Source organism: Prolixibacter sp. DSM 2831, from assembly GCF_056493735.1.
On sequence record NZ_CM151379.1, the window covers coordinates 4,679,729 to 4,795,071 of the forward strand.

Here is a 115,343-nt window from a genome sequence, read left to right on the forward strand (position 1 = left end):
GCGAACCGGCGAGCCTTACAAAGGCTTCAAACGCGGCCGTTTCTGGAATATGAACTCAACCGATGTCACCTATATCGAAGATCACGTTCAAGGCATTAAATACCTGGCTCCAAAACTCTTTGGATGGCGGGAACGCAGCGGCGATAACACCGTTCGCGACAATCGTACCGGCGCCTTCAGTATCGTGGGCGACTACCCGGTTTATACCAAAATTGACCCGGTTACCATGGTAAAAGGCCGCTGGATCAACGAAATTGATATACTTGACAAAAGAAAAGTGTGTGTGATTGGTGAAAAAGTTGAGGAAAGTATGTTCGATAAAAACGAGAACCCTATCGGGAAGTATCTCAAAGTGTCGGGCGTATATTTCCAGGTCATCGGGGTACTGAAACCCGAAACCCGCGTCAACTTTAACGGACGGAAGGAAGAGACCATCTTCCTTCCATTCACCACCATGCAACAAGCATATAATTATGGCAACGAAGTTCACCTGATTGCTGTCACTTCAAAAAAAGGTGTTTCGGTTAGTAGCCTGGAAGATCAAATTACAAGCATCATCAAGAAGCGGCACTACATCGCCCCGAATGATGACCAGGCACTCAGAAGTGTGAACATCGAGAAGCAATTCAAACAGATGAACGGCCTTTTCCTCGGCATCAGCATTCTGACCTGGATTGTGGGTATCGGCACATTAATGGCCGGCGTAATTGGTGTAAGTAACATCATGTTGGTAATCGTGAAAGAACGTACCCGTGAAATTGGAATACAGCGTGCCCTGGGTGCAACACCCAAAACCATCATTTCCCAAATTGTACTCGAAAGTGTGGTTCTGACCACCCTGGCCGGATACATCGGACTGTCATTGGGCGTCGGGCTCCTGGAGCTTATCAGCAACGTTTTGGCAAAAATGAATAGCAGTGGAGACGGCATGTTCTATAAAGATCCGACTGTCGATCTTCCGGTAGCACTTGCTGCATTAGCCGTATTGATTCTGGCAGGATTGTTTGCCGGCTCTATTCCGGCCAAGCGGGCTCTGCAAATCAAACCTATCGACGCGTTACGCGACGAGTAATCAACGCATGAAGAGATAAATAATATCAAGTAGAATAAACCACAAAATCTGCCTAAAATGAAAAAGTTTTTCAAAATCTTCGGATTCGTTTTACTGGGGGCTATATTCCTCGGAACACTGGGTTTCCTGTACCAAAAATCGCAGGCAAAACCAGAAGTATTTAAAGATGAAACTCCACTGATTACCAATATCATTCAAAAGACGGTGGCTACCGGTTCGGTAGTTCCGCGAAAAGAGGTGGAAGTAAAACCGCAGGTATCAGGAATTATCCAAAAACTCTATGTACAAGCGGGCGACAAAGTAAAAGAAGGCGATATTCTGGCGAAGGTAAAAATCATTCCTGATATGGTGAACCTGAATGCCGCAGAAGCCCGCGTTGCCAAGTCCAAAATCAGCATGGAAGATGCGCAACTGGATTACGATCGCGTTTCGAAACTATTTAAGAAACAAGTGGTTTCCCGTGAAGATTACCAGAAGTCGAAAATTGCATACGAAGGAGCCAAAGCCGAAGTGGAAGCTGCCGAAAACAACCTCGATTTGATTCGCAAAGGGGTAACCAAAAGCTCGGAGAAAACAACCAACACATTGATTCGCGCTACCATCACAGGTATGGTGCTCGACGTACCGGTGAAAGTGGGAAATTCGGTTATCCAGTCGAACACATTCAACGACGGAACCACCATTGCCACGCTGGCCGATATGAATGACATGATTTTCGACGGGAAAGTTGATGAGACCGAAGTTGGAAAAATCAGGGAGGGCATGCCCATTGAGCTGACCATCGGGGCCATCGAGAATGAGAAATTTGATGCGACGTTGGAATACATTTCACCGAAAGGGGAAGAAGAAAACGGAGCTATTCAGTTCGAAATTAAGGCGAAGGTCAACCTGAAGAAGGACCAGTTCATCCGTGCAGGATACAGTGCCAATGCCGATATTGTACTCGCTCGTCGCGACAGCGTACTGGCTGTTCCGGAAGGTTTGCTGCAGTTTGATAACGATTCGGCTTACGTAGAAGTGGAGACTCAGCCGCAACAATACGAGAAACGCTACGTGAAAACCGGTCTGTCCGATGGCATCAACATCGAAATCAAGGACGGAATTACCAAGGATGACCACCTGAAAGGTGCCAAAGTAGAGCCGGGATCGCAGAATAGTTAAAAATAATTTCCCCGAAAGGGGCAACACCCAAAACGATTGAGTAAATTAGCATAACGTCGAAATAAAAAATTATAATCCATGAGTCGACTAATCTATGCCATCGCTTTTTTAATACTGGTAAGCATTAGCAACATATTGAAAGCACAGGATACACAGGACACACCTGATGCCTGGTCGCTGAAAGAGTGTATTGACTATGCCATTCAAAACAATATCCAGGTTAAACAAAGCGAGTTGAGCACACAATACCAGGAAAATTTATTGAGTAAAGCCAAAACCGACCGTTTTCCCAGCCTGAGTGCACAGGCTTCGCAAAACCAGAACTATGGTCGTTCGTTGACCTACAATAACACGTACGAGAATATCAACTCCTCGGAAAGTGACCTGAATCTGAATACAAATGTTCCAATCTTTCAGGGTTTTCAGATCAACAACAACATCAAAAAGAGTCAGTTTGATCTGAAGGCTTCGATGGAGGATTTGCAAAAGGCGAAGGATGACATTACCATGAATATCGCCTCTGCTTATCTGGAGATCCTTTTCTCGCAAGAGTTGGTAAAAGTTTCACAGGAACAGCTGGCTGTTACGAAACAACAGATTCAGCAAACCCAGGAAAAGGTGGATGCCGGAGCTCTGGCCAAAGGCAGTTTGCTGGATATCCAGGCACAGGCGGCCAAAGAGGAATTGACCCTGGTGGATAACCAAAATCAGCTGAAGTTGAATTACCTGAAACTGGCTCAGTTGCTCGAACTTGATTCTTACAAGAATTTCGACATTCAGAAGCCGGAATTACCCGAGATTAAAGCGGAGGCTTCCCTCGTTTCAGCAACTGAGATATACAAGAGAGCCCTGGCATTGTGGCCGGACGTTAAATCGTCAGAATACAAACTGCAGAGCTCGCAATATCAACTGAAGGCTGCCAAAGGAGCTAATTATCCGACCATCACGGCGTATGGCTTTTATTATAACTCGTACAACAATAAATACACCGATTTGAACGGCGATAAGATTCCGTTCAGTGATCAGCTGAGCAACAACCAGCGAAAAGGTTTTGGTCTTCAGATGAACATACCGATTTTCAATCGTCTGCAAAACAAGACCAATATCGATAACGCCAAAATCGATGTACTCAGCAAACAACTCGATGTAGAAAATTCCAAGAAGGTTCTCCGAAAGGACATCGAAACGGCTGAAACCAATGCCATTGCAGCGCTGAACCGGTACACATCGAACCAGAAGGCGGTAGCAGCCATGCAGGAAGCTTTCCGTTATTCGGAAGAGAAATACAATGTTGGTCTGGTGAACGCATTGGAGTACAACCAGGCAAAGAACAACCTGGCCAAAGCACAATCGGATTTGCTGCAAGCCAAGTACGAATTCATTTTCCGCACCAAAATCCTCGACTTTTACCGCGGAATTCCCATTGAATTGTAATCCGAAAGATTTTGTGAAAACTTTATTCCATATAAAAAGCCGCCTGAGCAATCGGGCGGCTTTCTTTTTATCTTACCAGGAAGAAGAATTATTTCACTTCCTCTAGTTTCAGAACGACACTGGTTCGCTGTGCATTCACATCAGGATTAAATCCGATTTGCATCAGGAAATCGCCGCTAAAAACCTGATTGGGTTTCAATGTCGATTTCGTACCCGGATAAAGGTTAATTTCTTCAATCCGGTATTTCTTCGATGCATCCAGCCCTTTGAAACGAATCGGCAACTTGCTCCCTTTTCCAAACCTGTTATTCACCAGGTAGCTGAAAACTACCCCCGAAGATTTTGCCTTATCGACATACATCACCGATGCCACCTCGTTGGTAAACGGATCGGCCAGACGATACTGGTCTCCGTGCCAGACAATGTTCTTGAACGAATCGTAAGTTTTCACAGCCTCGCGGCAAAACCGAAGGTCCTTATCATTCAAATGGCTGATATCGATATCAAATCCCAGTTTGCCCATCATGGCCACATCCGTACGGAATTTCAGTGGTTGTTTGCCCCAGGCGGTCACGTGATTGCTGGTAGCAACGGCCGGATAGAAATAGGAATATTCCCACTGAATAAAGATACGTTCGAGCGGATCGGTATTATCGCTGGGCCAGAATTCGGTAAAATACTTCAGGGCCCCGTAATCGACACGACCACCGCCTCCTGAGCATAACATCATCGGGATGTGCGGATATTTCTTCCGGATACGGTCCAACACTTTATACAGTCCCCGCACATAATCGATGTACAAATGCGACTGGTTACCCAAATAGGATGAATGCGCGTTATAAATCACCGAGTTGCAATCCCACTTAAAATAGGCCAATCCCGGATTTTTCGTCAGTAAGTTGTCCACAATATGATACACGAAATCCTGCACTTTCGGATTGCTCATATCCAGCACCAACTGATTCCGGAAGTAATATTCGGGCCGGTCGGGCTGTTTGATGATCCAGTCGGGATGCTGATGGTACAATTCGCTTTTCGGATTCACCATTTCAGGCTCAATCCAAATACCAAACTTCACACTGTCTTTGGTTGCCTCTTTTACCAACGAGAAAACACCATCGGGCAGTTTCTTTTTGTTGGCCTGCCAGTCGCCCAGGCCAGCATGGTCGCTGTTCCGCGGATATTTATTTCCAAACCAGCCATCGTCAAGCAAAAACAGGTCGACACCCAACTTCCGGGTATCCTTAATTAGCGCCTTCAATTTATCTTCATTGAAATCGAAGAAGGTCGATTCCCAGTTATTGAGCAACGTCAGGCGGGAGCCTTCGCCATCCATAATCTGGTATTTGCGGGCCCAGTCCTGCAATTGCCGGCTGGCCTCTCCTTTTCCTTTACTGGAAAGCACTGTGATAAACGGCGGCGTTTTAAACTCTTCCCCGGGCTTGAGCGAATACGTCGATGCGTAGTTGTTCATTCCGGCAATGATGCGCAGGTTGTCCTGCGGATCAACTTCCAGATCGAAACGAAAATTTCCACTCCACTCCAGTGCACCATAAAGTACCTCTCCTTCATCCTCGGTGGAAGGTTTGTTAAGCGAAACCATGAAAACCGGTGGATGAAACAGATCGGCACGGGTGCCCAACTTAGTGTCCAGCGTTTTGATACCGTGCGTCAGTTTCGATACTTCGGGCTGCATCTCTTTGGCCCAATCGCCATGAAATTGCCGGAGCCAGTAACTCTTCCCTTTGAGACAAAGATTCGCCGATGCAAATTTGTGCAGCTCCACATTTCCCTTCTCGTGATGATCTATTACGCTCCATTGCTCGATGACATCTTCTTTGAAATATGACTTATAGTAAAGGGTTACCTCAAAATCGTACACCGGATCTTTGAGTTCCACACTCAGCAACGAAACATCATTGCTCACCTTTTTTACCTGATGGCTAACATATTTTAGTGCCAACGAATTGTTCCCGTCGGAATGAGTAACTGTGATGGCAGGTTCCAGCAGGTTGCGCGATCCCGAAGGCGTATAAGCAGCGTCGTACATGCCGGTGTAGTCCTGTGCTTGTCGGTACTCCCCGGGAATTTGAGCATATTCGCCAGGTGAGGAAAGTTTCTTTCCGTAGTAAATCATGTTGACATTTTTCCCTTTGGTCACCTGAAGAATCAAGGCATTGTGAGCTGTTTCAACCGGGATAGTCTGTGCTTCAGCTTGCAATACCATAAATGGCAAAGTAAGAAATGCCGCCAACAATCCGGTTTTCCGGAGAAATCGTGTTCGTCGCTTCATGTGTCAGTTATTTTTATTCTTAGGTTGAATCAAAATGTATGATATACAATATCCCCAAATTTAAACATAATCCATAAGTTCCAGCAAGAAACTAATTCCCTTGAACTATTTTTCGCCTTTAAAATAGCTCTTTAGCCGGACCTCTAACGGATTATCTCTTTATATAGAACTTAAAAAATAGTTTATGTTCATACACCGTTGCTTTTCGGTTAAAGGCAAATAATTGTAACTTTAAGGAACTTACTTTCGTTCTGTGGCAAACCAAATAGTCAATTAACACCGTAACCCGTATGAAGAAGAAAAAAAGGAATTTTCGTCTGCTTATCATCCTGGCTTTTGCACTTATCATTCTGCTTATCATAGGTAAAAAAGCCGGCTGGTTCGGAAAAGATTTTGCTACCCGGGTAGCCGTTGAAAAAGCAGAGAAGAAAGATATCACTGAGCTCATTACGGCAAACGGAAAGATTGAGCCGCAAACCGAGGTAAAAATCAGTCCGGAAGTTCCCGGTGAAATTATTGAACTTCCTGTGAAGGAGGGTGACGAAGTAAAAGAAGGTGACCTGCTGGCCGTTATCAAGCCCGATATTTACATTTCCAACCTCAACCGGTCACGTGCCAGCCTGAATACCCAAAAAGCGCGGTTAGCACAATCGGAGGCCCAACTCACCGAAAAGAAACTGGCTTTCGATCGCTCGAAACAACTTTTCAAACGGCAAACCATTTCGCAGGCCGATTACCAATCGGCGGAAGCTGCTTATAAAGTCGCTGTTTCGGAAGTTGAAGCCGCTCGTTTCCTGGTAAAGAGTGCCGAATCAAGTGTACAGGAATCGGAAGAAAACCTGACGAAAACCAAAATCTATGCTCCTATCTCGGGAACGATTTCGAAACTCAACGTCGAAAAAGGGGAACGCGTTGTGGGAACCAATCAGTTTGCCGGTACCGAGCTGATGACGGTTGCCAACCTCAACAGCATGGAGGTAAAGGTTGAAGTCAATGAGAACGACATTGTGAAAGTTCAGTTGGGCGATACCGCATCGGTAGAAATTGACGCCTATGTGAACCGGAAGTTCAAAGGAATTGTGACTGAAATAGCGAGTTCGGCTAATATATCCGGTACCTCAACCGACCAGGTAACCAATTTCGATGTGAAGATTTTACTGCTGCAAAGTTCGTACGATGATTTGCTGAAGAAACAATCGGAGCGCTATCCTTTCCTACCGGGAATGTCTGCAACCGTCGATATCCGGACCAACACCCGGAACGGCGTGATTACCGTCCCCATCCAGGCCGTTACCACACGTAGCGAAACCGGAGAAGCCAAAGCCGAAACCGCAGGTCTTCAACAGGTCAATGACGAGGAAACAAGCGACAACGGGAATGAACAACCCAAACCGGAAGCGAAGCAACATGAGGTTGTATTCGTGTACAATGATGGCGTGGTTCGTGAGAAGCAGGTCAAAACCGGTATTCAGGACAATGTCAACATCGAAATAGAGGATGGACTGAAAGGTGGTGAAGAGGTTGTTACCGCTCCCTACGGACTGATTTCGCGTACCCTAAAAGACTCCATGGCCGTCGAAGTCGTTCCAATTGACGAGTTGTATAAGACGAAGAAATAGCGATTCTATACGATAAATAAGACAAGTCCACGCTGTAGGGGCACGATACATCGTGACCGCCTGAGCCTGCGCAACGCGGTTTCATCAAATTAAAAGGCTCCTCGCAGAGAGCGCAAAGGTTGAACACGCGGAGAACGCAAAGAAAAGATGGGAATATTTAAAAATCGGATTCACCAATCTCTTTCAGCGAAAATTCCTACTTAACATGGGCCCCCTCTGCGGGCTTTGTGGTTCTTAGCGCACTTTGCGTGGGATCAAAAAGTTCCCCCCAAAAAGGAAACTGTTACCAGACTGAATCTTATGACAGAAAACGAAATCTCGCACAAAGTTATTGGAACGGCTATCTGCATTCATAAAAGTATTGGCCCGGGTCTGTTGGAATCGGCATACGAGAATGCACTTGCTTATGATTTACGATTAGCTGGTCTCAACGTCAAACAACAGGTTCCTATGCCTTTTATCTATAAAGGAGTAAAGCAAGATGTTGGCTATCGAATTGACCTTTTAGTTGAAAACAAAGTAATTATTGAAATCAAAGCTGTGGAACAACTAGCTCCGGTTCATTTTGCGCAGGTATTAACGTATCTAAAGTTGTCAGAGTTGCGTTTGGGATTGCTATTGAACTTCAACAGCAAAATTCTGAAAGAAAACATACACCGAATAGTGAATGGACTTTGAAACGGTTGATTGTTTTTTCAGTGATGCTTTATTAAGAGGTTAAAAGATTCCACGCAAAGGACCGTTAGACTTGCATTTTAATAGAGGAGTAAGTTTGGTTATACTCATAGCATAAATAAGAGACTCCCGTATGTAGCGTTACCTTTAGCAAAGGACCAGGTTTTAAACCTAATTTGCGTATTAAGAACTACATACGTTTGAGTTAAAGCCAGAGAGTATTTAGGGTATAACCCATTATCACGGTTTTTGCCACTCAATTGGAGCCTCTATAAATAAAACACTATGAGACAAATTTATGGTATCGATCTTTCAAAGGAAAAGTTTAATGTGAATTTTCTTTCTGAAGAGGGAATTATTAAAGAATTGGAAGTTAAAAACAACTACAATTCTATTTGTGAGTTTTTATCTGATTTACCTTCAAGTTCAACCTTATGCATCGAACATACAGGCATTTATGGTGACTTACTTATTTTTCTTGCTAACTGTTTTGAAGTAAGCATCAGTGCTGTTTCTGGCTATGAGATTAAGCACTCATTGGGTCTTCAAAAAGGGAAAAGTGATCCGGTAGATGCAGCCAGGATAAGAGAGTATGGGGAACGGTTTTCTGATAAACTAAGACCGGCTGAATATGCAGATGAGACCATCCATGAACTTCGTGAGTTACACAACTTACGGCAAGTGTTGGTGAAAAACAGAAAGATACTTTTAACGCAAGGGAAAGACAAAGGCAGGCTTCCGTTCAAGTCATTAAGAGCTCACTATATCGCAACTGAGGTGATCGCTGATCTAAGTGAACAAATCAGTTCAGTTGAGCAAGAAATACAGAAAATAATCAACGCCAACCAGGAATATGCTCAGAACAGTGAACTTATTTGCAGTATAAAGGGAATAGGACCTGTTACAGCCAATGAGCTAATCATAAAGACACATAACTTTACAAAGATCCGAACAGCCCGCCAGGCTGCTTCTTTTGCAGGAATTTGTCCCTTCCCTAACAGTAGTGGCAAGATGGTAAAAAAGCACAGAATAAGTTCAATGGGTGATCGATCATTAAAAACACTTCTGTATTTATGTTCAACATCTGCGATCACTTACAACAAAGAGATGAAAAACTATTATATCAGAAAGAAAGCAGAAGGGAAACCTTCTTATTTAGTACTAAATAATGTAGCCAACAAACTACTGAGAATAATTTATGCGATCCTGGAATCCGGACAAAAGTATGATATAAACTACTTGTGTCTTGATCCCAGAATAGCTGACAAAAAAGTAGCCTGAAAATTTGGATTAATCAGAGTATACGCAAAGAAAAGATGGGAATATTTAAAAATTGGATTCACCAATCTCTTTCAGCGAAAATTCATGCTTAACATGGGCCCCGTCTGCGGGCTTTGTGGTTCTTAGCGCGCTTTGCGTGGAAGCAAAAAATCCTCGCCGAGAGCGATAAGTTTTTACACGCAATGGGCGCAAAGAAAATAAAAGAGTCCACGCAGAGGATGCAGAGGTTGAACACGCGGAGAGCGCAAAGAAAAGATGGGAATATTTAAAAATTGGATTCACCAATCTCTTTCAGCGAAAATTCCTACTTAACATGGGCCCCCTCTGCGGGCTTTGTGGTTCTTAGCGCGCTTTGCGTGGAATCAAAAAATCCTCGCCGAGAGCGATAAGTTTTTACACGCAATGGGCGCAAAGAAAATAAAAGAGTCCACGCAGAGGATGCAGAGGTTGAACACGCGAACGCAAAGAAAAGATGGGAATATTTAAAAATCGGATTCACCAATCTCTTTCGGCGAAAATTCCTACTTAACATGGGCCCCCTCTGCGGGCTTTGTGGTTCTTAGCGCGCTTTGCGTGGAATCAAAAAAAGGTGCCACAAAGAGGCCAAAGAGTTGACATCCGAAGAACGCAAAGAACACTAACAAAGGTCAGTAAGGGAGAGTGAGCTATACGGAGCTCCGATGGCCCGGGGAAGGTTTCAATCACTGACCTGACATCGAAGCCGAACAATAGGAACAACAGAAACCAAAGGAACAATTTCAGCTCCAACAACCTATGGCGGAACCTGAAATCTGAAACCTGAAACGTCCTGGATTAGAAATACCGTGGTCCCATTCGGCGGCGGCGGCGACCGATGTTGAAATCGTAGCTGACCATGAATTCGTGTGTCCCGGCGTTGTAGTGCGCTTCGGACATGGTGGTCATATCGTAAGCATAACCAATTTTCAACTGCGGAGTTACATAAAACTGCAACAGTCCTCCGAATGAATTCTGATACCGATAAGTCGCTCCTACCCAAACCTTCTCACTAATCAGAAACTGCGCTGAAACATCGGCAGAAATAGGCGAATTCTCTGCATAGCGAACCAAAAACGAAGGTTTGAATTTCAGCGTACCATAACGTGATACATTGAATACCTGCGCTCCCATCAAGTAAAAGTGGAGCACTTCCGTCTGACTCAAATTGGTCGTCTCCTTTTGGATACTGTTTTTGAGAATTTTCGGAACGGATATTCCCAGGAAAAAGCGATCGCCATGCCACATCATGCCTACCCCAAAGTTGGGAAGAAATTTGTAGTTGATATCCTGTGCGAAAAGCGGGTCATTCGGATCGTTGATCTGAAGATCAGACAGACGAGCCTCATACAGGTTGAAACCAGCTTCCAAACCAAAGGAAATATACTGCCGGCGACTGTAACGACTGGCGCGCACACGGTAGGCATAGTCAAAATAAATCCCGTTCTGTTTGACCGGTCCCCAACTATCGTTGAAAATCGACACACCCAACCCAACATTGTATGAGTTAAGTGGAGCTTGTACGGTAACCGTGTTGGTCGAAGGAGCACCGTCGAAACCGACCCATTGCTGCCGCGAAAGAGCCGTCACATTCAGGGTACCCTGACTTCCTGCGTAGGCCGGCTGCACCGTCAGTACGTTGTTCAGGTACTGCGTAAAAACCGGATCCTGTTGCGCTTTTCCCACAAAGGGAAGGAACATCAGCACAACAAAAACTACCAGCAGGTTAGTCCGCTTTAATATGTTGGTTCGTTTTGTCAAATTAATTCAATTTCAATCTTTCAATTCCAAACGGTTCAAGGATTAGGGTGTAAGGATTTCCGTCCTTCTATCCTGAGCCCGTTCTATTTTGTCATTTTTCAAATATCATTTATCGGCGTTGGCGCCTTTGCTCCCGAAGCCTCGGGACAGCGTTACTAAACTTCAACCCTTTCGGGTTTATGAACGCTTTTCACTACACTTAATTCTACAATACTGCATGCCCTAAAGCCACCAGTTACCGTTTCCCGGGCCTCTGCTGTTCGCGGGCTGTCCTCCTCTGGAGGAGGTGGCCGCAGGCCGGAGGAGGATTGTAAAACTCCTACCGAGTATGGGCCCTTCCTTCTATTTCATTTCTACAATACTGTATGCCCTACGGGCAAACAGATGCTAATTTTCAAAACATCTAGGCCTCTGCAATTGCGTTCGAAACAGCGTTGGCTTTTCAAAACACTACATCGCGCGACCTTGATGAACACTTTTCTTCAATTTTTATTCTACAATATTGTATGCCCTAAAGCCACCAATTACCGTTTCCCGGGCCTCTGCTGTTCGCGGGCTGTCCTCCTCTGGAGGAGGTGGCCGCAGGCCGGAGGAGGATTGTAAAACTCCTACGGAGTATGGGCCCTTCCTTCTATTTCATTTCTACAATACTGTATGTCCTACGGACAATCGTTTCGAAACCATTCAGGCTCCTTTTTCTTCTTAACACTTAAAACTCTGTTCTAATGAACGCTTTTCTTTCTTATTTCGTATTGTGTCAGGTTAAATTCGCTCTTCTTAAAACTTAAAACCTAACACGTAAAACTTCTTCCGTCTGACATCTCTCCTCTAACGTCTCTCTTCTAGTAGGCTATGTAGACGAATCCTTTATAAGTCTTGTGCGTACCACCGAGGGTTAACACATAGTAGTAGGTTCCAACCGGCAACAGACGGTCACCCGACATCAGGCCGGTATTACACTTACCATCCCAGTCGTTTTTGTAATCCTTGCTCGTGTATACCTTGCTCTGCCAACGGTTATAAACCGTAAGTACCGTACCCGGATACTGCTCAATACCCAGAATCTCGAATGTATCGTTAAAGCCATCATGGTTCGGCGAGAAGGCTTCCGGAATAACCGTCGGGCCTCTGCTGACATCAATAACCACCACAGCCGAATCACACAGATTGGTCAAGTCACACACCTGGTAGGTAAACTGATCGTTACCCTGGTAAGGCTGCGTCGGTGTATAGTTAATGGTTCCATCCGGCAATACCTTCACATCTCCATAACTCGGCTTCAGCAATATTGTCACCGAACTGGTGTCCAGGTTATTATCAATATCGACATCATTGGTCAATACCCCAATATTGATGGGCTCCTGCGCCGATGTAGCAGCGAAGTCATCGTATGCTACCGGAGCGTGCTGAACCGCCTGAACAAACACATCTGTTGTCGCCATACATCCCGAAGTATCGGCAATGGTCAGCGTATACGTACCGGCCGAGCTAATCTCCAATGTCGGTTCGTTCGACACTCCTTCGATGGTTCCATCCGTTGTCGTCCAGTTGAATGTCAATGGTCCCGATCCGGTTGATGCTGACGCATCCAGAACAGCATTCAAGCCCGACTCGATGGTGTTCGGCGCATCCATGACAATCTCCGGCAACGGCAATACCGTAGCGACCATTGTGTCTTTTTTACTCAATCCGGCACTATTCGTAACCGTCAAAATCAATTCATGCTGTCCCGGTCCATCGGGAACGAAGTTGGTTACCTGAGCTGCCGGGTTGTCAAATGTGCCGGTAGTTGATGTCCAGTCGTATCGTAAATCCAATCCCTGAGAACCGGAAGCATCCGCTACAACGGTTCCACAACCACTGACAAGTGTATCGTTGCCGGCATTCGCAATCAGGTCAGCCATCACATATACATAGGCTGTTGCATAGGTCTGATGAGTTCCGTCGTTCAATTCATAAACAAAGTGATCGGCACCCACATACCCGGGATTCGGTGTATACGTAAACTCACCCGTAGTATTGTTCCAGGCTGTAACAGCACCGTGCATCGGCTGACCACTGGCGTCATTCACAAGAGAATAACTTACCGCATGAGAAACATCGACCGGCAAATCATTCGGGGCCACCGAACCGGAAACCGGCCGCATGAAGGCCATGAACAAATCATCACCTCCGAACGGCGGATTATTCTGTTTCGTATTGTCGTACAGATCCAGCTCCACCGTCGCCTCTGTTGTACTATGTCCGTCGGAGACTTCGTAAGTAAAACTATCCTTCACCGGATTTGACGTCGATGGTGTATACGTGTAGGTTCCGTCTGAATTCAGTACCAGCGTACCGTTCGATGGTCCGTTCTTCGGCGTCGTATTCACGGTTAACGGATCGCCGTTCAGATCAATGTCGTTGTTTAATACCGTTGATTTTATCTGCGTACCCGCTGGAACCCTTACCTCGTCATTAAAGGCGACCGGCGCATACTGCTTCGACGGATTGGTTCCCAGAAGTTCGAATTGCACCTTCGATTCCATGGTAATACCGTTCTTCTCTACCTGGTAGGAGAAAGAATCATGACCGGTATATCCCTGAGCGGGTATATACGAATAGTTTCCGTCGGTACGGCCCATAACCACCTGCCCGTGTTTCGGTTGAACGGTTACGGTGGCCGTAATGTCATTCCCGGCCAGGGTAGCAAGCGGCAAAGCTTTCGTTGCAGCAGATGCCATCGACAGCATGAAGTCGTTGGTAAACACACTGGCATTAATCGCCGTGACATTCACGCTGCTGATGTTGTGGTCATCGACCAGCTCGAAAGTATACGGCTCAACAATCTCAACGGAAATTTGTCTCGGATCGCCCACACAAGAGGCAATCGGTTGATTGTCGCTGTTCAGGTGTACCTGCGTAACGGAGAGCTCCAGTGTATACATTCCGGGCGTTCCATCCCAGGTAATGGTCACCGAGTTGCCGGTCGAAGCACTCAAACCGGTTGACGAGCCACCTGAAATACTCCAGTGGTACTCGTAGCCCGGCTCAGATGTTACGCTGTAGGTCCGTGTTTCACCCTGTGGTACTTGCTGGTCAGCTGTGGTCTGGGCATACCCTTTCCCTACCGGGAAGAAGAGTGCCAGCAGGCTAATCAGCAGGATGTTATGTTTCACGTACCTATTCACGTAACTAGTTCATTTGTATGACCGGGGTTACCGGCGTTTTAAATATCGTGTATTGGAATGTTCCGGCAGTTGTCGAAACATGAATCTCCATTCCGTACTTATCGGTGGCTTTCACCAGTACGACGTCGTAAACCTGGTCTTGCGACACATCATTTACGAGGCCGTTCAGCGGTAAGCTGAAATCAGTGGCATCCAACAATTTCTTTTGTAGATTTTGTGTTGTTCCGTCGGGTTTGGTAACGGTATAATCAACAGTTACCGGGTAATTGGCATTGGGTAACGGAACGCCATCGGCCGCAAACAATTCAACGGTAGCCGTTGTGTTGCTGGTCGGTGTATTCGGGTCGGCACAATCGCCGGCCTCTTTCGGGTTAAAGGCGATACTGGATGTGTTGGGCTGAACATTAACGACAATGGCCTTGGTATTGGTACAGCCATTGGCATCGGTTTCCGTCGCCGTCACATAGTAGGTTCCGGTTTTGGCCCATGTTACATCGATGGAAGCCTGACTGTTTCCGCTTGGGAAACTAATTTCCGAAGGTTGTGCTGCTTCGGTGGTAAATGTGTGTTCGTTGTAAATCACCCAGGAGTAACTACTCCCGGGATGATTTTCAACAAAAAGATTGCGTGTTTGCCCTTCCGACACCACAAACGCCTCCTGTGCCGTGGCAGAAGCCACGGCCAGGAACACCCATCCAATGATGAGTAGCAGGCGTTTATAGGTACGGGTTGAGAACACTAAATGTTATTTAAATTAATTTCGATTCAATTAATTCGATTGAATATCAGAAGTACTTGGACGGGCATTAATAATTTGTGTTCTTGAATCATCTGTTTGGCCCGAACCGTTAATATCTTTTACAGCATTATTGTCAGCATCGATTACATTAGAAATTGTCATGACAATATCCTGTTCCGTAGTACCATCATTATAACCAGACTGGTTCGTATTAGATCCCGTTGCAGTTTGATTATCAACAGTAACTTTTACAAAGATTTCATTCGTTCCTGATGCAACATCAACAGGAGTTCCAGGAGTTATCGTTCCAACTGAAGTGAACCCGCTTTCTTTTCCATTACTACTTGTTCCATATTCTGCGGTAACATTAGCTCCACCAACATTGGTATTCGAATAATTAAAATCGAAACTCCAAGCTGTATTAGCTATACCAGTTGCTTTCAATTTGTATACTACTACAGTTTTCCCATAAGTATACTCGATATGATCAGTTACATATTTGGCCGTAACATCTGCAGCACAATTGGTATTGTTGTCCGCAACTACAGTATAGCTACCATCAGTAGGATCAACCTTCACATCATCAAATGCAAGTTGGAATCCATTTGTTGGGGTGACCGGATATGCTTTTAGGTTCGAACACCCATTAGCATCTTCTTCCTGAACAACAATAAAAAACTGAGTGCTCGCAGCTGCTGCAGCTACAGCTTTTGATGTCCAGGTAAGTGAAATATAGTTATCATTACTTCCAGTGCCATTATAAGTACCATAAGGAGCGGTAAAATAACCATCACTTATACTAGCTGCCGTTGTATTGTCTGCCAAATTATTAGGATCAGTTGCAACCCACCACGTATATGTATCTGCAGAAGCAGTATTATTAAGAGTCTCTGTACCATCAATAATACCATTTCCATTGGAGTCAGTCCATGAACCATTCACATAGTATGTGTGAGTAGAACCGGCATAAGGAGCTGCACCTGTGCCTTGAGCAAACACCTTTGCACTACCCAGTGCAAAGAATGCGATTAAAGAAAGAATGAGTAATTTTTTCATGATCTTTTGGTATTGTATAAATTCAAAGTTTTAATCCTCCCGGAGTAATATCCGGGAGGAGATATGTTCATTAATTAGTTTCCTTGGAAGTTTTGAATGTCCGGCATTTCATTAAATCCATGATCGGCATTCTGAGGAGATAGCACCGTCACACCAGTGACATCATCAGAAGCACTAGTAATATTCAAATTAAATAATGGTGTATCACCCGGAACATTATTTACAGTAAGTGTCACCAATACATATTCATCATTTGCCGTAACGTTAATTGTTTGATTAGTCACACTAGATACATCTGTTCCACTTGCATATGTAGTATTTGATGTATTACCAATTGCAGTATAGCTGAATGTACCCGTACTTGAATTGCTAATATTGAATTTGGCGGTCCAGGCATTAGATGACTTATCCCGATGCAAACGGAATACCACTTGTGAAGTCCCAGCAAAATAAGGAGTTCCAGAGACATTTACCACTGGCTGTAAACCAGTTTGGTCAGGACAACTAGGATCTGCAACGGTAGACGCATCCCCGTTAATGTAGTCACTAAGGCCTGTTACGTCATCAACAAGAACATTGAAGTCGTTAGGTTGGGGTGTCACCTTTACTGCCATATAATTCTCACAAACAGCTGGATCTGATGTTTTATAGACTCGCACAAAAAGGTAAATACCACTTGTTCCATAGTTTGATGATGCATCGGATGCCCAAGTTACGTCAACACTGGCCGTGTCTTCCCCTGCAGAAACAACTCCATGAGTAATGGAAAGTGTACCCGGATTTGTTACCTTGTTTAAACTTCCTACATCCGCAGTTGTAGAAAAGAAAAACTCATATTCCATTCCCGGAGTAATTCCGCTAAACGTATACTTGTGTTTGGCTCCATCGTATGGTTTATCCCATGAGCTCTGAGCTGAAGCAAACTCCATGCTTCCAAGGAAAATCAGTATAAAAGCAATTAATATTTTTTTCATAGCACAGTTAATTGAATGAATCGATTCTTGGCATTATTTTAATTGTGTGGGTACTAGCGTCGTCTGTCTGGGTACCCGTTTCACTCGCACTATTTGTATCAGAAGCATTGGAGATCGTAAATGTTACATCAATTCCACTGCCGGGGGTATTATCAACAGGGATGTTGATGAATACGTAATTTGATGCTGCTGGAACAGTAACAGTATTTCCACTTATCGTTGCTGTACCACTGGGAGCCTCTACAGAAACAGTTCCTTTCGTCGTTGCTGCTCCCGTTACCGCATAGTCAAATGACCATTCTGCATTCGAATACTCCCGGTCAATACGATAACGAACATAGGTATATCCTGCATTGTAGGAATCCCAATTCGGATTAAATGCCTGTGTACTTAACAGTTCAGGACATTGATTCCCACTATTGTTGGTAGGTGAGGCTACTGTTTCATCCGGCGCCCCTGTGACATCCCAAACAACTAAATTCAGGTTATTGGAAGGAGTAATTGTTTTATATGCGAAGTTCAAACAGCCACCAGCGTTATCTTCTACTTTGACAAAAAGATAAACTGAACCTCCATTGCTGTTTGCAACGGTATAAACATCATATCCCCACTGAACTTGAAAATCTTTTGTCCCGCTTCCGGAAACAACTGTATAAGGAGTAATCGTTCCGGCATCTGAAGGATCAGTTGAAGTCGTACTGGTAGAAACCCACCAGGTGTAGGTTAAATTATTAGCCGTACCATCGGAACCGATGGCACCGATTGAATAGGTATAAGTCTCATTGGGCCAGGGAGTCCATTTGGTCCCTTGTCCGAAAACATTACTCAGCGAACTTGTGAGTAACGTCACTAACAGAATCAACAATAGCTTTTTCATACTTGCACAATTAGTTATATTATCTTTAGTATATTCCAGTTAATTCAGGTTTATGCTCAATCGTCACTGTAAATGACAGGGTACTGGTTTTTCCATTCCCATCATCCAACGTATATGTAACTGTGGACAGACCTTCATTGAACGTAACGTTTACGGTAGGACCTGTCACCACTGTTGAATTGACCGTTGTCGCTCCGGCCACACTGTACGACAGAGTAGGTGTTCCGCAATTGTCTGTATTAGCGACCGGAAGATCGAGTGTTAGCGTTGCCTGCTGCGATAATTCATCTGCGGCACACTCTGTCAGGTTTCCGAAAGTAAATGCTGTATCGAATGCTGGTGGCTCATTATCTATAACGGTAACCGTCCGCGAAGCCATTGTAGGCCCATTACATCCTGTAGCTTCTACCTTAATATTCACGGTACCCGAAAATCCCTGAGTCCAGGTCATCACCCCGGTTGACGGATCGATGGAACCAGCAGACGGATCATCAATGCTCCAGACTAATCCCGTGCTATTGGTGGCAGTTGACGAATAAGTGGTTGTCAAGGTACCAGTCTCAGGCGGGCAAGCAGGCTCTGAACCAGCCGAAACCGTAATGGGGGTCGGTACTCCCACCGATGGTGTTGTAGTAACTGTATGCGTAGCCGTTTTAGGGCCACCGCAACCTTCAGCCGTCACCGTTATAGTCGAGGTACCAGTCCAGGTATCAAGGTATGTAACATCACCTGTGCTGGCATTGATGGTATTGCCATAACTTTCACTTGTTGCATCCAGCGAATAAGTGATTGCAATAGCATCTGAGGCTGTTGCTGTATAAGTTACCGTTCCTGCTCCCTGGCAACGAGTGGATGTTGGGCCGTCAGCAAACACCGGCGTTCCAACTTCAGGATTCACGGTCACATTAATATTACCGGTTGTTGCGCATCCAACTAACGGTTCCGTGAGCGTATAAGTGTACGTGGTATTCGCAGTTGGACTCACATCATTGGTGGTTCCGGCTCCTCCTCCCGGGGTCCAGCTTACAGTGGGCCGGAAAGGTGCATCGGTCGTATGGGTAGCACCATTGGAGGTTGCATTGGTACCACCGGTTGCATCCACCACATTGGTGCCGGTATCTTGGTTGAAATTGTAATATACAACTTCATTACTATTTACCGCATGATTGAACTGCTCAGCAAACACTTCGTCACCAGTCAATGAACGATTCCAAAGCTTAAATTCATCAATCTCACCCGTAAAATTATCTCCGGCGTGAGTACTGCCATCCGGATAAACAATACCTCCGCCACCCGAATACCCAATATTAATGTCTCCTGAATGGGCGGCTAAATTGTCTTTTGCAGCATCAAGTGTTGTTCCCCCAATGTACGCTCCGTTTAAGTATCCTTTCAAGTATATGCCATCGGATGCGGTTCCATCATATACAAAAGCAATGTTATACCATTGCCCGACATTTATTCGGGCACTAATCGGTTTAGGTGTCCAGCTATTTCTGTTTTCCCATCCGTGAACATAAACGGAATCATTTTCAACGTAAATAGAAAAACCGTTCACGCCCCCGCCTTCTTCATAAAGCACTTGCCTGGTACTAACACCGTCGGCCTTAAACCATAGCGATACAGTCCGATTAGAGACTGCCTGTAAATTAATAGAGTTATCATTGGGTATTGAAATATGACTACTCCCATCAAACTGCATAGCAGAGTCCACCGGTAAAGTTACCCGAAGGTGAGCAGTTGAGCCACTGCAAATGGTCGTATCGGGGCTGGGTGTGTATTGGGGAGCATCCATGACATGAACCCGGGCTGTGTCCGTGGCAGAACATCCCGTTGGTGTAGAGGTTGTAGCAATATAGGTATAGTTGCCGGGGGCTGACGGAGGAGTAACATTGGCTGTTGCCACCTCCTGATTGGAACCTGAATAACTTACTGGCCCAATCGTGCCCGGACCACTGAAATAGGTCGTATACTTTCCATTGTATTTCACAGTAATTGACCAACCGATTAGTTGACCAACCGCATATCGGTCGTTGTCAGAGACATGTAATGACCATACTCCACTGGCATCATTTATCGGAAAATTTATGCCATTAAAATCATGCGGACTATCGTTACCATCAATCGGTAAATATGTCCCAGGGGAAACTTCTCCCTGCCCACCAGGTTGGCTAGGAAATGGAACTGTACTTGATGCTGAAAATACATATTCTCCGGTGCTAACTAAATTGTCCCAATCCCATCCTCCATCGGGTCGGCTGAAAAGCGTTGTTGTCCCGGCTCCTCCGGGCCCAGTCAATGTTACGCTCAAGTCCCCTACCCAGGTATGCTCCATCGTCAAACTCACAATTAAATCAGCGTTAGACGGGATTGAACTGCCGGAAGGCAATGTAACTGTAGAACTTATACCTGTTGGGTCATTATCTGGAATAATAATGTTCTGATTATTACTTCTCGTAATCGTTCCGACGTCCCCCCCACTACTATTAGCTGTAAAACCAATGGAAGAACCTAAGCACGTATAGTTCCCGGAGGTCGATAATAAAACCTTAGGCAGGTTACTTACCGTTAACAAAGCTATATCACTAATAACACTATTACTATTCAAATCAGAAATAAGACATGTATATTTTGCCGCATCAACCAAGCTTAAATTATTAATATTAAGCGTAGGTGAATTAACCCCGGTGATATTACTACCATTAGACAAATTATTGCCGTTTTTTTGCCATTGATAAGAAACGGCATTATTAGCAGTAACTGAAAATGTTACTGAAGAGCCGACACAAGCTTCCTGCGAAACGGGTTGCTGAACAATTGACACATTGGAGCTCTGATTTGGTGGTGAAGGACCAAAATTGCCATTGTTTACATAGTTATTGGTAACCGTTACTGGTATTTGCGCCGTTACAGTAGAGCCCGGGTCAATAGTCAAATTATAAAAAGTGATTTTTTGGCTTCCCGTACCAGTTATCAATTGTGCTGCCCCTGAGAAGATAACGGTACTGGTACCCGGATCAAAAGCACCATGCCCCGTCATATCCCACGTAGAACCATCCATAATGATGGTACCGCTTCCTGCACTAAAAACCCCACTACCCGCTATGGTTACATCTTGTGCGAAATAAATATCTCCACTACCTGCATTAAACTTGCCCTGGCCGGCGAAGGTACTATTATCGAAGAAATTAACAGCGCCCCCAGTAACATCAAAAATTCCATTCCCAATTAAAGTTGAAGCTCCATATACATTTAAAGTTCCGTCATTTAAGTTAAATACGGAATGTCCATCCATATCAAATGTAGCACCACCGGAAGGAGTCCCAATATTCACGGTTCCATCAACAACATTAAAGTTCCCGCTAAAAGACAAATCCCCTAAGAAATTGATGGTTCCCGAACCAAGATTAATGTCTCCGGAAATATTCGCTGGAGAATGAAGCGTAAAGATTCCGTTGCCCACATTCAGTAATCCATTGTTATCAGAAAAAGTTCCGGTAACATCCAGGCTAATTCCATCAGCAATGCTTAATGTCGAATTATTCTTCAGTGTAAGAGTTGCCAATGAAATATCCGAATCCAAAAGTGGCGCATTCGTAGCATTTTGGATAGTCACATCATCTCCGGCGACAGGAACACCGTTACTCCAGTTTGCCGGATCGGACCAGGAAGTGCTGGTTCCGCCTGTCCATGTAGTGGATTTTCCGAAAGCAAACCCGGCTCCCAGCACCAACAAAAGCGCGGAAATCGTTAAAATTTTTAAATAGTGATGAATTTGATTGGAGGGTGATTTTTTGCTTGAAGAACAACCGGCATTAGTCGCTAACAGAGAGGGACCTTTTAAATTCTTTTGATCGCGACCAGTCGGACTGTGTGTGCGACAGCATACGAATTTCTTTACCGATATGTTAATCAGTTGATGTAACAAGTGCTCCTAATTTTTGCCTTTTTATTCCTAATCCATTGCGTCAACCAAGACTCCTCAATCACCAATATGGCTTACGCAAATATTTAATTTGTTCAATGTCTTAAAATCAGACATTTTTTCAACAAAACTAAAAACAGCAATAAACACCTAAAAACGTGTTATATAATGCTGGTGTCCTTTTTACTCCTGAGGTAAAATTATTAAAATTTGTTAAACAAAACAGCGACCATTATATAATAATCGACCATTACCTCCGTTGCAATGCCAAGACTATGTTGTATTCTATTGATTTACTTCACATTGTGCAAAATGCGTCATTGTATATTTTTTTTACATTTTAACATTTTTCCATCCGGGTTTTGCGTCATTATATTTATCATATAAATACCTATGACTTCCATAAACGGTGACTCAGGCTGTTTTTACCGGATATGAAAGTCACGACCACCCTCTTTCCAGTCACTCGCGAAATTGGTATTTCGTTCATCGCAGAATACCATTTCCAGGAACGCGGCCGGTACCAGAAGACCCTTTCGTCTCATTTAAAGTCTTCTTAACCAGTAATAAAATAACGCCATCGCTTCATATATATTTTACATCACAGCTTATTTAGACCAGAAAAAATCACAACTCAATTTTTATCTGATCATCAAAAACTTTCAACTCAAATGCCACATGCCACTAACCATCTTAAATAAAGCCAATTGAGAAATAACCAATTCACATTTTGTTAATTTTTTTTACAATCAAAGTCATTCACTTTATACCAACTTATCAATCTATTATGTTAACACACTTGTCCTGAATCCGTTAGATTTGGATTGAAAACAGGCGGTATGATCGCAAAAAACGATAGACGATGAAGAGTTTTAAGAGGAAAGAGTGCAGACATCAGATTTTAGACCTTGGATATTTCAGGTTAAAGAAAAGCGTTCATAAGAATAAAGTTTTAGGTGTTAAGTTTTAAGGAGGCAGAGAGGTGACTGAGTGCTGTTTATCTGTTTGCCCGTAGGGCATACAGTATTGTAGAAATGAAATACAAGGAAACGACCGTACTCCGTAGGAGTTTTACTATCCTCCTCCGGCCTGCGGCCACCTCCTCCAAAGAGGAGGACAGTTCGCGAATGACCGAGATAAAAAAACAATTGATTGCCTTTATAGATGAAAGAAGAAATGTTGTATTCTTCGGCCTGAAAGGCCAGTTCAATTTAGCCCAATGGCAACGCCCCACGACGTCCGTCGGGACAGGCTTGGGTAACAGGAAACCACCCCGCGTTACAAAGCCGTCGTGCGATGCAACCATTTGGAAAACGAACGCTGTTTCTACCGAAACGTGCAACGGCACAGAAATTGCCTTTTACCGGTATTTCCTCCTCCAAAGAGGAGGACCGTTTGTGAATGACTGCACGTTGAAACCCGGTCAATTGTTAGCATTCACGGCAATTTGTTGCAAAGGGAATGACCAGATACCCGCTATAGAGTTTATAAACTTGTGCCATAGCCTTTCTCTATGGTTTCTGTAAGGTTTTTATATACTTTTCGTATTTTTAATTAGAGAAATTTATTTTCATTAATGTAAACTAACTAACTATTCTATCTATATGGCTCGAATTCATGGTACAATCGGGGGTCACTTATCAGGTAAGCTCGACGGCTTGGTCTTTGTAAAAGTAGGCGATAAAACCTACGTCCGGACAGCACCTGAGCGTCGCAAAGACAGCTGGAGCCCCAAACAGGAACAACACCGAAGAAGATTTCAGGCATTTACGCGGTTTTACCGGATGCTTCACGGAAACATTGTACAGCCAATCTGGAATTTGTCGGCAACAAAGCAACAAACCGGCTATAATCTTTTCATGAAAGCCAACCTGCCCGCCTTTAATGCGGATGGATCTGCCTTCGATCCTTCCCTTTTGCATTACTCCACCGGGCCACTGGCTCTTCCTCAAAACTTAATGCTCCACCGCGACGAATTGAACCCGATGGTGGTGCATGTCAGCTGGAATCCGGAATGTATTACCAGTAAGGAACGACCGGATGATGAACTGTTGATAGTTTACGGTGGAAGTTTTAAAGCCATTGGACCTATCGAGGCAGGCGTCCGGCGGGAGACCGGTAAGTGTACCATCGATTTCACGGGGCAATTGACAAAAGGTTCCTGGGAGTTGTACCTGTTTTTTGCTTCGGCAAACCGGGAAAAATATTCACCAGACAAGCATTTTTCGGTTTAGGCGCACGTAAAGAATTTTGAATGATGACATTCAGACGTTAGATAATAGATACAAGAGAGTTTTAAGCAAAAAGATTTAAGTTTTAAGAAGGTAGATAAATGACGGAGTGCTATTTATCTGTTTGCCCGTAGGGCATGCAGTATTGTAGAATAAAAATTGAAGAAAAGTGTTCATCAAGGTCGTGCGGTGAAGCCGTTTTGGAAAACGAACGTTGTTTCGACCGCAACGTGCAGCGGCGTAGATATTGCCATTTACCGGCATTTCCTCCTCCGGCCTGCGGCCACCTCCTCCAAAGAGGAGGACAGTTCGCGAATGACCGAGATTAAAAAATAACAATCGATTGCCTTTAGATGAAAGAAGAAATGATGAATTCTCCGGCCTGAAAGGCCAGTTCAATTTAGCCCAATGGCAACGCCCCACGACGTCCGTCGGGACAGGCTTGGGTAACAGGCCCCCACCTCGCGTTACAAAGCGGTCGCGCGATGCAGCCATTGGGAAAACGAACGCTGTTTCGACCGTAAGATGCAGAAGTTTATCGGAGTGATGACGATTGTAACAAGTCGAAGTTGAAACCACAAAAATTTCGGAGGAGCGAATTGCTCAAAGTCGGTTATGGAGTAGCCGGTTTAATAGTTCATCTTTGTATTTCGAGGAAACCTTCAACATTTCCCCACTCTTCATTTCGACCATACCGCCCCCCGATTTCAGGTAGCGTACCACATTTTTCAGGTTAATCAGATGGCTACGGTGGATGCGGCAAAAGCCGTGATGAGCCAGAAGATTTTCAAATTCCATCAGCGTCCGGCTCACCAATGTTTCGGTTCCGTCTTTAAAGAAAATGCGTGAGTAATTACGCTCGCCTTCACAACGTTCAATATCGTCAATCCGCACAATGGAAAATCCATTCAACTCCGGCAAGGCTATGGTAGCGTTGGACTCTTCTGACGAGCCAAACAAATTATCCCGCATGGCCCTTACTCTTGGCAAAGTCGATGCGGATGACACCTGGTTAATCCGGTTCAGCGATGCCTTAATGTCGTCGGGAACGATCGGCTTCACAATGTAGTCGAATGCTGAATACTTGAAAGCTTTGATGGCATACTCGCTATACGCCGTTGTAAAAATTAGTTTGAAGTCCGTGTTCTCTAGTTTTTCAATCAAATCGAACCCGGTACCGTCGGGAAGTTTAATGTCGAGGAAAACCAAATTGGGATTCACCCGGTTAATCAACTCAAGACCTGAAGCGACAGAATCAGCTTCCCCCTCGAGAATCACATTTTCAAAACATTTCTCGAATGTCTTTTTCAAAATCGTTCTCGAAAGATGATCGTCGTCTATGATAACCGTGCGCAACATGATTTCTCTATACCAATTGTATGAAATTCAGAATAAACCTCGTAAAAGTATAAAAACACAACATATCAACACGGAAACAGGGACGAAAGTTTTACGGAATTATGTTCGGCATGAAATAAGGTACTACCCTCCCGAACCACCCCATTTCAGGTTTCAGGTTGCGCTACGTTTCTGTTGTTAGAAAAAAGACATCAGACACCAGACTTTAGATTTAAGACCTAATACCCTACACCGAATACCATAAATGTCTTCTTCCTTTAACCTATAAACCTGGCAACTTTAACCTTATATTCCTGTTCGGCATGAGATGAAGTTCTCTCTTCCTTTGCATGCTTCGCGTGTTTAGGCTTTGCGGGCTCTGCGTGGTGCCTTAATTCATTCCTCGAAAAGATCGCTAAGAAGCACAAAGAACGCTGAAATTCTCTTCATTCAGCTACTCCTTAAATTCATACGTTCCTTCATCAATGATTAACAAAGCCCCATTAAACCTGTTTACCATTGCATGCTTCGCGTATTCAGGCTTTGAGCCCTCTTCGTGGAAAATTTGCTTTCCGTGTAAACCGCGGGACGATCAAACAGAAAAAATCAGGTTTCTTTGGAATCCTCGGTCACGATGTATCGTGCCCCGACACCGAGGGCCTTTTACTTAAACCATCCATCCGGTCGAAACGTTACTCACTAGCCGGATAAAATACCGACTTGAAAAATTTACCATCTTTGCACAAAATTGAAAGCATGTCTTTAATTCTGAACCTGGAGTCCTCAACCGAAGTTTGTTCTGTTTCCGTAGCGGAAAACGGTCACATTCTCACTTTTCGTGAAAACAGTGATGGTATGAATCATGCCAAATTGTTGACCGTGTTTATTGAAGAAATTTTCAACGAATTGAAATTAACAGCAGAACAGCTGGATGCTGTAGCTGTATCGGGAGGGCCGGGTTCCTACACGGGGCTCCGAATCGGGGTGTCGGCAGCAAAGGGTATTTGCTATGCTGCCGGAATACCACTGATTGCTCTGTCATCACTGGAATCAATGGCCAATCATGTGGCGGCTCATCTTTCGGATTACAACCTTCCTGCTGACGATTTGCTTCTCTGTCCCATGATTGATGCACGACGCATGGAGGTATACTCCGCCCTCTATTCCACCGATGGAAAACAGGTCCGGGATATTTCTGCCGACGTTATCGACCACCATTCCTTCCTGGAATATTTGCAAAAAGGCCCTGTTGCATTTTTCGGAAACGGAGCGGAGAAATGCAAACGGGCCATTCAGCACCCCAATGCCCTTTTCCCCGAAGAAATTACCGCTTCGTCGAAATACATGGCGGCGCTCGCCGAAAAGGCCTTCCGGGAGAAAAGCTTTGTCGATGTGGCTTATTATGAACCTCTTTACTTAAAAGACTTTATTGCCACGGTTCCCCGGAAAAACATCTTTGGAAACCAGGAATAAAAGACTATTAGAAGAGTGTTAAGTAAGGGATTGTAAGCCAGGAGACTTTTGACCTTTGTATCATTCACTGTTTTAAATGTTTCTGTCGTTACTGTGGTTCCTATCGTTCGGCTTCGAAGGTTGGTTTCGCATTGCGTCCTTTGTGCAACTCTTCGTGACCTTTGTGGTAAAAAAGGTTCCTCGCAAAGAGCGCTAAGAACCACAAAGCCCGCAGAGATTTATATATGATTTCAATTTCATGGCTTTGAAGCCCGGAAAAAGTCATCTACCTATCGTATCAAGCCCATTTTCCAAAACCACACGTGCTTTTACTCAAAACCACACGTGATCCTGGCTGAAACCACACGTGCTTTTCGACAAAACCATGTGTGATCCTGATCAAAACGACACGTGGTTCGAACTAAAACCACCGCAGTTTTTGTAGCGACCACCTTTTTAATTCCCTGCAAAGAGCGCTAAAGCATCCCAAAGTCCCTAGAGGACTTCTTTTCAATCACCGTAAAACGCACCATTCCTGCCAGATAGCTTAAAAATGATTTTTCATATTGATTTTCAATCCCTTACGGTCTCTGCGTGGAGCCTTTTATTTCTTCCTCGCAAAGAGCGCCAAGCACCACAAAGCCCGCAGAGATTCTCCAGGTCTGCAACTCTCTGACCCATCCATTTCAGCATAAATATCTATTCAAATTCACAGACCTTCTCTTTTTCTTCGCGTTCTCCGCGTATTCAAACTTTGCGGTCTCCGCGTGGAGCCTTCTATTTTTCTCTCCAAAGCACGCTAAGAACCACTAAGTCCGCAGAGAGTCAGCAACTCTCTGAACCCATACATTTCAGCATAAATATCTATTCAAATTCACAGACCTTCTCTTTTTCTTCGCGTGCTCCGCGTATTCAAACTTTGCGTGGAGCCTTGAATTAGTTACTCTCTAACGCCTTCATACAGAAGAACAATACAAAACAATTTTGTCAACGACTGCACAGTCACGATGTATCGTGCCCCTACAGTCTGCCGCGAATCTCCTCAGCCTGGAATCCTATGACTTCGCAGGAAGCGCCGGGAACCACAACATACGCAATATGAAACACTTCCCTATCTTTCTCATGCCCTTTAGGAAAGTTTCACTAAATTTGCGGCCTGACAGATCCCCGGAAATCTGGGGAAGTAAGTAATAATCATTTATTTAAACATATTATAATGGCAACTACTGCAGATTTCCGTAACGGATTGTGCATTGAGTACAACGACCAGTTGTTCCAGATTGTGCAGTTTCAGCACGTAAAACCAGGAAAGGGATCAGCTTTTGTTCGGACCAAACTGAAAAACCTGAAAACCGGACGTGTGATTGAGAACACCTTCAACTCCGGAGTGAAAGTGACCGTGGCCCGTATCGAGCGCCGCCCTTATCAGTTCCTGTATAAAGATGATATGGGATTCAACTTCATGCACACTGAAACATTCGAACAGGTGATTATTCAGCCGGATCTGGTAGAAAACGCCGACCTGTTGAAAGATGGCATGATGCTGGAGATCGTGTTCCATGCCGAAACCGAAACTGCTTTAAGCGTTGAGCTACCTCCGTTTGTTGAACTGGAAGTGGTTTACACCGAACCGGGCGAGAAAGGCAACACGGCTTCCTCCACCGCACTAAAACCTGCCGAAATGGAAACCGGCGCCACCATCATGGTCCCGATTTTCATCAACCAGGGAGACATTCTCAAAGTGGATACCCGCGACCGTTCTTACTCAGAGCGTGTGAAGAAATAAGAAAATTCTTTGAAACGATACCTGAATCCCGGTCGACACAGTTGTCCGGGATTTTTTTATGATGAACAACTGGCAGTAAAAGGATTATTCATTAAATTGCCCAATAATTAGACAATTACTTGTTTTTCCTGAATGAAATCAACTTTTCCTATGAAAACCCGGATGCTGAAATATACCCTAACTTTCTTTCTGATTTTCATTTCGTTTGCTGCTTTTTCGCAAGATTATCAATCAAATCCAGTTACTGGTATTTGGAATGATGCAGCTAGTTGGGATAATACCATTTACGCACCCAATCCAACACCAACAATCCCACCTCCCACAACGTTTTCAACTACCAGTAATGTCAATATCGTTGCAGGTAGCTACATAACATTAAACGGCGATCTCAACTTTAATGCAAAATCAAGCTCGCTCACTGTATCTGGAACCCTTGTTATAACGGGTAACTTATATTTTAAGAATGATGCACAACTTGATGGTGGGATTACGATCGAACCGGGAGGGGTTTTGATTGTATTGGGAGACTTCACTGGTCCAAATAAAATTTCAATATCTGCATCAACCTCTCCCGGCGATGGTTATTTCTATGTTGGAGGAGTCACTAGTTTTAGCGGAACCGCTTCACAAAAGATCATTTCTGGAGCTGAAAATATTTATTATGTAAATCCTCCAACATCTCATTATCCAGGCCCATATGATGGGACTTCAGGTGGTTACAATGGATGTTACAATGATGGGAGTTGTTTATTGCCTGTTCCTATTCAGGAAGCCGTTGGAGATAACAATATTACTGCTTCCCCATCCTCCGTCGAAGGTTGCGTAAGTAATGACCAAAGTTCATTTACTTTCACGCTTCCAACTGCAAGCAATAATACAGCTGATAATACTTTAGTAATTGTTTACCAAGTCATACGTGACTATGGTGACACGACTAACCAACAACCGGTAGGCGGAAGTGGCTATACAACATATTCAGGACCTCAAGATGTGATAATTAGCGAGAATCCTACCGGACATACTTATTCAGTACTATTTTACCTTGAGAACACTTCAAATGTGATACTTCCCGGTTACAAAGTAGTACCCATTAATCTTTCCGATCCACCAACAACAGGAACCATAACGAAATAAAATTTTGGGACAATTGAGAGAAACATTATTTCGGTTTAAGGCACTCTTTGTATAATGCCTGTAGTGGGAGCCGACGAAACATTAATTGGGGAAGTTTCGTCGTAAAATGCTGCGCCTAAAAAATACCAACGCCCGATTAGAGTTCCTCCCTCATATGCTTTTTTTAATTGTAAGTAGGTATTAATCTCTGTCACCCCTGAAGTTGTATCAACAAGAACCAAGGGACTAGCTAAATTAGGCGATGTAATAAACAACCGATAAGAGAACCAGAAAGAGAGTAAGTTCTTCCATTGTATATAGACAATATCTCCATCACAACCTGATATTTGATCCGAAGGCAGAATAAATGATTGAGTAGCAGAATAGGTGCCATTTAGCACATTAATGGGATCATTAGGATCGGTAGGAAGTGTTTCATAAATTGTTCCTGAAACAGATGTACCTGTAATACCACCTGTAGCAAAAACTCTTCCTCCTCCCTGAATATCAATATTATCGTGCCCCTGACTATTTGTTATTGTCAACAGTCCCGTTATCAGCAAATCACCGCTAACCAGTACCACTTGATTAGGATTATCACAAGTAAAAGTCCCATAAACAAGCAAACTACCACCTCCATTTAATGTTATTTGACTTTTGTTATTGTCCATATAGACATTCCCGTAAATAACGAGAATGTCATTCACCGTCAAAGTAATTTGAGCCGTTAAATGAAGGTCGCCGACCAATACAACTTTATGATTAATTGTGGCATTGCTGTTCAGATTCAGATTGTCCGGAGCAGTTCCGCCCCAAGTCGCTCCGTCTTGCCAGTTTCCGTCCGCAGTTGTCGCAATTTGAGCCGACGAGACCCCTGTAAAAAACAGAAACACAATTATTAGTAAAGTACGATTCATTACTATAGAATTAAACTCGGTCGAAGAAGTCGTTTGCGAAACAAGAAAAGTATGTTCAGCAAAAGCACGTAGTCTATCTGCCTTATTAACGAATAATTACGTTTTTTATTGCCAACATCTTTCGGGAAAGAACAATCCTGGTTCTAGTCTCTAATCCTATTAGATTTCTCTATATCCAGCACCACAATCAGCGCAAAACTCATCCAGAAAGGAATGGCGGCATTGTCCATATCGAGGAAATTGTTGAGAAAGCTGTGGACGAAGTAGGTAGTGAGGGATAACACCGCGGCTAACGACAGGAGTCGCGTCCGGGAATCCTCCGTTCGGGAATACAGTCGGATGCCGGTGTATAAAATAGAGACAATCAGTGCCAGGAAAGCGAGTAATCCCAACAAACCGGAAGAGACCAATGCGCCCAGGTATTCGCTGTGTGCATTTCCCCAATCGCCGGAGTTAGTGCTGATAATCGTTCTGAATTCCCGAATCTGAAACGGAGCATATTTGAACTGATACGTATTCGGTCCCCATCCAAAAACCGGCTTTTCCTTAAACATTTCCAACGCGCAGTACCAGCGATTCAACCGTTCCACGTTCGATGCATCGGAAGTAATATTGGTCATCGACTCCACATGTTTCACCATGTTACTCGAAGAATCGGTCTTGTTTGTTTCCAGCTTCAACAGAATCTGTGTCCAAAATGTAAACAGGATGACCACGACGGTTACAGTCGTAAGGAGAAGATGTGTGAACCGAATGCGCAACTTCATGATGACCCAAACAACGGCAGCAACAGCCACACTTAACCAACTGGCACGTGAGTAGGAGAACACCAGGCCGGCAACAAAGACAGGCAGGAGCAGAACAAACAACGCCCGTGTTTTCATCCTGCTTTTGCGATCAGCGGCAAAAGCCAGCAAATAGGGAATCAACATCGCTATGACGGCACCGTAAACGGTATGATCGTTAAAAAATGGCTGAGGAACTTTATAAGCAATCTGTTTATTCCATAAACCATAACCAATGTGCTTCCTAATGGTCAGGATTATCACGATGACCATTCCTGCCAGGAAAAGTAACCACAACTCCCTGACCGATGAAAATCCTCTCTTCAGATACTGTGTTGCCATGAAATAGGCAGCGCTGATAAACCAGGCAGCTGCCAAAAAAGCTTTTAACGACACCAGTGGCATCGTAGAGGTCAAACTGGTCAGCAACATCCAGCCCAGGTAGATGCCAATCATCAACGTAACAGGGTGACGCCACACCTTCCGGTCAAAATCATTCTCCTTTAAAAGGCGCAGCACAAATATGCCCAGCAGTCCAAAGAGAATGGGTTCCGATGGCAGGCTCATATTGATGGTTGAATCCGGATAAAATGTGGTTAACGGGATAGAAAGTGGTGTCAAAAATATGACCAGTCGAAACAAAACATCCAGACGGTACAGAGCCAACAGCACCACACCCAAAGCCAAAGGCAATAGGATCAGCAGCCGGCTCTCCTTCACAATCAACAGATAAATATTGGCCGCAATAAAAAGAAGCGACACAATGTAAAACAGAGCAAGTTTTATGTGGCTGACGCGTTCCACCCGATGCTACGATTTTTTACGATCGACTACTGCGATAACGACTGTTCCAATCAACAGAGCAAACAAAACACTCAACAGCACAATCAGGGTTCGTTTCGGCCAGTATTTCCTATCGGCTGGGAAAGGTTTTTGAACAACCCTGGCAAACCGGACCTGTTTGTTCGACTGAGAAAGTGCCCAATGATGATAAGTTCTCAGCGAATCGATCTCTATATTGCGACCCTGTAGCTCTTCGCTCATCTGCCAAAAATGGACACCCTTTTGGCCTAAATTCTCCAAATCTTTCTTAACCTCTCGGGATGAAGGAGATGACACTCCTCCTTTGACAACCGCTGCCATATAACCCCGGGTTACCTCCTTCACCTGCTCCGGATAGTCAAGTAAACCGGTCTTTTCGCTGTATTGTGTCAAATCTTTTACCAATGAATCACGTTGGAGCACCAGATTTTTGAGTTCCATGCCGCTGGTTTCCGCATATTCTCTATACCTCTGACGGTATACATGCAACATTTTGTTATTGCAATAAGATATCAGCGAATCCACCATATCAGAGGCCCGTTGTGGCTCTTCGTCGAGAATACTGATTTCGACAGCCTGATATTCGGTCTTCCGGATGTCCACATTTTTGTCATACCGATCGAGTACGGTGGACCAGAAATAGGGGTAGTTTTTCGAAACCCGATAAGCCTCACCTAAGTCAAAAGTCTCTACCATACGACGCTTCAAATCGGTCGAATTAAAAAACTCCAACATCTGCTCGGTTTCCGATTCATCGCTAAAAGTCCGGACATCCAGCATGGGATACACTTTGGCTACTGAACGGAATTTGGGGTGGATAAAGGTCGGGCCAGTGAAGATGGCGGCCAATACTGCGGCTACAACAGCAATAATCCCCAAATGGAGCTTCCATTTCAGGAGCAGTTGCAACAGACGGCGATTGTCAAAATAATTTTCCATGGTTAGTTAACTGAAAGTAAAACGGGCCTTGTCATTCACAAAGGAAACGAACAAGACCCGTCAAAAATTATCTAATATCATGCTGTTCAGCAGAAAATAACAATTATCCTGCGATAATCAGGAAGTAATTCTTCTTCCCCTTCTGCACCAGCAAATACTTTTCTCCAATCAGCGACGCAGCATTCACGGTTGCATCGTCGGCCGCCACTTTCGATTTGTTAATGCTTAAACCGCCTCCTTTGATGGTCCGGCGCAACTCTCCTTTCGACGGGAACACCTGCGTATGCTCTGCCAGCAGATCGATGACGCCAACACCTTCGTCAAACAACTTCCGGTCGACCGGGAATTGCGGAACCCCTTCGAAAACCGAAAGGAAGGTATCTTCATCCAGCTTGCGCAATTGCTCTTCCGTCCCTTTTCCAAACAGAATCTGTGATGCCTCTACAGCCGCATCATAATCGGCTTCGGAGTGAACCATACAGGTCACCTCTTTGGCCAGCGTTTTCTGCAGAATACGCGTGTGTGGTGCTTCCTGATGCTCCGCTACCAGCTTTTTGATCTCCTCCTGGGGCAACAGCGTAAAGATTTTAATGTACCGTTCGGCATCGTCATCGGAGGTGTTCAACCAAAACTGGTAAAATTTGTAAGGTGAAGTGCGCTTCGGATCGAGCCAAATGTTGCCCGATTCGGTTTTTCCAAACTTTTTCCCGTCGGCTTTGGTAATCAGCGGACAAGTAAGTGCGAAGGCCTCTCCTCCCAGCTTACGACGAATGAGTTCGGTACCAGTGGTAATATTTCCCCACTGATCGGAACCGCCCATCTGCAATTTGCAGTTTTTGGTCTCGTATAAATGAAGGAAATCGGTTCCCTGAACCAGCTGATAGGTGAATTCGGTAAACGATAGTCCGGTTTTGCTACTTCCGTCGAGACGCTTCTTCACCGAGTCCTTCGACATCATGTAGTTCACAGTAATATGTTTCCCGATATCGCGGATGAAACCAAGAAAGCTGAACTCCTTCATCCAGTCGTAATTATTCACCATTTCTGCACCATTCTCCACTTCCGAGCTGAAATCGAGGAATTTGGCCAGCTGTTCTTTCAGGCAATTCTGATTATGACGCAATGTCTCTTCATCCAACAGGTTCCGCTCCTGCGATTTACCCGATGGATCGCCAATCATTCCGGTAGCGCCCCCCACCAACACAATCGGTTTGTGGCCGGCCACCTGAAAATGTTTCAGCATCATTACCCCAACCAGGTGACCAATGTGCAACGAATCGGCCGTCGGGTCGATTCCCACATAGGCCGTGGTCATCTCTTTCTCCAATTGTTCTTCCGTACCGGGCATCATGTCGTGAATCATGCCCCGCCAGGTAAGCTCATTTACAAAATTCACTGGTATATTTTTTAGTCCGTTAAATGTTCCGTTTGTGCATTTCAACCTTCCGGGAAACCGGAAAAACGACTGTCCGGCTGAAATTTCGCGCTAAGATACAAAATTTTAACGCTCTCCGCCGAAGACCTTCCGTTCGTCCTAACGGGAAAAGATGCTATCTTTAAAAACCACACCATTAGCCCAACCATCATGAAACGAAACCACTTCTTTACCTTTCGCCTGAATCGCGCATTCACATTCCTGCTGATTTTTCTGCTTTCGACCAACGCGTTTGCCTCTAATGGAAACAAGCACCGCATCATCCTGCTGCACCCAACGGTGAGTAACATCGAAAATGCGCTGGCACTGGTCAAAGACGGCTTGATTGACATTTCCAATCTGGAAATGCTTGGCGTTTATTACGCTGACGAAAACTATGATTATTCAGCTTCTGAAAAATATTTAGCCGAACACCTCATCGAAAATTACCATCTGGAGAAAGTCGAGGGAAAACTCACACTCGATGACCTTTTCAGGAAGAATGCCTGTACTGCGCAGTTCCATCAACTTTTCGAAAGTGCAGATGCCATTCTTTTCTTCGGTGGACCGGATATTCCGCCATCCATTTACGGAGCCAAACAGGAGTTGCTTACTTCGGTGACCGACCCTATGCGGCACTTTTTTGAGGCTTCATTCTTCTTCCACCTGATTGGCGGTTCCCAAAATCCGAACTTCAAACCATTCCTGGAAGAACAGCCTGACTTTGTTATCCGCGCATTCTGCCTCGGCATGCAAACCATGAACGTGGCTGCCGGCGGAACACTCATACAGGATATTCCGCAAGATGTTTATGGAATACACGATGTGGAAGATGTACTGAAGATGTCACCAGCGATGATGCACCGGAATTATTACCATGGCTTTTCGGATAATCAGGATATTCTCTACGGGCATTTTCACCCCATTCGGTTGGTGAAGGACGGCTATTTTGTTACTGACGCCGGCTTCCCGGAAAACACTACCCCTTATGTGCTAAGTGCCCATCACCAGTGTGCGGGGAAAATCGGACAAAACCTGAAAGTCATCGCCACATCAATGGATGGTAAAATAGTGGAAGGTCTCCGAAGTACCCGATTTCCCAACGTAATTGGCGTTCAGTTTCATCCCGAACAGGATTATCTGTATCATCCCCATATGAAATTCAACCGCACAAATGACGAATCTTTCAGTCCGAATAAGCTGTTACAAAGGACCAACAGCCTGGCTTTCAACAAAGCATTCTGGAATGATTTTTCCCGGAAGGTGACCGAGAGCAAAAAATAAACCGGAGTTTACAGCGAAACTTGCTGGACGCCTTCTTTCAGCTCTTTTTTGGCTTCGTCGAAATGGAAGAAGGGCAGAATGCTGGGCGCAAAATTCCGCAGCGGTTTGTACAGTATCGATTGATTGGCCTTTTCGGGTGGTATCAGGTTGAATGTATATTTGCCCACGGTTTCGATCAAAATCAACAAAATGCTGATGATAAAAGCGGCTTTCAACACGCCTACAATCACGCCGGCCAGTCGGGTCAACATACCGAGTGCTACAGCCTTAAACAGTGTGTCAGCCAACCGTGCCACCAAATGAACCGCGACCACAACCAAAATAAAGGTGAGGATAAAGGCAATCAAACCCAGATGTTCAGGATTCCAGTCGAATGCCGAATGCAGATAGTATGCTGTAAAGCCCGAAAATTCAACAGCTCCCCAAATCCCCAGCAACAAGGCAGCAATGGAAGCCAGTTCGATAAAAAATCCCTTTTGAAATCCCCGGACAGCAGCAAATACCAGAAGGGCGGCAAAAATAATATCAAGCAAATTCATGGTTTCGGATTGATTCGATAAGGTAAAAATATCAAAAAATGGAGCAGAAAAGAGGTACCCCGAAAAAATTATGTATTTTGCCTTCCGGGTGTGAAAAACTTAACATCCTGACCTTGAACCAACTTAATTCGAAAAAAACGAATGGCACTGCTGAATTCCATCATCAAATGGGTTAATTACAAACGCATTTACCAGATTGAACTCTACCGGAACCATGCGGAGGAGATTCAGGAGGAGATGTTATTTAATTTATTGAACGAGGCCAAGAACACCGAATGGGGCAGGAAATACGACTACCGCTCCATTAAATCGGTGGAGCAATTTGCCGAACGCATACCAATCAGTACCTACGAACAAATGGAACCGCACATTTCGCGGATGATCGATGGGGAGCGTAATGTGCTTTGGCCTGGCGAAATCCGGTGGTTTGCCAAGTCGTCGGGAACCACCAACGCTAAGAGCAAGTTTATTCCGGTTTCCACTGATTCACTGGAAGATTGCCACTTTCGCGGAGGAAAAGATGTGTTGGCCATTTACCACCGCAACTATCCCGAAGCCAAAGCCCTAACGGGAAAAAGCCTGACATTGGGTGGCAGTCATCGCGTTAGCAACCTCAGCAACAAATCGTATTACGGCGATCTCTCGGCCATCATGATAGAGAACCTACCGTTCTGGACTGACCTCAACCGGACGCCTCCCACAGAAATAGCACTGATTGAAGAATTCGAGCGGAAAGTGGACGAAATTACCAAAACTTCTATCCACGAAAATGTGACTTCGTTTGCCGGCGTACCGTCGTGGTACCTCGTGCTGCTTCGTCATGTACTCGATTACACCGGAAAAAATAACATGCTGGAAGTCTGGCCGAACCTGGAAGTATTCATCCACGGCGGCATCAACTTCGAGCCTTACCGCGAACAGTACCGCAAGCTGATTCCGTCGGACGAGATGCGTTATCTCGAAACCTACAATGCATCGGAAGGTTTCTTTGCTATTCAGGACGATCCTTCCCGGGATGATCTGCTGCTGATGCTCGATTATGGTATTTTCTACGAGTTCATCCCCATGTCGGAATACGGAAAGGAAAATCCGAAAACCATTCCGCTTTGGGACGTGGAAACCGGAATCAATTACGCGATGGTTATTTCAACCAATGGCGGCCTGTGGCGCTACCTGATTGGAGACACGGTGGTCTTTACTTCGAAAAATCCGTACAAAATCAAAATCACCGGCCGGACAAAGCACTTCATCAATGCATTTGGTGAAGAGGTCATCATCGATAATGCTGAAAAAGCGCTTAAGCAGGCTTGCGACGAAACCGGGGCCACCATTCGCGATTATACTGCCGGACCGGTTTTTATGGGCGACAACGCGAAAGGGGCTCATGAGTGGCTCATTGAATTTGAAACGCCTCCGGCCGATCTTTCCCGTTTTACGGAAATATTGGACAAGACACTTCAAAGTGTCAACTCGGATTACGAAGCCAAGCGACATAAAAATACCACTCTCAATTCCCCGAAAGTTATTGCTGCTGCCCAGGGTACTTTTTATCACTGGATGAAAGAAAAAGGCAAAATCGGTGGACAAAATAAAGTTCCACGCCTTTCGAATAACCGTGATTACCTGGAACAATTGCTTCCGTTTCATCATGAACTTTCGCGGTAGAGCGGAAATTATCGATGGTTTTATTACATTCGTATGTTTTTGAAAAACCCTAGACAATGCACATTGCCATAGCTGGAAACATCGGTGCGGGAAAGACCACACTTACAAGCCTGCTTTCTAAACATTACGGCTGGGAAGCCCATTACGAGAGCACTGATGATAATCCTTACCTCGACGACTTTTACCACGACATGCAGCGTTGGTCGTTCAATCTTCAGGTGTATTTCCTGAATAACCGGTTCAACCAGGTACTCGATATCCGGAAATCGGGAAAAACAATTATCCAGGACCGGACCATTTACGAGGATGCCGAAATTTTTGCTCCGAACCTGCATGACATGAGCCTGATGAGCACCCGCGATTTTAACAACTACCGCTCGCTCTTCGAACTGATGACCCGTCTGATCGAACCGCCGGATTTGCTTATCTACCTGCGTGCTTCCATCCCGACACTGGTGAACCAGATTCAGAAGCGTGGCCGCGATTACGAAAATTCCATTCGTCTCGACTACCTGAAACAGTTGAATCAGCGTTACGAAGCCTGGATTTCGAAATACCACAAAGGAAAAATGCTCATTATTAACGTCGATGAAATCAATTTTGCCGATAGCGCCGAGGACCTCAGCAAAGTCATTGACCGCATTGACGCCCAGATAAACGGATTGTTTTAGACAATCCGGGCAGAAAATATTCCGAAGCCACTGGAGAAATTCAGTGGCTTTTTTTATCGCAAATTCACATCATTAGGTCCGTCATTATAATTCCGAACGCCTGTGAGTCATGTACACTATACTTTTGTTATGTAACTTAATCAGAATTTAAAGAATTTATGAAATGCCTGAGCCTGACAATTATTTCAATAAATATCAGAGACTTTGAAGCAGCAACTTATTGCAACGAATCAATGATTTGATAACACCTAAGAAAAATCAAATGAAAAAAACACTGCTGGACCCACAAAAAAAGTATCCGATGGTAATGCCTGATGGAACTGAAATAAAAACCGTTGTTCACTTAAACCAGGTCATTGATCATCCACGAATCGAAATTGGCGATTTCAGCTATTTCGGACATTTCGAAGTATTACAGGATTATGCTTCCTTTTTAGCTCCTTACCTGTTTCCCCTTAGTCCCGAAAAACTAATTATCGGGAAATTTTGTCAGATCGCGCATGGTGTAAGGATTATCACCAGTTCTGCGAATCATAACATGAACGGATTTTCCACTTTCCCTTTTAACAACTTCATGATGACATCCGAAACCTCCCCGAAAGAAATAGAAGCGATGTTCCTGGTTCCCGGAAGAAAAGGAAATACACATATCGGCAACGATGTTTGGATTGGAATGGAAGCCATCATCATGCCGGGAGTTACCATTGGTGATGGAGCAATTATCGGGGCACGTTCCGTGGTTGTTAAAGATGTTGAGCCCTATACCATTGTGGGAGGAAATCCTGCTAAAGCGATTAAAAAACGCTTTTCTGAAGAGACGATTGAAAAGCTTCTTGAATTGAAATGGTGGAACTGGGATGTGGAAAAAATCGAACAAAACCTGGAAGCTATTTTGGGTTCAGATATTGAAAGGTTACTTAAGCTAAGCCTCTAAGTAATAATGTAGAATCCTTGAGAAAAAACATACATTATCCGATGCATGATGAGAGTAACCTTTTGGAAAGTACACTTATTAGCTAGCTACAGAAGCTCGAATAACTACCCACAAATAACTAACAAGTAATCTAACGCTTTTAAATAACAAGAGTAACTAACCTTCAAAAACAGAATGAAAGAAATGGAAATCCTAACCAGAACCCTTGAAGAACAACGAAATGAATTTGCTTCCCGGAAATTTATGGCAACTCCCATCGCCGGTTTAATAGCCTGGCTTATTACCGGGATTGCCGGAATGACAATGCCTCCCATCATTACCGTTTGGGTGTTGTTTATCAGTACCGGCGGCATTGTTTACATGTCACTATTCATCTCGAAATTCACCGGCGAAAACTTCCTCGATAAAACCAAACCGAAAAATGAATTCGATACACTGTTCCTGCTCACCGTCGGACAAGCAGTTTTGGTTTATTCCATTGCGATTCCCTTTTTTCTAATCGATTATACTTCATTACCCATGACCATTGGAATTCTCACCGGATTAATGTGGGTGCCTTTTTCGTGGATGATCAAACATTGGGTGGGAATTTTTCATTCGGTCGTCCGGACAGCACTGGTCGTTGCGCTTTGGTATTTACTTCCGGAATACCGGTTTGTTGCCATACCATTTGCCATCGTACTCATCTACATCATCACACTGTTCATTCTAAAAAACCGGAAAAAAGATTAACTGACGATCGTACAGAACAACGAAAAAGTTCCTGCAAAGCTCTCTATATAAGAAGAGCCGAAACCTCAAATGGCAAGTACAACCATTTAAATTCGTAGTTTTGTGTAGTGAAGGAAAATGCGCCAGACAAAACGATTGCTGTACTTCCATTTGTGAACATGAGTGGCAGCGAAGACGTTGAATATTTCAGCGATGGGATCACCGAAGAAATCATCAATGCGCTGGCCCGGATTGAGCACCTGAGAGTCACGTCACGAACTTCTTCATTTTACTTCAAGAACAAACACATCCCCATTCCGGAAATCGCCAAAGAACTTAACGTTGCTACCATCCTTGAAGGAAGTGTGCGCCTGGCGGCCAATACTGTTCGCATCACTGCGCAGTTAATTCATGCCGAGGAAGATTTTCACTTCTGGTCGGTAACATGGGACCGGAAACTGGAGAATATCTTTGAAATTCAGGATGAAATCAGCCTGTTAATTGCCGACAAGCTCCGGGAACAATACGGCCACCTCGAAATTCAGGACCACCTCGTCGGGAAGAAAACCGATAGCATTGATGCCTATGCATATTTCTTAAAGGCACGGTATCACTTTAACAAGTGGAACCCGGTAGATGCCCGGACCGCCATCGAACTCTACGAAAAGGCTATCGCTCTCGACCCGAATCATACCGACTCGTATGTAGGTCTGGCGGATGCCTACAGTTTTTTTGCCGTTACCGAACTGATGCCGCGTGAGGAGGCCTGGAAAAAATCGCGGGACTATACCGACAAAGCGTATTCACTGAACCCGCAACACGCCGGCGTACATTACCTGTTGGCTAATGTCTCCTTTTTTTATGATGCCAATTTTCACGAGGCAGCACAACATACACTGAAGTCGATTGAGCTGAAACACAATTATCCGGAAGCGCAACAGTTTATGGCCTTGTTGTACATCATTTCCGGCGAGATGGATAAGGCCAAACAGCACCTGGAAATCGCGCATGATATCGACCCGCTTTCGCAGGAAACCTTGTTTTACCGGGCCTACTACCACTACCGAAATGAAAATTATTCCGAAGCACTGACGCTATTGGATGAAGCTCTGGAAAAAAATCCCAATAATATTCCGGCCTACATTGTCCGTAGCTATTGCCTGTTGAAAACGGGACAATATGACGAAGCACTCGATTTCCTGGGAAAAATGCCGGAAGAGATTGTGGTTCCGGGCGAGCGTTTGGGAGTGATTGCCCTGTCGCATATTCTGAAAAATGACCGGGCAGAAGCAGAAAAATATTTCAAGCAACTAAAACAGGAAGCGCAAAAACCGACTTCTTTCCAGGCACACTCCTACCTGTTTATGGCGTACGCCTGCATGCGCAAAGCCGACGAGGCATTCTCGTGGTTGGATGACGCAATGAAAATCAAGTCCTCCGTTATATTGCTGAATTATACCGACCCGCTGAACAACTTTATCAAGGAAGATCCCCGCTACGAGCAATACCGACTGAAGCTTTATCATCAACCCGCTCTTTTAGAGAATAAGTCTGGTGAAAAACCGCCGCTGCTGGATGCAGAGACAGCCGACGCCTACACGGAGAATTTAATGCAGTTCCTCGCTGAAGAAGAACCCTTTCTGGTTCCTAATCTTTCGTTGCGCATGCTGGCCGAACAAGTCGACATACATCCCAACAAATTATCGTGGTTACTGAACGAACGTATGGGCAAAAATTTCAACGAGTTTATCAATCATTACCGGATTGACTATTTCAAAAAACTGGCCGTCGACCCGGATAACAGCCATATCTCATTGATTGGTCTGGCTTACGAAAGTGGGTTTAATTCCAAAACCGTTTTCAACACTTACTTCAAAAAGGAAACCGGGATGACTCCAAAGGAATTCCTGAAACAGAACAGCTAGCCTACTCCCTTCTCTTTTCCGGCACAGTCAGAATAAATCACACTTTTAGGTCCACAATTATAATTGCGAACCCTTATCCGGCACGCCTAACCTACATTTGCGTCATGATTTCATTGAGAATCAAATTAAAAAGCAATAAATTAAATCTCAGAAAATAAAAACTTATGAAAAAGGCCATTAAGATCATTCTGCTGACACCCCTTGTTTTGATTTTAGCCGCTCTGATTGTTCTGTCCATTATGTATTCGCCCACCTACATGTACCGGTTAATTACCATGAATGTGGCGGATGTGTATGACTACAAAAACTTTGAAAACAGGAAAATTGAGGGCTCACAAGACACTTTTCATTTTGCTGAAAAGCTCGATGAAGATTATGTGGAATCATTGTTTCACGATCGGGTCAAAAACTCCGGCTTTAAAACATTCGACGAGTGGGCCGAAAAATCGCAAACCACTGCGTTGATCTTCATCCGAAGAGATACCATTCTGTATGAAAAATACTTCAACGGCTTTTCGCGTGAATCCTACTTTCATTCGCAATCGATGGCCAAATCATTTATCTCGTTTCTTATCGGAGCCGCCATTGATGACGGTTTGATTTCAAGCGTTGATGACCCGATGACCAAATATATTCCTGAGCTGAAAGAACGGGATCCCCGTTTCGAAAAGATTACCATCAAAAATTTGCTGGAGATGCGTTCGGGCTTAAACTACTTCGAGGGATATTTTCCCGGTACCCACATTCATCTTCCCTGGCACGATGAAGCGGTTGGGTATTACCATCCTAACGTCCGAAAACTGTTGCTTAAAAAGATCGACATTGCCCGTGAACCGGGAAAATCATTTCAATATTGCAACTATAATACCAGTTACCTGGGATTGATTATTGAGCGAGCCACCCACAAAACAGTATCAGCCTACCTTCAGGAAAAATTGTGGTCACGAATCATGGAATACGATGCACTCTTTTCTATCGACAGTAAGAAATCGGGCTTTGAATATATGCCCAGTCGCCTAATTGCCAGAGCCATTGATTATGCCCGCTTTGGTCGTCTTTTCCTGCATGATGGCAATTGGAACGGTCAACAAATTATTTCAAAGGATTGGGCTATATCATCTACCCGGGAGAACAAGTCCATTCCTCGCGATATTTACCCGGATTGGCTGGGGAAAGGATGCAAACACACCTATTATTCCTACCAGTGGTGGGGAAATACCAATTGCGATTCGACATTTCATTTTTTTGCCAACGGAAATCTCGGTCAAAATATCTATGTCATTCCTGACAAAGACATTATCATCGTTCATTGTGGAAATTCGCTGGAGTACTACAACGAAGGTGACTTGTGGCATGCAGCTGAACAGATTTGACTTAGAATCCGATAATCTTCCATAGAGAACCTCGTGGCGTTGGTCACGGGGTTTTCTTTTTTCCTACCGGGAAATACGTTTCTCAACTCCAATATCAGACAATTCAGTCCACAATTATAATTCTGAACTTCTCGCAACAATCCCGAACTTCCGCCAGAAACAGCTCCCCTACATTTGCATCATCACTTCATTGAGAATCAAAAAGAAAACAAATCAAAATAATGAAGCCATGAAAGAAATGATGAAAGCAATTGTTGCCACGGGCTACGGCTCACCGGATGTGCTGAAACTACAACAGGTAGAGAAACCTCAACCCAAAGAAAACGAGGTATTGGTAAAAGTACACGTCTCCTCGGTTACAACTGCCGATGGTATGATGCGGACCGGCAAACCTTATTTCGGCCGACTGGTAACCGGATTGACCAGGCCCAAACATCCCATTCCCGGAACCGGTTTTTCCGGTGTCGTGGAAGCCGTTGGTGAGAAAGTAGAAATGTTCCAGCCGGGTGACGAGGTGTTTGGTGAAACCACGCTTGGGTTTAGCACCAACGCCGAATATTTCACCATACCTGAAAAAGGTGTAATTCTGCACAAACCTGATAACCTTAGTTTTACTGATACTGCAACCTTCTGCGACGGACACCTCACTTCCCTGAACTTCCTGAAAGAGATTGCCCAAATCAAACCGGGACAGAGAGTACTGATTAACGGGGCATCAGGGAGCCTGGGAACAGCAGCTGTGCAAATTGCCAAATACATGGGTGCTGAAGTGACCGGAGTTTGCAGCACGCGAAACGTCGGCCTGGTCAAATCGCTGGGAGCTGACTTTGTGATTGACTACACGAAAAATGACTTCACCAAATCCGGCAAAACCTACGACGTGGTTTACGATACCGTTGGGAAAAGCTCCTATTCAAAAAGCAAAAACATTCTTTCTGACTCAGGATTGTATGTATCGCCTGTCCTGAAATTCTCGCTACTGCTGAAAATGATGTGGACTTCGCTCTTCAGTAAAAAGAAAGCTAAATTCAGTGCCACCGGGCTTCGTTCCGACGAAGATTTGCGAAAGCAACTGACCGATCTGGTCACCCTTTTTCAGGAAGGAAAGCTGAAAACGGTGATTGACCGGCAATATCCGCTGGAAAAAGTGTCTGAAGCCCATACCTACATCGCTTCAGGACACAAAAAGGGAAATGTTGTCATCATTGTGCAACCGGAAAATGATTCGTTATGGTAAGCAAGAGAAATTCCGCGCAGATAGCAGGTATCGCCATTTTGATAATGGCCGCTGTTGCCGCATTTACCTATGGCTACATTCACAATTCCCTGGTCGTTCCAAATCATTCTGAAACCACAATTGGCAATCTCAAAGCTTCCACATGGCTTTTCCGGACAGAAATTGTCGGGTGGCATTTCATCCTGCTATGTGATGTTGTTGTTGCCTGGGCGCTCTATAAGTTTTTCAAAGATGAAAATCAGCTGCTTTCTCAGATAACTGCTGTTTTGCGTCTTGTATACGCCGCCGTTTTGGGTGGAGCGGTTTTCAAGCTCATCAGTGTGCTGGGGATTGTAAACGGAAAAGCGGGAATCGTGCCGGAGCTAGCCGATCAGCAAATGTTGTCTTTCCTGAAATCCTTTGAAAGTACCTGGTCGTTTGGACTGATCATCTTTGGATTTCACTTGTTTTTACTGGGCTTTCTTGCACTCCAATCAAAAGCCATTCATTCTTCCTGGGGAGTTTTATTGATTCTTGCAGCCCTGTCGTATATCACGATTCACAGCTCGAAAACAGGTTTTCCCCAGTTCGATAGCCAGATAAAAACCGCTGAAACGATACTCAGTTTACCCATGGCTTTGGGAGAAGTTGGCTTTGCCGTGTGGCTGATCATTCGGGGAGGAAAACCAAAAATGAAAATAAATGAAGCCTTTCAAAACAGTTAACTAAGCTTGGAAATCATGAAAAAAAACATTCATCTAATGAAAGAGTCACAGAACATTAGCTCTGTGACCCTTTTTTTTATCGCTATGATTTTATCTAAATAATCGAATAGCTAAATTAATTCCTGATACAACGAACACTAAACCCCATCCACTTACTCGTATACTCACGCTGAGTGGAACGGATTAATGTCGCTTTACTGTATCTCAAAGTTCGGGACCAGGCGCCGCCACTCTTTTTCTCAGTGCCACTCCACCAGAAACCAGCCTGTCCAGGGCGGATTAAAGCATGCCCTATGAGACCTCCGCCCGGAAGAGCCGTAAAACCAGAAGAATTATTGGATGATAAATCGTATCCAATTGTAACATTAATACGTGAGCCAAACCAGTTGGTTGTAGCTGCTAAAGCTTTGGCAATATAAATGTCTTTATATACACCATATCCATTATCAATTAGGTAATTCGCAAGTTGTGTCCACTCCTTATCACTTGGCAGGTGCCATCCTTCGGGGCTGGCTGTTTTGGCAGCAGGCCAGTTGTATAAAACGCCGTAGGTTTTATAATTATCGGTTGCTTTGGCATCGGCTGTATTGGCGCCCCAGTAACCATTTACGTAATAATAAGGCTTGGTGCCTGATAGGATCAAAGAATTTACGCTTGGCAGGTAGGCCAGGTTTTCAGCCATCCAAATCTGGTCGCCGATTTTTATTGTTTTGTATACTTTACCATCCCTGGGGTCGGTATACGTTGGGTTTTCACCAGCCAATGCCCGGCAATCGAAAACAATTCCGTTACCAATTGTTGTATCAATAGTGCCCGAACCTACCAATCCATCAACCTGGTTAATTACTGCCTGAAGTTGATTCATGGCAGGCTTCTCATTCCCTTTATCAACGCTTTTTATTACATTTTTAAGCTTTGAGACAAGGGCTTTGGCAATTCCGGGTTTCAGTTCTCCTTTGGTCACATAACCATTAATCTTCGAAATCAGGTTGGTGATTAGCACAGTAGAGATAGATGAACTCTGAGATGCTTTAGAGATGGAGGCACTTTTTAACTGGCCCTCCTGAGCTGCATTTAAGATACTTTCATCCTTCTGACAGGATTGGAATGTTACTGAGAGCAAAACAGCGATTAGAATAACGGGGATTACACGTCCCATAAAACCCTTTCGACGGATCTGAATCTTCTTTTCCATTTTTGTGAATGTGAAATTTTTAAGCATGTGATAATAAATTTATTAAGAATATAAAATTGGTGTCTACTCAGGTGATATAAATGCATCGTTGTAATAATATCTAAGATAATTCAGAGGGAAATATCAGACAATTTCGTCTTTTTTTAGCAGAAAAGAAAGGAAACCGGTTCCGGCTTATGTGATGAAATTCAATCTTGCTGCCTTTCGAATGATAAAAACAGGCCCTGTCGACTTACCCGGGGTATCTTAATTGGGTTGATACTCAAAATCCCCAAAAGGGATATCCAGAATGAAAACAAAACTATCCTTCTTCATATCTATCAAGAAGTTAACGGCATACTGAATTAATGGTACGGGTTTTGCACTCCTTATGTCAGAATCAGCTCATTTAATACCTACAGCTATGAAAAAAGCAATTATCATATCCGTCCTTGCAATCCTCACCTTTTGGGCAGGTATTGCAGCAGCAAGAGATTATCCCGATGAGTACCTGGGGCTGCCGGGTGACAACCTGAATCTCTACGCTACCATGAAATTATTCCAGGAGTCGGAAACGTTGGAAGCTTTTGAAAGAAGTCTGAACGACCCAAATTCACACATCAATAATCTCGACCTGAATGGAGACAACCTGGTTGACTACATTTCGGTGGTTGATTATGTTGACGGAGACGTTCATAACATCGTTTTGAGAACTCAACTCAACAGAAATGAAACACAGGACATTGCTGTTTTCACCGTTCAACGCTTCGACGACGGGACAGCCAGGATACAGCTTATTGGTGATGAAGCGCTTTACGGCAAAAACTACATTGTTGAACCCATTTATGCCGACAGTCAGGAAACACCCAACCCGGGTTACATGGGTAATGCCACAGTTATAGCAACTCCGGCACCGGTTACCGTTACAACCTACCAGGTTGCCTTCTGGCCCATCATCCGGTTTATCTATCGTCCCGGTTATGTTCGCTGGCATTCCATCTGGGGATGGGGACATTATCCTTCCTACTGGAATCCGTGGCGCCCTTATTACTGGCATACTTACTTTGGCTATCACAGCCACTTTGACCATTATTACTATGCCCATTATCGCCATTGGAATCATTATCGGTACCATCGCTACCACAATTTCTATTACAATCATGTGCGGGCACATTCTCCGGGAGTACGCGATAGAATCAGGAGAGGTAACTACAGAACAACCTACTCACGCCCGGATCTGAGAAGAAGAGGTGACGAAATATACAGGAGAACAGCCCGACGAAGCACGGGATATCGAACGGACAACTCAAATCACCGAAGAACGAACAGCCGGCAGTCTGTGAACCACAGAAGGACTTACAATGCCAATTCAAATTCAGGAAGGCGAACGATTTCAAGCAGCACGTCACGGACACGGACCAATTCTTCCATCAACAGGAGCTCGGCAAACACCCGAAGGTCATCGACAATACGCTCCGGACGATCCACTGCCAATCCTTACCAGGGAAATAGAAACGGAGTATCTCAAAGTCGAAGCAGGAACAATTCGTCTTACGGAACAGGCACACGTTCTTCGGTAAACACACAAAGACGCGCGCCGCAAAAAACGACAATAAACAGAAGCAGATCGTCGAGGTCATCTACTGTTGGTCGGACTTACAGGAGACCAACGCAATCACGCACGACTTATTCAAACAGGTCATCTTCGAAACCAAGGGTGTCCTCCCGATCTTCGAGTTCAAGCAGTTCATACCGGCAGCCCAGAGTGTCATCGGGATCTTCTGTTTCAAGAAGCTCTTCCAGACAGCCCAGGGTATCGTCCCGAAGTCATAGCTCAAGCAACAGAAATTCAAGCGTTGCACACAGGAGTAGTCGTAGCTCCAGCAGCCGAAGCTCAGGCGTTAGAAGTAGTCGCAGCTCGAACAGTCGAAGTTCCAAAGCTACTACTAAGAGCAGTCATTCCCGATCATCTTCGGGCAGAAGATCAGGACGCAGGAAGTAAAAAGACACAAAAAAGCCGGTCATTTCTGACCGGCTTTTTTAATTTATTTCTTTTGCAGTATTTTACAACTGGGCTTCTGCCGCTTTAATCTCACTCCAGGCTTCTGCATCCAGTTGCGCTCCGACAACGCCGATAATCCGACCGGCCAAAAGTGCGCCCAGGTGACCGGCTTTTTCCAGCTCGTAGCCTTTGGAAATTCCGGCCAGCATACCCGCCGCGAAGAAATCACCGGCTCCGGTTGTATCAACTACTTTGTTTCCTTTAGCAGGAATGTGCCATTTACTGGTTCCTTGTTTGATGAAAGCACCTTTGCTACCCACTTTTACAACGGAAATATCACAGCGCGATGCAATTGCATCCAACGCATCTTCCGGCTCTTTCCCTGTAAAAGCTTTTGCTTCCTCTTCGTTGGCAAACAAAATGTCAACGTAATTATCTACCAAATCATTCAGTACCTCAAGATTTGTTTCCACGATATTGTAGCTCGCCAAATCGAGTGCCACTTTCAAACCTGCTGTTTTGGCTTTTCTGGCTGCTTCCAGAATCAAAGCATAATTCTGCACCAAATAGCCTTCAATCAGGAAGTAATCAAATCCTTCAAATACTTTCGGATCAACGTCGTCAGCCCCCATATCGACCGCAGCTCCGAGGTAGGTTCCAAAGGTGCGCTCTCCGTCCGGGGTAATCAGGGCCACAGCCCGACCGGTACGGGTATTCATTTTTTTCAGAAACGGTTCAATCCGGTTTTCTTCGAGTTTTGACTCGAAAAAGCGTCCCATATCATCTTCGGCAACCGATCCGACAAAGCCGCAGGGAACATCCAAATTAGCCACGCCATTCATGGCATTGGCTACTGAACCTCCGGTCGTTATCTTTTTCTCAAAACCATTTGTCTTTTCCTGCATCTTCTCTGAGAGTTCGCGATCGACCAGCGTCATGCTTCCTTTCGGAAGTCCAAATTCCTGCAGAATGGATTCGTCACGGAGAAGAGTCATAATGTCTACCAGGGCATTGCCTATACCCAGGATTTTCGGATAATCAACGTTATGCATTTTGTGCTGTTTTTGACTTTAAAATTTTCACAAATATATTTTAGTTTTTAGGAAAACCTGTTATTTTTGCAACGCCTTTGACGAAAACGTTGAAGGAATGTTCTTAAAAAATCCGGTGAAAACAATAGTTTGCGAGCCGAAAACAACTATCTTCGCACTGCAAACATTGGTTAGAAACCGATAAAAAAATTCCCTAGTAGCTCAGTTGGTTAGAGCGGCGGACTGTTAATCCGTAGGTCGTAGGTTCAAGTCCTACCTGGGGAGCACTTTTAAGGAAAATATTTTCCCTAGTAGCTCAGTTGGTTAGAGCGGCGGACTGTTAATCCGTAGGTCGTAGGTTCAAGTCCTACCTGGGGAGCTGAAAAGCTGGTCAAAGACGACCAGCTTTTTTTGAACCTTAACATTTTCAATGCGTTAAAGTGAAAATGTTTTACGTCTACATCCTGTATTCTCCCTCCTCTGATATCTTTTATGTTGGTTCTACAGATAATGTGGAGCGAAGACTCGAAGAGCACAATCATCTGTCTGAAAATAGTTTTACCAGCAGACATCGTCCATGTGACCTCAAAGCTGCCTTTGAGGTCGATCGTTCGTGGACAATTTCCCTAAAGATTGAAAAGCATATCAAAAGACAGAAAAGCAGAGAATATATTGAAGCCATTATTGAACGAAATTCAATCGACCGGTTAATTACGAAGTTTAGTTCACTTGGTTAGAGCGGTCCCGACGTACGTCGGGATTAATCCGTAGGTCGGAGGTTCTCCCGATGGCCGTCGTCCTACTTGTGTGAGCCAAAAAAGCTGGCCAAAAATGACCAGCCCTATTGGTTTTATGCGTAATTCATATCATAGTAACACCCGAAGGAACAAATCCTCTCACGCTAATTGACTTTCAAAAACTTCAGGGTGTTGCTGTTATTCTTTCCAATTAGCTTTATCACATACATACCATTAGGAATATCATGGATATCGATATGCTTCTGATGACTGTTTAACGAAGTCTGCATTACCGCCCTCCCACTCATGTTATATATGTTGACAATTACTGGGTCCTCCTGCCTTGACGTGATGTTTATGAAATTTCTCGCCGGATTAGGAAACACATTAAATTCGTTTGAGAAGCCATCACGAATGGACAAAACGGCTGTTTCAAGCGGATTGTTGGTAAATCCCCAATTAAAGAATTCCCAGCCCTGAGGTGACGTTCTTGTACAGGTCATTCCGCCGGTGTCTCCATTTTCTGATGACACAAACATATTATTCGCACCTTGTATGGAATATACCCCACATAAATCCGTCAACCTTAATTTTTCATTTTCGCCAATAGTAGATGAACTACAATACAGTTTGTTATCTGAACTGTTCAACGTTACGTATTTACCATTATATCCTTTCAATGCATAGAATCCGTTGCCGGCATCCACCAGGGTAAAGGTTTCCGTGTTTCCCAGAGTAGATTTCGTGCACGTTAACAAGCCGTTATCGGCCGAATAGGTAACATATTTATCATTGCTTCCCTTTAAATAGATGATCTTGTCGGTCCGCACGACTGGAACAGCATCCGGAATCGTGTTATTTTCGTAAATAAAATTTACTGAAGCAAGATTAAATGTGCCGGAGACATCCACGATTCGAATCTTTCGGGTACCTTTCTGGCTAAAGCCGCCAACACACTGCACGGTTTTCCATTGTGTCCAGCCTCCTGTTTGAGGGATGTCGACCGTAGCCAATGCCTCGGTTCCATCTGAGTTCTGTATTTGGATTTTGCCAGAACCAGAACTTCCATTGGCCGCTCGAAATTCAATGGTATAAGTGCCGGCAGAATCAACCTGGCAGGTATATTGCATCCACTCACCGGCACTCAACCATCCCACATCGTACCCATTTGATAAACTATCGGTACACTGTTCAATATCTACACCATTGTTCCGATATGCCCATCCATTGTTCCATGCGGTGTATATTCCGGTTGTCACCTGGTAATTGGCCCATTGCTGATCGGAATAAGCATATCCATTCATCCCCTGATCGTAGTTTGGTGCGTATACTCTTCCCGGGATATTATGTGTTGTGAAAGGCTCGGTTTCCCGATTCCCCGGCTGGGTGAATATGGATCGTAAAACCTCGTTATGTATTGTGCAGTTTTGTAGTTTTACATTTTCGGCCATCTGCATCATGGTATTAAAAGCAGCATCCGGACTGAGATTGGAATTGGTACCTCCCAGATAATTTAAAACATCCATATAACCATCTGCCCATTTTGCATCTGCAAAATCATTTATACTTTCGAATTTCTTCATGGGCCACCATGACATCCCGATATCATTTGTCTGTAGCAATTCGGTGAGCCTGGTAAAAAGATGATTACTGTTTTCTCCTTGTTCACCGCACCATATTGGCCTGTTTTGTTGTCTCCGCAAGTCAAGCACCCACTGAATATCGGATGTATGATTACTTGACCAGTATTTATGAAAAACATAAACCATGTTTGCATCCCAGGCAGGCGTTAATCCTGTGTAATCATTAGCATACCAGTTACCCTCAATGAATAAAATATGCTGATCGCCATCCGCCCGGATGGTATCTGTTAATCTTCCATACAAATCCCGCAAATCAGTCCCATTGGGAAGGTCCCATGCCGGTTCGTTTAATAAATCATAGCCGGCAACATAGGGTTCATCCTTGTATATTTCAGATAGTTTACGCCAAAGCTTGACCGTTTTGGTTTTGTTCGTCTCGCTCTCCCATAACGACGGTTTTGTACTGTCATAATCAGATATATCACCACTATTTTGACCACCTGGCGCTGCATGCAAATCGATTACAGCGTAAATTCCTTCTTCCCTGCACCAGGTTATTACGCTGTCCAGAATGGCAAACCCTTTCGGATTCCATACATCCGGGGTACCGGAATTGATGAAATACTCATAATGAAGAGGCAAACGGACCGAGTTGAATCCCCATGCTTTCACCTGTTTGATATCCTCTCTTGTGACGAAGTTTTTCAACCAGGCATCATAAAAAGTGGCAACCTTATCACTCCCCATCAGACTGGTCAATTTTGACTTCCAGGTATGCTGGTCAGGTGCCTGACTAACGGAATTCATCATGTACCCTTCCATTATCTGCCAGTTACCAAAGTTCATGGCATTTAACAGAACTTCCTGATCGGTTGAGCTATTAACAATCTTTTGGCCGCTAACTTTTAAAAGTTGAGCATGCGCCTTTGTTTGAAACAGCCATAGAAATATCACAAAGAAGATTACTAAAAGTCTGGTGTAGTTTGTTTTTTTCATTTTTTGGTTTTAAAAAGAGTAAATACATGGATTGAGCTAAGGAGCTGTTTTATGGTCAATTCGAACACAGATTAATTCTGCCTTCAGAAACACGGCGAGGAAGAAACCAACCGGAGGTTATATGAGCCAAACTCTTCCTTTCACCTTATTTGTAACTATAAACCCGAACGTAATCAACCTGCATTTGTACCGGGAAAATACTATCGTCAACACCTTTTGCTCCTCCCCAGGTACCACCTATTGCCAGGTTTAAGATAAAAAAGCAGGGTTTATTGAAGGGCCAGGTCGAATCATTCTTCACGGATGGATTATAGACATAATATGGTTTCGTCGGATCGTCGATATAATATTCAATTTTGTCGGGTGTCCAGGTCATTCCGTAAACATGAAAGGCGCTTTCACAATCCTTCAGCTCCAACCGACCATTATTTACCGTGTTTCCATAACTGGAAGGAGTATGAATGGAACCTTGAATCCACAGGGGATCGTAGCCAACATGCTCCATGATATCCAGCTCTCCGCACGCAGGCCACCCGACAGTTCCAATGTCAGAACCCAACATCCAGATGGCGGGCCATGTACCGGTACCCGACGGCAATTTTGCCCGAATTTCCATCCGTCCGTAAAGAAATTCATGCTTACCGGCCGTGTTAATTCGGCCGGAAGTATAATCGTATTTATGTTGGCCGGCGCCTATCTTCTTCGCTGTAATAGTCAGAATCCCATTTTTAACCGTGATATTTTGCGTTCCAGTCGTATATTTTTCCCACTCATTATTCACATCCACATTGGTCTCATAACTCCAGTTATCGGTATTCAGCGTATCACCGTCGAATTCATCGCTCCAAACGAGTTTATTGGGCACATAAGCCGGATCGTCTGCCGCAATCACCACATCCTTGCTGACCGACGCATTGGTTCCATCGGCCTGCCACAACCGAAGCGTAACCTTATAGGTTCCCTTCTGAGGAAAATAATAGGTAACAACGGAATCATTCTGAATCGTTTCATCAGGAAAATTCCAAGCCAGCGAGTGGTATTGTCCTTTCGATGTGGACGTAAAAACAATATAATTCGCGCTGTCTGTTGCATTCACAGGGGCAAACTCGTAATCAGCCACAGTAGTGTTGCCAGCCACGTCGCTTCCGCCATTTGAACTACACGAAACAAAAAGGATAACAGATAAAAATATTGCTAGCAATGCTTTCATTCGTATTGATTTTAGTCAGTTAATATTCCAGTTACCATACCTACGTTGCCAAAGAACCAGCCTTCAAATCGGTTTGGAAAGTCCGGTCGTGATAACGTACTTCAAATTGCTGCATATCTATTGAATTATCAGGGTTGAGATGGAATGTGGCAGACTGGTTGTACCGGTGATTTTTCCTGCTACCCGGAGATGATAATCCATCTGTTTATCCGTTGGGTTCATCACGATGACCGCCAGTTTTCCATCTTTGTTTACAAAGGCCGTGGTAAGCAACTGGTCGCGATTGGAAGAACTGATAATGCGACGGGCTCCTGGACGGACAAATTTGGAGAATTGCCCGAGGTAATAATAGATATTGGTATATATGAGTTGGCCCGTTTTCGTGTCACCAATAATGGGTGCGAAACAGTAGTTCCCTACATGATTCGGACCGCCTTTTTCATTCAGCAGAATATTCCAGTCGGTCCATCCCACCGTACCGTTGTTAAAATCGTTAATCATGGAGCGACCATATTTTTCGCCCAGGCTCCAGTCGTGAATCCGGGAAAATTCGAAACGGTCGACACAACCTTCGGTAAAGAGCAATTTCTTACCAGGAAAAGCCTGATGCACATAAGCCTCCTTTTGGAACTGCATCTTGCCACCCCCCCACGATTCATACCAGTGATATCCGATTCCCCACACATATTTAGCGGCATCCGGATCATTCAACACGACACTGGCCCGGTAGTAGAGCAAATCGCGGTTATGATCCCAGGCAATAATTTTCTTATCCCCCAAACCATCCCGTTTGAGTGTCGGTCCCAGGTAATTCTTGATAAAATCACGCTCATCAGCGGCCGTATAGATGCAAGATTCCCAAGTCTGTTTGGCCAGTGGCTCATTTTGCACCGTCATTCCCCAAATGGGCACTCCATCGGCTTTGTAGGCCTTGATGAATTTTACGTAATAATTAGCCCACGATTGCCTGTATCGTGGTAGAAGTTTCCCTCCATGCAGCATATCGTTGTTATCTTTCATCCAGGCAGGAGGACTCCATGGACTGAGAAAAATCGTCAGATGATCACCCGTAGCCGCAATCGCTCTTTTAATTAACGGAATGCGGTATTTCTCGTCGTGAGCCACGCTAAACGTGTTGAGCAGGGAATCGTGATCGGCCACGTAAGTATAGCTTTCGCTGGAAAAATCGCAACTGTTCATGTTGGTTCGGGCAAGGGTATAACCAATTCCTTTTACAGGATTGTAATAGGCCGATACCAACTCATCCTGAGACTTGGCTGGCAGTTTCGCAAAAGTCTCAGCCGCCGCATCGGTAATGGCGCCGCCAATTCCCAACACGGTTTGAAAACTTCTCGTTGGATCGACAAAAATCCAGGTTCCTCCGTTCAGCTTCCCGGGGGCATCTTTCAATTGCAGGGTTCCTACATCTGATATGCGTAAGTTGGTATCTTTTGCGGTAGTATAAACTTCGGCTTTTTGTGGTGATATATGAGTTGTTTGTCCTTTAGCAAAAGAGGTTGCGGCTACAAGAGTAAACGACAACAGGAGTAACGCAATATTCTTCTTCATACATATTAACTGTTAAGGATTACCAGATAAACGTTCCGACTGCGCCGGCCATTAAGGTCGGTGACACAATCTTTCCGTTAAAACGAATATTAAATGTGGTAGTCGATGAGCCGTCATTCAGCACAATCAATACTTTTTTACCATCAGGCGTTTTGAAGGCCACATTCTGCAAATTGCCCACAATGTTGGAGCCAATTCGAACCGAACCGGGCCGCACGAATTTCGAGGCATGGGCAATGATGTAGTAGCTCACATTTCGCGTAACATATGTACTGATGGTCAGTGCTCCCAGGCAAGTTGAACATCCACCTTTGGTATGTGGTTCCAGATTGGGATCGGAAGCCAGGTTCCATTCGATGACATTTTTGCTCCAGTTACGGGTCGCACCGATAATCAGGTTCTTAATGTGCCACTGCAAATCGCCGTTAAAACTTCCGGTTGACGAAGTGTACTGTTCGGTAAAATAGACATTCTTATCAGGATACTGGTTGTGAACGGCTGACATGGTGCTGATATCGCCGGCATAAAGGTGAAATGCTGCCCCAGCAATGTAAGGATATGCATCGGGATCGCTCAAAACGGTAGTTGCGTATTCCGGATGATCCAGGTTATGGTCGTAAATAATGATTTTGGTGTCAATATTATTCGTTTTGAAAAGTGGTCCAAGATCGTTCTTGATGAAGTCGGTCTCCTCGGATGCACTCATCAACATGGAGGGATTATTGTAAGCATTCAGGGGCTCATTTTGAGGTGTAACCGCTTCAATATTGATTCCTTCCGCCTTCATTGCCAAAATATATTTGACAAAATAACGAGCATACGCATCGTAACATTCCGACTTCAGACTTCCCCCAACATAACTTTCGTTGGTCTTCATCCATCTAGGAGCAGTCCAGGGCGTGGCGATAATTTTAATAGAAGGATCCAGCGCAACTATTTTCTTTAGAATAGGAATCAAATCGGTTTTTTCTTTATCGATACTGAAGTGTTGCAAATCGAAGTCGGTTTCCCCGGTAGGAATTTCATCATAGGTAAATGGTTCAGCACTTAAATCGGAAGCTCCGATACTAATCCGCAGATAGCTTACTCCAATATTTGTTGAATCGGTAAGAAACAACTCCTTCAGCAAAGCTTCTTTTGTGTTATCATCCAGTCTATTGATCAAGGTGGCGCTTCCGCCGGTCAGTGCAAATCCAAAACCATCAATCGTTTGGTAGGTTTGCGTGGTATCGACGTCGATGGTTAAATTATTATTGGTGGTCGCGCTGAAAACCAAACGGGTATTTTGCTTCTGAAACAGGATGGAACGATCGGCCCTTGTCTGCCAAAAGGCCACGTCTGTTTTTACCGCTTGGGGCGGAGTTGTATTACTATTCGGCGGAGTTACAGGAGCATCGGCTGATTTGCTGCAGCCTGAAAGCACCACGACGAAAAATAGAAGCCAACAGGCTATCAAATACCTGCGCACAGGTCGTTTTTTCATGTGTTTTTGCTGTTCAAAAATATACGTACAGAGTCAATAACAGGAAGTCATGTCACCGGGAATATTTCCGGGATAATCATCGAATGATAGTTGCCATAAAACCGGCAATAAACGTTTTTAAGTAATCAGAAAAGTCAGGCATCCGAAGACTCACGTCCCACGGATGCCTGTACTTTATTTTTTACCAACCATCAGGCATCAATAACCCGGGTTCTGAACCAATTGCGTATTGGTCAATTCAGCCAATGGAATTGGCAACAATTCGTTCTTTCCAGCGACGAATCCGCTTGGACCTAAAACGGTGGCAGCTCTTCCTGTTCTTACCAGGTCGAACCAACGATGCCCTTCGGTCGCAAGCTCCAGACGACGTTCTTTGTAAATATTATCGAGCGTAGCCGGAACGGAACCCAGCCCAACCCTTGCACGAACAGCATCCAGCAATGCCTGGGCACGCGCTGAATTGGAACCTGTATGAACAAGTGCCTCCGCTTCCATCAGGTAAGTATCAGCCAAACGAATTTCAATGTAATCGTTGGGATAATTCAACTCAGCGGTTCCAGTTGTCGTTTTGTATTTCAACAGCGGAGCATATTTTTTGATAAAATAGCCGGTATTCTGGTAACTAGGCGAGTAAGAGCAAACGCCAGCAGCCTGAAGACTATCCATATTGACAACGGTGGCATTGTAGCGTGGATCATTTTTCAACACATTCACCAGACTCATCGTTATCGGATTAAAACCCCAACCGGCACTATAAGTAGGCCCCGAATAACTTCTGGGTCCTACCATCTGCACATATACATTGGATTTGAAACTGCCCCAGTTCCCCCAGCCATAATTCTGGGTACCCGTGTGCTGAATTTCAAAGATTGATTCAGAATTAAACTTATTATCAGGACTGAAAATATCAGCATAATTGGCGAGTAGTTTATATCCGTATGTCGGGTTTTCCTGACCAGGGGTCGGACCGTTTACATCGGCCAACATCGAAGCAGCCAAACTCCATTTCTGCTCATACAAATATACTTTCCCCAATAATGCCTTGGCAGCGCCCTGTGTTACACGTCCGTTTTCATCCTGGGGCACCTTAGCAGGCAAATCAGGGATCGCCTCGGTCAGATCTTTTTCAACCTGAGCATAGACTTCAGCCGGTTTAGCCTGTTTTTGAGAATACACATCTGAAAGCGTCAGTGCGTTGGTCATTAACGGAACATTTCCAAACAAACGCACCAGATCGAAATAATAATGGGCTCTCAGAAATTTAGCTTCAGCGGTATAACGGCTTTTTAACGCATCGCTCAATCCAGGGACACCATCCAGTTTGGACAAGATGGTATTACATTTTGCTACACCGGTAAAATTGATTCCCCAAAAATCAGATTCAGGACCTTGTGCCGATGTTAAGGTATAATTATTCCAAACTTGCCATGTTGACATGTCGGAAGAACTACCTCCACCAGCGTAACAGTCATCAGAAGCCGAGTTCAGCGGTCCAAGCGTACTGGAATAGGTATTAAACGTTTCGGTGTTCAGTGCAGAATATGCCGCGACTACACCGGCAAAAGCTTCATCAGGATTTGAATAATAATTCGATTCCAATGATTGCCCCTTGGGAACCACATCCAAAAAGGAATTGGAACATGACGTAAACATAAACATTCCCAGAAACAGGAGTGCGCTGTATTGTATGTAATTTCTTTTCATCTGTTTATCTTTTACTTTCCTATTGCAGATGTCACAAACCATCCACTAATCTTTTCCCGGAATCAGAAATATGATTGAATGGTTTCTTCCACCTCAACATGAATAATTATAATCCAAGATTTAAACCAAACATTAAAGTACGGGACTGAGGATAAATTCCCCGGTCAATACCATAGCTTGAACCACCAATTTCCGGATCGTAGCCATTGTATTTGGTGATTGTTAACAAGTTGCTACTACTTACATATACACGTGCATTCTTCAGACCAGCTGTTTTTGCCCATATTTTGGGTAAATTATAACCAATTTGAATACTCTTGATACGGAAGTAGGCACCATTTTGCAAATAGAAATCCGATGGATTATTGAAGTTGTGATTCGGATCGGCATCTGTCAATCTCGGATAGTTGCTATTCGGATTCGATATTGTCCAGGCATTCAATGCTTCGATAGGATAGTTCGCGGTTGGAATATCTAAACGGCGGTATCCCTGGAAGATTTGATTTCCCCAAACACCTTGTCCAAATACCTGGAATTCCCAATTCTTCCAATTCAAACCAACAGAAAGACCATACGTCCAGTTCGGTGTCGGATCACCAAGCCAGGTGCGGTCATCGGCTGTAATGCCTCCTTGTCCGTCGGTATCCTGCCATTTCATATCGCCAGGTTTGGCATTTGGCTGAATTAATGTTCCGTCAGCGTACTTATAGTTGTCGATTTCCTGTTGTGAATGAAAAACACCCAACGATTTAAAGCCATAGAATGAACCGATTGCATGTCCTACAGCCGTACGGGTAAGTGGATAGGTACTGGATTGCAGTGTACTTCCTCCGTCAAGATATTGTTTATCTGCCCCCAGGTAGGTAACCTGATTCTTCAGGTATGAAATGTTACCTGATACATTCATTTTAAAATCATTCCAAACTTTAGTGTACCCTAGTTCCAGTTCGAGGCCCTTGTTTTCCATGTCGCCTACGTTGCCATATGGGGCGCTGGTAAAGCCTGCATAACTTGGTAGCTGTACCGTTTGCAACATTCCTTTAGTGGTCTTTTTATATGCGTCGAACGTAACATCGAAGCTTTTAAAGAGAACGGCGTCAAAACCTAAATCGGTTGAATGAGTCTCTTCCCATTTCAAATCGGGGTTGGCAGGTCGGTTGGTTGCATATCCGATGCGGAGATTGTCATTACCCAACACATAATTGCTTCCGCCTACAACCAGTGACTCAAAGGCGAAATCAGCCAATGACATCTCGTTTCCGACGACACCGTACGAAGCGCGAAGTTTTAAATTGTTCACAAATGAATTTTGGGGGAAGAAATTTTCACGCGAAATTACCCATCCTACTGAAGCCGAGGGGAAAATACCATAACGCGTATTGCTACCGAAACGGGAAGATCCGTCACGACGAATGACTCCGGTAAAGAGGTATTTCTCATTGTAATCATAAGTCAAACGACTGAAATAGGATTGCAATGCATAATCCTGATTTTCATATCCACTTCCTACCCGGTTCGCTGCTGACAAGCTGTAGTTAAACGAAGCATTACTGAAACTTGTTGCCGGTTCGCCGATATAGTTTACATTCAATCCGCGTCCGGTTTGCTTTTCCGCACTGGTACCAACCAATGCTGAGAAATTATGCTTTCCCCATTTGTGGGAATAGGTAAGTGTGTTATCCCAGTTCCAGGTTAAATTCTGATCATTTTCGCGATATTGCGAAGTGTTGGAGGTATTACTGGTACTGGCATTCAAATAGTACAGTGGAGTAAATGATTCATTTCCCCAAAATGCTTTTTTAGCATTGATCGATGACCGGAATTTGAGATCTTTTATCGGGGTAATCTCAAGGTAGGCATTACCTACCATATTATGTGAATACCAGTAGTTCCCCTTCTTCGTTTGAATGTCGGCGAGTGGATTGGTAATTTCCTGGGCCACATAATTGGAAATGCCGTAATAATTTCCGTTCCCGTCGGTAACCGCATACTGATTATATCCGCTGGCCGTTGCAGCATCAGCAAATACCGGAGTAATCGGATCAAGATTCAAAGCTGAACTAAGCGGACCTCCAAACTCACTGTTGGTGTTCAACCCGGTTTGGTTCTTACCATAGGTGTAGCTCAAATTTTCACCTATCTTCACATACTTATTAATCTTAAAACTGGTATTGGTGGTCAAACTAAACTTCTTGTTGTAAGCAATAGAAGGTGCCACAATACCATTCTGATCGGTGTACCCCATCGATACGAAATAGGTCGCATTATCGGTTCCCCCGGAAATATTCAAATTGTAATCCTGATAAGCAGCGTTGTTGCTGAAAATCTGATCCTGCCAGTTGGTTCCAACTCCAAAGGAAGATGGATCAGCAAAAATGGCCGAGCCGCCGTCATTCATCACGGCTTCGTTACGCAACATAGCATACTGGGAAGCATCAGTCAGTTTTACTTTTTTAATCGGACCCTGAATACCGGTTTTCATGGCAAAGTTTACCCGAAGAGGACTGTCGTACTTTCCTTTTTTGGTTGTAATCAGGATAACCCCGTTGGAAGCTCGTGAACCGTAGATAGAGGCGGATGCGGCATCTTTAAGTACTTCCATGGATTGAATATCATTCGGGTTCAGGTATTCAATTCCGCCATTCATCACAACACCGTCCACTACATATAAGGGGTCGCTGTTATTGATAGAAGTCGTTCCCCGTATCCGGACAGTCGGGGCAGCACCCGGTGCACCGGAACTGGCGGCTACGGTTACCCCGGAAGTGAGTCCCTGAAGTGCGTCATCTACACGGGTGTAGGTTTTGTCGCTGACGTCTTTTGAGTTTACTACCGAAATCGAACCTGTCACCACGCTCTTTTTCTGAACTCCATATCCAACAGCAACGACTTCGCCCAAGCCAATGGATTTTTCCTTCAAAACCACATTGATGGTAGTTTGGTTGTTCACCGGAACCTCCTGACTGGCCATCCCAATGAACGAAAACACGAGTGTCGCATTACCCGATACATTTTCCAAAACAAATTTACCGTCGCTGTCAGTTATGGTTCCGGAACTTGTCCCCTTTACCATAACCGTGGCGCCTGGAATGGGATCACCATTGGGTGATGTGACCATTCCTGTAACCTTGATTTGCTTCGGTGCTGCCTCCTTCGCTGTATTCGCTGCAGCATCCTTGTTGGTAATCACCACATACTTATCATCAATCTTATAAGTCAGGTTATCCTTGTCGAGTACATTATTCAGAACCTCATCCAATTTCTGATTCTTAACATTAATCGAAACTTTCTGATCGGGATTCAAGTTCGATTGGGAATAGGCAAAACGGTAATCGCTCTGACCTTCAATAATCTGAAATAGCTGGCCGATCGTTATATTCTGATAATCCAGATTCAGGTTCGCCTCCTGAGAAAATGTCTTGGCGGATACCAGCATCGTGCTCAATAGAACCAGTAAAAACGTTAGTTTCATAAGCTTCAATGATTTTCCTAACCAAGCGTACCTTCCCCTGGTTAGGATTGAATACCAATTTTTCATAGATTTGATCGATTTTAATGTTTAAAAATCACTCTTTTAAAGGCAAATAGCACTGTACCACCAATCGCTGTTTGCCTTTTCTCATTCATTCTCTAATTTTTCCTTACAATCCAATATACTTTTCCTTTGTTTTTATATTCAATTCCCATAGCATCATTAATGATCTCGAGTACCCGACTAACCGGTTCTCCGTTTTTAAGTCGCAATACCAATGTCTCGCCTGTAAATTGTTTGGGTTGAAAATGGATCGTGACGCCATACCAACGCTCTATCTTCCGGAAAACCCGATCCATCGAATCATTATCAAAATATAATTCACCATCTCTCCAATTACCCGTATAATCGGATGCGTTTGTATCGAGTTTCAATGTGTTCTTTGGAATATTAATGACCGTCTCCTGCCCCGGCTTCATTTCAAACACCTGGGTTTTTTGACCTTCAGGAGCATATGTGAATTTTACTATCCCTTTTTTCAGAAAGGTCGAGGCTTCGGGGTCATCAGGATATGCAGAAATATTAAACTCTGTTCCAACTGCCATCACCTTGAAATTGCGGGCATTTACCACAAAAGGATATTTCTTCCCCTTCGCTACTTTAAAAAAGGCCTCTCCCTGTAATTTCAGTAACCGGTTGTTCTGGTTGTAGCTTGTCGGATATTCAAGCTTTGTATCCACATTGAGCCAAACTTCCGAGCCATCGGGCAAAATTACATGTGTACGCTCGCCCCGATGAGTAGTAAGGGTCAGCCATTGCGGAGATGTCCGCAAATCATGGAGGACCAACCACGAGGTGAGGATCAATACAGGAAGCAGCAAAATGGCGGCCGCACGCTGGAAGTGGTGCCCCCAGTATTGCCATTTCATTCTCTTCAGCTTCTCGCTACTCTGTTTGATGCGTCGCCTGAGTTCATCAAATGACAACTCGGTCTCTACATTATTTGTGTTTTCCCAACTAATCTTCAAAGCAGATTCTACTTTCCGGTTACTCTGAATCTGCCGCATCCACAATTCAATCTTGTGAAGCTCCTCCAGTCCGAGAAGTTTATTGCTGTAAAGCTTGTTGATAATGTCTTCGATGTTCTCCGGAATTTCCATTGATGTTTGTTTCGTGGGTTAATACGCATAAGTCGATCGATTCCGTGATCCGGATCGGTTATTTTTTTAATTTTTTTTTAACGTTGATTTAAAAAACGTGAAAAACAAGATCTTCCTGCACGAACTTCAACCAGAATTTATGGACCGCTACACTTCCGACTGAAAGAGATTTATCGAATCAACTACCATCGCGTATCATCATCGTCTCTTTATCAAACGGGTTGAATGGTGTTAACAGTGATTTTTTTTCTTTCGACTTCCAAAAAGGAAAAATAAAAGGAAGGTGATTTTTTGTCGTAGGTTTTCTTTAAGGTATGAAAGGGCTTTCCGTATTTGAGAATCTACCGTGTTTTCACTGATCCCAAGGCGAATGGCAATCTCCTTGTAACTCAATCCCTCTTCACGACTGAGCATAAATATCTCGCGACGCTTTTCGGGCAGTTGCCCCACCAGGTTATCCACTGTTTCCTTTAACTCATCATATTCCATCTGCTTTTCAGACTGTTCATCCGATTCACGTGATGAATAATAGAGCTCTTCCAGGTATTTCCTTTTACTAAGTAATTTCCGCAGACGGTCGTAAATTTCATTTCGTGCAATGGTAAACAGAAAGGCATTTAACGACTTCAAAGGATCGATCTTGTGCCGGTTCATCCAAAGTTTCACAAACACCTCCTGAACCAAGCCTTCTGCATCTTCTTCCTTGGGCAAACTTTTCCGAATAAAATCGAGCAAATATCCTTTGTACCTGTGAAAAACAAGTTCAAAAGCAACTTCATCCCCATTTTTTATGCGCCCCAGAAGTTCTTTATCATTATTTAAAAGTATTTCCTTCAAAGATTGGATTTTGAGACACAAATATAGAAATCTTCACCTGATCTGTTTGCCCCGATGGGTAATTTCGGACTTTTCCCTCACTCATTCCCAAACGAATAGCGGATTCGGCTGTTCTTAATTTATAAATAAATGTATTCAATCAATCAGTTTCATTTCTGGAAATCGTTGAAATGTTAAAAGCAGGAAACAATTGATTCCTGCTTTTGATTCTTTATGATGACAATCAATTTATTGCTTATTAATGGCCTCCAAATAAGCGTCGAGATATTGCTTATCGAGTTTGTCCGAATCGCCGTATTTCTGACGCAATTCGGTTAACCGTTCGTGCATCATTTTCTGGACATCGGCGTAAGCCGGATCGCCATACACACTATGCATTTCATGCGGATCTTTCTCCAAATCATAGAGCTCCCATTCGTCGATATCGTAGTAAAAATGCATGAGTTTGTACCGGTTAGTCCGGACACCGTAATGCCGTTTCACCATGTGAATCGAAGGATATTCGTAGTAGGTGTAATAAATCGCATCGCGCCATTCGGAGCTTTGCCCATCCACCAGCTTGCGGAATGACATGCCTTGCATATCCTTTGGGATTTTTACCCCCGCGTAATCGAGGAATGTCGGAGCAAAATCGAGGTTTTGTACCAACTGGTCGACCGTTGTTCCCGGCTTAATCTCTTTCGGATAACGCATCAACAGAGGCGTCCGGAATGATTCTTCGTACATAAAACGTTTGTCGAACCAACCGTGCTCGCCTAAATACATTCCCTGGTCGGACGTGTAAACCACGATGGTATTTTCAGCCAGACCGCTTTTATCGAGATAATCGAGTAACTCCCCCACCGCGTCGTCTACCGAGGCAACACACGCCAGGTAATCCTGCAGGTAACGCTCGTAACGCCAGTGAGCCAGCTGTTGCTCGTTCATGTTCGGATACGCTTTTTCGAAAGCTTCATTCATGGGACGGTATACCGAATCCCAGGCAGCCTTTTGCACGGAATTCATCCTGCCAACATTGTGTTTAAATGCATTGCGACCCCAGGTAGTCGGATCTTTCAGCCTCAACTTATCCATCACGTCCGGATAGAGTTTGTCATCACCCGACCAGTTCTGGTCGCGGTAAACCCGCATTTCAGCAGCATGGGCTGCCGTTCCCCGACCGCTATAGTCGTCGTGGTAAGTAGCAGGCTCCGGAAACTCTTTCTTCGTGTATTCCTTGTAGTACTTTTCTTCCGGCATCCACTCGCGGTGCGGCGCTTTTTCGTGAAAAAGCAAACAGAACGGCTTGCTGCTATCCCGATGCTTTAGCCAGTCTAGCGCCAAACGGGTCGTAATCTTCGTTACATAGCCCGGAATTCGTTCCTCCTTCCCATTGATTATGAAATCGGGATTGTAATAATGTCCCTGCCCGGGAAGAACAGCTGAATAATCAAATCCTTGCGGAGTTCCGTCTAGGTGAATTTTACCGACGAGGGCAGTTTGGTAGCCAGATTGCCGCAATAACTTCGGAAAGCTTTCCTGGTTCCAGTTGAACCGTTGAACGTTGTCTACTTTCCCGTTGATGAAACTGTGCTTACCGGTCAACATCACGGCCCGGCTGGGCGCACAAAGCGAGTTAGTGACGAAAGCATGGGAAAAGATGGCCCCTTCATGTCCAATCCGATCGATGTTGGGCGTTTTAATCAGGGTGGAATCATACGCACTGATGGCCTGGTACGCATGGTCGTCACTCATGATGTAGATGATGTTGGGCCGTTGCGGTTTGGGAGCCTTCTGGGTGCAGGTGGTTGCAGCCGCTCCTACTGTCAGCAGGGCGAGTGCGTGTGTCAGGTGATTACTCATTTGGATATTGTTAAGGTTTGTGTCGTTCGGCTCAGGTTTCCGGACACGGTTCCCTATTCCCCTAAAACCGTATCCCCTAACAAATATAAAAATCTTACCTGCCGGAGACGTAACCTCTCCTGCTTTTTTACACTTGACTCCCTGAGAAAGAACTCAATGCTTCTCCTTTTCCGGCCACATACTGATAGACAAACCGACGCCAATGATAAGTCCTCCGCGTAAGCCGGGTCGTTCAGTCTCATTCGGGGTACCAAACTGAATGCTGTTGATGTAGCGATTGTAGTCGATATTATTCCCTCCCAGAGAAAGCATACTCGAAACCCGGCCAGACAAGCGGGCCCTGACTCCCAATGCCATTCCCTGGAAATAGCGGAATCCCGTATCCCCCAAACCCGAATACGAATTTCCTTCCGGGTCGCGGAAACGAGCATCTCCCCACATGCGCCAGGTGCCGACGCTATACTCGAGAAACAGTGCCCAGAAACCATCATCATCGTCCTGCAATACCAGATAAAGTCGGGGTGTGGCCGAAAGAATGGAATACGTGGCCGAGATATTGTAATCACCAATTTTAAACCATTCTCCATCCCAGTCCGAAAGCGACTCAATATCCCACATGCGCCCGATTTTCCCATCGACCTGGAGCCCCATGAACGACAACGGAAAGAACTCGTGCCCCAACCCGCCAAAAACCGAATTCAAATCGTCTACAGCATTCTGATCGATTCCATACGACAGTATCAGATTGTTGGGCTGATCGTGCCGCTGGGCTGAAGCAGCCAGTGAACAAAACAGCAGGACAATGATGTGAAACACCTTTCTCATTGGTCAGCCCCCCCTGTTTATAGCACCAAGCCCAAACGAACACCGAGTATCAAACCGCCCGACATGACCCGGTCGCCGATATTGCTTTCAAATCCCGTAAATAAATCCCAGATAACCGAGTCGCTCACGGGACGACGAATGCCCCAGGTCAGTCGCCACGTAAAACCACCGGAATAAATTCCGTCCACATTTTCACGGTACAGCGGAATATTCAATGCTTCCACATAATAACGACCCGATAAATTCACATACGACCCAATGTGATGGCGGATGCTTTTATTCATCCGGATACGTCGCGCATCGGAGTAGCGCCATTGTACACCGGTTTCAACGTACGGCAACAGATAAAACGCTTTAGCCTGAAAATGCATGAGATGGCTGAGATAAGCACTTGTTTCCGTATAATACGGTGTGGTCTCAAAAACTGCACTGCCGGTGAATCTGCCCGTAAGCGGAAATTCATAGCGATAACCCGGCGAAATAAAATCGACCCGGTGAAAAGCCGGAATTCTGGGTTCACTATTCTGAGCAATGGATTGAAAAATGGATAAGGTAAAAAGGCAAAGGAGAGCAACTCCCATTTTTTTCATGAAGCAAACTTTAGTTAAATAATTAGATTCGTTAGTGGTTCTGTTCTTTTATTCCTTTCTGACGGAAAAGGTTACCTGTAAAAATATTGTTAAGTAACATGAAATGCAAACGCTCTAAACATTGCAAATGCCGTTTTTTTTTTAGGAAAAGATATTATTCTCATCTTATCCGTATACTTTCATTCTACGACAAGAAAAACAGCTTCAATAAAGGTTTATTAGGATTTAATTAAATTTTTTAACAAAAGTTTAATAAAGTTAATCTTATACTTAGCCTCCGAATAATAAATCACCTAAAAAACATTGGAGGATTCTTTTATGTCTACCCGCACTAAATGGTTAAGTTTATCATTAACTCTTCTGTTTCAACTGGTTTTCATCGGAACCTATGCCGCCGGCACCGGCGTCGAGTTGTACACCCCTTACACCCGCATTTCCGTTCCACCGGGAGAAACGATTAATTACAACATCGAGGTTATCAACAACACCAGCCAGATTCAAACCATGCCCATTTCGGTAGTAGGAATGCCCCGTGGATGGGATAGCCAATTGAAGTCGGGCGGCTGGAAAATCAGTCAAATCTCTGTCCTTCCGGGGAAAAAAGAGAAGCTTTCCCTGAAAGTAGATGTACCGCTGAAAATAAACAAAGGCAGCTATCATTTTAAAGTGTTAGCCGGCGGATACACTTCGCTCTTGCTGAATGTGGTGGTTTCGAAACGAGGAACCTATCAAACCGAGTTCACCACCGACCAACCCAACATGAAAGGGAACTCGAAGGCATCGTTTACCTTTAAAGCCAAGCTGAAAAACAGTACGGACAATAATCAGCTTTACGCACTCAAGGCCGACGCTCCCCGTGGCTGGAACGTGACCATCAAAGCCAGCTACAAAGAAGTGGCATCGGTGAACATCGCCCCCAACGCAGAGAAAGATATTTCCATCCAGATCAAACCGCCGTCGGAAGTGAAAGCGGGTACATACCGCATCCCCGTGACAGCTTCTTCCGGAACGACTTCAGCCGAGATTGCCCTGGAGGTGGTGATTACCGGAACATTCAATATGGACCTGACAACGCCCACCGGTCTGCTCAGCACCGATATCACGGCCGGCGACCAAAAACAGGTTGAATTCCTGGTTCGCAATACCGGCTCATCCGATCTGAAAGACATCAACTTCGATGTAACAAAGCCTACCGACTGGAAAGTTACATTCGACCCGAAAAAGATTATCGACCTTCAGGCCGGCAAAACAACCAAAGTGATGGCTACCATCCAGGCCTCCAAGAAGGCAATTGCCGGTGATTACGTCACCAAAATCGAGGCAAAAACACCGGAAATCGGTACCAAGGCCGAATTACGTGTCACCGTGAAAACACCCATGTTGTGGGGTTGGATTGGCGTTTTCATTATCCTCTTAGCTCTCGGAAGCGTGCTTTATCTGTTCCGCAAATATGGAAGGAGGTAATGCATGGCTGAAAACATTATCGAGCTGGTCGATCTGACCAAAAAATACGGATCGTTCACAGCCGTCAATCGCTTAAACCTTTCGGTGAAAAAAGGCGAGGTGTTTGGCTTGCTCGGCCCCAACGGCGCGGGAAAGTCGACAACTATCCTGATGATGCTGGGACTGACCGAACCCTTTTCCGGTTCGGTGAAGGTTTGCGGCATCAATTCCACCGAAAACCCGATTGAGGTGAAACGGCGTGTCGGTTACCTTCCGGAAGATGTAGGTTTCTATCCTGATCTTACCGGAATGGAAAACCTGAAATACATCGCCCGGCTGAACGGCATACCGGAAAAAGATGTCGAACCGAAAGCCAAAGAGCTACTGACCCGTGTGGGACTTGCCGCTCAGGCGGAAAAGAAAACCGGGAAATATTCGCGCGGAATGAGGCAACGGCTCGGTTTGGCCGAAGTGCTCATCAAAACGCCCGAAGTCATCATACTCGATGAGCCGACCTCGGGCATCGACCCGACCGGAATCCGCGAGTTCCTCGAATTGATTGTTCAACTCAGCAAGGAAGAAGGCATCACGGTATTGTTTTCTTCACACAATTTGCACCAGGTGCAGCAAGTTTGCGACCGCGTGGGACTCTTCGTCAGCGGCAAGCTGATTGCCGAAGGAAACATTGAATCACTTTCGCAGAAGCTGTTTTCCACCGAATCGTTCGTCGTGGAGGCTGGCATTGCTACTTCCGGAAACGGAAATGGTCTGGAAGAAAGTCTGAAAAACATCGACGGAGTTACTTCGGTTTCGCAAAAAGACCAAACGTTTTACGTCGGATGTACGCGCGATGCCACGGCTGACATCGCCGGCGAAATTGTTTCATCGGGTGCCGGATTAGCGTTCCTGCGCAAGAAGGAATACGGCCTCGATGACATTTATAACCGCTATTTCGAAGGAGGTGAAGTTCATGAGTGATATAGCAAAACAGATACAACAACCCAAAGAGTCGTGGCTCAGCAAACTGGGACTCGCTCCCCGCAAAGATGTGGGCATGCATCCCTTCCGGGTGATTGTCGATAAGGAAATCTCGGACCTGGTACGAAGCTGGCGTTTCAAAATTCTGATTGGCATCATCGTGCTAACGTGCCTCGGTTCGCTTTATACGGCTTTGACCAACATCGGTCACGCGGTGAAACCCGGCGATCCGGACAATGCGTTTTTCTTTCTGAAATTGTTCACCATTTCAGACGGAACGTTGCCGTCATTTTTCGTATTCATCAGCTTCCTTGGGCCGCTATTAGGTATCAGCCTTGGTTTTGATGCCATCAATTCGGAGCAGAACAGAGGAACATTGAGCCGCGTGATGGCACAGCCCATTCACCGTGATTACCTGATCAACGCCAAGTTCATGGCTTCGATAACGGTCATCAGTGTCATGTTTTTCGCTCTGGGCTTCCTCGTAATGGGGCTTGGACTGCTCATTATTGGTATTCCGCCTACACCCGAGGAATTTCTGCGCATTGTATTCTTTATCGTGCTCAGTATCTTCTACGTGGCCTTGTGGCTGAATTTATCGATTCTCTTTTCGGTTCGGTTCCGGCAAGCTGCTACTTCCGCTTTGGCGGGAATTTCGGTTTGGCTCTTCTTCAGCATTTTCTACAACCTGATTGTAAAGCTGATTGCCCGGGCGACCATGCCCCCCGAAATGGCGCCGGAGCGGTATGTCGTCGCTCACCGGAATTTTATACTGGATTTGATGCGCCTTTCACCGAGTCAACTGTTCAGTGAAGCCACCACGACGTTGTTAATGCCTTCTGTGCGCAGCCTTGGACCACTCACTATGGAGCAGGTACACGGAACCATACCGAGCCCGCTTCCGTTGGGACAAAGCCTGCTACTCGTATGGCCACAGTTGACAGCCATCATCGCTATCACGGTAGTTTGTTTCGCACTTTCTTACGTTTTCTTTATGCGAAAAGAAATTCGTTCCAGATAGTTAAGTTCCGCTAGTGTCATCTTCCTACCGGGAAGAAGATACGACCAAAGGCAAGTCGTCCGGTCATCCACAGGACAGCTTGCCTTTTTTCTTTTTTAGGAGGCACTAATCATCAAGCATTTCACCACATTTTACCTGTGAACCTACGCTAAATTTTTATCTTTGAAAACGTAACCAAATTTCAGAGAATCGTGAAGAAAATTATTCTAAGTATGCTGCTGACTGCAGGTTTGCTTGGGCAAACAACAGCCAGCAAGGCACAAGATGTGCCCCTAGGTGAAAACCTGGTCAAGTATGTCAATCCGTTGCTGGGAACCGAATCGGATTTCTCGTTGTCGAACGGAAACACCTATCCGGCCATTGCCCTTCCGTGGGGAATGAATTTCTGGACCCCGCAAACCGGAAAAATGGGCGACGGCTGGGGCTACACGTACCAGGCCAAGAAAATCCGGGGATTCAAACAAACCCATCAACCAAGTCCGTGGATTAACGATTACGCGGCTTTCTCCATCTTCCCGGAAACGGGAAAAGTGATTATTGACGGAGCTAAGCGTGCATCGTGGTATTCGCACAAGGCGGAAATTTCCCGCCCCGATTACTACCGCGCGTACCTGGCCGATTACGACGTCGTTACCGAGATCACGCCAACTGACCGGGCTGCCCGTTTTCGTTTTACGTTCCCGCAATCTGACTCGTCGCGCGTGCTGATTGACGCCTTCAACATGGGTTCCATGGTGAAAATCATTCCGCAGGAGCGGAAAATTATTGGTTATTGCCGGAATAATCATGGTGGCGTGCCGGATAATTTCCACAACTATTTTGTCATTTATTTCGACAAGCCTTTTACTGTTGCCGGGACCTGGAAAGACAGTCTGAAGCTTACGAAAGGGTCAACCGAAGCCGAAGGGGAACATGTGGGCGCTGTGATTACGTTTAAAACGGAAAAAGGCGAACAGGTAAACGCCAAAGTTGCTTCGAGTTTCATCAGTCCGGAACAGGCCGAACTGAACCTGCAAAGGGAAATTGGGAACGACTCCTTCGATCAGGTAAAGGAGAAAGCCTACCAGGCATGGAACAAACAGTTAAACCGCATCCGCGTGGAAGGCGGAACGGTGGACCAATACCGCACGTTCTACACTGCATTGTACCGCACCATGCTGTTCCCGCGCAAGTTCTTCGAGCTGAATGCCAACAACGAGATTGTGCACTACAGTCCGTATAACGGGAAGGTGGAAAAAGGCTACATGTTTACCGACAACGGATTCTGGGATACCTTCCGGGCCGTTTTCCCATTCTTTACTTTGATGTTCCCGGAACATGATTCACAGGTGATGCAGGGGCTGGTCAACACGTACAAAGAGAGTGGCTGGTTGCCCGAATGGGCCAGTCCGGGACACCGCGACTGTATGATTGGTTCCAACTCGGCTTCCATCATTGCTGATGCTTACATGAAGGGAATTCGCGGATTCGACATCCATACGCTGTACGACGCCATCCTGAAAAACACGAAAGGTGTCGGACCGGTGCATTCGGTTGGCCGTTACGGAGCCGATTACTACAACAAGCTGGGCTATATTCCTTACAATGTTGGCATTAATGAAAATGCTGCCCGCACACTGGAATATGCTTACGACGACTGGTGTATCTGGCGTTTGGCCAATGTACTCGACCGTCCGAAGAAAGAGATTAAGCTATTCGCTCAACGGGCAATGAATTACAAAAACGTATTCGACCCGTCGGTAGATTTTATGCGGGGCCGGAATGAAGACGGAACTTTCCAGTCGCCTTTCCGTCCCGACAAATGGGGAGACGCCTTTACCGAAGGATGTAGCTGGCATTATACCTGGTCGGTGTTTCAGGACCCGGCCGGTTTAGCCAAACTGTTCGGCAGCCGCGAGAAAATGGCCAAACGTCTGGATGAAGTTTTTACGACCCGGCCAACATTCGATGATTCGTATTATGGCATTCAGATTCACGAAATCACCGAGATGCTGATTGCCAACATGGGACAGTATGCACACGGAAATCAACCCATACAACATGCTATCTACCTGTACAATTACCTCGGGCAACCCTGGAAAGCACAAATGCATGTGAGGGATGTGATGGACAAGCTTTACACACCTAATCCCGACGGTTTGTGTGGTGATGAAGATAACGGACAAACTTCGGCATGGTACGTATTTTCAGCAATGGGATTCTATCCGGTGGCGCCCGGAAGTAACCAGTATGTACTCGGTTCCCCGCTCTTTAAGAAGATAACGTTGAATTTGGAGAACGGGAATACCTTCACGGTAGTAGCTGACAAAAACAGCCACAAAAACGTGTATATCGAGAAAGCATCGCTGAATGGTCAAACGTACGACAAGAACTATCTGACGCACGAAGCCATTGAAAAAGGCGGAGAAATCAAGTTTGAGATGGGAAATCAGCCCAACAAAACACGGGGAACACAACCCGATTCGTTTCCTTACTCCTTTTCCGATAAGAAATAAATTCAAACATTAGATAAAAGAAAAGAGGATGCCATAACTGACATCCTCTTTTTATTTGCTTTTAAGCTTATATTTTCGATCAAATAATCAACATGGCATCTCCGTAGGTTCCGAAGCGATACTTCTCTTTAATGGCCACCTGATAAGCATTCATCACCTTATCGTAACCTCCAAAAGCAGCTACCATCATCATTAAAGTAGAAAGTGGCAGATGGAAATTGGAAACCATTGAGTCGGCCACGCTGAATTCGTAAGGCGGGAAGATGAACTTGTTGGTCCATCCTTCGAACGGTTTCAGGGTACCCATAGTTGAAACTGAACTTTCGAGTGTCCGCATTACGGTAGTACCTACAGCGCAAACGCGATGCTTCGATTTCTTGGCACCATTCACCTGTTTGGCCGCTTTATCGTTGATCCAGATTTGCTCGGAATCCATTTTATGCTTGGTCAAATCTTCCACATCGACGCTACGGAAGTTACCCAGTCCCACGTGCAATGTAATCTCGGCAAAATCGACGCCTTTAATCTCCAAACGCTTCAGCAGTTCACGGCTGAAGTGCAGACCGGCAGTCGGTGCCGCAACAGCTCCTTCATGCTTAGCAAAAATGGTTTGATAACGTTCGGCATCGGACTCTTCAACCGGCCGATCGATGAATTTAGGAAGCGGAGTTTCACCTAAACTGTAAAGAGTCTTTTTGAATTCTTCGTAAGGACCGTCGTACAGGAAGCGGAGTGTGCGTCCGCGGGAAGTGGTATTGTCGATTACTTCGGCAACCAACAGGTCGTCATCGCCAAAATACAATTTGTTTCCAATACGGATTTTACGCGCCGGATCAACCAGCACATCCCATAACCGCTGCTCACGATTCAACTCGCGAAGCAGGAATACCTCGATTTGCGCGCCTGTCTTCTCTTTATTACCATACAACCTTGCCGGGAAAACCTTGGTATTGTTGAATACCATCACATCCTCATCATCGAAATAATCGATAATATCTTTGAAGGTTTTATGCTCGATCTCTCCGGTTTCACGATGCAAAACCATCATCCGCGATTCATCACGGTTTTGTGCCGGATGCAAAGCAATGAGATTTTCAGGAAGATTGTACTTAAACTTTGATAACTTCATAGAAGATTACAATTTATGTGGAATTTGATGAACCTTTTTCTATTTCGATTCCTCAGCAATCGTTATTTCTTTCAACGATTCGAGAAATTCTTCAATTTGTTGCGCGTTTTCCAGCGTGAAATCACCCACGCGGGTTCGTTGTAAGCCTATCAGGTAAGCTCCGCTGTTCAATGCCTGACCAATATCCCTTGCCAGCGCCCTGATGTAGGTACCTTTTCCGCATACAATGCGAAGTTTGGCTTCGGACTCAGCAAACTGCAGTACCTCGATCTCTTTTACAACAAGAATTTTCGGTTTCAGTTCAACTGATTTTCCTTTTCTCGCCAGATCGTAAGCCCGCTGACCCTCAACTTTTACTGCTGAATATTCAGGTGGAACCTGCTCTATGGTTCCAATAAATTTCTGTACGGTTTCCCGGAATAATTCTTCCGTAATGTGCCCGGTTTCGTAAGTGGCATCCTCCTTCGTTTCCAAATCGAACGAAGGAGTGGTTGCTCCCAGTTTCAGCGTTGCAATGTATTCCTTCTCTCCCGCCTGAAGCTCTTCAATTTTTTTGGTAGCCTTCCCGGTACACAGCACCATAATGCCCGTTGCCATGGGATCAAGCGTTCCGGCATGTCCCACTTTCAACTTCTTTATACGCATTTTCCGGCAAAGGTTATTCCTGACTTTCTGCACCAAGTCGAATGAGGTCCACTCGAGTGGTTTATCGAAAACAAGAATTTCTCCTCCCTTAAAATCAAATACTTTCGCCTCTTCAGCCATGTTCGGTTTACTTCACAAAAATGCCGGAGTTAACAATAATTTACTGAATATCAGCCGACAAAAATAGCAATTATCTCAAAAACTGCACAATTGCGTGCAAAATAATGGCCATAAATGCTATATCCGTATTGCCTTAATACGCTTTTTCAGCGCCTATGTACCATGACAAAACGTCCGGCAATTCCCGCCTCACTCAAGTGCTTTCGGGATATTTACCGGAACCAGATAAGAAAGGCAGGAACGAGAAGTGCACTCTTCGTCTCTGCCTTAAAAAATATGATTAAGCCTCTTCTTCGGATTTCGTCTTCTTCATGATGGCGTAGATCTCAAAAAGAAATCCAAAGAGCACCACCATGGGAGCGAGTGTTATCCGGCGAAAGCTGAATATTTGGTCGGGATTGAACACATCAGGACTGTCGCTTTTCCCACCTACCATCAGGATAAATCCTATCACGATGATCAGAAAACCAACAACAAGTAGTCGATAGTTTTGTCGCCCCAACGCGAATCCCTGATCCTTTAATTTTTCCGAATTTTTGGCCATTGTATCGAATTTTACTAAAAGGCAAAAGTAATATCAATAAAAAAGTTCATCAAATTTCAACCGCAAAAATTTGTTAACGGCGAAGAAGGTCGATATCCCCGAAATCAGGATACCCAGCACAAACACCAGTCCCAACAGGATTCCCATGGTTTCCATATTCTGAAAATTAATCACCGCTTTTAATTCTTTCTGGTAAGAAAAAACCAAACCTAAAAGCATGATGGAGGCAATGATAGCTCCGTAAATGCCATGCAATACCCCTTTCGACATAAAGGGCCTTCGGATAAATCCGCGCGTGGCCCCGATAAGTTGCATGGTATTGATGAGGAAGCGTCGGGAATAAATGGACAACCGGATGGCATTGTTGATGAGTGCGATGAAAATCACCAACATCAGCAGACTGAGCACAGCCAGTATGACACTTAGCTTATTCACATTTCGATTGAGTTGCCGTACCAAATTCCGCTGATAATGCACCTCTTTCACTTCGGGATATTCAAGAAACTTCTTCTCGAGTAGTGCCAAACTATCGGGATTGGCATAACTAGCGTATACTTTTACATCGATAGAAGAAAGCAGCGGGTTGTAACCCAGAAAATCGACAAAGTCTTCGCCCAGCTCCTTTTTCAGCTCCTTTGCTGCAGTGGCTTTATCCACAAAGCGTGTCGATTTGATGTAATCGGTGGCATCAAGCTTTTTCTGTAACCGGATGACATCTACATCGCGGGCATTGTCATTCAATATCAGGGTTACGCCAATATTTTCCTTTACGTAATCCGACAGCCGTTTGGCGTTCAACAACAACAGGCCCATCAGTCCAAACAAAAAAAGGACCATGGAAATACTCAACGTGGTAGTAAAATACGAACTGAATAGTCGCCTTTTCAGTCTTTTAGGCTTTCGTTTTGACATATGCTATCCTTCTGCTCACGTTTACATTTATGCGGTTTCCTTTTTTCTTCGCATGAATTCCTTCACTCCCAATCCGAGCAACAAAAGTAGGAGAATGGCTGAACTGGCCATTGAAATTGTGTTCCCCATCCGGTAGGAAACCGGCTGAAATTTAAACTTGATTTCATAATCACCGGCCGGCAACACCATTCCTCTCAACACATAGTCTGTCCGGAAATAAGGCATTTTCTTTCCATCAATATACACATTCCATCCTTTCGGATAATAGATCTCGGAAAAAACAGCCATCTGTTTGCTTTGCCCTTTGTAGTGATAATCCACCTCATTCGGTGAATAGGAGGTCAGATTCAACCGGGCATCGGGATCGTATTGTATTTGTGCGTTATTCACTTCCGGTGCAAACCGTTTGTCGATGACCGCCTGATCGGCCGGATTGATCAGGTTCAGCGCCGCGATCTCCTGATCGGCATTGTTCACCATCCGGTAACTTTTCACCAGCCAGGCGTGCCCCAGGGCCATCGGGTTCCTCAACGGCGGGCCATTCGGATTCACGATCACGTATTTGGTATTCATCATGTTAATCGCATTCAGGCCTACAAACAGTGAATCCATATCAGCATTACTCTTCAATGCCTTCAGGCGGCTTCCCAACAGCTGCATCTCATGTTGCAGATGATATTCAATCAGCTCCTGGTACCGGCGCATCTTCGCCCCGTGATATCCTCCAATGGATTTAAAATAGTACGAAGTCGTCGCATCGTTAAAGGTGCTGACGGTCATATTCAGTACCCGGAAATCGGGATCCTTATCTTTCAGAATTGCTTTATCGGCTGTTGTTTCAGTAAACTGTTGTTTCGCCTGACGCGGGGTCACAAAATTATCCTTGTTCAGGTAACGGCGATCAACTCCCCAGAAATCGATGAGAATCAAAAGGCCCATCAGGACCAGACCATTTCGCCGGGTTAATTTCTTCTCGTAGGTCCCCCATAGTACTGCGGCAAACAGGACAATAAAAATCAGCGAACGGAAGGCATCACTGCGCAACATTGCCTGCCGGTCTTCCTGAAGAGATTCCAACAGCCACCCCGGTAACTGGGCATCCTGCGGACCGGTGAAATTTCCGGCTAATCCGGGGATTAAGGCAAACAATAATGAGAATCCGGCTGTGATACCAAACGCCCATTTGAAGGCGTAAAGCCACTCCTTTTTATCCACTTCTCCACTCAATATTCTCTTCAATGCCAACATTCCCAGGAGAGGGATCGTGAAATCGGCAATCACCAGAATCATCGATACGGTCCGGAACTTATTGTAACCAGGAACGTAATTCAGGAAGAAATTGGTCAATGGCATAAAATTCTTTCCCCACGCCAGGGTAACCGACAGCACAGTAGCCACCAACAACCACCATTTCAACGGCCCCTTTACCAAAATCAATCCCAGGATAAACAGGAAGCAGATGATGGCGCCCACATAAACCGGCCCCGATGTAAACGGTTGCGGCCCCCAGTAACCGGGAAGCTGCTTTACAATTTGCCGGCTGTTGGGAACGTTATTCTGACGCAGCGTTTGATAAGTTTTCGAATTGGTATCGAAACCGCCGGTCGACGAACCTCCGTTGAAATTCGGAATCATCAATGTGAAAGTTTCTGCCTTTCCGTAACTCCAGGCGGTGGCATAATCCTTATCCAAGCCAGAGGTTTTGTTGTGCTGATCGTGCGTCAGCTCCGATTTACCTCGGATGGAGAATTTTCCATACTCGTAGGTTGTCCACAACCGGGTCATATTGGCACCAATAGCCAGCAATGCCAAGAACGCCAGCACCCCGGCAGTTTTGGCAAAGGGGACGAGTTGTTTTCTCCGAATAGCCATGATCAATTCGGTAAGACCGAGAACCAGAACTAACAACAATGTGTAATATGTTATCTGCAAGTGACTGGCAAAGATTTGCAATCCAAGAAAGATTGCCATAATAAGCCCGCCGCCCCATCTGTTTTTACGAAAGGCATAGTACAAACCTCCAATAATCGGTGCCATATAACCTATGGCAATGGCCTTACTGTTATGCCCCGCCGCTATAATAATAATGTCGTACGACGAAAATCCAAAGGCAATCGCTCCGATGATACCGAGCCATGGATCGACCCCAAACAATAAAAGGGCTATGTAAAACCCTATGAAGTATAAAAACAGAAAACTAAATGGTCTGAAGTTGAAAAGATTTGTCAGTTTGTAGAGTGGTGCAAAAACAGTTTTCGTAATTGGTAATGCAACGAGATAGGAAGGCATTCCCCCAAACATGCTGTTGGTCCAAAGAGCTACGTCATCATGGGTTTTGTTATAATCTCGTATCTCTTTTGACATCCCCAAATAGGTATTCGTGTCATGCTGATTGAGCTTCTTTCCTTCGATCGCGGGAGAAAAGTATACCAACGAAAGAATAAAAAACAGCAGAATAGCTACCACATGGGGAGTTCCTGCCTTTAGGGAAAATTTCTTCATTTGGATCGCGTGTTACCGTTTCACATATACACAAAAGTATATTTTTTTAACAAACGCTCCGTTCAACTCACTTTTATTAAATATTTTTGACATAAATCTAATTTCCGTGGGAATAATCATTAAACAAACCATTCGAGGTTCCATCTGGTCGTATGCAGGCGTTTTGCTGGGTTTTTTGAATCTGGCCATCTTATCTCCCAAGATTTTTTCGGCGGAAGAAATTGGATTGACGCAGGTGCTGATTGCTATATCCACCATTCTGGCGCAGTTCTCCGGACTGGGTTTTCAGGATGTCACCAACCGGTTGTTCCCCTTTTTCCGAAATAACAAACAACATCACAATGGCTATCTCTTTCTCGCTATGGCTGTTTCGGCTACCGGGTTTATTCTGGTTTCGATATTCTTATACTTCTTCACTCCTTACCTGGTCACGCAAAACCTGGATAAATCGCCTTTGCTTTCGGAATATGCATTTTATGTCTGGCCACTGGTTTTCTTTTTCCTGTATTTTGCGGTATTCGACAATTACAACAAAGTACTTTACAATGTCGTTCTGGGTACGTTCCTCAAGGATTTCCTGCTAAGATTACTCAACCTTGGCATCATTTTGTTGTACTATTTCGATGTTGTTGATTTTGCCAGATACGTGCTGTTGTTTGTGATTATTCAATCTGTGCCGCCACTGGTTCTTAGTTTATACCTAATCCGCAAAAAGAAATTCAATCTTCGTCCACAGCTTCATTTTATCACACCGGAACTAAAAAAACAAATTCTGTTGCTCTGTGTTTTCGGAATCATTTCGGGCCTCAGCAGCTTTGCCCTGATCAACATTGACAAGTACATGGTGAACGCCTACATCGATTTGAAAGCTGCCGGAATTTATTCGGTTACCTTCTATTTCGGAACGTTGATTATGATTCCTTCGCGGGTGATGAACAAGGCGGTGGTACCAATCATCTCCGAGTCATGGAAAGCCAACAACATGGCCAAAATTGATGACGTTTTGGTCAAAAGCAGTATTAACCAGTTTCTCTTCGGGCTATTGCTGTTTGCCGGCATCTGGGGAAACCTTCACAATATTTTTCGCATCCTGCCGGAAAATTACGAGAACGGACAGTGGGTTATCTTTTTTATTAGTCTGGCTAATTTGGTCACGGTTTCAACAGGGAGTAGTATCATAGTCATTAACACATCGAAATATTACCGATTTCAAGCGTATTTCATGTTCATGCTAATTGCACTTGTTGTAATTACAAACATCATATTCATCCCGATACTTGGCATTACAGGAGCGGCAATGGCCTCATTTATCTCAACGTCATTCTATACGCTTGTCCGATTATTATTTCTCCGCAAAAAATTTGGTTTGTGGCCTTTCCAAATCAATCACCTCTACGTTATTATTGTGTCTGCTATTTCTTTTGGCCTTTCTCAATTAATGCCCAGAATGAATTCGCTATGGTTAGATATAATTTTTCGGTCGGCGCTAATCACCCTCATTTATTTTGCATTGACTTATTGGTTGGGTATCTCAGCTGAACTAAATAGGTCGCTCAAAGAGACAATACGAAAAATCACTTCCTCTCGGCGTAAATAGCATAAAAACGAGGCGTAATCTTTCTCAACAATGGCCTTATTCCCAAAAAACCGGTTGGAGCAATCCACTTCTCACGATGCAATATTTTCCATCCTGCCTTCTCCAACAACATATCAAGCTGCCAACTTTCAAATTCATGATAATGCTGATCATAAGGATCATTGGTGTTACGATATGCTTTGGCAAACCATAATTTTAGTGGTACAGTAATAATAAGCTTTGTCGCTTTGGTATTCTTCAAGAGTGGAAAGGGAGAAACCAGATGCTCCAGAACTTCAAAAGCAGTCAATACTCCGTAATTATAATCGTTTAATGCATCTGGTTCCAGATCAAAATCAAACCCGAAAGCACTCTCTATTTTGTAATCTTTACTTTTCAAAAATGAAGAAAGTTCATTTGGAGTTCCTAAATCCAAAATGATTTCATCTGTAGAAACAAATCTGGAAAGCAGCTCATAAGTTCTTTTAAACCTCAGTTCCTCATTGCTTTTCATATAGCTCTTTTAGTGTTTTCTTATCATTGCCCCAGTTATAATCGGACACGACATAATCTTTTCCTTTTTTGTAATCCTCCAGGTTATATTCCTTCCTGACAATCTTTTCAATAATCGATGCCAATTGGTCTACGTTTGAAAACTCATAAATCCATCCAGAATTTGTTGCACTGACAATTCGCTCAATTGGGGCACAATTGGATGCCAGTATCGGTTTTTCTGCATACATATACTGAAAAAGTTTATGAGGTATTGTTGAATCTGTATGAGCACTCTTGATATGAGGAATCAATGCGATATCTGATTCAGAAAGAATTTTCAACAACTTTTGTCGGTCCTGCCAGCCGTAAAAACGAACTTTATCTCCAAGAGCCAATTGTTTGGCCTGCTCTTTCAGATTTTCCAAATAACGTCCGGAACCAACTATACGAATCTCAAAGTCGTCCGAAGTTACCTTTGCAGCCGCCTCCAAAACGTATTGAAGTCCACGATGCCGTGTGACCCCACCTCCATAGGTAAATATCATTTTGGACTGAGGTGTTGAATCTACTTCAAAATCGAATTCTTCCATATTAAGCGTATTCGACACGATATGTATTCTGTCCTTGCTGACTCCCAAAGCAGCAATTCTAGCTTTCGATTCTTCAACAACAACGATAACCTCATCAGCAAGATTTACATACTTCCGTTCATAGTTCTTCCAGCTCTCGAGAGAAAACAAAATTCTTCCTAAAAACGAATGGGTATGTTCTGATAAATCCAACAAAGCCGGCCAGTTTTCATGTAAATCAAGAATAAATTTGGCACCAAACTCCTTTTTCATTTCATATCCTATCCGGGCGAGCTGTAGATCATGAATATGAACAACATCGAAATGATGCTTTCTAAACAAGCGTTTTACATGCTTACGCCAAATGCTAAAATAGAGTGGAAAAACCAAAGCCCCCACACTTGATTTCCGTTGAATTTCATTCAACTCTAGCCGGTGAAACACCAATTGCTCAAAGCTTTTCTCACTGGTATCTCTTTTTGTTTTGGTGCAAGCCATGTGCACTTCATGCCCGGCCTCGAGCAAAGCATTTATTTCATTCTCCACCCTGGTGTCAGGAGGAAAATTATTCTCCAACAGCATTAATATCTTCATGGCGCTATTTATGAAACGGGTGCTTTGTCAATTCTTTGGCGGCAAACGGATGGTAGTCTCCTTTTAATCCTACCGGCTGCTGTTCACGAATTTGATGGACAGTTTCGATGGCTCTCCGTGCATCTGAGATCGTGTAGCCGTTCCCTTTCAGGATTTCTTCATAACTGCGCGTGTGCAAATCTGTGAAACCGGCACTGAATTCCAGCTCCTCGCCTTCTATGGTAATCGAACGGTAGGTACGCTGTCCCTTCGCTTTAATGGCTTCGGGCAATGTTTCTTCATTAATGCTGAGAAACCACCTGACACGTGCCCGTTCCAACTGCAGAAAGCCGGCGGCCCGATCGTGGGTGTGAATATGAACGGTATTTTGCTGAATGTCACCAAAAATCCAGGCCAGCATGTCAAAAAAGTGCACACCAATGTTGGTCGCAATGCCACCCGACTTGGTCACATCGCCTTTCCAGGAAGTATAATACCAGTAACCACGTGAAGTGATATAGGTGAGGTCGATGTCAAATATTTTGTCCTTCGGCGCCTCTTCCACACGCTTCTTCAAATCGATGATGGTCTGATGCAACCGCAGCTGCAGGATCGTGTTAATTTTCTTTCCGGTCTCTTCCGACAACCGTTCCAATGCATCGATATTCCAGGGGTTCAATACCAGCGGCTTCTCACAAATGGCATCAGCACCTCGCCGCAGCGCGACGCGGATGTGCGCATCGTGCAGGTAATTGGGAGAAGCGATGCTGATATAATCCAGCGGTACTTTTTCTTCGTATTTCAATTTCTCCAGATACCGGTCGAAACGCTCGAACTCCACAAAAAAACGGGCCGACGGAAAATAACTGTCCATTATTCCGACACCGTCACACGGGTCATAAGCAGCCAATAAATGATTACCAGTTTCCTTAATGGCTCTCATATGTCGTGGAGCAATATATCCTGCTGCTCCTATCAATGCAAAATTCTTCATCTCAAATTCGTTTTACCTGGTTGTCTTCCAGTCTGTATTTTTGATTGCTTTCCGGACAAACCGCTTCTCCTGTTGCGGAGAATTCCAAACGATGCCCGTATTCACTCACCCAACCAACCTGACGTCCCGGATTACCAACAATTAGCGCATATGCCGGAACATCTTTCGTTACCACTGCTCCTGCTCCGATAAGCGCAAACTCTCCGATCTCAACACCGCAAATAATCGTCGCATTGGCTCCGATGGAAGCACCTTTCCGCACCAGCGTTTGCCGAAATTCTTCCTTTCGGTTGATGAAACTACGCGGGTTAATGACATTGGTGAAAACCATGGAAGGTCCCAAAAAAACATCTTCCTCACAGATGACGCCGGTGTACACCGAAACATTGTTTTGCACCTTCACATTGTTACCCAATATGACATTGGGCGAAATGACCACATTCTGCCCGAGATTACACTTCTCGCCCAGCTTTGAGTTCGACATGACATGGCTGAAATGCCAGATCTTCGTTCCTTCACCAATGACACAATTGTCATCGATAACGGCTGTTGAATGTGCAAAATAGTCGGCCATTTTATCGTATAATTTCTTTCAGTTTCGAAACAATCTGTTCTTGTTCTTCGCGCTGTAACTCCGTATGGATTGGCAGTGCCAGCACCTCATTGCAAAGTTTTTCCGCCACCGGGAAATCTCCTTCGCGATAGCCAAGGTAGGCAAACGCTTTTTGCAAATGCAACGGTGACGGGTAATAAACCATCGACGGAATGCCGGATGCCTTCAACGCATCTTTCACCTCATCTCTTGACTTTTCGGTTACCCGGACAACGTACTGATGAAAAACGTGGGTCGAAAATTCACTTCGCGATGGTGTCACAGTTCCTTCCATATTCCCCAACAATTCATCATAGACAGCTGCAGCTTCCTGCCGGGCACGGTTCCACTCATCGAGGCGCTTTAGCTTCACGCGGAGAATCGCCGCCTGCATGGTATCGAGGCGCGAATTCAACCCGATTCTTTCAAAGGTATATTTTTTTGCTTGTCCGTGGCTCGCTATCATCCGGGAAACTGAAGCAAGCTCTTCATTATTGGTAAAAATAGCGCCTCCATCACCATAACATCCCAATGTCTTGGTCGGGAAAAATGATGTGGTTCCTATATCGCCCATAACGCCAGCTTTGTGTTGGGTTCCGTCTTGAAAGGAATAAACTGCTCCCAATGCCTGGGCATTGTCCTCAATCACCCTAATCTCGTGTTTCCGCGCAAGCGAAAGAAGAGGTTCCATGTTAGCTGACTGACCGAAAAGATGTACAACGACAATCGCTTTGGTTTTTGATGTGATAACCTTTTCCAACTGGTCTACATCAATATTGTACGTATCGGGATGTACATCGACAAAAACCGGCTTTAGCCGCAACAACGCAGCTGCTTCGGCGGTAGCCACATAATTGAACGCCGGCATAATGACTTCATCACCCGGTTCCAAGCCAAGTGCCATGTAGGCCACCTGCAATGCTTCGGTACCATTGGCACAGGGAATCACAAATTTGCTATCCAGATATTCAGCTAACTCAGCGGCAAATTCCTTAACCGGCTGGCCATTGATAAAAGCCGAGGAATCGATTACTTCCTGTATTGCCTGATCGATTTCGGGCTTCATTTTCAGGTATTGCCCGTGCAAATCGACCATCTGTATTGACTTGCTCATTTTTTCAGCTTACTTGTTTGAGCTTATTCGTTAGAGGACTTTCTACAAAGTTGCTAAAAAGTCTGCTATTACATTCGATGCTTCACCATCTCCGTATAGATTGATGGAAAAATTAGATTGTTTTGCCGACATGATCCGGTACGCTTCCAAAATGCGATTGCCATCACTTCCGGCCAGCATATTAAAACCACCATCAACCAACTCTGTCCATTCGGTTTCATCCCGCAAGGTGATGCAGTGTTTTGCAAAGAAAAACGCCTCTTTCTGCAAACCTCCGCTGTCGGTGAAAACCAATTGACAGTTTTTGAGTAACTGCAGCATATCGAAATATCCCACCGGGTCGATGACATGAAAATCGGGCTCAATACCCAGATTTTTGATGATTTGCCTTGTGCGGGGGTGCAAAGGCATCACCACCTCTTTGTCGCGGTGAATTTCATTCAGACTGTCAAAAATCGCTCGAATCCTTTCCGGATTGTCTGTATTTTCCTGGCGGTGAACGGTAGCCAGAACGAAAGGCTTGCTTTCCAAATCCAGATTTTTCAAAATGGTAGAATGTCCATCAGATTTTGCAGCATAGAAAAGCGCTGCATCCTGCATGACATCGCCGTTCTTCACAATTTGGCAATCGAAATTGTCAAAACCTTCTTTCTTCAGGTTTGCTACCGCGACATCGGTGGGGCAAAACAGAACCGAAGAAATCCGGTCAGTGAGAATGCGATTAATTTCTTCGGGCATCTGGTTGTTAAATGAGCGAAGGCCTGCCTCAACATGTGCTACGGGAATATTCAGCTTTGCAGCAGCTAGAGTACCGGCAAGTGTCGAATTTGTGTCACCGAAAACCATTACCCTGTCAGGCTTTTCTTTCAAAAGCACATCTTCAATCGATTCCATCATGCGCCCGGTCATTGCTCCGTGACTCAAGCCCTGAATTTCCAGGTTGTAATCCGGGTGCGGAATTTCCATCTCCTCGAAGAAAACCTCCGACATATTCTTATCGAAATGTTGCCCGGTATGGACGATGATTTCGCTAAATCCCTTTGCCTTTAACGCACGGCTGACCATGGCAGCTTTGATAAACTGCGGCCGGGCTCCGACGATGGTGACGATTTTCTTCATGAAGTTATTTTGTTGAGATGTTCTGCTAATGTCGCTGTCAAATTCCTCCGGGAATACTGGTGAATGCCTTCCGAGTTGACGGAGAGTTCTCCTTCCCGGAAACGGTCGAAAAATGCCAGAATATTTTTCTTCAGGCCTTCTTTATCGGCAAAATCCGAAATTAACCCAGCCTCCACTTCTTTCAAAATATTGGCCACGTCGCCATCAGGCGGACCAATGGTCAACACCGGACGGCAAGCTGCCAGGTACTCGAAAAATTTCCCGGTAAGGATGCCTTTGGCGTTCGGCGTTTGATTGATGGCCAATAACAAAACCTGCGCCCGCTGTAATATTTTCATGACGGCATCATGCGGAACATATTCGACGAGCTCGAGGAAAGGTTCCAGCTGATGATTCCGAATATCTTCGAGCGCCGAAACATCTACCTTGCCCACCAGTTTAATTTGCAATGAATCGCCCAAATCCGGCGTGGCAGCGACCAGTTCCTGCAAGACCTTCCAAAGGAGGCGTGGGTTTCGGTTCGGTGGTAACGAACCTGCATGTACAATGCTGAACTTTTCGTCGGTTTCAGGAGTTTCTTCACTCACATCGGCATCATCGAACCCGTTGGTGATGACGTGAATATTTCTTCCTCCGAGTTCTTCAAATTCGGTTTTCATTTGCCGACTCACCACCACCATTTCGTCGCACGAGGTGATGACTTTCCGTTCCAGTTTCCGGTGTTTGGCGTCGGCTAAAGGTGTCAGATTTAGGTCCGGATAGAAATCAATATTGGTCCACGGATCGCGAAAATCAGCCAGCCACGGAATGTCCAGTTTCTTTTTCAGCGCCAGCGCAATCAAGTGCATACTGTGCGGCGGTCCGGTTGAAACAATCGCGTCGACCGGATGTTCTTCCAGGTATTTTTTTAGAAAACGAATCGATGGGCGTATCCAAAAGCGGCGGGAATCAGGAATAAAAAAATTGCCACGAATCCACACGGAGAGCTTCTCCTTGAATCCCGGCTTTTTATTTTCAGACAGAAAAGCGGCATTCACGCGCTCGCCTTTTTTCTGACCAATAAATTTCTTGTAAAAAGAATATGGCTCCAAAATTGGTCGTTTAATCACTTCCAGACCTGGTCGCACATCTTCCAGCAAACTGGGATCATCGACCGGTACTTCCGGATTTTCCGGTGTATAAATGACCGGCTCCCAATCAAAATCGGGCAGGTATTTCGAGAATTTGAGCCAACGCTGAACTCCGGCCCCTCCGCTGGGCGGCCAGTAATATGTAATGATTAAAACCCGTTTTTTCATTCCAAATTCCTGATCAACTTCCGAAACGAAGGGGGACAGTTTCAGAATTTCGTTAAGAGCCTGAAATTAAAGGCTCCAGTAATTAAATCCGGTTATCTTCCGACGATAAATTCCGCGAATGTCAATAAAGACCGGCCTGTCGGTTGCCAGCGAATTAAAATATTCCTGACTTAAATCGACATAATCACGATGTGAAACCGCCAGAACAAGTGCCTGATATTTTCCACTTGGCTTTTCGGTCAAACTGATGTGACATTCTTCTTCCAGTCGATCCGCTTCTACCAAAGGATCCATCACGTCTACTTCCATACCGAAGTCCTTTAAGTGATGAACCACTTCGGCTACTTTCGAGTTCCGGAAGTCACTCACATCTTCTTTGAAAGTGATACCGAACACCAAAGCTCGTGCGCCTTTCACTTCATGTCCTGCCTGAATCAGCATTTTTACCGTATTCATCGCCACATGCGAACTCATCGAATCGTTGATGATGCGGCCGCTATCCATCATCATGGGATGAAAACCGAGTGAACGTGCCCTGTGAGTAAGGTAATACGGATCGACGCCAATGCAATGGCCTCCCACCAAACCGGGATAGAACTTCAGGAAATTCCATTTGGTTCCGGCTGCTTCCAGTACATCGTATGTATTGACGTTCATCAAATCCATGATTTTCGACAACTCATTCACCAGCCCGATGTTGATGTCGCGCTGTGTATTTTCGAAAACCTTAGCAGCTTCAGCAACCTTTATCTGCGGTGCCCGGTGAACTCCCGGACGAACGACCATTTCGTACACTTTGGCAATCTCGTCGAGCGCCTGTTCGTTGTTTCCGGACACAATCTTGATGGTTTCTTCCACCGTATGGACTTTGTCACCCGGATTGATACGCTCTGGCGAATAACCGTATGAAAAATCGACGTCAGCCTTCAAGCCGGAACCTTTTTCCAGAATCGGGAGACAAACCTCTTCTGTCGTTCCAGGGTAAACAGTGGATTCATATACCACATAGTCTCCCTTTTTCAGTACAGATGCAACTGTTTCCGTCGCACTTTTCAACGGTCCCAAATCGGGAATTTTGTACTGATCGACCGGTGTGGGTACTGTAACCACGAAGAATGAAGCCTCCTTTAGTACAGACTTATCACTTGTGAACTGAATATCGCAGCCATCAAAAGCTTCGCTCTCCAATTCCCCGGAAGGGTCAATATTTTGATTCAGCAGCTTTAACCGCCGCTCGTCGATATCAAAGCCAATTACCTTAATTTTTCTGGCGAAAGCCAACGCCAACGGCAAACCAACATAGCCCAGGCCGATAACAGCCAGCGCGGTTTCTTTTTTTTTTAATCCTGAAGCAATCATATGCCTTGATTTATATGTTTCTATTTCGCTGCTTTAAAAATCTGCATCAAAGCAACCGAAGAATAATTTCTAACTGTATATTAACGAATTAACCCCAACAATTCGTACTTCTTCCACGATAGAAAACAACTCATATCAAAAAAATGAAGAATCCTTCAAAAGGACCGGAGAATCATTTCTGATCCCGGAAGTTCCCTTTTGAAGGATTGCAAATAACTTATCCTATTTTCTCGAAAAGGCTTTTGAAACTTACCTGATCGTGAATAATGTTTCGTAAATCGTTGATCGACACACGTTCCTGCTCCATGGAGTCGCGATAGCGAATCGTAACCGTATCGTCCTCAACCGTTTGGTGATCGACCGTAATACAGAAGGGAGTTCCTACCGCATCCTGGCGACGGTAACGCTTACCGATGGAATCTTTTTCGTCGTAACGGCAGTTGAATTCGAACTTCAGCGTATCGATGATGGCGCGGGCTTTTTCCGGCAGTCCGTCTTTTTTCACCAGCGGCATTACCGCGAGTTTTACCGGAGCCAGGGCCGGCGGCAATTTCATCACCACGCGGGAATCTTTCTTACCGTTGGCTCCCTCGATTTCTTCTTCGCAATATGCTGCCGAAACGACCTGGAGGAACATGCGGTCGACACCGATGGAGGTTTCGATTACATACGGCACATACGATTCGTTGATTTCCGGATCGAAATACTGAATCTTCTTACCGGAAAACTCCTGGTGCTGGCTAAGGTCGAAATTGGTCCGGGAGTGAATCCCTTCCACTTCTTTGAAACCGAACGGGAATTTGTACTCGACATCCACTGCCGCGTTGGCATAGTGGGCCAGTTTTTCGTGCTCGTGAAAACGATAACTATTTTCGTCGAAACCGAGGGCTTTGTGCCAGGCCATACGGGTAGCCTTCCATTTTTCGAACCATTCCATTTCGCTGCCGGGGCGCACAAAATACTGCATCTCCATCTGCTCGAATTCGCGCATGCGGAAGATGAACTGACGGGCCACAATCTCGTTACGGAATGCTTTACCGATTTGGGCAATCCCGAAAGGAATTTTCATACGACCGGTTTTCTGTACATTCAGGTAGTTCACAAAAATTCCCTGCGCCGTTTCCGGACGAAGATATATTTTGGACGCGCCATCAGCAGTCGAGCCCATTTCGGTAGCAAACATCAGGTTAAACTGACGGACGTCGGTCCAGTTGCCGGTTCCCGAAATGGGGCAAACGATTTTATAATCGATGATGATCTGCTTGAGGTCAGCCAAATCCATGTCGTTCATGGCTTTACTGAAACGCTCGTGCAGTTCCTTCCATTTTTCGAGGTTGGCGAGCACCCGCGGATTGGTTTCACGGAATTTGGCTTCGTCGAAACTGTCGCCAAATTTCTTCTTCGCCTTTTCAATCTCTTTATCGATTTTCGCTTCGTATTTGGCCAGCTGATCTTCAATCAGCACATCGGCACGATAGCGTTTCTTCGAGTCTTTGTTGTCAATCAACGGGTCGTTGAAGGCATCGACATGGCCGGAAGCTTTCCACGTTGTGGGATGCATAAAGATTGCTGAATCGAGTCCCACCACGTTTTCGTGAAGTAATACCATGGAATCCCACCAGTATTTTTTGATGTTGTTCTTCAATTCAACACCATACTGTCCGTAATCGTAAACAGCCGCCAGGCCGTCGTAGATTTCACTCGACGGGAATACAAACCCGTACTCCTTGCAGTGGGCGATTAGCTTCTTAAACAAATCTTCCTGAGCCATAAATTATGATTTAAATTTTCAGTATACGTTTCCTGATGTTCTTTGGGAATTTTTTCTGATGAGAATCAATCGTCTTAATCAACCTCTTCGAAGTCGATGTATTCACCATCGGAACGGTTGTATTTTTTTTCGTGCCGTTCGGATTGTTCAATGGTTACATCGCCTTCTCTCTTCTCTTCTTTTCCGGGCCGACCCGACTTTTTCTTCATATCATCGTACAACTTTTGTGCTGCTTTGTCGACCACTTTCGGCGCCAGCCATCGCATCAGAAACCGAAAACCGTAATAAACGACCAGGATGATGAACAGTGTCTTCAGAAATCCAACAAAATATAACAGTACAAATAGTTGCATATAACTCCCTCATTAAAAAGCAAAGGTCAAAAATATAAATTATTTTCGACCTTTGCCCGTTGAGCGAATCAACTTATGTGGAGCTTCTGTTAAATCGGCCCACGATTTTTCTCTTTATTGTAACCGATTAAGAAGTTGAGTCCGAAACGAAGGTTTAAACTGGAGGCATCAGCCGGATTCACAGCCGTCAGTACGTTGTCGGTTACCATGTAGAACTGTACCGGTCCACCACGCAATCCAACACCTAGTCCCAGGTTTGCGTACGAACCTTCGATAACCGAATAACTGGCCGAAAGACTGAAGAAGTCGCCCCAGTAAGCATTTCCGGAAGCGGTAAACGACAGGCTTGCCTGGCTGTTGTAAATCCGGGCACGCGCCAAACCACCAACCTCAATGTTCGGATTAACACGATAACTTCCACCAATGTATACCTTTACAGGAATAGCCGTACTGAAGCTATTATTGGTATTGTCGATGCTGAATGCGTGTTTGATTGAATCGCCCAAATCGCTGAATGCATCACTCGGCGACTTGTAATTCGGATCGTTTTTATTCAATGAATTGTCAATATTTACCCCTTCGTAGTTGAACTGACCGTTCAGCGTCAAATTGGTTACATCGGTTTTCCAGCCGATACTTCCCAGGTCGATGATACTGGCCGAAAGTGTTACCTTATCGGTTGGCTTGAATACTGCACCGAGGTCAACGGCAAATCCCATATTTCCGGTGTTGGTCATATAACTTCCGTCGAAATGAGTATCGACTGAATCGACTAATCCATCAGTACTCGTATAGAAATTAAAAGGTCCGGAAACGTTCAACTGACCGGTACCTTCTACATTCAGATATGAAGCATCGCCCGGTGACTGAACCGACATGCTGATATCCTTACTTTGCGCAGCTCCCATACCAAATAAAATTTTGGCGGTCATACCTAGCGTCACCTTCTTATTCAAATCGTAGGCATAACCAAGCGCCAGTTCACGGTAGTGGATACCGTTCAACCCGAAGGAGCCAGTATTGAAAGATGATCCGAGGTAAGGAGCATTTCCGTTTTTCACCAAAGCCACCAGGTTGTTGCCAAAGAATGCGTTGGCAAATTCCTTCTCGGTAACAGCCAGATTAAAAACATTCTTCCCTGTTCGGAAACCAAGCGTGAAAAAAGAATAATTGGTTTTCTCGAACATGAAATTGGAGTCGTCCAACTTGTTATAAAACTTGTCCAGATCGACAATCAGTGAGTCGGCGTACTGCCCGGTTCCCTGATGGATCAAATCAGAATATCTCCATCCGTTGGTGTTCATGTTCAGATCAACACTCGAGAAACCTGGCATACTAAAATGCCAGCCACTCTCAATTCCGGTATTCGCCGGGTTCATTTCCCATGTCTGCGAAATATTTTTCATGTGGTACATGGTATTCGGCTGAGCATGGGCGTTTCCTGCCACCAGTCCTAAAACGGACAGCAGCACCAGGAATCTTATATTGTTTTTCAGATACTTCATTTTGTTCTCAGTTGTTACTTACAGAATCGAATGACATTACTATCTCCTTTTCAGGAAGTTTGAAGAGCACCACCTAATTATTCAGGTTCGCTCTGACTTTTACTCCCAAACTCACATTTAACGGCGAATCGGAATAAATTCGCGCCGGCGTCAATCCTTGGTTCGGACTCGCCAGATGAACCCTCAGCGCAATTCCATTTGACTGATTCAGGTCATTGATCTGCTCAGGAGATAACACAATTTCCGTTTGTGTGATAGTCGGCTGCTGGTAATTACCTTGCTCGTCGGTTTGGGCAGCTGAAATTGTTTCCGAGCTGATTGGGTTTCCATATTGCGTTCCCGAAAGGGTATCGATAAATGCCATCTCGAACTGGAAATCGAGCGGAATACCATTGGTAATGTTCATCACCAAAGTAACACTGTCAACCTGGTCGACATTGTCCATATTCACATCCAGCGTGTCATTAATGTCAAATCCCTGCGACTGGATTTCCAATGGCAAATCCGCCATCAATCCGACCATCAGTTTCGATTGATCTGTGATGAAATTTGGCGTAGCCGGGTCAGCTGCCCCATTCGGATTGAATGACACGGTACCTGAATATTCGATTTTATCATCCGGTGGAAGCGAAATGAAATTCACGATATCGGAGTTGGTATTATCATAGGTAATGGTGTCGGTAATAGTTCCTGCTGCACGCGATGTAGGATAAGGAACTGGCATCGGCGAAGGATTCAAATCAGCTGTTTGACCATCGGTATTGTAGCCTTTAAAATTGGCATTCAATGTAGCAGGCACTCCAACTGAACTTGTTACTTTTAAACTCAATTTCGGATTGGGCAGTTGCACATTCCCGTTTAAGTTACTAAGTCCTCCAATATTGAATTGAAAAGATCCCGGATCAATAGTAATTGATTCCTGTCCCAAATCACCTTCGATGTATCCTACCTGGATATTATTCATATCAGCGGAAAAAGAAACCTGATCAGTTGGGTTAATATTTACGTAGCCGGTCGATTTGAATAAATGAACCGAGCTGGTATAGGGCAATACATTGTAATTCTGATTGGCTCCCTGCGTCAGGTCAATGGTATAACCCGAAAGATCAAACTCCTGATGATAGGAGATTTGTGTTCCGTCGGTCAGTATATCGAAGACTGCCGGCTGACCATTTTTCGTGGCTGTCGGTAATTCAATTCGTACTCTGCCTGCCGCTGCAACAGTACTGTTAACGTCAACCGCCAATACTCCTGATTTTACTTCCGTTTTGAATACTTTCACCGGCTGATTATTCAGACCATTAACACTAAACGTGTACTCACCCGAAGTACTGCTCACGTCCTGATCAGGAATCATAACCGAGCCTTGAGAGAGGACAGCATTGGTGATCTGGAAATTCAACTGCAGTTCATCGGCTAACCGGATAGGAACTGCCGTTGTCGAACCCGGAGTGGAGAAGCTAGTCAAATCGAAATGAAGTTGATCCGATAAACTTACATTGGCCAGCGAAACAGTCTGGGTCTGCGTTCCACCTGAGGCCACATTATTGAAAACAAATTGCAGTGAAGTGCCCAGATTATTCGGGTCAACCAGGGTAAAGGTTGCTGAGACCTCAACCGGATAGTTGTTGACCATGGTTAACGAAAGTGTCCCGTTTTGGAAGGTCACCTGTTGGAAACTATTCAATCCGGTCGGGTAATAACTTCCCGCGTTGTTCGCACTGGCCGACGGAAACTGAGCACTTTGACCATCGTAAGCCCTCAACGGAGTAAGAGACGGAACGGCTAATGTTAAAGCATCCAGCGTTACAGCACTGGTAAAACTGGCATCCGCCAACTGGACAGAGTCAACCGTTACAGCATCGGACTGAATTGTTTGATTGGCCGGAAAATTTACCATGCCAGCAGCATCAAACTGATAAATCGAATCCTCAGTGTAGATAATGTGCAGAAGGTTGTTTGAATCACTCTGTAGTAAAGAGTCCGGATCGTCAATTTTATCCACAAAATCCTGAACAGTATAATTACCGTGTGCCAACGGAAGATAAAGTGCAGGTTTCCAGTTGACCGGACCGGCCATTTTGTCGAAATTGAATTCGCCGGTACTACACGAATTCAACAGAGCGATTCCCAACAATACGACGAGGAACCACAATTTCTTTTTCCCAAACATATGCTTCATGTATTAAATTTTCCCTTAAGAGTTTTATGCTACTATTTACTTGTTTTGTCTTTGCTATCTAAAAAGTGTACATCTGCAGATATGCGCATAAAAAGACACTCGCCATTTTTATAACGAAGAAACTCGAAAAAAATTCTCTTAAAATTTCCTTAAAGACTATTGGACGTAATAGTTGTACAAAAATCCGTCGGCTGAACCTACCACCAAATTAAAATGCTGACTTCCGGAAGTAAAAAAACCAATACTAAACCGGGAATTACCGGCCATCGGAAAACCGTTGTACAAACTTCCATCTTTGTTAAAAAGATAAATCAGATTCTCCTTCGGATTGACAACTCCAATCTTCTTGTTGTTAGCCGAAAAAGCATAAATCTGTGGGGCCCTGTCAGGTGCTTCTTTAAAGTGATGACTAAACATCTTCTGACCGTCCGAATCGTATACTGTCAAATCGTTCCCGTCGAGGTAAACGAAGTCATTTTTCCCGTCGGCATTCATATCATCGTACATGAAATAATGCGAGGGACTGAAATTCTCGATCTCCTTTGTTTGATAATCGCCATTAAAATAGAGGAAATAAACCTTCCCGTGTTCATCTGTTCCGACCAGGCGGGCCGCGTGACTCCCATTTCCGGGCTCCAGCACAAAATTATTGTTCATCGAATGTGCATATTGCGCTTTACTTTGTACACGGGTATTTCCTTTCCGGTCTTCGATATAGGTTCTGTTTTTATCGAAGAAAACAATATAGTCGCGGGTACCGACCCTGAAATGCTGTACCGGCTGCGTCACTTCATGCTCGGTTTTGCCAAATGTCCAGCCCGGAATTAGCTTGCCCCGTTTATCGTACAAATACACGTGGTGATCGGCGCACGCAATAAAGAACCGGTAATTCTTGTTGTGATCGTAGTCGAATACTGACACGCCATTGGTCGCTTTCGCGCGAAGCTTTATCGGGTAGTTTGCCACATAGTTGCCATTCCGATCGATCAAATGTAACTCACCTGCCGTGTTAAACAGGTACTGCAACTTTCCGTTTTTGTAATAGTCAACCTGGTATACGTCTCCCATAATCGGACCCGGCAATTTGATCTTCCAAAGAACCCGTCCTTCTTTATTAATCAGATAGAAATTATTGTCAGTATCCTGAACAACCACCTCCCGGTTGGCCCGGTCGTAATGGTTGATGACAAACTGCGGTTTAAACTGAATATCCGTTTCCAGATGGCTGGACCAAACGGTTTGTGGCCTTTCACGCAGGTTCGGATTATATCGCAACAATGCACTGTTGTATATCATCCCATTTTCGGGACCGAACTCCCAACCAAAGGCTTCAAGCCTCAACAAATGCTCCAACTTCGGCTCCAGTTTCTGACTGATCTCCTGATGAATGATATCTTTAAAAAACGGCAAAGCCCTTCCTGGAGAAAACCACATGTAAAAATTGCAGCGCTGCGATAACCGATCGCTGAATTCTTGGTAACGAATATTGTTTTTCAATACCTCTTGCAACACATAATCTTTGATGAAGCCAGAAAGCGAACGATAGGAATCCCCCATCACCAAGTAGTTGCCCACAAACGAAACATACCGCGTAGGAACCGGCCTGAAAATCGGACCGAAAACCCGCTCGCCAAAATTATCAACCGGCATGTTGTAAATTGGGTAGGCTGTTTGCTTGTCGACATGATATGTTCGAACATAGTCATTCAGTGACTTGCCGTTGAGCCGAGCCCAGTGTCCGATCATTTCCCGTATGGTCTTCTCCGCCTGATTCCTGCTGTGTACTCGCATAACCAGGAACCGGTTTTCGTCTGGTTGCGACGGATTGCCGCGGGTATACACCATGGCGATTTCTTTATCTATCAGCTTCTTAACCACCTCTTGCGGGTTTTGCCCGGTAGATTTCTTAACAGCACCCAACTTATTTTCGTAAGCATAATAGTTGCCGGCCCGATCGAGGTATTTCTCGTAGTCCTTAAAGAAGACATTCGGATTGCTCAGGTTAAAGCTCAGGATGAAACTGGTTTCTGCCGGAAGCACCTCTTCCATGCGAAATCGCTGTGGCTGCTGATGTAAAAATATGTTCAGGTAATTATTGACAGAGTCATCAGTATAGGTAAACCCATTGAGCATAAGTTCGTCCTGCTTCATCTCCATATCAATCTCCGACCAGGTAGCGAAATTGTTAAAACCGCGCAGCGCATGGGCCACCGGTTCGCTGGTACAAAGCGATAACAAGCGCGGAAATGTCTGGTAGTTGATGTAGAAATTCATGTCGACATTCGCACCGGCTGTTTTATACACCTTCTGGAAATGTGATTTATCAAGCAACGATGAAGTATTGAGCTGCCGAATGGCTTCTTCCACTTTTACCGGATTCTCTCCGGCAATGAAAATTCCTTTATGGAAGGCATAAACCAATTTATGCTGCTTGCCCTTCTGGTTCCAAACATACTTGTTCACCTGAACGTGATCATACTTTCGATGGGTAACCTGAGCATTATCGGGAGCTAATACTTTTCGGATAAACTGGTTAATGATATTCTTTTCCGAGATATCATCCAGTTCAACTAAATAGAGTTGATTAAAGCTATCCTTTCCTTCGAAGCCGAGCGCCATTACCAAAGGTTTATTCCGGAACAATTCCCTGGCTTCGCGATTGGCCGTGAACAGCGAATCGACATAGGTTATCTCACTCTGGATATCTGAAAATCCGGGTAATTCCGAAAGATCCTGCCACATCGGGTTTTCCTGAATATCTCCCGTAAAGGCGAAAATATTGCGGGCTTCGATAATCAACGGAGAGTTTACCGGGACAGCTCGTAGTGCTGAAGTACCTATATAGCGCGACTCGCGGCTGAAATAGTACCAACCGATAAATATTCCTACAATGATTAATCCCGTAACGATTCCCAGACCTTTTTTACCCATAAATTGAACGTTATCTGATTTCTTCGCAAGAAAATGTTATGTAAAAATAAATACAATAACCTACAACGTCAACAATTCAGGGAACGATCCGAAGAAGGTTACTGTAAAATAACTTTGAAAGTAACCGGAGCCCTGTCCGAAATCTTCAGCTTCAGGAGATAAATACCCGCCGGCAATTTCCCGGTAGGAATACTCACCGTCGTGCCTCTCGAAGGGTAGACCACGCCGCTCTTCACTGCGTTGCCCGAGATGGAAAATAACTGGTAACCGAACTGTGGCAACTGCGACTGAACTTCCAGTTTAATAAAACCTGAAACCGGGTTGCCCAACAACCGAACACCAATATCTGCGATATCATTAATTCCGGTAGCGGTTTGGTCTACGACCAATTGCATGGTCACCGGAAGATGGTCGGAGTTATTGTAAAGGGCGTTAACCAATTCTGGGGGATATATGGTATTGGCACCGTCAATCAGCGATTTATTGAGATGCTCTCCGTCCTGCCCAATGGCTTTGTAGCTTCCCTCTTTGTATGAAAGGTTCTTGGTATTGTTCAGCAAATCTTCCTGTACCAGAATAAAATCGAATCGATCATCCATACCGCCGCCCGAAGCACAACCACTGACAGAATGTGTTGATTGGGTATGATAAAGAGCAAAAGTTGAATTGCTATGCCAGTTTCCTTCTTGTCCAATCGGATCGTAGAAGCTATAAGAAACATCGGACGGAGCGATTAAATTCTGGTATGCCTGCTCGTCGCTGTTGTACAAGTTGCAGTCGCCCGAGAAGATGACATTGCCATTCCAGCCCATCTGCTCTAACTCGGCCATGATATCTTGCGTTTCCGCTGCACGGGTACTGATATCGGAAGCTTCACTGCCAGCCTTGAGGTGCACCACCACATAGTTGATAAAAACGGTATCAGCACCATCGGCCAAATCGGGCGATTTATAATAAAGCCGATAGAAATTGGCATCACGTTCGTTACTTCCCAGCACCAGTCTTCCCTGCCATTTCAGCGCAAGCTTATTGGTGTTGTAATACAACATGTTGATCAGGTAGGTTCCTGAAAAATCAGCCTGGGCATATTGCGTGCGCCCGTCAGCGTTCAGTGCATTGTCGAGCAAATATTTGACATCAGCTTCATCACCATCCATTTCGTTTACCGTGAAAATATCCGGCAAATAATAGCTGAACAATGTCTTCAGATAACCATTTTTATCATCGCGATTGTTCGTTTGCTGGTCACACGAATAAACATCTTTACCGTAATTCAGCAGGTTGTACTGCATCACGCGGAGCGTATCCTGCGCCTTTAGCTGACTAAAGGCGACAATGAACAGAAAAAAAAGAAGGTTTAGTTTTTTCAGGTTATGCATAACTCATTATTTCGGTCGCCCGGATTTCACTTCCGAAGCATCCACTATTTTATACAGTTTATCAGATCGTCTGATTTTTACTTCCATCGGCATCGAGAAATACTCGCCTTTCCGGGTTTCTTCAACCGGCTTCTCCTCAACCCTGATTTCCGGAACAATCATTTGTACGACACCGGTTGTTGGGCCGGTAATGAGAATTTCGTCGCCAACTTTCAGGCTTTGAGATTCCATTTTGAACTCCGCCACTTTCAGTTTGCTGAAATAGTTGGTTCCTTTACCGATGTACATCCTCTTTTTAGTTGCCCGCGAACCATAATTGTGACTCCATTCACCCAAGCGCTGACCGAGGTAGTAACCGTCCCAGAATCCTCTGTTGAAAACAGTACTTAACCGGCTATCCCAGTTATCAATCTTTTCCTGCCCAAATGTTCCGGCGAAATATGCTTCTGCCGCTTCACGATAACATTCGGCTACCGTTTTCACATATTCTGCACTTCGTGCCCGGCCTTCAATTTTCAACACGGACACACCGGAATCCAATATCTTATTCAGGAAATGAATGGTCTTCAAATCCTTGGGTGACATGATGTACTCATTGTCAATCTCCAGCTCCTGTCCGGTTTCCTTATCAGTAACAATGTACGCCCGACGGCAGGTTTGCATACAAGCTCCCCGATTGGCCGAGGAATTCATTTCGTGTAATGAAAGATAACACTTTCCGGAGATAGCCATGCACAATGCACCGTGAACAAACATCTCCAGCCGGATACGTCTCCCGGAAGGGCCTCTCAAATCGTCCCTTTCTATCTGTTTTGAAATCTCAGCAACGCGGTCCAGTGTCATTTCGCGGGCCAGAACCATCACATCGGCAAACTGCGAGTAGAACTTTACTTCGGCGTAATTGGTGATGTTCACCTGCGTTGACATGTGTACCTCTACGCCCTGCTCGCGACACATCTGTATCACGCCCATGTCGGAAGCAATTACAGCTGAAACTCCGTTTGCTTTAGCTGCCGCTATAATCTCACTAATCTTATCCAACTCATCATCGAAAATACCGGTGTTAACCGTCAAGTAAGTATTGACACCAGCCTTTTCGGCACGCGAAACAATCTCTTTCAAATCGTCGATGGTGAAATTGTGCGACGACCGGGCCCGCATGTTCAGTTTTTCAACACCGAAATAGACCGATCCGGCACCAGCCTGAATGGCTGCCATTAACGATTCGTATGACCCGACCGGAGCCATAATTTCCACATCTTTTCTCTCCATAACCGTTTTAAGAAACTGATGCAAAGGTACAATTCCCACCTTGATCAGCAAGATGTTTTACATACGGCTATCGCTTGATCACCTTCCGGGAAATCTGTCGACCACCCACTTCGATGTTGACCAAATACATTCCCGGAGGATATGCGGAAAAGTCAAGCTGTTCGGTCAGCCTGCCATCGACCGGATACACCTGCCGGTTGTACATTCGCTGACCAAGATAATTGTACACAACAATATTTCCCGAATCAACCGGTTTTTCCAAATCCAGTTCCAGCTGCATCTGATCGTGAACCGGATTAGGATACAGCCGCAAATCACCCGGCGAGAGAGGAATCGTTGCCACATCTACGTTGTCACCAATCAGGAGGTTATCGATGCACCAGCCCCAGCCCCAACCAAAAGGATCCGAATATAACCGGAAGCGGACTAATATGGTATCACCCGGTGAAAAGTTGGCTGCTGATGTCATATTGAGCACGCGGCGTTTAAACATATCTTTACTTCCGGATGTGTATGAATTTCCATCCAAAATATTCTTATTGTAGGCAGTCAACCAAGTGTCATTATCTGACGAATCCCACCCCGGTGCTATCGGGCTCCAGTTTCGTCCCCCGTCTTTTGATCCTTCAACTACCACATAATCGTAAAAATCCGCATCTCCAAAAACAGCATCAGTTGCAGCAGGTTCTACTAATACAACCTCATCAAAAGCAATTTCTGTATTCGCATTCAGAATAACCGGCACACGTAGCACGGAAATATAATTAAAATAAGGAGCTGCACCTTCCGGACTATCATAAGGGTGTGGCGAATGAAGTGCATCATCATCAAACAGGGTAGTCTTCATCACAGTAAAATCGCTTCCAGCAAAATCGGTAGTAGCTGTATTAAAGTCGTTTTCATAATAATCAACTGCCGCCAGGATCGATTCAATCGAGATTGTGTAATACCCAGATGCAGGAAGAACGGTTTGATTGCTGTTAGTTGATTTATCAGTTGCCACAATACGGTACTCAAGCAAATCATTTGGTGTCAAACCGGATGGGAGTGCCACATTGCCACCATAAGTTGAATCAGATAAAGCCGGTAAAGAAGTAGTTGAAAAATCAGCACTATTCAACCTCATTTCAACATCCACTGATTTGACCCCGATATTATCGGTTGCTTTCACCTCCATATAGGCTGAATCAGCGGAGGAGAAGACAAACTGAACAGGTACGTGGTCTACAGAAGGCGGTGTCGTGTCTTCTCCCACATAAAATGAATAATAATCTGTAGGAGCATGAATCGGCCGCGAAAAATTCCGATTCCGCAAATCAGTTACCGTAATATAGTAATCTGTTTTCGTACCCAAGGCCGGTATAATAATGTTGGCAGAATATTCATCAGGATTACCGGTTGCCGTCATGGTGGCTATTGTCTGTGTCTTCCAGTTATCCATTGAATAATGAAGCTTGATGGTCGAGGCATCAATGCCATAATCACCATAGACTTTTGCTGTTACCGGAACCTGTCTGGGCAAATAATCATAATCTGCAACAGGGGTATGTATGATATAGGTATATTTCCATCCCATCTCTGCCAACATCGCTTCCAGTAAAGGCCCCGGATCGTGATTAGCTTCTCCGTATGCAAGAGCATGTGTCATCAATGCATTGACTGAACCCGCTGGGTAGGTGGCATCATCTAAATGATAAAAACTGGAACCATCATTCCAGGTCGAAGGGGCATACAACCTCGGATTTGTGCCATCGTAATCTTCCCGGGCTAACCGGCTGTCAAATTGCAACGCATTGCTGGTAAATTGACTGTATAACGCAGACGATGGATTGGCAAAATAACTGTCATCAATTAACTGCTGTCCCAATAAATTCTTTACATAGACATCATAGATTCCGGGAAAAAGATTTGTGTCATCACCAATTTGACCAATATTCGAACTATTAACCGAGGCAAACCCTATTATTCCTAAACCATGACCAATTTCGTGAATAACGACTGATACAAAATCGTATTTGTTGGAAGGTGTATTTCCATCTGTTCCAAAATACCATTCCGTATTATCGCTGTTAAAACGAGCAACCATATCAGGGGACGTACTGCCGGATAAATCCTGATTCGACATCTTATCTGCCAAAGCGACTGGATAGAACGTGTTTTCGCGAAGAGAGCCGTCAAAATTGCGATAATAGGTCGCAGGACCACACGAACCAAGTACTCCTTTGTCTAGCGAAGTCCACGTAGCTCGCAAACGAATAGGCACAGGACTGTCTAAAATTGACTCCCAGACACTCACGGCATAACGAAATGCATCAGCCGCTTCCTGACTAAAACCAATCAATTCCAAATCAAATGTAGAGTTTGCTGTTGCAGATTTCAGGAAAGCATTGGGTGGAGGGACAAAACTTTTGCGAACAGAATCACTCTTATAACATACCGCATAACTTCCCAGGAAGCGGTGTTTAAAATCTTTTGATAAAGCCTTATTTCCCGCTATCAAAAAAAAGGCCAGTACGATTAGTAAAGTAAGGCGTCTTGGCATTAGCCCTAGTTTTAGGTTAATTAATTAAAATCAGGCTCCTAATTTAATACAAATCTTGAACCCATTTCCTGCGTCATGGACTCAATTTGAATTTGTAGCGTTAAAAAGTTGGTGAGGTTACGTTCAAAATGCTCAGGTAATTGATCGTCGATGAAGCTGAATTTCTGATTAGATGGTATTTTCAACCGGGCTGCCAATTCGAAAATATTATTACTAACCAAAGGATCCGGTTCCTTTCCTTCGTCACGCATCAGCATAAAACGATGATACAGCAACAATAACCGAGGCCCTGGCTTTGTATCTTCAAAATGGAGCAACTCCACATTTCCTTCCATGTACAATTTCGATGGAGAACTGCTTCGGGTCAGAAAATTGACTAACTCCACTACTTTTACCACAATATCCATTTCACCGTTGTCGGTTTGGTTCTTCACCGTTTCAATCCGAACCAGACAGCCGCGATCCTGTGTTTCGCCATTTAACACATACGGAATTCCAAACATTTGATGCGACTCCATGACATCATTCACCAAGTGCTTGTAGCGCTCCTCGAAAATATGGAGCTCAAACTCCTCTCCCGGGAATGCAAATACACTCAACGGAAATATGGGATATGTCTGAATATCGTTCATGTCAAATGCGGTTCTTCATTTTTATAAACAAAATGACATTGCAAAGGTTGAATTTCACCTTCTTCCTGTAGCATTCAGCACAAGTGTTCAACGCAAATCCGAAGAAGAAAATTCAATTTCAGCGAACTCACAACTTCTTCTGCGTTGTAAACAAAAACGTATTTTCAGCCCTAAAATTGTCATCAAAAGTCAATTACTCTTTCTGTATTACCTAAAAAATATTTACTCCCGCTTTTTTATTCAGGAAAATGCTGGAACGTGTATATTTGTCTAAACCGGAAATTTTCCGGACGCATTACCACTCCTAATTTGATTAAAATGGCAAAGTTCCTTAGCATGTGCGCATTAGTTACCGGTATCCTATTATTGACTTCCGGAAGACCGGTAAAGACGTATGACGAATTGTACCGACCTCAGTTTCATTTCTCTCCTGAGAAAAACTGGATGAACGACCCCGATGGATTAGTTTACTACGATGGTGAATATCACCTGTTTTACCAATACAACCCAAACGGGAACGAATGGGGCTACATGCATTGGGGGCATGCTGTCAGCACCGACCTGGTTCATTGGAAAAATCTTCCTATAGCCATTTACCCCGACAACGATTCGAAGGATAAAGTAAAATGCACCGCCTGGTCCGGCTCGGCTATTGTCGACAAAAACAATGTAACCGGCCTACAGGAAGGAAACTACAAAACCTTACTGGCATTTTACACCAGCCGTGGATGCGGTCAACGTTTGGCCTACAGCAACGACAAAGGACGTACCTGGAAAAAATATGCTGGCAATCCTATTATTCCGGAAGCGCCGGGAGAAGAAACCCGCGATCCGAAAGTCTTTTGGTACGAGCCGGGCAAAACCTTTGTCATGGTTCTCTACCGTATGCCCGGAGCCGATAAAAAGAAAGAAGGAATTTCCATTTACAACTCCACCGACTTGGTCCACTGGACTTTCGAAAGTCATGTAACCGGTTACTACGAATGTCCCGATCTTTTCGCGTTGCCTTTGGATGGCGACAGCACCAAAATGAAATGGGCACTCCTGGGCGGCGATGGCTCATACATGTTGGGCAAATTTGATGGAAAGCACTTCACTCCTGAGTCAGGGAAAAAGGTACTTGACTACGGAAAAAATTTCTATGCCACACAAACCTGGTCCAATACGCCGAACGGCAAAAGAATTCAAATTGCCTGGATGAGGGAAAGCAAATATCCCGGCATGCCTTTCACCGGACAAATGTCGTTCCCTACTGTGCTTTCGCTGAAATCGACAACCGAGGGACCACGCATTGTCAGAACGCCGGTCAAGGAAATTTCCTCCCTTTACGGGAAGAAAATGGATAAAACCGACAAGAACATCATCCCGGGCCTGAAGAACAACAACCTTCTCAGTGGAATACGCAGTGAATCCTTCCGCATCACCGGTGTATTCGATGTCAAAACATCCAATGCGTTCGGAATTACCGTCAGAAAATCGCGGAAAGAACCGGGAACGCAGATTGCTTACGATGTAAGTAACCAAGTACTGACCTGTTTGGGTTCGAAAATGCCATTGGCTCCGATTGACAACAAAATCAAACTGGATATTCTGGTCGATCGGGCATCGATCGAAATCTTTGCCAACAATGGTGAAAAAGTCATCACTGACAATTTCACTCCTGCCGAAAAAGCAGATGACATGGAACTATGGACACGCGGTGGTGAAATCATGGTCGACTCGCTCGAAGTACACGAAATTAAATCCATTTGGAAAGAATAACTCAATCTTAACATGATGACGAGCCGCTTCGATTACCATATGCACACTCTCCTGTCCGACGGCAAGAACAGCCACGAGGAAATGGTGGAAGCGGCAATTAAAAAAGGATTTTCAGAAATCGGATTTACTGACCATTTCTGCATCAAACAGCCATGTGCATGGGCAATGGGAGCAGATGGCCTGGAGCCAATGATGAAGAAACTGACTGCCTTACGGGAAAAATACCGGGACCAGATTCAGATTCTTTGGGGTGTAGAGGTGGACTATTTCCCTGACAAGGAAGAAGAAATTGGGAAAGAACTAGCGCAATTTCCTTTTGATTATGTCCTCGGTTCTGTTCATTTTCTGGACAACTGGAATTACGATTCCGACCGCAGCCGGTACGGGGAGTTCAGCAACGACTACCTCTATCGCTGGTATTTTGCCGAACTGCAAAAAGCAGCTTCGTCAGGTCTTTTTGACACCATGGCCCATCCCGATTTGATTAAGAAATTCAGGGTTTGGCCCGAGAGCAAACAAAACGGACTTTTTAAGAAAACAGCAAAAGTATTCGCCCAATCGGGAGTTGCATTTGAAGTCAATACGAGTGGTATTGATCGTCCTTGTGGCGAATTCTTTCCCGGAAAGGAATTTCTTAATGAGTTATACAAAGCGAAAGTCCCGGTCACGCTGGGTTCCGATTCCCACAAGGCAGAGCAAATCGGACGCTATTTTGATGATGCCCGAATCATGTTAAAAGAATTGGGATACCGAAATTTAATACGCTATCAAGAACGACAAAGGATTGAAGAACCGCTATAAACAAAAAGTCCCGGCAGTAACCGGGACTTTTTTATGACTATCATTAATTCGATAGGAGCTTATACAATTCGGTCAAATCAGGCGTCAAAATAATTTCTGTACGCCGGTTCTTCTGACGTGCTTCTGGTGTATTTCTTGGATCAACCGGCACATATTTACTTCGACCAGCGGCTGTAATCCGTTTCGGATTGATGTTAGCATCCTGCAAAAGTATTTTCGTAACAGCCGTTGCCCTCATAACACTCAAATCCCAGTTGTCTTTTATCGCTCCGGTTCCCCGCAACGGAACATCGTCTGTATGGCCTTCCACCAACACATTGATATCCGGATTAGCAGCCAATACCTGGGCAATTTTCTTCAACGCCTGCCGCCCCTGCTGACCGACAGCATATTTCCCCGACTGGAATAACAACTTCTCGGCCATCGAAACATACACCTGACCGTTTTTCTCGGTAACGTTTATTCCCAATTTTTTGTAACCGGTTAACGCATCCAGCATTTTCTGCTTCAAGTCTTTCACCGCTCTGTCTTTTCTGGCCAGAAGGTTCTCCAGATGTTGCAACCTCTGATTTTTTTCCGCCAGTTTCTTTTCTCTTGCATCCAAATCAGCTCTTGCCGATTCCAGATTCGTCAACAACCGCGAAATCTCATCACTACTCCCTGATTTTACAGCGGAAATCTGTTTCTCTAAATCAGCGTTGGTGTCCTGTAACCGCTTCACTTCGCGAGTCAGATTGTCCCGCTCATCTTTCAGTGAACTTCGTTCGGCTTGCATCTTTTTCATTTCAGCCTCCAGCTGATCGGCTTTCGAACCGGCCTCATTCGCCTTGGCCTCCATATCCTGAAGCTTCTGCTTTAACAGCAACTGGCTGTCCTCACATTCGTCCAGTTTACCTTTTACCCGGTTAAACTCACTGGTTGAGACACAAGAAGGCAGCACGAAAATCGTTAATAATGTGCCCAGAAGCATAACACGAAAGTTTCTCATATCTATCCTTGTCATATATTTGTATTATCAAATCGTCGAAGTAAAAATAATGAAAGACCATGCACTTCACAAACAAGTAGTGCATCTGCTTCGTATATCCCGAATAGGGATTAATTTATAACTTTGTTCCGTTGGAAAATCATATAACGATAGTGTCTCAGTTCATGGCAGAAGCGCAAACTCAGCTTCTGGAAAAAATTGAATATCCGGCAGATCTGCGCAAATTAAGCGAGAAGGAACTTCCCGATCTTTGCACGGAACTGCGTAATTATATTATTCGGGAGGTGTCATCCAATCCCGGACACTTTGGAGCCAGTCTGGGAGTGATTGAGTTGACAGTCGCTCTTCATTACGTATACCAAACACCTTACGACCAACTGGTTTGGGACGTGGGGCATCAGGCGTATGGCCATAAAATCTTAACAGGAAGAAGGAAGAAATTTCATACCAACCGACGAATGGGGGGTATCAGCGGTTTCCCGAAAATTGCTGAAAGTGAATTCGATTCTTTCGGGGTCGGTCACTCGTCTACCTCCATCTCGGCAGCGCTTGGTTTGATGTTGGCCGCCAAAATAAAAGGCGAAGTCGATCGTAAAGTAGTGGCCGTTATCGGTGATGGCGCCATGACCGGTGGAATGGCTTTCGAAGGCTTGAACAACGCCGCTACCAGCAACTCTGATATTTTGGTTATTCTGAACGATAACAACATGGCCATCGATCCGGCTGTAGGAGGTCTGAATAACTACCTGGTCCAGATGCAAACTTCGCCGGCCTATAACCGGCTGAAGAGTGACGTTTGGAAAATTCTGGGAAAACTGAACAAAGTAGGTCCCAAAGCCCGCCAGGTGTTGCAGCAACATCAGCATGCTCTGAAGTCGGTTTTGTTGCGGAACAGCAACCTGTTTGAATCGTTCGGATTCCGTTATTTCGGACCTGTCGACGGACACGATGTGAATGCCATGGTGAAAATCCTGGCCGATTTGCGCAACATCGAAGGCCCGAAACTTCTGCATGTTATCACCAAAAAAGGTAAAGGTTTTGCTCCGGCCGAACAAAATGCCACCAAATGGCACGCCGCTCCCGGAAAATTCGATATTCGTACAGGCGAAGTGTTTGTTGATTTACCATTAAAACCATCGCCACCGAAATACCAGGATGTTTTCGGTAAAACCATTGTGGAATTAGCCGAAAAGAATGAAAAAATTACGGCCATCACTCCGGCGATGCCTACCGGTTCGTCATTGAACTGGATGATGGAAAAGTTTCCCGACCGGACTTTCGATGTAGGGATTGCGGAACAGCATGCCGTAACCTTTGCGGCCGGACTGGCAGCCAACAACCTGGTTCCGTTCTGTAATATCTACTCTTCATTTATGCAGCGGTCGTACGATCAGATTATTCATGATGTGGCGCTGCAAAACCTGAACGTAGTTTTATGCCTCGACCGGGCCGGCCTGGTTGGCGCCGACGGTGCGACCCACCACGGTGTATTCGATCTGGCTTATCTTAGAAATATCCCGAACATGACGGTTTCGGCACCCATGGACGAAATTGAAATGCGGAACCTGATGTACACGGCTCAACTTCCTGATAAGGGACCGTTCTCCATACGTTTCCCGCGAGGAAAAGGAGTTCACCTGGAATGGGAACTTCCGCTCACCGAAATCCCGGTAGGAAAAGGTAGAGAGATTGCCAATGGAACTGATATCGCCATACTGAGTATCGGTCACCCCGGGAATTTTGCTAAAGAAGCGACCGAAGAACTCAGCAAAGAAGGTATTTCGGTGCAACATTACGACATGCGATTTGCGAAACCGCTCGATACCGAAATTCTGGATTCAGTTATGAAGCAGTTCGACAAAATCATCACGGTTGAAGACGGTGTGATTAACGGCGGATTCGGTAGTGCGGTGATGGAGTATCTGTTCGAAAATGGATATCAGGGCCGGATAAAACGTTTGGGAATTCCCGACCGGTTTATCGATCAGGGATCGCCGGAAGAGCTTTACAGCGAATGTGGTTTCGACAGTGACGGAATTTGCCGCGAAGTCCGCAACATGATGAAAGGATAACGGCTTTTACAAAAGCAATCCGGAAGTTCCTTTCTGATATTCTTTTCGGCTGAAAAACCGATTCTTATCAGGAAATTTCTATCTTCGGAGCACACTGTAAAACTAACACCTTGTTTCAATTTTTCAGCAACCGGAATTTTAAAGGAGTATTACTGGGCTTTGCTTTTCTTATCAGCATCGGTACGTTTATCTATACCAAAACGTTAGTCGATAAGCTAAAGCAGGAGGAACACCGAAAAGTAGAATTGTGGGCGCAGGCAACACACCGCCTGGCTGAATCGAATAATTCTTCGGGCGCCGAACTGGCTTTTACCTTCGATGTAGTGGAAAACAACCAAACCGTTCCCATCATCGTCACCGACCAGAATGATAGTATTCTCTATGACCGGAACCTGGAAATTGCTGACGGCCCGGGCAAGCAGCAAAAACTGCGACAGGTACTGGCTAACATGAAAAAGCAGTATCCGCCCATCGTTATTCCTATTTCATCTGGCAAAAAAAATCTTATTTACTATAGTAACTCCGTTTTGTTGAAGAAGCTCCGGTATTACCCGCTGGTTCAGCTTCTCATTCTCATCCTGTTCATTTTGGTTGCTTACATTGCATTCAGTGCTTCGCGTGTTTCGGAACAAAACCGTGTTTGGGTAGGAATGGCTAAAGAAACCGCCCACCAGCTGGGAACGCCCATCTCCTCGATGATGGCCTGGGTGGAATTGCTGCGTATGCAAAATGTGGATGAATCAATCGTGTCCGAAATTGCCAAGGACACCGAGCGACTCAACCGGATTACCGAACGCTTTTCGAAAATTGGATCTGCGCCGGAATTGACCGAAACCAACGTAGTTGAAGTATTGGCTAACTCGATTGAATATCTCGAGAAGAGAAGCCCAAAACGGATTCTGTTCACCTCAAATTTTAATCCTTTTCAGGAAATTATGATCCCGCTGAATACATCGCTTTTTTCCTGGGTCATCGAAAATCTGTGCAAAAATGCCATCGATGCGATTGAGGGAAAAGGAGAAATCAATGTTTCGCTGTATGTAGCCCCCGAGGAGCTTTACATTGATGTGAGCGATACAGGAAAAGGAATTCCGAAAACCAGTTTCAGAGAGGTTTTCCGCCCGGGGTACACGACCAAGAAAAGAGGCTGGGGACTAGGACTATCGCTGGCTAAGCGCATTATCGAAAATTACCACAACGGACATATATCTGTCAAACACTCGGAGATAAACAAAGGAACCACGTTCCGCATTGTTCTTCACTCCAACGAAAACCTGACCGAGAAAATCACTCAACCTGTTTAATATTAAGAATTTCAAAATTATCAGGTTTTTTTCTGTGGTATATTAAAAATTTATACTTTTGCAAAGCTAAAAAAGGAAGGTTGTGAAATACCTGAAAAACTATATTATTCCTTTCTCAGGATTGAAGGAGGGAAAACATCAGTTCCAGTTCGAAGCTGGCGAGCGCTTTTTCAGGGAGTTTGAAGAGTCGGAGATTGAAAGAGGTGAAGTGAATATCGAGGTAGAACTCGAAAAACGGACAACCTACTTATCGCTTGGCTTTAAATTAACTGGAAGCGTTCAGTTAATCTGCGACCGGTGCCTGGACAATTACGACCAGCCGCTGGACGGCAACTTTAAGCTCTACGTGAAGTTCAGCGAAGAGCCGCAGGTAGATGATGACGAAGTGATGTATCTCCACCCGAATGATCATCAGGTAGAGGTAGGTCATTTGATATATGAATTTATTGTTCTGAGCTTACCGGTGCGACATGTTCATCCGGATGATGAAAACGGCGAAAGCACTTGTGACCCGGATATGCTGGATAAGCTCGATGAATACGATCATCCCGGAGACGGCGATGAACCCATCGATCCGAGATGGAATGATTTGAAAAAGATTATTGGTAACTAAGTAAAGTTGATTAAAAATGGCACATCCGAAACACAAAACGTCGAAAACGAGAAGGGATAAGCGCAGAACGCATTATAAAGCAACTCCTGCTACCATGGCAACTTGTTCAAACTGCGGTGCTACTGTAAAGTATCACACCGTATGTAATGAGTGCGGCCACTACAGGGGTAAACTCGTTATTGAAAAAGAAATTACTGTTTGATTTCCATAGCAGAAAGAATTTTCTTTCTGTCTATTTGGTTTTTTCATGGCTTTAGAAAGGCTTTCCTGTGCTCAGGAAGGCCTTTCTATTTTTACACCCGCGGTATTCCCCCATTCTTCATTTTATTGATAAATATCCGCCTCCCTTTCGATTTTTAGAAGAATACTGTTCACGAACAGTTTCAAAACTTGTTGGCTTTTATTATCTTCATCGGCTAAAGTCAAGACAATTTGTTTACGTAAAAACCGAAGAAAATGGCAAAACCCATCATCCAAAACGAAGTGAAAGCACTGAACACGATTGCAAAAGATACCATGATTAAAGGGGATATCAAATCGGATGGTGATATTCGAATCGACGGTGCACTGGAGGGGAATCTGGAATGCAAAGGTCGGGTAGTACTCGGTCCCGATGCCAAGGTAAAAGGAACCGTTCGTTGCCGTTTAGCCGATATTATGGGGAATCTTGAAGGGGAAATTTTTGCTTCGGAACTGATGACATTGAAAAACACTGCCGTTATTAACGGCGACCTGACCATGGGCAAATTATCGGTTGAGCCGGGAGCTCAGTTTACCGGGAAATGTTCAATGGGAAGTGCTGGCTCTGGTTCAGCATCAGCTCCGAAAGCTCAGTCTGCTCCGGTACAACCGGAAGCCAAGCCGAAAGAAAACAAGTAAAGGCTGCTTTCACAAAAAAATTGAATCCCTGGAAAATACTTCCGGGGATTTTTATTTGTCAGAGGTTGGCGCTTACCGATTCAAGCGATTCCGAAACGTTGATGGCATAATCGGCCAGCCGTTCACATTCGTTGAAAATGTCGTTGTAAATACTGCCTTTCTGGTAGTTGTACATTCCTTTTTCCAGGTTCTCCAGATGTTCTGTTTTCAGAATATCTCGGAATACGTTGATCTCTTCCTCCTTTTTCCGGGCCACCGAAGCATCTACCCGGTCTTCGGTTTTCAGATTGAATTCCATGATTTGAATCGTGTCGTCCACCAGGCTGAACAGAATCTCCAGATTCTCCAGCGGCTTTCCCGAAAAGGTGATTTGCTGCTGATGCGCCCGGTTAAACGCTCTGGCAATATTATAACACGAATCGCCAATGCTTTCGATGTTATCAATCAACTTAAACATCGATGACAGCACCCTGGAATTTCTCACGCTCAGACGCGTCTCTCCCACTTTCGTCAGGTAGTTGGCAATTTCAATCTCAATGCCGTCGCATATTTTCTCTTCACTTTCCAGCCGTTGGAAGCGCAGCTCAAATTTCTTATCAGGAATTTCGGTCATTAGCTCCTGTACATCCTTAAACATTTTCGAAACCCGCTGACCAAAGAGGGAAATCTCTTCGCGTGCCAGGTAAAGCGATGCTTCCGGCGTAGACAGAAGTCCAATTTTTATGTGCTGCAACGTAAACGCACTTTCTGCCTCGGCTTTCCGTTCGGGAACCAAACGGGTTACAATCCGGGCAAGCGTCTTCGTGAAACCTATCAGCAGCAACATGTTCAGCACATTAAACAAGGTGTGAAACAGCGCCAGTGCTACGGGAATGGCATTACTCGATTCAAACGGATTGCCACCGCCCAGGTCTTCGGTCAGAAAAGCGACTCCTTTCAGGAAGAAGGGAAAGATGATAAGCATCCAAACCACCCCGGCCAGGTTAAAGAACAGATGTGCGCGGGCAGCTCTTCGTGCATTGGTATTAGCCACTAATGCCGCTACGTTGGCCGTAATGGTCGTCCCCAAATTCTCACCAAGCACCATGGCCGCAGCCATATCGAAATTAATCCATCCGTTGTTACACATCACCAACGTCAGCGCCATTGTCGCACTGGACGACTGGATCAGAATGGTCAGTAATGTACCGATGAGCATAAAAAGAATGTACCCCAGATAACCCATGTGGGCATATTGCGACAACCAGCCCAACACTTCGGGATTGCTGCTGACATCCGGCACAGAAGTTTTCAGGAATTCGAGTCCGATGAACAGCAAGCCAAAGCCCATCACCAGTTCACCCCACGATTTACGCGAACGAACGCGGGAGAATAATACCGGCAAGGCTAAACCGACCATCGGCAAAGCTATTTGCGTGATATTGAACTTAAATCCGAAAAGGGAAATAATCCAGGCCGTCACGGTTGTACCGATATTCGCCCCCATTACCACACTGATGGATTCGAGCAACGAAAGCAGTCCTGCATTCACAAAACTGACAATCATAACAATGGTTGCCGAAGAGGATTGGATGAGGGTGGTGATAAGGATGCCGGTTAAAACTCCGCGCATACGGTTGGCTGTCATCGACGCGAGAATCGCGCGCAGTTTATTGCCCGCTACCTTTTGCAGCGATTCACTCATCAGCTTCATCCCGAAAAGGAAAACAGCCAGCGAGCCAAGTAGCCTTAGGAAATCAACAAATCCGTAGTTCATCATTCTGGTAAAGGGGGTTAGGCTGTGCCGAATTTAAAGGTTTTGATACAAAACTGAAAAGCGAATGAAACAAATTTTACCCAATGGCAAAGAAATATTTTCATCTCCATCATTTCTATCAAAATTGACTGTTCCGATTCCTTATTAGGTAAAACCTTGGCATTTAGCCTAACCCTCTCAGCAGCATGACAAGTAAAATGGCATATTCTTTTCAATTCAGTCAATTAAACACTAATTTCGCGGGGATTTCATTTTATTATTATGTGGAGAAGAATAGCACGCTTCATTTTATCTTACCGGATTGCCCTCTCGGTTCTTTTGCTGGGAATTACCATTTACATGGGATTTAAGGCACCTCAGGTTCAACTTTCGTACGAATATGCTCCGTTGTTACCTAAAAAGGACACGGTCTATCAGGAAAATCAGGATTTCATTAAGAAATTTGGTGCCGGTTCCGATGTGATTGTCATCGGCGTGCGGGATTCCAACTTCTTCAAAATCGACCATTTCAATCGGTGGAATGAAATGGCTGCCGAACTGAAAAAGATTGATGGTGTAGAAGGCATGCTGTCGGTAGCCAATGCTTACGATATTTACAAAGACCGGAAAGCACACAAATTTAAGTTCGACAGCATTTTCCCGTCAAGGGCACAATCGCAGGAACAACTCGATACGCTGGTTGAAACGCTGCATACGCTGCCCTTTTACAAAGGCCAGTTATACAACGAAAAGACCCATACCTACATGATGGCCATTACCGTGAGCAAAGCCTTGATGGCGACGCCGAAACGGGAAAAAATGGTCAATCAGATTGTGAAAGTCGGCAACCAGTACGAAGCCGATACGGGCGTTAAGGTCCACTATTCCGGGATGCCCTACATCCGGGTGGTGACCTCACAAAAGATTAAGCGTGAATTTTTGATGTTTATCCTGGCTGCTCTGGCCGTGGTTATCATCATCCTGTTCTCGTTCTTCCGATCGTTTAAAGCGGTGATTCTTCCGGTTACGGTCGTGCTT

General features: G+C 44.8%; 85 protein-coding genes and 2 tRNA genes (2 of these 87 running past the window's edge). 36 read left to right on the forward strand and 51 right to left on the reverse strand.

Annotation, left to right across the window (positions count from 1 at the left end; translation table 11 throughout):
• The 3 genes from AC060N_RS19390 to AC060N_RS19400 all read left to right on the forward strand — a co-directional run.
• Positions 1 to 1,072 carry the 3' portion of an ABC transporter permease gene (locus tag AC060N_RS19390; protein ID WP_153640602.1) on the forward strand. The gene continues 197 nt to the left of window position 1, outside the view, so the window shows 1,072 of its 1,269 coding nt (coding positions 198–1,269); its start codon lies beyond the left edge, outside the window; the stop codon is at positions 1,070 to 1,072.
• 57 nt (positions 1,073 to 1,129) lie between these two features.
• Positions 1,130 to 2,233, forward strand: coding sequence for an efflux RND transporter periplasmic adaptor subunit (locus tag AC060N_RS19395; RefSeq protein WP_479525155.1), 1,104 nt, complete (start codon positions 1,130 to 1,132; stop codon positions 2,231 to 2,233).
• Between the two features lie 78 nt (positions 2,234 to 2,311).
• Positions 2,312 to 3,667, forward strand: coding sequence for a TolC family protein (locus AC060N_RS19400; protein WP_479525156.1), 1,356 nt, complete (start codon positions 2,312 to 2,314; stop codon positions 3,665 to 3,667).
• An 88-nt stretch (positions 3,668 to 3,755) separates the two neighbouring features.
• Here AC060N_RS19400 and AC060N_RS19405 read toward each other — a convergent pair whose 3' ends face one another.
• Entirely contained in the window at positions 3,756 to 5,960 is a 2,205-nt protein-coding gene (locus AC060N_RS19405; RefSeq protein ID WP_479525157.1) for an alpha-galactosidase, read from the reverse strand.
• A gap of 290 nt (positions 5,961 to 6,250) precedes the next feature.
• Between AC060N_RS19405 and AC060N_RS19410 the strand changes: the two genes are divergently transcribed.
• The 3 genes from AC060N_RS19410 (at position 6,251) to AC060N_RS19420 (ending at position 9,535) form a co-directional block, all read left to right on the forward strand.
• Positions 6,251 to 7,579 (forward strand): efflux RND transporter periplasmic adaptor subunit, encoded by a 1,329-nt coding sequence (locus tag AC060N_RS19410; RefSeq protein ID WP_479525158.1) that lies wholly within the window; start codon positions 6,251 to 6,253, stop codon positions 7,577 to 7,579.
• 300 nt (positions 7,580 to 7,879) lie between these two features.
• Positions 7,880 to 8,257: a GxxExxY protein gene (locus AC060N_RS19415; RefSeq protein ID WP_479525159.1), complete on the forward strand. Its 378-nt coding sequence runs from the start codon at positions 7,880 to 7,882 to the stop codon at positions 8,255 to 8,257.
• A gap of 282 nt (positions 8,258 to 8,539) precedes the next feature.
• Positions 8,540 to 9,535, forward strand: coding sequence for an IS110 family transposase (locus tag AC060N_RS19420; RefSeq protein ID WP_479524294.1), 996 nt, complete (start codon positions 8,540 to 8,542; stop codon positions 9,533 to 9,535).
• Between the two features lie 813 nt (positions 9,536 to 10,348).
• Here AC060N_RS19420 and AC060N_RS19425 read toward each other — a convergent pair.
• From AC060N_RS19425 to AC060N_RS19455, 7 genes are all read right to left on the reverse strand, one after another.
• On the reverse strand, positions 10,349 to 11,311 hold the full coding sequence (locus AC060N_RS19425) for a PorP/SprF family type IX secretion system membrane protein (protein ID WP_479525160.1): 963 nt from the start codon (positions 11,309 to 11,311) through the stop codon (positions 10,349 to 10,351).
• Between the two features lie 842 nt (positions 11,312 to 12,153).
• A complete protein-coding gene (locus AC060N_RS19430; RefSeq protein WP_479525161.1) occupies positions 12,154 to 14,481 on the reverse strand; it encodes an Ig-like domain-containing protein in 2,328 nt (775 codons plus the stop codon).
• A 4-nt stretch (positions 14,482 to 14,485) separates the two neighbouring features.
• Positions 14,486 to 15,220, reverse strand: a complete 735-nt coding sequence (locus AC060N_RS19435) for a hypothetical protein (RefSeq protein WP_479525162.1) — start codon at positions 15,218 to 15,220, stop codon at positions 14,486 to 14,488.
• Positions 15,221 to 15,250: 30 nt separating this feature from the next.
• Complete coding sequence (locus tag AC060N_RS19440) at positions 15,251 to 16,276, reverse strand: hypothetical protein (RefSeq protein WP_479525163.1); 1,026 nt, start codon at positions 16,274 to 16,276, stop codon at positions 15,251 to 15,253.
• 74 nt (positions 16,277 to 16,350) lie between these two features.
• The gene (locus AC060N_RS19445) at positions 16,351 to 17,250 is read right to left on the reverse strand and encodes a hypothetical protein (protein ID WP_479525164.1); all 900 of its coding nucleotides are present in this window, start codon (positions 17,248 to 17,250) and stop codon (positions 16,351 to 16,353) included.
• Positions 17,251 to 17,257: 7 nt separating this feature from the next.
• Entirely contained in the window at positions 17,258 to 18,127 is an 870-nt protein-coding gene (locus AC060N_RS19450; protein WP_479525165.1) for a hypothetical protein, read from the reverse strand.
• 25 nt (positions 18,128 to 18,152) lie between these two features.
• Complete coding sequence (locus tag AC060N_RS19455) at positions 18,153 to 21,857, reverse strand: LamG-like jellyroll fold domain-containing protein (protein WP_479526999.1); 3,705 nt, start codon at positions 21,855 to 21,857, stop codon at positions 18,153 to 18,155.
• Between the two features lie 1,799 nt (positions 21,858 to 23,656).
• On the opposite strand from AC060N_RS19455, the gene AC060N_RS19460 reads away from it, so the two are divergent.
• A complete protein-coding gene (locus AC060N_RS19460) occupies positions 23,657 to 24,286 on the forward strand; it encodes a hypothetical protein (RefSeq protein ID WP_479525166.1) in 630 nt (209 codons plus the stop codon).
• A gap of 600 nt (positions 24,287 to 24,886) precedes the next feature.
• Here the strand turns inward: AC060N_RS19460 and AC060N_RS19465 are convergent.
• Entirely contained in the window at positions 24,887 to 25,642 is a 756-nt protein-coding gene (locus tag AC060N_RS19465; protein ID WP_479525167.1) for a LytR/AlgR family response regulator transcription factor, read from the reverse strand.
• 735 nt (positions 25,643 to 26,377) lie between these two features.
• Between AC060N_RS19465 and tsaB the strand changes: the two genes are divergently transcribed.
• From tsaB to AC060N_RS19480, 3 genes are all read left to right on the forward strand, one after another.
• Complete coding sequence (gene tsaB, locus AC060N_RS19470) at positions 26,378 to 27,094, forward strand: tRNA (adenosine(37)-N6)-threonylcarbamoyltransferase complex dimerization subunit type 1 TsaB (RefSeq protein ID WP_479525168.1); 717 nt, start codon at positions 26,378 to 26,380, stop codon at positions 27,092 to 27,094.
• 1,195 nt (positions 27,095 to 28,289) lie between these two features.
• The gene (gene efp / locus AC060N_RS19475) at positions 28,290 to 28,859 is read left to right on the forward strand and encodes an elongation factor P (protein WP_479525169.1); all 570 of its coding nucleotides are present in this window, start codon (positions 28,290 to 28,292) and stop codon (positions 28,857 to 28,859) included.
• A 150-nt stretch (positions 28,860 to 29,009) separates the two neighbouring features.
• Positions 29,010 to 29,993 (forward strand): hypothetical protein, encoded by a 984-nt coding sequence (locus tag AC060N_RS19480; RefSeq protein WP_479525170.1) that lies wholly within the window; start codon positions 29,010 to 29,012, stop codon positions 29,991 to 29,993.
• Between the two features lie 35 nt (positions 29,994 to 30,028).
• Here AC060N_RS19480 and AC060N_RS19485 read toward each other — a convergent pair whose 3' ends face one another.
• The 4 genes from AC060N_RS19485 to tyrS all read right to left on the reverse strand — a co-directional run bounded on the left by AC060N_RS19485 (position 30,029) and on the right by tyrS (position 34,831).
• A complete protein-coding gene (locus tag AC060N_RS19485; RefSeq protein WP_479525171.1) occupies positions 30,029 to 30,889 on the reverse strand; it encodes a hypothetical protein in 861 nt (286 codons plus the stop codon).
• Between the two features lie 143 nt (positions 30,890 to 31,032).
• Positions 31,033 to 32,478 (reverse strand): O-antigen ligase family protein, encoded by a 1,446-nt coding sequence (locus AC060N_RS19490; RefSeq protein WP_479525172.1) that lies wholly within the window; start codon positions 32,476 to 32,478, stop codon positions 31,033 to 31,035.
• Positions 32,479 to 32,484: 6 nt separating this feature from the next.
• Positions 32,485 to 33,435, reverse strand: a complete 951-nt coding sequence (locus AC060N_RS19495) for a hypothetical protein (protein WP_479525173.1) — start codon at positions 33,433 to 33,435, stop codon at positions 32,485 to 32,487.
• A gap of 103 nt (positions 33,436 to 33,538) precedes the next feature.
• Positions 33,539 to 34,831: a tyrosine--tRNA ligase gene (gene tyrS, locus AC060N_RS19500; RefSeq protein WP_479525174.1), complete on the reverse strand. Its 1,293-nt coding sequence runs from the start codon at positions 34,829 to 34,831 to the stop codon at positions 33,539 to 33,541.
• A gap of 189 nt (positions 34,832 to 35,020) precedes the next feature.
• Between tyrS and AC060N_RS19505 the strand changes: the two genes are divergently transcribed.
• Positions 35,021 to 36,133, forward strand: coding sequence for a gamma-glutamyl-gamma-aminobutyrate hydrolase family protein (locus AC060N_RS19505; protein WP_479525175.1), 1,113 nt, complete (start codon positions 35,021 to 35,023; stop codon positions 36,131 to 36,133).
• 8 nt (positions 36,134 to 36,141) lie between these two features.
• Here AC060N_RS19505 and AC060N_RS19510 read toward each other — a convergent pair whose 3' ends face one another.
• On the reverse strand, positions 36,142 to 36,672 hold the full coding sequence (locus AC060N_RS19510) for a CvpA family protein (protein ID WP_479525176.1): 531 nt from the start codon (positions 36,670 to 36,672) through the stop codon (positions 36,142 to 36,144).
• Between the two features lie 141 nt (positions 36,673 to 36,813).
• On the opposite strand from AC060N_RS19510, the gene AC060N_RS19515 reads away from it, so the two are divergent.
• The 8 genes from AC060N_RS19515 (at position 36,814) to AC060N_RS19550 (ending at position 45,892) form a co-directional block, all read left to right on the forward strand.
• Positions 36,814 to 38,337: a GH3 auxin-responsive promoter family protein gene (locus AC060N_RS19515; protein WP_479525177.1), complete on the forward strand. Its 1,524-nt coding sequence runs from the start codon at positions 36,814 to 36,816 to the stop codon at positions 38,335 to 38,337.
• Between the two features lie 56 nt (positions 38,338 to 38,393).
• The gene (locus AC060N_RS19520; RefSeq protein WP_479525178.1) at positions 38,394 to 39,008 is read left to right on the forward strand and encodes a deoxynucleoside kinase; all 615 of its coding nucleotides are present in this window, start codon (positions 38,394 to 38,396) and stop codon (positions 39,006 to 39,008) included.
• A 262-nt stretch (positions 39,009 to 39,270) separates the two neighbouring features.
• Entirely contained in the window at positions 39,271 to 39,942 is a 672-nt protein-coding gene (locus AC060N_RS19525) for a CatB-related O-acetyltransferase (protein WP_479525179.1), read from the forward strand.
• 183 nt (positions 39,943 to 40,125) lie between these two features.
• Positions 40,126 to 40,674, forward strand: coding sequence for a DUF7010 family protein (locus AC060N_RS19530; RefSeq protein ID WP_479525180.1), 549 nt, complete (start codon positions 40,126 to 40,128; stop codon positions 40,672 to 40,674).
• Positions 40,675 to 40,781: 107 nt separating this feature from the next.
• Positions 40,782 to 42,578 carry a tetratricopeptide repeat protein gene (locus AC060N_RS19535; RefSeq protein WP_479525181.1) on the forward strand — a complete coding sequence of 599 codons (1,797 nt, stop codon included), beginning with the start codon at positions 40,782 to 40,784 and terminating at the stop codon, positions 42,576 to 42,578.
• Positions 42,579 to 42,742: 164 nt separating this feature from the next.
• On the forward strand, positions 42,743 to 43,951 hold the full coding sequence (locus AC060N_RS19540) for a serine hydrolase domain-containing protein (protein WP_479525182.1): 1,209 nt from the start codon (positions 42,743 to 42,745) through the stop codon (positions 43,949 to 43,951).
• Positions 43,952 to 44,180: 229 nt separating this feature from the next.
• Entirely contained in the window at positions 44,181 to 45,188 is a 1,008-nt protein-coding gene (locus tag AC060N_RS19545) for an NAD(P)-dependent alcohol dehydrogenase (protein ID WP_479525183.1), read from the forward strand.
• On the forward strand, positions 45,182 to 45,892 hold the full coding sequence (locus tag AC060N_RS19550) for a DUF4386 domain-containing protein (protein WP_479525184.1): 711 nt from the start codon (positions 45,182 to 45,184) through the stop codon (positions 45,890 to 45,892). Before AC060N_RS19545 ends, AC060N_RS19550 begins: the two co-directional genes overlap by 7 nt.
• 115 nt (positions 45,893 to 46,007) lie before the next feature.
• Here AC060N_RS19550 and AC060N_RS19555 read toward each other — a convergent pair whose 3' ends face one another.
• Positions 46,008 to 47,087: a fibrobacter succinogenes major paralogous domain-containing protein gene (locus tag AC060N_RS19555; protein ID WP_479525185.1), complete on the reverse strand. Its 1,080-nt coding sequence runs from the start codon at positions 47,085 to 47,087 to the stop codon at positions 46,008 to 46,010.
• A 403-nt stretch (positions 47,088 to 47,490) separates the two neighbouring features.
• Here AC060N_RS19555 and AC060N_RS19560 point away from each other — a divergent pair, with 403 nt between their 5' ends.
• Positions 47,491 to 49,068 carry a hypothetical protein gene (locus AC060N_RS19560; protein WP_479525186.1) on the forward strand — a complete coding sequence of 526 codons (1,578 nt, stop codon included), beginning with the start codon at positions 47,491 to 47,493 and terminating at the stop codon, positions 49,066 to 49,068.
• A 62-nt stretch (positions 49,069 to 49,130) separates the two neighbouring features.
• On the opposite strand, the gene AC060N_RS19565 is transcribed toward AC060N_RS19560, so the two are convergent.
• A complete protein-coding gene (locus AC060N_RS19565; protein WP_479525187.1) occupies positions 49,131 to 50,120 on the reverse strand; it encodes an adenosine kinase in 990 nt (329 codons plus the stop codon).
• A 190-nt stretch (positions 50,121 to 50,310) separates the two neighbouring features.
• Here AC060N_RS19565 and AC060N_RS19570 point away from each other — a divergent pair.
• From AC060N_RS19570 to AC060N_RS19580, 3 genes are all read left to right on the forward strand, one after another.
• Positions 50,311 to 50,384: transfer RNA gene (locus AC060N_RS19570), tRNA-Asn, on the forward strand.
• Positions 50,385 to 50,404: 20 nt separating this feature from the next.
• A tRNA-Asn gene (locus AC060N_RS19575) sits at positions 50,405 to 50,478 on the forward strand.
• A gap of 67 nt (positions 50,479 to 50,545) precedes the next feature.
• Positions 50,546 to 50,836, forward strand: a complete 291-nt coding sequence (locus AC060N_RS19580) for a GIY-YIG nuclease family protein (protein ID WP_479525188.1) — start codon at positions 50,546 to 50,548, stop codon at positions 50,834 to 50,836.
• A 164-nt stretch (positions 50,837 to 51,000) separates the two neighbouring features.
• Here the strand turns inward: AC060N_RS19580 and AC060N_RS19585 are convergent, their stop codons facing one another.
• The 11 genes from AC060N_RS19585 to AC060N_RS19635 form a co-directional block, all read right to left on the reverse strand.
• Positions 51,001 to 53,415 carry a cellulase family glycosylhydrolase gene (locus AC060N_RS19585; protein WP_479525189.1) on the reverse strand — a complete coding sequence of 805 codons (2,415 nt, stop codon included), beginning with the start codon at positions 53,413 to 53,415 and terminating at the stop codon, positions 51,001 to 51,003.
• Between the two features lie 145 nt (positions 53,416 to 53,560).
• Positions 53,561 to 54,625 carry a family 16 glycosylhydrolase gene (locus AC060N_RS19590; RefSeq protein WP_479525190.1) on the reverse strand — a complete coding sequence of 355 codons (1,065 nt, stop codon included), beginning with the start codon at positions 54,623 to 54,625 and terminating at the stop codon, positions 53,561 to 53,563.
• A gap of 117 nt (positions 54,626 to 54,742) precedes the next feature.
• Positions 54,743 to 56,194, reverse strand: coding sequence for a glycoside hydrolase family 30 protein (locus tag AC060N_RS19595; RefSeq protein WP_479525191.1), 1,452 nt, complete (start codon positions 56,192 to 56,194; stop codon positions 54,743 to 54,745).
• Positions 56,195 to 56,213: 19 nt separating this feature from the next.
• Positions 56,214 to 57,677, reverse strand: coding sequence for a glycoside hydrolase family 30 protein (locus tag AC060N_RS19600; RefSeq protein WP_479525192.1), 1,464 nt, complete (start codon positions 57,675 to 57,677; stop codon positions 56,214 to 56,216).
• A gap of 198 nt (positions 57,678 to 57,875) precedes the next feature.
• A complete protein-coding gene (locus AC060N_RS19605; protein WP_479525193.1) occupies positions 57,876 to 59,381 on the reverse strand; it encodes a RagB/SusD family nutrient uptake outer membrane protein in 1,506 nt (501 codons plus the stop codon).
• 106 nt (positions 59,382 to 59,487) lie between these two features.
• Positions 59,488 to 62,853: a TonB-dependent receptor gene (locus AC060N_RS19610; protein WP_479525194.1), complete on the reverse strand. Its 3,366-nt coding sequence runs from the start codon at positions 62,851 to 62,853 to the stop codon at positions 59,488 to 59,490.
• A 158-nt stretch (positions 62,854 to 63,011) separates the two neighbouring features.
• On the reverse strand, positions 63,012 to 64,013 hold the full coding sequence (locus AC060N_RS19615) for a FecR family protein (RefSeq protein ID WP_479525195.1): 1,002 nt from the start codon (positions 64,011 to 64,013) through the stop codon (positions 63,012 to 63,014).
• Positions 64,014 to 64,244: 231 nt separating this feature from the next.
• Positions 64,245 to 64,850 carry an RNA polymerase sigma factor gene (locus AC060N_RS19620; protein ID WP_479525196.1) on the reverse strand — a complete coding sequence of 202 codons (606 nt, stop codon included), beginning with the start codon at positions 64,848 to 64,850 and terminating at the stop codon, positions 64,245 to 64,247.
• Positions 64,851 to 65,078: 228 nt separating this feature from the next.
• Positions 65,079 to 66,692, reverse strand: coding sequence for a sulfatase family protein (locus tag AC060N_RS19625; RefSeq protein WP_479525197.1), 1,614 nt, complete (start codon positions 66,690 to 66,692; stop codon positions 65,079 to 65,081).
• A 153-nt stretch (positions 66,693 to 66,845) separates the two neighbouring features.
• Positions 66,846 to 67,517, reverse strand: a complete 672-nt coding sequence (locus AC060N_RS19630; protein WP_479525198.1) for a hypothetical protein — start codon at positions 67,515 to 67,517, stop codon at positions 66,846 to 66,848.
• A 17-nt stretch (positions 67,518 to 67,534) separates the two neighbouring features.
• On the reverse strand, positions 67,535 to 68,107 hold the full coding sequence (locus AC060N_RS19635) for a hypothetical protein (RefSeq protein ID WP_479525199.1): 573 nt from the start codon (positions 68,105 to 68,107) through the stop codon (positions 67,535 to 67,537).
• Between the two features lie 318 nt (positions 68,108 to 68,425).
• Here AC060N_RS19635 and AC060N_RS19640 point away from each other — a divergent pair, with 318 nt between their 5' ends.
• From AC060N_RS19640 to AC060N_RS19655, 4 genes are all read left to right on the forward strand, one after another.
• Positions 68,426 to 69,571, forward strand: a complete 1,146-nt coding sequence (locus tag AC060N_RS19640) for a COG1470 family protein (protein ID WP_479525200.1) — start codon at positions 68,426 to 68,428, stop codon at positions 69,569 to 69,571.
• A gap of 3 nt (positions 69,572 to 69,574) precedes the next feature.
• Complete coding sequence (locus AC060N_RS19645) at positions 69,575 to 70,528, forward strand: ABC transporter ATP-binding protein (RefSeq protein WP_479525201.1); 954 nt, start codon at positions 69,575 to 69,577, stop codon at positions 70,526 to 70,528.
• Positions 70,482 to 71,549: an ABC transporter permease gene (locus AC060N_RS19650; RefSeq protein ID WP_479525202.1), complete on the forward strand. Its 1,068-nt coding sequence runs from the start codon at positions 70,482 to 70,484 to the stop codon at positions 71,547 to 71,549. The genes AC060N_RS19645 and AC060N_RS19650 overlap by 47 nt, the downstream gene beginning before the upstream one ends.
• 191 nt (positions 71,550 to 71,740) lie before the next feature.
• Complete coding sequence (locus AC060N_RS19655) at positions 71,741 to 74,044, forward strand: GH92 family glycosyl hydrolase (RefSeq protein ID WP_479525203.1); 2,304 nt, start codon at positions 71,741 to 71,743, stop codon at positions 74,042 to 74,044.
• Between the two features lie 79 nt (positions 74,045 to 74,123).
• On the opposite strand, the gene queA is transcribed toward AC060N_RS19655, so the two are convergent.
• The 5 genes from queA to AC060N_RS19680 form a co-directional block, all read right to left on the reverse strand.
• A complete protein-coding gene (queA, locus tag AC060N_RS19660; RefSeq protein ID WP_479525204.1) occupies positions 74,124 to 75,173 on the reverse strand; it encodes a tRNA preQ1(34) S-adenosylmethionine ribosyltransferase-isomerase QueA in 1,050 nt (349 codons plus the stop codon).
• Positions 75,174 to 75,212: 39 nt separating this feature from the next.
• Entirely contained in the window at positions 75,213 to 75,938 is a 726-nt protein-coding gene (gene truB / locus AC060N_RS19665; protein WP_479525205.1) for a tRNA pseudouridine(55) synthase TruB, read from the reverse strand.
• A 280-nt stretch (positions 75,939 to 76,218) separates the two neighbouring features.
• Positions 76,219 to 76,482 carry a DUF3098 domain-containing protein gene (locus AC060N_RS19670; RefSeq protein WP_153640634.1) on the reverse strand — a complete coding sequence of 88 codons (264 nt, stop codon included), beginning with the start codon at positions 76,480 to 76,482 and terminating at the stop codon, positions 76,219 to 76,221.
• A 33-nt stretch (positions 76,483 to 76,515) separates the two neighbouring features.
• On the reverse strand, positions 76,516 to 77,394 hold the full coding sequence (locus AC060N_RS19675; protein ID WP_479525206.1) for a cell division protein FtsX: 879 nt from the start codon (positions 77,392 to 77,394) through the stop codon (positions 76,516 to 76,518).
• Between the two features lie 27 nt (positions 77,395 to 77,421).
• Entirely contained in the window at positions 77,422 to 79,896 is a 2,475-nt protein-coding gene (locus tag AC060N_RS19680; protein ID WP_479525207.1) for a YfhO family protein, read from the reverse strand.
• A gap of 106 nt (positions 79,897 to 80,002) precedes the next feature.
• Between AC060N_RS19680 and AC060N_RS19685 the strand changes: the two genes are divergently transcribed.
• Positions 80,003 to 81,493 carry an oligosaccharide flippase family protein gene (locus tag AC060N_RS19685; protein WP_479525208.1) on the forward strand — a complete coding sequence of 497 codons (1,491 nt, stop codon included), beginning with the start codon at positions 80,003 to 80,005 and terminating at the stop codon, positions 81,491 to 81,493.
• Here the strand turns inward: AC060N_RS19685 and AC060N_RS19690 are convergent.
• The 17 genes from AC060N_RS19690 to AC060N_RS19770 form a co-directional block, all read right to left on the reverse strand.
• Positions 81,471 to 81,986, reverse strand: coding sequence for a class I SAM-dependent methyltransferase (locus tag AC060N_RS19690; protein ID WP_479525209.1), 516 nt, complete (start codon positions 81,984 to 81,986; stop codon positions 81,471 to 81,473). The genes AC060N_RS19685 and AC060N_RS19690 overlap by 23 nt on opposite strands.
• The gene (locus tag AC060N_RS19695) at positions 81,973 to 83,130 is read right to left on the reverse strand and encodes a glycosyltransferase family 4 protein (RefSeq protein ID WP_479525210.1); all 1,158 of its coding nucleotides are present in this window, start codon (positions 83,128 to 83,130) and stop codon (positions 81,973 to 81,975) included. Before AC060N_RS19695 ends, AC060N_RS19690 begins: the two co-directional genes overlap by 14 nt.
• 4 nt (positions 83,131 to 83,134) lie before the next feature.
• The gene (locus tag AC060N_RS19700) at positions 83,135 to 84,103 is read right to left on the reverse strand and encodes a Gfo/Idh/MocA family protein (protein ID WP_479525211.1); all 969 of its coding nucleotides are present in this window, start codon (positions 84,101 to 84,103) and stop codon (positions 83,135 to 83,137) included.
• Between the two features lies 1 nt (position 84,104).
• Positions 84,105 to 84,677 (reverse strand): acyltransferase, encoded by a 573-nt coding sequence (locus AC060N_RS19705; protein ID WP_479525212.1) that lies wholly within the window; start codon positions 84,675 to 84,677, stop codon positions 84,105 to 84,107.
• A 1-nt stretch (position 84,678) separates the two neighbouring features.
• The gene (locus AC060N_RS19710; RefSeq protein WP_479525213.1) at positions 84,679 to 85,809 is read right to left on the reverse strand and encodes a DegT/DnrJ/EryC1/StrS family aminotransferase; all 1,131 of its coding nucleotides are present in this window, start codon (positions 85,807 to 85,809) and stop codon (positions 84,679 to 84,681) included.
• A 42-nt stretch (positions 85,810 to 85,851) separates the two neighbouring features.
• Positions 85,852 to 86,928: a non-hydrolyzing UDP-N-acetylglucosamine 2-epimerase gene (gene wecB, locus AC060N_RS19715; protein ID WP_479525214.1), complete on the reverse strand. Its 1,077-nt coding sequence runs from the start codon at positions 86,926 to 86,928 to the stop codon at positions 85,852 to 85,854.
• Positions 86,925 to 88,226: a glycosyltransferase gene (locus AC060N_RS19720; protein ID WP_479525215.1), complete on the reverse strand. Its 1,302-nt coding sequence runs from the start codon at positions 88,224 to 88,226 to the stop codon at positions 86,925 to 86,927. The genes wecB and AC060N_RS19720 overlap by 4 nt, the downstream gene beginning before the upstream one ends.
• 66 nt (positions 88,227 to 88,292) lie before the next feature.
• Positions 88,293 to 89,585 (reverse strand): nucleotide sugar dehydrogenase, encoded by a 1,293-nt coding sequence (locus AC060N_RS19725; RefSeq protein WP_479525216.1) that lies wholly within the window; start codon positions 89,583 to 89,585, stop codon positions 88,293 to 88,295.
• Between the two features lie 217 nt (positions 89,586 to 89,802).
• Positions 89,803 to 91,356 (reverse strand): glycine--tRNA ligase, encoded by a 1,554-nt coding sequence (locus AC060N_RS19730; RefSeq protein ID WP_479525217.1) that lies wholly within the window; start codon positions 91,354 to 91,356, stop codon positions 89,803 to 89,805.
• A gap of 74 nt (positions 91,357 to 91,430) precedes the next feature.
• Positions 91,431 to 91,709 carry a hypothetical protein gene (locus AC060N_RS19735; protein ID WP_479525218.1) on the reverse strand — a complete coding sequence of 93 codons (279 nt, stop codon included), beginning with the start codon at positions 91,707 to 91,709 and terminating at the stop codon, positions 91,431 to 91,433.
• Positions 91,710 to 91,798: 89 nt separating this feature from the next.
• Positions 91,799 to 93,214, reverse strand: a complete 1,416-nt coding sequence (locus AC060N_RS19740) for a DUF5723 family protein (protein ID WP_479525219.1) — start codon at positions 93,212 to 93,214, stop codon at positions 91,799 to 91,801.
• A 73-nt stretch (positions 93,215 to 93,287) separates the two neighbouring features.
• Positions 93,288 to 95,396, reverse strand: coding sequence for a hypothetical protein (locus AC060N_RS19745; RefSeq protein WP_479525220.1), 2,109 nt, complete (start codon positions 95,394 to 95,396; stop codon positions 93,288 to 93,290).
• Between the two features lie 156 nt (positions 95,397 to 95,552).
• Positions 95,553 to 98,327 carry a hypothetical protein gene (locus tag AC060N_RS19750; protein WP_479525221.1) on the reverse strand — a complete coding sequence of 925 codons (2,775 nt, stop codon included), beginning with the start codon at positions 98,325 to 98,327 and terminating at the stop codon, positions 95,553 to 95,555.
• Positions 98,328 to 98,425: 98 nt separating this feature from the next.
• Positions 98,426 to 99,706 (reverse strand): hypothetical protein, encoded by a 1,281-nt coding sequence (locus tag AC060N_RS19755; RefSeq protein WP_479525222.1) that lies wholly within the window; start codon positions 99,704 to 99,706, stop codon positions 98,426 to 98,428.
• A 6-nt stretch (positions 99,707 to 99,712) separates the two neighbouring features.
• Entirely contained in the window at positions 99,713 to 100,978 is a 1,266-nt protein-coding gene (locus tag AC060N_RS19760; protein WP_479525223.1) for a peptidase U32 family protein, read from the reverse strand.
• A 67-nt stretch (positions 100,979 to 101,045) separates the two neighbouring features.
• Complete coding sequence (locus tag AC060N_RS19765; RefSeq protein WP_479525224.1) at positions 101,046 to 103,520, reverse strand: T9SS type A sorting domain-containing protein; 2,475 nt, start codon at positions 103,518 to 103,520, stop codon at positions 101,046 to 101,048.
• 38 nt (positions 103,521 to 103,558) lie between these two features.
• Entirely contained in the window at positions 103,559 to 104,152 is a 594-nt protein-coding gene (locus AC060N_RS19770) for an LON peptidase substrate-binding domain-containing protein (protein ID WP_479525225.1), read from the reverse strand.
• 318 nt (positions 104,153 to 104,470) lie between these two features.
• Here AC060N_RS19770 and AC060N_RS19775 point away from each other — a divergent pair, with 318 nt between their 5' ends.
• Both AC060N_RS19775 and AC060N_RS19780 read left to right on the forward strand, forming a co-directional pair.
• Positions 104,471 to 105,913: a glycoside hydrolase family 32 protein gene (locus AC060N_RS19775; RefSeq protein WP_479525226.1), complete on the forward strand. Its 1,443-nt coding sequence runs from the start codon at positions 104,471 to 104,473 to the stop codon at positions 105,911 to 105,913.
• A gap of 12 nt (positions 105,914 to 105,925) precedes the next feature.
• Entirely contained in the window at positions 105,926 to 106,714 is a 789-nt protein-coding gene (locus AC060N_RS19780) for a histidinol-phosphatase HisJ family protein (protein WP_479525227.1), read from the forward strand.
• A gap of 43 nt (positions 106,715 to 106,757) precedes the next feature.
• On the opposite strand, the gene AC060N_RS19785 is transcribed toward AC060N_RS19780, so the two are convergent.
• On the reverse strand, positions 106,758 to 107,702 hold the full coding sequence (locus AC060N_RS19785) for an OmpA family protein (RefSeq protein ID WP_479525228.1): 945 nt from the start codon (positions 107,700 to 107,702) through the stop codon (positions 106,758 to 106,760).
• Positions 107,703 to 107,833: 131 nt separating this feature from the next.
• Here AC060N_RS19785 and dxs point away from each other — a divergent pair, with 131 nt between their 5' ends.
• The 5 genes from dxs (at position 107,834) to AC060N_RS19810 (ending at position 112,570) form a co-directional block, all read left to right on the forward strand.
• Positions 107,834 to 109,774 carry a 1-deoxy-D-xylulose-5-phosphate synthase gene (gene dxs, locus AC060N_RS19790; protein WP_479525229.1) on the forward strand — a complete coding sequence of 647 codons (1,941 nt, stop codon included), beginning with the start codon at positions 107,834 to 107,836 and terminating at the stop codon, positions 109,772 to 109,774.
• A gap of 110 nt (positions 109,775 to 109,884) precedes the next feature.
• Positions 109,885 to 111,078: a sensor histidine kinase gene (locus tag AC060N_RS19795; protein WP_479525230.1), complete on the forward strand. Its 1,194-nt coding sequence runs from the start codon at positions 109,885 to 109,887 to the stop codon at positions 111,076 to 111,078.
• Between the two features lie 82 nt (positions 111,079 to 111,160).
• Positions 111,161 to 111,691: a YceD family protein gene (locus AC060N_RS19800; protein WP_479525231.1), complete on the forward strand. Its 531-nt coding sequence runs from the start codon at positions 111,161 to 111,163 to the stop codon at positions 111,689 to 111,691.
• 16 nt (positions 111,692 to 111,707) lie between these two features.
• Positions 111,708 to 111,893 (forward strand): 50S ribosomal protein L32, encoded by a 186-nt coding sequence (gene rpmF, locus AC060N_RS19805; protein ID WP_106540777.1) that lies wholly within the window; start codon positions 111,708 to 111,710, stop codon positions 111,891 to 111,893.
• A 254-nt stretch (positions 111,894 to 112,147) separates the two neighbouring features.
• Positions 112,148 to 112,570, forward strand: coding sequence for a bactofilin family protein (locus tag AC060N_RS19810; protein WP_106540778.1), 423 nt, complete (start codon positions 112,148 to 112,150; stop codon positions 112,568 to 112,570).
• Positions 112,571 to 112,628: 58 nt separating this feature from the next.
• On the opposite strand, the gene AC060N_RS19815 is transcribed toward AC060N_RS19810, so the two are convergent.
• Positions 112,629 to 114,329 (reverse strand): Na/Pi cotransporter family protein, encoded by a 1,701-nt coding sequence (locus tag AC060N_RS19815; RefSeq protein WP_479525232.1) that lies wholly within the window; start codon positions 114,327 to 114,329, stop codon positions 112,629 to 112,631.
• Between the two features lie 258 nt (positions 114,330 to 114,587).
• Between AC060N_RS19815 and AC060N_RS19820 the strand changes: the two genes are divergently transcribed.
• Positions 114,588 to 115,343, forward strand: the start of a protein-coding gene (locus AC060N_RS19820) for an efflux RND transporter permease subunit (protein ID WP_479525233.1). The gene runs 1,683 nt beyond the window's last position; the window shows 756 of its 2,439 coding nt (coding positions 1–756); the start codon lies at positions 114,588 to 114,590; the stop codon falls past the right edge of the window.

Bases quoted from the DNA above. Each gene is read 5' to 3' on its own strand.
- efp (WP_479525169.1), top strand. From the start codon at position 28,290: ATGGCAACTACTGCAGATTTCCGTAACGGATTGTGCATTGAGTACAAC.
- AC060N_RS19480 (WP_479525170.1), top strand. From the start codon at position 29,010: ATGAAAACCCGGATGCTGAAATATACCCTAACTTTCTTTCTGATTTTC.
- AC060N_RS19670 (WP_153640634.1), bottom strand. From the start codon at position 76,482: ATGGCCAAAAATTCGGAAAAATTAAAGGATCAGGGATTCGCGTTGGGG.
- truB (WP_479525205.1), bottom strand. From the start codon at position 75,938: ATGGCTGAAGAGGCGAAAGTATTTGATTTTAAGGGAGGAGAAATTCTT.
- AC060N_RS19720 (WP_479525215.1), bottom strand. From the start codon at position 88,226: ATGAAAAAACGGGTTTTAATCATTACATATTACTGGCCGCCCAGCGGA.
- AC060N_RS19780 (WP_479525227.1), top strand. From the start codon at position 105,926: ATGATGACGAGCCGCTTCGATTACCATATGCACACTCTCCTGTCCGAC.
- AC060N_RS19650 (WP_479525202.1), top strand. From the start codon at position 70,482: ATGACATTTATAACCGCTATTTCGAAGGAGGTGAAGTTCATGAGTGAT.
- AC060N_RS19560 (WP_479525186.1), top strand. From the start codon at position 47,491: ATGAAAAAAGCAATTATCATATCCGTCCTTGCAATCCTCACCTTTTGG.
- AC060N_RS19415 (WP_479525159.1), top strand. From the start codon at position 7,880: ATGACAGAAAACGAAATCTCGCACAAAGTTATTGGAACGGCTATCTGC.
- AC060N_RS19750 (WP_479525221.1), bottom strand. From the start codon at position 98,327: ATGGGTAAAAAAGGTCTGGGAATCGTTACGGGATTAATCATTGTAGGA.
- AC060N_RS19615 (WP_479525195.1), bottom strand. From the start codon at position 64,013: ATGGAAATTCCGGAGAACATCGAAGACATTATCAACAAGCTTTACAGC.
- AC060N_RS19590 (WP_479525190.1), bottom strand. From the start codon at position 54,625: ATGAAAGCATTGCTAGCAATATTTTTATCTGTTATCCTTTTTGTTTCG.
- AC060N_RS19555 (WP_479525185.1), bottom strand. From the start codon at position 47,087: ATGGAAAAGAAGATTCAGATCCGTCGAAAGGGTTTTATGGGACGTGTA.
- AC060N_RS19785 (WP_479525228.1), bottom strand. From the start codon at position 107,702: ATGAGAAACTTTCGTGTTATGCTTCTGGGCACATTATTAACGATTTTC.
- AC060N_RS19635 (WP_479525199.1), bottom strand. From the start codon at position 68,107: ATGAAAAAAATGGGAGTTGCTCTCCTTTGCCTTTTTACCTTATCCATT.
- AC060N_RS19600 (WP_479525192.1), bottom strand. From the start codon at position 57,677: ATGAAAAAACGACCTGTGCGCAGGTATTTGATAGCCTGTTGGCTTCTA.
- AC060N_RS19445 (WP_479525164.1), bottom strand. From the start codon at position 17,250: ATGAAAAAAATATTAATTGCTTTTATACTGATTTTCCTTGGAAGCATG.
- AC060N_RS19810 (WP_106540778.1), top strand. From the start codon at position 112,148: ATGGCAAAACCCATCATCCAAAACGAAGTGAAAGCACTGAACACGATT.
- AC060N_RS19525 (WP_479525179.1), top strand. From the start codon at position 39,271: ATGAAAAAAACACTGCTGGACCCACAAAAAAAGTATCCGATGGTAATG.
- AC060N_RS19630 (WP_479525198.1), bottom strand. From the start codon at position 67,517: ATGAGAAAGGTGTTTCACATCATTGTCCTGCTGTTTTGTTCACTGGCT.
- AC060N_RS19730 (WP_479525217.1), bottom strand. From the start codon at position 91,356: ATGGCTCAGGAAGATTTGTTTAAGAAGCTAATCGCCCACTGCAAGGAG.
- AC060N_RS19460 (WP_479525166.1), top strand. From the start codon at position 23,657: ATGGCTCGAATTCATGGTACAATCGGGGGTCACTTATCAGGTAAGCTC.
- AC060N_RS19540 (WP_479525182.1), top strand. From the start codon at position 42,743: ATGAAAAAGGCCATTAAGATCATTCTGCTGACACCCCTTGTTTTGATT.
- AC060N_RS19585 (WP_479525189.1), bottom strand. From the start codon at position 53,415: ATGAAAAAAACAAACTACACCAGACTTTTAGTAATCTTCTTTGTGATA.
- AC060N_RS19545 (WP_479525183.1), top strand. From the start codon at position 44,181: ATGAAAGAAATGATGAAAGCAATTGTTGCCACGGGCTACGGCTCACCG.
- tsaB (WP_479525168.1), top strand. From the start codon at position 26,378: ATGTCTTTAATTCTGAACCTGGAGTCCTCAACCGAAGTTTGTTCTGTT.
- AC060N_RS19700 (WP_479525211.1), bottom strand. From the start codon at position 84,103: ATGAAGAATTTTGCATTGATAGGAGCAGCAGGATATATTGCTCCACGA.
- AC060N_RS19495 (WP_479525173.1), bottom strand. From the start codon at position 33,435: ATGGAAAATTATTTTGACAATCGCCGTCTGTTGCAACTGCTCCTGAAA.
- wecB (WP_479525214.1), bottom strand. From the start codon at position 86,928: ATGAAGAAAATCGTCACCATCGTCGGAGCCCGGCCGCAGTTTATCAAA.
- AC060N_RS19775 (WP_479525226.1), top strand. From the start codon at position 104,471: ATGGCAAAGTTCCTTAGCATGTGCGCATTAGTTACCGGTATCCTATTA.
- queA (WP_479525204.1), bottom strand. From the start codon at position 75,173: ATGAAGTTATCAAAGTTTAAGTACAATCTTCCTGAAAATCTCATTGCT.
- AC060N_RS19640 (WP_479525200.1), top strand. From the start codon at position 68,426: ATGTCTACCCGCACTAAATGGTTAAGTTTATCATTAACTCTTCTGTTT.
- AC060N_RS19465 (WP_479525167.1), bottom strand. From the start codon at position 25,642: ATGTTGCGCACGGTTATCATAGACGACGATCATCTTTCGAGAACGATT.
- AC060N_RS19520 (WP_479525178.1), top strand. From the start codon at position 38,394: ATGCACATTGCCATAGCTGGAAACATCGGTGCGGGAAAGACCACACTT.
- AC060N_RS19625 (WP_479525197.1), bottom strand. From the start codon at position 66,692: ATGAGTAATCACCTGACACACGCACTCGCCCTGCTGACAGTAGGAGCG.
- AC060N_RS19410 (WP_479525158.1), top strand. From the start codon at position 6,251: ATGAAGAAGAAAAAAAGGAATTTTCGTCTGCTTATCATCCTGGCTTTT.
- AC060N_RS19765 (WP_479525224.1), bottom strand. From the start codon at position 103,520: ATGCCAAGACGCCTTACTTTACTAATCGTACTGGCCTTTTTTTTGATA.
- AC060N_RS19710 (WP_479525213.1), bottom strand. From the start codon at position 85,809: ATGAGCAAGTCAATACAGATGGTCGATTTGCACGGGCAATACCTGAAA.
- AC060N_RS19510 (WP_479525176.1), bottom strand. From the start codon at position 36,672: ATGAATTTGCTTGATATTATTTTTGCCGCCCTTCTGGTATTTGCTGCT.
- AC060N_RS19725 (WP_479525216.1), bottom strand. From the start codon at position 89,585: ATGATTGCTTCAGGATTAAAAAAAAAAGAAACCGCGCTGGCTGTTATC.
- AC060N_RS19815 (WP_479525232.1), bottom strand. From the start codon at position 114,329: ATGATGAACTACGGATTTGTTGATTTCCTAAGGCTACTTGGCTCGCTG.
- AC060N_RS19580 (WP_479525188.1), top strand. From the start codon at position 50,546: ATGTTTTACGTCTACATCCTGTATTCTCCCTCCTCTGATATCTTTTAT.
- AC060N_RS19770 (WP_479525225.1), bottom strand. From the start codon at position 104,152: ATGAACGATATTCAGACATATCCCATATTTCCGTTGAGTGTATTTGCA.
- rpmF (WP_106540777.1), top strand. From the start codon at position 111,708: ATGGCACATCCGAAACACAAAACGTCGAAAACGAGAAGGGATAAGCGC.
- AC060N_RS19450 (WP_479525165.1), bottom strand. From the start codon at position 18,127: ATGAAAAAGCTATTGTTGATTCTGTTAGTGACGTTACTCACAAGTTCG.
- AC060N_RS19740 (WP_479525219.1), bottom strand. From the start codon at position 93,214: ATGAAGTATCTGAAAAACAATATAAGATTCCTGGTGCTGCTGTCCGTT.
- AC060N_RS19680 (WP_479525207.1), bottom strand. From the start codon at position 79,896: ATGAAGAAATTTTCCCTAAAGGCAGGAACTCCCCATGTGGTAGCTATT.
- AC060N_RS19420 (WP_479524294.1), top strand. From the start codon at position 8,540: ATGAGACAAATTTATGGTATCGATCTTTCAAAGGAAAAGTTTAATGTG.
- AC060N_RS19530 (WP_479525180.1), top strand. From the start codon at position 40,126: ATGGAAATCCTAACCAGAACCCTTGAAGAACAACGAAATGAATTTGCT.
- AC060N_RS19755 (WP_479525222.1), bottom strand. From the start codon at position 99,706: ATGCATAACCTGAAAAAACTAAACCTTCTTTTTTTTCTGTTCATTGTC.
- AC060N_RS19395 (WP_479525155.1), top strand. From the start codon at position 1,130: ATGAAAAAGTTTTTCAAAATCTTCGGATTCGTTTTACTGGGGGCTATA.
- AC060N_RS19695 (WP_479525210.1), bottom strand. From the start codon at position 83,130: ATGAAGATATTAATGCTGTTGGAGAATAATTTTCCTCCTGACACCAGG.
- AC060N_RS19405 (WP_479525157.1), bottom strand. From the start codon at position 5,960: ATGAAGCGACGAACACGATTTCTCCGGAAAACCGGATTGTTGGCGGCA.
- AC060N_RS19760 (WP_479525223.1), bottom strand. From the start codon at position 100,978: ATGGAGAGAAAAGATGTGGAAATTATGGCTCCGGTCGGGTCATACGAA.
- AC060N_RS19645 (WP_479525201.1), top strand. From the start codon at position 69,575: ATGGCTGAAAACATTATCGAGCTGGTCGATCTGACCAAAAAATACGGA.
- AC060N_RS19485 (WP_479525171.1), bottom strand. From the start codon at position 30,889: ATGAATCGTACTTTACTAATAATTGTGTTTCTGTTTTTTACAGGGGTC.
- AC060N_RS19705 (WP_479525212.1), bottom strand. From the start codon at position 84,677: ATGGCCGACTATTTTGCACATTCAACAGCCGTTATCGATGACAATTGT.
- AC060N_RS19690 (WP_479525209.1), bottom strand. From the start codon at position 81,986: ATGAAAAGCAATGAGGAACTGAGGTTTAAAAGAACTTATGAGCTGCTT.
- AC060N_RS19735 (WP_479525218.1), bottom strand. From the start codon at position 91,709: ATGCAACTATTTGTACTGTTATATTTTGTTGGATTTCTGAAGACACTG.
- AC060N_RS19745 (WP_479525220.1), bottom strand. From the start codon at position 95,396: ATGAAGCATATGTTTGGGAAAAAGAAATTGTGGTTCCTCGTCGTATTG.
- AC060N_RS19610 (WP_479525194.1), bottom strand. From the start codon at position 62,853: ATGAAACTAACGTTTTTACTGGTTCTATTGAGCACGATGCTGGTATCC.
- AC060N_RS19595 (WP_479525191.1), bottom strand. From the start codon at position 56,194: ATGAAGAAGAATATTGCGTTACTCCTGTTGTCGTTTACTCTTGTAGCC.
- AC060N_RS19605 (WP_479525193.1), bottom strand. From the start codon at position 59,381: ATGAAAAGAAATTACATACAATACAGCGCACTCCTGTTTCTGGGAATG.
- AC060N_RS19505 (WP_479525175.1), top strand. From the start codon at position 35,021: ATGAAACGAAACCACTTCTTTACCTTTCGCCTGAATCGCGCATTCACA.
- AC060N_RS19565 (WP_479525187.1), bottom strand. From the start codon at position 50,120: ATGCATAACGTTGATTATCCGAAAATCCTGGGTATAGGCAATGCCCTG.
- AC060N_RS19550 (WP_479525184.1), top strand. From the start codon at position 45,182: ATGGTAAGCAAGAGAAATTCCGCGCAGATAGCAGGTATCGCCATTTTG.
- AC060N_RS19400 (WP_479525156.1), top strand. From the start codon at position 2,312: ATGAGTCGACTAATCTATGCCATCGCTTTTTTAATACTGGTAAGCATT.
- AC060N_RS19515 (WP_479525177.1), top strand. From the start codon at position 36,814: ATGGCACTGCTGAATTCCATCATCAAATGGGTTAATTACAAACGCATT.
- AC060N_RS19675 (WP_479525206.1), bottom strand. From the start codon at position 77,394: ATGTCAAAACGAAAGCCTAAAAGACTGAAAAGGCGACTATTCAGTTCG.
- AC060N_RS19440 (WP_479525163.1), bottom strand. From the start codon at position 16,276: ATGAAAAAATTACTCATTCTTTCTTTAATCGCATTCTTTGCACTGGGT.